The organism is Hymenobacter metallicola (genome assembly GCF_004745645.1).
GTDB classification, from domain to species: domain Bacteria; phylum Bacteroidota; class Bacteroidia; order Cytophagales; family Hymenobacteraceae; genus Hymenobacter; species Hymenobacter metallicola.
The window spans coordinates 115,344-230,686 of the sequence record NZ_SRMB01000003.1; the positions used below are offsets into that span (position 1 = coordinate 115,344).

The window sequence follows — 115,343 nt, forward strand, 5'->3', positions numbered from 1 at the left end:
TAGGCGTATGCAAGCGGGCCAGCAAGGCGGCGGCATGCTGCTCAAAAAGCGGAAACAGCACCGGATTGGCATTGATGACCGGCAAGTGGAGCAGAGTCATGTCGAAACCAATACTGCTTATGGGCGTGCCGAATACCAGCCGGGCTGGAGCAAATACTCGCTCGTGCTCCTGGGTATCGGCTGGCTCGGAGTAAGCCAGGTGAACTTCGCGTGGGGCAAGGGGCCGACCAGTTAGGGTTCGAAAGGCACTGAGGTAGGTAGAAAACTCGGAGTTGATGACATGCTCGGGGTAGATGATGGCGGGGCTGGTTAGCTCTGAATCCAGCCAGCAGAGTTCGGCTTCCGGGCGTAAGGTGAGGCGCACCCCGGCGCAGGCCACGTCCTGGTAGCGGACTAACTGCTCCAGGGCGGCCCCCAGCGTGGGGCAGTGCAGCAGCACGTAAGCCAGAATGCCCAAAGCCGCCAGATTTATCTTTTCTCCCAGGTGCAGGGCCAGGTGCGGGTCGTGGGTAGCCAGCACGGCTTCGTGCCACAGCTGCTGAATCGTGCTGATGGGCACACGGGCGTCGGGGTCGGTGAGCAGGGCCGGGGAAAGAGTTAACCGTCGGCCCAGTTCGGCCTGGTCGGCGCCGGCGTGGGTGGCCGCCCACAGCACTACGTTCAGCAGGGCAACGGAAGCCGAGTCGGGGGACGGGGGAAAGGCGACTTTTGTCATCTGGGAAAAATACTGGCTCCGTCCCAAACCCGGAAGGCCCTACCTTTGTCTATGGACGGACGACCGTTCTTTCTCTATGCCAACTCCCGCCTCTCCGCAACGCCGTATCGGCGTTTTACTTGTTAATCTGGGTACGCCCGACTCGCCCCAAACCGGTGATGTACGCCGCTACCTAAACGAATTTCTCACCGATGGCCGGGTTATCGACATGCCGGCGGCCATTCGTTATCCGCTCTTCCAAGGCTTGGTAGTGCCGTTGCGGGCTCCCAAGTCGGCCAAGATCTACCAGCAGCTCTGGACCGAGCGGGGCTCCCCCCTACTCTACCACGGCCTCGATTTACAGAAGCTGGTGCAGGAAAAACTGGGCAAAGACTACGTCGTAGCCTTCGGGATGCGCTACCAGAACCCCAGCATCGAAAAAGCTCTGGAAGAGCTGCGCGAAGCTGCCGTCGACCGGATTATCGTACTACCACTCTTTCCGCAATATGCCGCCGCCAGTACTGGCTCGGTGCAGGAAAAGGTAATGGAACTTGTGAGCAAGTGGTGGGTAGTACCCAGCATTTCCTTTATCAGCACCTTCACCGACGACCCCGGCTTTATCGGCACCTTTGTCACGCTCGGGAAAGAGGAAATGGCCAAGCGCGACTACGACCATGTGGTATTTAGCTACCACGGTATTCCGGAGCGGCACGTGCTCAAGGGCAGCCACAACAACTATTGCAAGCTGGGCAGCTGCTGCAATAGCTACAATAAGAATAACCGCTACTGCTACCGGGCCCAGTGCTACGAAACGTCCCGCCAGCTGGCCAAAGGCTTGGGCTTGGCTCCCGAGCAGTACACTACCTCGTTCCAGAGCCGCCTGCAAAGCCGCCTGCGCGACCCGTGGCTGCAGCCCTACACCGACGAGGTGTTGAAAGAAATGCCGGCCAAAGGCATCAAAAACGTACTGGCCTTCAGCCCCGCCTTCGTGGCCGACTGCCTGGAAACGACCATTGAAGTAGGCGAAGAATTCAAGGAAATGTTTGAGGAAGCCGGTGGGGCCCACTGGCAGCTGGTGCCCTCTCTGAACTCCCACCCGCAGTGGGTGGAAGGCGTGGTCAACATGATTCAGCGCAACTAGTAAGGAAGCAGCCCCCTGCTGAAACCAACAACAAGGCCCTGGAGCAATTCAGGGCCTTGTTGTTGGTTTAGTTAACCCGCTTACGAAACGTGTCATTCGGCGCGGAGCGGCGGTTTTGGTAGAAGCGCTGCTCGTTGTAGGGGTCGTTATCGTAAAAGCTGCTGCGAGCCTCTGGCAAAGGCAACTTCAGGCTCCGCAGCATGGCCTCTTCGTATTCGCGCGTAATCTGAATTTCCTCGTAGGGCGGATAATCCAATACCGATTCCTTATTCAAAGAAGGCACAAAGACGTTGTCGCCTTCCTCATCCAGCGCGGCCACGCCTACCGGAATCAGAATATGCCGCTCGTGCCGATTCACATTCAGGGACGAATCCAGCTCGACGTCGAGGTAGCGAACTTTCAGGGCTTCTTCCTCCACAATCAGTTCGGACACGTCGCCAAACTTGTGGCCGTCGCCCCCACGCACGGCCCAGCCGCGCACATCCGGACTATCATCAGCTACTTCAAAGTCGGTTAGGTCGCGGAGGCGGCGCAAGTGCATGCCTTCAGCAGAAGGTATTGGGGAAGGCGTCGGTTCCATAAAGAGAAAGACAGTATAGCCGGTGGAAACGTTGGAAGATGGCGGCGTGGTTCAGCTTTCTTACGAAGCGGGCTCGTTTAGCGTCCGCACAATGTCGGCGGCTTTGGTAAAGAAAGTCTCCAGAGCCGGCTGGTCGGCGGGCGTGGTCCGCCCCGAAAGCTGCCGGGCCTGCTCACTAAGCTCCGCCACGGGTTTTTCCAGCTCGGGGTAGGCCTTTTGCTGCATGGCCTGCATCAGGCCGGCCACTGCTACAAAACCTGGCCGCAGGCTGGCATTGGGCTCCGAAGTACGGCTAATGGCGCTGGTCAGGTCGTTGCGCCGCTCACTGACGGTAGCATCGCGCAGGTCGGCGCGGTCGGCCAGGTCACTAAGCGTCGCACTAAGCATCTGCAGGCCCCGGCGGCCGTAGTCGGGGCTATCCGTTTCGTTGGCGGCAAAGCTGGCTAGCTCCTCAGGCGTTGCCGGGGCCTCTTCGGCGGCCATGTCGGCTACGGCCGCGGCCTTACCGTTGCCATCGGCGGGCGGTGGCGTAGCCCGGGCCATGGCGTCGGCATCGGCGTCGGCCATCGGTACCGCGCTGGTAGCCGGCGCGGCACTAGTTTCTGGAGTTTCTGCGGCGGTGGAGCGGAACAGTAAATAGCCAACCACTGCCAACACGACTACTACCAGTAGAACCAGCAGCCAGGGACTAGGAGAGGATTTTTTACGCTGAATGTTGATATCGGCCATACACGTCAGGAGCTATTTTGCCAGTGAGTACGCAAGGAAAGCAAAATAGATAGGTCTAGTCTATATAGTCCTCTTGATCACCAATCTTCTCCTTTGGTACCGCCAGCTAACGTATAGCTAAAACAGGTGTCCCTCAGCGTAAGAATTCCCGACCGGACGGCAGCACATGCGGCTAGCGCCCGGTCGGGAATTTCAGGGGTTACGCCTTGCGCTTACGGCCAAGACTAAGCGGGCACTCTGCGGTACATTTTGGCTAATTGCTCCACGGCGTAGTCAACTTCTTCGGTCGTGTTGTACTTGCTCATTGAGAAGCGAATAGCACCACGCTGCGGGTCACAGCCCAGGGCCGTCAACACGTGGGACCCGGCGTCGGCACCGCTGCTACACGCCGAGCCGCCCGACACGGATACCCGGCTGATGTCCAGATTAAACAACAGCATCTCGCTGATTGCCGACGGCGGCAAGCTCACGCTCAGCACCGTGTACAGACTTTGGTCTGCCTCAGCCGACAACCCGTTGAACTGCACATCCTCAATTTCGGCCGTCAACCGGCGGATAAACCGGTCTTTGAGCCCCTGAATGTGTTGGCGGTGGGTGTCCATTTCCCGGTAGGCAATTTCCAGAGCTTTGGCCAGGCCGACAATACCGTACACATTCTCGGTGCCAGCCCGCACATTACGTTCCTGAGCGCCGCCGTGAATCAGCGGGCTTACCTGCACCTCCGGCCGGCGGTATAAGAAGCCTACGCCTTTGGGACCGTGAAACTTGTGGGCCGAACCTACCAAGAAATGGTTTTTGAGCTGCTGCACGTCGTGCCGGTAATGGCCCATCGTCTGCACCGTATCGGTGTGGAAGATGGCCTTGTGCGCCTGGCAGACGTCGCCAATGGTTGCAATATCGTTCAGGTTACCGATTTCGTTGTTGGCGTGCATCAGGCTCACGAAGGAGCGGCCATTGGTCTTCAGCAACTCGTCGAGGTGCTCCAAATCAAGGCGGCCTCGCTCGTCGTGCTGCACGTAGCTCAGGCTAATGTCGCCGGTTTTCTCCAGGGCCTGCAGCGTATGCAGCACCGCGTGGTGTTCCAGCTTGGAAGTAACGGCGTGGCGCAGGCCTAGCGTCCGGATGGAGCCAAAGGCGGCGTAGTTGTCGCCTTCCGTGCCGCCCGAGGTAAATGATATTTCGGCCGGAGCAGCGTTAATCAGGTGGGCAATAGTCTTGCGGGCATTCTCGATGGCTGCCCGCACTTTGCGGCCGTGGCCGTGAATGCTGCTGGGGTTGCCAAAATGCTCGCGCATAAACGGCAGCATAGCGTCCAGTACTTCCGGATCGAGGGGCGTAGTCGCCGCATTGTCGAAGTACACGGCCATGGGTGTGGCCGTGGAGGATGCGTGCGAATCGGGGTGGTGAGGCATACGCGCAACTATAATAGAGAGAGGTGGATGGCTAGTGAGAGTATAGCCGCACAAAAATAAAGGATTCCAGCTTGGAAGCCGGAATCCTTCACTTATTGAGTAGAAAAGCCGCTTAGCTCTTTACCGAGATAATCTCCTTAATGTCAGCAATAATCTTATTGGCCAAGTGGTCGGCGGTGGCGTTGGAGTCCGATTCAGCGTAAATCCGGATGATGGGCTCCGTGTTCGACTTGCGCAGGTGCACCCACTCTTTGTCGAACTCGATTTTCACTCCATCGATGGTATTTACCGGCTGCTTGGCGTAGCGCTGCTCCATTTGCACCAGCACCTGGTCCGTGTCGATTTCGGGCGTGAGCTCAATCTTATTTTTCGAGATAAAGTAGCCTGGGTACGAAGCCCGCAGCCGCGTCATAGTCAGGTTCGACTTGGCCAGGTGGCTCAGGAAAAGCGCAATACCCACCAAGGAGTCGCGGCCGTAGTGCAGCTCCGGATAAATGATGCCCCCATTGCCTTCCCCGCCAATAATGGCATTGGTTTCCTTCATCTTCGTTACCACGTTCACCTCGCCCACGGCAGCGGCAGCGTAGTGGCCGCCGTGCTTTTCGGTCACGTCGCGCAGAGCGCGGGTACTGCTCAGGTTACTTACGGTGTTGCCCCCGCCGTTCTGCTGCAGTACGTAGTCGGCCACGGCTACCAGGGTGTATTCCTCCCCGAACATGGAACCGTCCTCATTCACCAAGGCCAGGCGGTCTACATCGGGGTCGACTACGATACCCAGGTCGAAAGAGCCTTTCTCCAGTACCCGGGCAATATCGCGCAGGTTTTCGGGCAGGGGCTCGGGGTTGTGGGCGAAGTCGCCGGTGGGTTCACAAAACAGCTTCTCCACCGTTTCGACGCCCAGCGCTTCCAGCAGCATCGGCACTACAATGCCCCCCGTGGAGTTGACACAGTCGATAACGACGCGAAACTTCTTGGCCTTGATAGCCTCCACATCCACTAGGGGCAAAGCCAAGATGGCTTTAATATGCTTTTTGAAGAAGGTGGTATCGGTGCTGTACTGGCCCAGCTTGTTTACGGGCGCAAAGTTGAAGGCTTCATTATCACCCAAGGCCAGTACCTGCTGCCCATCCGCATCGGAAATAAACTCGCCCTTGTCATTAAGCAGCTTCAGTGCGTTCCACTGCTTGGGGTTGTGCGAAGCCGTGAGGATAATGCCGCCGCCCGCCTTTTTGGCTGGCACTGCAATTTCCACGGTAGGCGTGGTGCTCAGACCCAGGTCAATAACGTTGATGCCCAGCCCGCGCAGGGTGCCTTCCACCAGTTTGCTCACCATCTCACCGGAGATGCGTGCGTCGCGCCCGATGACAATCGTATTGTTTTGGGTTGTTTCCAGTACCCACGTGCCAAAAGCCGCTGCGTACTTCACTACGTCAATGGGAGTTAGGCCTTCGCCTGCGGCGCCGCCGATGGTGCCCCGGATGCCGGAAATTGATTTGATCAGTGCCACGAGCAATGTTTGTTTTGAGGTGCAAAAGTAGAGAAATGACCCTGCTTTTCTACGAAAGTATTTCCGATTCCTGCGTACAGCGTGTGCGTCGCCGCCAGTACATACGTATAGCCAGCCCGGGTTGGGCACCGTATATTTGACCGAATGGAAACACAACACCCTCTCCCTAACCGCCGCACCGAGCAGCTCGCCGCCTTTGGGCGCCTGCTGGACGTGCTGGACCGCCTGCGGGCCGAATGTCCCTGGGACCGGAAACAAACCATGCAGAGTTTACGTCATCTTACGATCGAAGAAACGTACGAACTCTCCGATGCCATTTTGCGGGATGACCTTGCAGATGTCAAGAAAGAGCTTGGCGACGTGATGCTGCACCTCACGTTCTACGCCAAAATAGCCTCGGAAACGGGCCATTTTGATATTGCCGATGTGCTCGATGCCCAGTGTGAAAAACTCATTTTTCGTCATCCTCACATCTATGGCGACACCACCGTCAACAACGAAGAGGACGTTAAGCGCAACTGGGAACAGCTAAAACTGAAGGAAAAAGGCAACTCCTCGGTGCTTGGCGGCGTTCCTACCTCACTACCGGCCTTGGTGAAGGCCATGCGCATTCAGGAAAAAGCCCGGGGTGCCGGCTTCGACTGGGAAAAGCCGGAGCAGGTTTGGGAGAAGGTTCAGGAAGAGTTAGGAGAATTCGGGGTTGAGTACGCACACACTGACCCCGAGCAACGAAATCCGGAGCGGGCCGCCGCCGAATTTGGCGACCTACTTTTTTCGTTGGTCAATTTTGCCCGGTTTGCCGGTATCAACCCGGAGGAAGCCTTGGAACGCACTAATCGAAAGTTCATTCAGCGCTTCCAATACCTGGAAACGGAGTCAGCCCGGGAGGGGCACCGTTTAGCCGATTTGACCTTGACTCAAATGGATACTTACTGGGAGCGAGCGAAAAAACTCAACTTAAATCAGCAACAAAACGAAGAGCAGAAATAGCCTTTTTTCAAGGCCCTACCCGTTTTAAAGCGTTTAAACGCATTTTCCATTTGGCAGCACGTCGGTTTTTATTTAGGTTTGCCAAGGATACCCCGATTTCCTAACGGCCCCGCGCACGAGCAGACCCACACTTTCCGTTCTCAGAACGAACCTAGTGTGCGGGTGAGCGGGGCGCTGCTGTCTTCAGGGTATTCCAGTTTAATTTCTTCACTTTTTCACCTTCAAGTTCAACCTTTCACCACCAACCCACTAATTCTCCGGAACAATGGAACAAAAGAATGCCATGAATAAAAACGTGCGGCCCGCCGCTCCCGCTGCTCCCAAGGGTGAAGCGAAAGGCGGTTCCGCGTTTGCCGCCATCGTGATTCCACTGGCGTTGATCGTATCGATTATCATCTACAAATTCGTTTTTGGTAGCCCCGCCAACTTCCAGGGCGGTAATCCTGAGAATAACCCCCTGCCCGGTAACTACCTCGGCATCATTTACAAGGGTGGTGTCATCGTACCCATCCTGCTGACCTTGTTCCTGTTGGTAATTACCTTCTCGATCGAGCGTTTCCTGACCATCAGCAAAGCGAAAGGCAGCAAGAGCATTGAAGCTTTCGTACGCAACGTGCGCCAGAAGCTGAACGTAAACGACATCACCGGCGCCATTGCTGCTTGCGACCAGCAGAAAGGCTCGGTAGCTAGCGTAGTGAAGGCCGGCCTGGGCAAGTACCAGGAGATGGCCCGTGAGCGTAGCCTCGACAAGGACTCCAAAATTGCTGCTATCCAGAAGGAAATCGAGGAATCGACGGCTCTGGAACTGCCCATGCTGGAAAAGAACCTCGTTATCCTGTCGACTATTGCTTCGGTAGCTACCCTGATTGGTCTGCTCGGTACGGTATTCGGTATGATCAACGCCTTCTCGGCTCTTGCTAACGCCGGTGCTCCTGACGCCGTAGGTCTGGCCAACGGTATTTCGGAAGCTCTGATCAACACGGCTCTGGGTATCTTGACCTCGGCCCTGGCCATCATCGCCTACAACTTCTTCACCAGCAAGATTGACGAGCTGACCTACAGCATCGACGAAGCTGGTTTCAGCATTATCCAGACGTTTGCTTCGCAGCACGGCGAAAAAGAAACTTATACTGCTTAGTCTGCGGTTTACGCACTAAAGCAGCGTTTCTAAACGTTTCTGAATAAAGCTCTTTAACCACGCTCGCAATGCCAAAAGTAAAACCTCATAGAACGTCCCCTTCGTTGGATATGACTCCGATGGTGGACTTGGCATTCCTGCTGGTGACCTTCTTCATGCTCACCACCAAGTTTGCTCCCGAGGAAGCTGTGGTGGTGGATACGCCCTCATCTACTTCCGAAATTCGCCTGCCGGAAAGCCATGTTATCACCATTTCGGTGGACAAGGACAAGCGGGTGTTCTTCGGGATGGATGATGCCAAACCCAAGCTGGACCTGTTGACCCGGGTAGGTGCTAAGTACGGAGTAAGCTTCACGGCTGCTCAGGCGAAGACCTTCTCCAACTTGTCAAGCTTTGGCGTACCGGTACAACAGCTCCCCGACTTCCTGAGCCGCGACAACGAGCAGCGCAAAGCCATCAAGCAGCCCGGCATCCCTGCCGACTCCTTGAACAACCAGTTTATCGACTGGGTGGTAGAAGCGCAGGCCGCCAGCCGCAAGGAGTTCGGTAAGCCCGCTTACATTGCTATTAAAGGCGACGGTAACGCGGACGTACCAACCGTGAAGAAAGTCATCCAACTGCTGCAGGATAAGAACATCAACCGTTTCAACCTGATTACTGACTTGGAATCCAAGCCGGTAGCCGGGAAATAACCGACGCAGAGAAATGGCAGAAATACAACAACAAGCCGACTCCGGTAAAGGAGGGAAGAAGCGGGCCAAGAAAATGTCGACCAAAATCGACATGACACCGATGGTGGACTTGGCCTTTTTGCTCCTAACCTTCTTCATGCTGACCACAACCTTCAGCAAGCCGACCGTGATGCAGCTAAACATGCCGGTCAAGCCGAAGGACCCTAAGGAGCAATCTGAGATTAAAGCCTCGAATGCTTTCACGGTACTGCTGGGCGAGAACAACAAGATCTTTTACTACGACGGTTTGCTGGCCGACAACGTGAAGCCTGAGCTGGTAGCATCGAGCTACGGCGCCGATGGCATTCGTAAAACGCTGTTGCAGCGTCGTCAGGCCAACCCCGAAGTAGTTGTGCTGATCAAGCCCGTTGACAAGTCCAATTACAAGAACATGGTTGACATCCTCGACGAGATGAACATTACCGACCAGAAGAAGTACGCGCTGGTTGACATCTCGAAGGCTGATGAGGACCTGATTAAAACTTCAGGGCTATGATGGATAACACGCAATTGAGCCAAGCGTCTTTCAACGACATCGTCTTTGAAGGCCGCAACAAGGCTTACGGAGCTTATGTGCTCCGGCGGTTGTACAACAAGCACGTTACCCGCGCTCTTCTCATCGCCGTTGCCCTTCTGGCTCTTTTGGTAAGCTTCCCGCTCATCGCGCGGATGTTTGCCAAGGACGAGGTGGTCAAGGATGATAAGATGCTCAAGGTGAACGAGCTGATGGAGGCACCGCCACTGGACGACACCAAGCCGCCACCACCACCGCCGCCACCCGAGGCGCCACCACCCCCGCCACCGAAGCTCTCCACGATTAAGTTTACTCCTCCCGTTGTTAAAAAGGACGAAGAGGTAGTAAAAGAGGAGAAGATTCCGGATCAGGAAGAACTGGAGGACAAGGTCATTGCTACCGAAACCGTAAAAGGTAACACCGACAACCCCGCTGACCTTACCGGTCTGGGCGACGAAGGCAACAAGGTAGTAGAAGAGGTAGTAGAGAATAAGGTCTACACGTATGTAGAACAGATGCCTACTCCTCCCGGCGGTATGGAAGGATTGCTCTCTTACCTGGGCAAAACCATTAAGTACCCCGCCCTGGCCCTGCGCAACCAGGTAGAAGGCAAGGTATTCATCAGCTTCGTGGTAGGCCCAACGGGCGGTATCACGGATGTGAAAGTTACCAAAGGCATCGGTGCCGGCTGCGACGAAGAAGCAGTTCGCGTTATCAAGGCCATGCCCGCCTGGACGCCTGGTAAGCAGAACGGCCGTCCGGTAAGTGTTTCGTACACGGTTCCGGTAACCTTCGCTATCAAGTAGTACACTGTCTTTTCAGCTTCGGCCGAAGGACTCTAAAAGCCCGAATCGAGCAACTGCTCGGTTCGGGCTTTTTCGTGTAAAAAGAATTCGGCTAGCCGCATACTTTTCGATAGGGATACCTCGTTTTAGCATTGAAAGCCAGGAAGATGAAGAAGGCCCAGTGAGACAAATGGCTTGGGTAATGCGTGCCAGTGAATACCGTTTCACCTTTAGCCCATATGTCCCATGAACACCACCAACCTGCACACCGCCTCCTTCGACGAAATTGTCTTTGAAGGCCGCAACAAAGCGTATGGCGCCTTCGTCCTGCGCCAGCTCTACAACCGCCACCTGGCCCGTGCCTTGGCTATCACCGTGGCCCTGTGCCTGCTGCTGGTCAGCATCCCGATGGTTGTTCAGCGCCTGTGGCCCTCGGTAACTTTACCATCTTTGAATACTACGCACGATGATGATGCGGTTGTGTTGACAGAGATAGTGCTGCCCAAACAGAAAATTGAAACTCCCACGGCTACAGTAGCGCCCCCGGCTCCCGTGGTGGTCACTCCCCGCAATGATATTCCTACCAAAGTGGTGAAGGATGACGAAGTGACTAAGCCGGTTCCGACCACCGAGGTGACCCAAGTCAATGACAATGTGCTGACGGAGACCCAGCCAGGTAGCACCGTGGGAGGTTCGGTTACAGGAGTTATCGGTGGCGCTAAGACGGGTAATGACTCTGGGGCTGTAACGCCAGCAGCACCGGCTAAACCCTTTGAATACGCCGAGGTAATGCCAGAATTTGCTGGTGGGCAAAAAGCACTGCAACAGTACATGCAGCGGAATCTGCGTTTTCCGCGGCAGGCCCTGGCTAATGCCGTATCGGGTAAGGTATTTGTCTCTTTCACAGTGCAGGCCGATGGCAGCATCTCCGATGTTCAGGTCGTGAAAGGCTTAGGCTATGGCACTGATGAAGAGGCAGCCCGTGTAGTTGGTAAAATGCCCGCCTGGACGCCCGGCCGCCAGAACAGCCGACCAGTAGCCGTACGCTACACCCTGCCCATTACGTTCCAGTATGAGTAACGCTTCATGCTCCGAAGAGAAAGGCGTGAAAGCCTCATCTTTAGGCTCTTAGTCAATTTATCATTCTATATATAGCCAAAAATCAGCCGGTATACGTTATACCGGCTGATTTTTGGCTTTTTTTGCGGGGGCCACTACGTGCTTTTGTGGGATGCAAGTGCCTGAATCGAACGGGAAAGGCCTGTTTTTATGTTCTAGGCACAGAACTCTCTTTTTGAATCATCTATGCTGAACAATTCAACTACTGACGAGCGCCTGAATCAGAAGTCGCCTCAGCGGCTCGTACAGTACTTTACCCTGGCTATGGCCACTATCTATACCTGTTTGGGTATTATGATGTGGCTGCCCCAGGCAAATATATTTGCGTTGCCCACCACCACGCGCCGAATTTTAGGCGCGGTCTTCATCATTTACGGAATTCTTAGATTTGCTCGCACCTATCGCCAGCACTTCCAACGAAACAAAACCCATGACGCGCGTTAATATCAAAGCAATAGGCTCGGCATTTGCTCTAGGTGGTTTATTGCTGGCTGGCTGCAACCAGTATAACGGCCCGGTTGAAAACTTCACGGACACCCCCACCAGCGGCGCCATCAGCATCAGCGTTGACGAAACGTTCGAGCCTATCCTGAAGTCACAGATCGACACATTTCAGAAGCTCTACCCGTCGGCCCGTATAACCGCGACCTACAAGCCGGAGGAAGAGGTCATGCAGGATCTGTTGGCCAACAAGATTCGAGTAGCCGTAGTATCCCGGCAGCTGAACGCTACCGAGCAAGCTGAGTTTGATCGCCTGAAAATTGTACCCCGCACTGCCCGGCTTGCAACCGATGGGCTAGCCATTGTAGTGCATCCGAGCAACCCCGATTCCTTGCTTACGGTAAGTAAGCTGCGCGACATCTTTACTGGCAAAACGCAGGAATGGGCGCAGGTAAGCGGAAAACAGGGATTGGGGAGCATCAACGTAGTTTTTGACACCAACCATTCCAGTACGACGCGTTACGTACAGGATTCCCTAACGCGAGGCAGCGCCCTGACTAAGCGCGTTTTCGCAGCTAAATCGAACCCTGCTTTATTGGATTACGTTGCTACTCATCCTAATGCTATCGGCATCATCGGAGTAAACTGGATTAGTGACCGAGACGATGCGGAGGTGCAGGGATTTTTGAAAAAAGTACGGATCGTGGGCATCAGTGCTCAACCCAACCCGCAAAGCTCCGATGATTACTTGCAGCCTTATCAAGCTTATCTTGCCCTGAAAACCTACCCGTTGCGCCGTGAGGTGTATTTAATTAGCCGGGAGGCCCGGGCTGGGCTTGGCACCGGTTTTGCATCTTTTGCTGCAGGTAACAAAGGCCAGCTCATTGTACTTAAGTCTGGCTTAGTACCTGCCACGGGCCAGATGCGTATCATTGATACGAATAAGCGCTAGCCCAACGTTTGTCTTTCCATTAAAAACGCTTTCCACCAAACCTTTCGCTCATGAACTTCAAGCCCTGGAAGCTCTCGCTCCTCGCTGCCTTGTCTGTTTCCGGCTCTGCCGCCTTTGCACAAACGACTCCTCAGAAATCGATTGAACTCGAACGTTACAATGAAGCCCGCGCGGCTCTGCTGCGTCAGGGGGCATCGAATGAAACGTCTTTCGAACTGGGCCGTCTGTACCAGATGCGTGAGATGCCTGACTCGGCCGCGTACTACTTCAACCGTATTTCGCTGAACTCGAAAGATGCTACGACCATGGTAGCAGCTGGCCGCGCGGCCCTGGCTCAGGGAAAGACTGCCGAAGCCGAAATTCAGTTTGACAATGCCGTGAAGGCCACCAAAGGCAAAGATGCCAAGGTGCTCACCATGATTGCGCAAGCATACGCCGAGTCGAACGTGAAAGACGTATCGAAGGCGTTGTCCTACGTCGAAATGGCTCACAAAGCCAATAAGCTGAAAGATGACCCAGCGCTGATGATTGCCCGAGGCGACATTTATCTGAAGCAGGAAAACGGCGGCGGCGAGGCAATGAACAGCTACGACCGTGCAGTTATGGCTGATGCCAACAACGTCCTGGCTTACTACCGTAAAGGTCAGCTGAACGTACGTTCACGTAACTACAACGAGGCCCGCACTGCTTTCGAAAAGGCCATTAGCCTTGACGCCAACTATGCCCCGGCCTACAATGCGCTGGCTGAAACTTATTTCTATGCCGGCAAATACGACCAGGCACTTTCTAACTTCCAGAAGTACACCAGCCTGGCCGAAAAGTCGTCTGACACGGATGCGAAGTATGCTTCCTTTCTCTTCCTGACCAAGAAGTATCCCGAAGCCCTGACCGAAGTGCAGAAAGTGTTGGCTCGTGACCCGAACAACATTACCATGAACCGTCTGCAGGCTTACTCCTTGTATGAGGTGGGCAAGAACGACGAAGCCATTGCCGCCATGGACAAGTATATGAAGCTGACTCCTCCCGAAAAAGTAATTAAGGAGGACAACGTGTATTATGCCAAAATGCTGGCTAAAGGTGGTAAGGGTGAGCAAGGCGTTGCCATGCTGCAAAAAGCTATTGCTGCCGACCCTACCAACGCGGATTTGCAAAATGACCTGGCGCAGGCCTACATAGGAGCCAAGAACTACCCAATGGCCATTGCCACTTACAAGGCTAAAATGAAAGGCCAAGGTGCCCTGACCGACCAAGTTCTGCTGGCTCGTGCTTACAGCATGAACAAGCAGTATGCACAGGCCGACAGTCTGTATGGCTTAGTATTGACAGCCCGTCCAACGTACGCGCCTGGCTACCTGATGCGCGCTCAGGCCAACTACGGCCTGGATCCAGACTCCAAGCAGGGTTTAGCCAAGCCTTACTATGAGAAATATGTAGAAGTAACCAAGGCTGATCCTTCGAAGTACAAGGAAGGCCTGGTAGAAGCTAACAGCTACCTGGGTTACTATTACTATCAGAAAGGCGACAAGACGGCTGCTCTCCCCTACTACCAGCAAGTACTGGCTCTGGACCCCAACAACCAGAATGCCAAGTCGGTGGTTGACAGCATGACTCGTCCGAAGACCGCTACGAAAGCCCCGGCCAAAAAGAAGTAGCGCTCCTTCATATTTAGCAACAAAAAAGCCTGTCTCGATTGAGACAGGCTTTTTTGTTGGTAGCCGCTGCTGTTAGCTTTCCTGGGTAGCGTATTGCTCCCACTTTGCCAGGACTGCTTCAAAATCGGCGGGCAGCTCGGCTTCGAACTGCAGGGTATCGTGAGTGACGGGATGCACAAAGCCTAGAGACTTGGCGTGCAACGCTTGCCGGGGCATCACTTCAAACGCATTTTCGACAAACGACTTATAAGCCCCGGTGCGCTGCCCGTAGAGCACCTTGTCGCCGCCATACGTAGCATCGGAGAACAACGGATGACCAATGTGCTTCATGTGGGCCCGAATCTGGTGAGTGCGGCCCGTTTCGAGGTTGCATTGCAGCAGAGCCACGTGCCGAAACGTTTTGAGCACTTTATAGTGCGTTACAGCGTGCTTTCCCTGGTCACCCTCGGGATACACGGCCTGCACCTTCCGATCCTTCACACTGCGCCCGATATGACCCCGTATTGTGCCTTCCGCTTCTTTCGGGATACCCCAGACCAACGCCAGGTAGGTACGCTCGATGGTGTGATGGAAAAACTGCTGGGACAAATGCGTCATAGCCCACTCGGTTTTGCCAATAACCAATAACCCGGAGGTGTCTTTATCAATGCGGTGTACCAGCCCGGGGCGGATTTCGCCATTGCGCCCGGTAGGCAGATTACTGAGATGATAAGCCAGCCCGTTTACCAGCGTGCCATTCCAATTGCCAAAAGCGGGGTGCACCACCAGCCCGGCGGGCTTGTTCACGATGAGCAAGGACTCGTCCTCGTACCGGATGTCGAGGTCCATGGGCTCGGGTACCACCTTCACGTCGCGCGGCGGCTCGGGCAACGTAATGGTAATTACGTCGAAAGGCTTGATACGATAATTCGACTTGACAACCTTGTCGTTTACCTGTACTGCCTCGGCTCGAATGGCGTCCTGGATTTTCGTTCGGGAAGCATTCGACAGCCGGTTCATCAGAAACTTATCGAGGCGCAGCAACTCCTGCCCTCGGTCGACCCGGATGCGGTGGTGTTCATACAGTTCGTCACCTTCCGCATTGTCATCCTCGGGCAGGTCTGGGTCAGGCAACTGGGAATCAGATACAGTGGTCATCGGTCAAACAAAAGAAAATCGAGGGCAAATAAGAAAGCCGGAGCATAATGCTCCGGCTTTCTGGGTATAGAAAACAAGCAGGACTTAGCCTTTCTTGGTTTTCGTCTTAGTCTTGGCAGGGGTAGTAGCCGGAGCGGGAGTGGCAGCCGGAGTAGTAGCTGCTGGAGCCGCTTTCGGAGCACCAGGAGTTACACCCATTTTCTTCAGCACGAGGTCCGAAATGTCGCCTTCTTTAGGGCCGTGCAGCAGCACGGGGCTGGCGCCGTCCGAGTTCAGGACGTAAGTGTAGCCATTCTCATCAGCTACCTGGTCAATGGTCTTCTGGAGCTTGTCCAGAGCGGGCTTCAGCAGGCTCTGCTGCTTCTGCTGCAGGCTCTGGTCGGCGCTACGCTGAAACTCCTGGATAGAAGTCTGCAGGTTGGTCAACTCCTTCTCCTTGTCAGCCCGTACCACATCGGTCATGGTCGATGCACCCTTTTGATAGGCTTCGGCCTTGGTCTGGTAGTCGGCATACTTGCTTTTCAGCTGGGCCTCGAGCTGGGAGCTGTACGCTTTCAGGTCCGACTCAATCTGCCGGCTCTCCGGCATCTGGCTTAGCACGTACTCAACGCTGGTATAACCGATTTTCAGGGGGGCTTGCGCCAGTGCCGAGGTGGCCGTGCTGAAAGTAAGAACGGCAACAGCCAAGGCAAGACGGATTTTGTTCATGATGTTCATTAAGGGGGAAACTTTCAAAAAGTTGGGTTACAAGGGCAAAGTTAATTTTTTCGACCAGCCGGACGCGTATTTGTTGGCCGGGCTGGCTGGCGGGTTTTGCTGGCCGGTGCAGCATCGGTATCCGTAGCGGCATCGGTGTCGCCGGCGGGCGTGTTAGGCGTCGTCACGGTACGAACGGCCCCTTTCTGCCCGGGCTGGTTCCGGTCTTCAGAAGCTAAACCCAATTCTTCCAAGACAAATTCCGTGTAGTCGTGAGTTGGGTTGGTGTACAGCATGGTCAAGTCGCCCGATTTGTCGAAGACAATGGCCAGCTGCTTTTTCTTGGCCACTTTCTCAATGGCTTCGAATACCTGATCCTGTACCGGCTTGGTTAGTTCCTGCCGCTTTTTGAACAATTGCCCTTCGTAGCCGAAGATTTTGTTCTGGTAGGCTTTTACATCCTGCTCCTTCTTCAGAATCTCATCCTGCCGCTTTTTTTTCATCGGCTCGGTCAGGAGCACTTCTTCGGCCTGATAGTTCCGGTAGAGCTTATCGAGGTCCTTTTTCTGGCTCTCAATTTCTTTCTGCCACGTGCCCGATAACGTGTTCAGTTCCTGCTGGGCCTGGGCAAAAGCAGGCATCTTGCCCATAATGAATTCGGAATCGACGTAGCCAAACTTCTGGGCCAGGGCGGCCGGAGCCGTCAGAACTAGCAAAGCACCCAGTAGCAAAGAATGCAGCTTTTTCATAGGTAAGTAGCTAAAGTAGCTGGCCAGGCAGTTGCCGAACGATTAGCGAATCTGCTGACCAATGATGAAGTGGAAGTGGCCTTTGTCTTGAATAGCCTGGGTAGTGCTGTACCGCGGTACCGAATCGAAGCCGTAGCCGTAATCGAAGCCAAGCAAACCGAATGCCGACATAAATACCCGGGCGCCCACCCCTACCGAACGGTAGAGTTTATAAGGGTTGTAGTCGCGGTAGGTTTCAAAGGCATTGCCTGCTTCAGCGAAGCTCAGGATGTACACCGTAGCCGCCGGGTTCAGCGAAACCGGATAACGCATTTCCAGTACATATTTATTGTAGGCTACGCCCCCGCTGGAATTCGGATTTTGTACCGAGTTAGCACTGTTGGGGTCATCGTAACCGCGTAGGCCCACGTATTCGGTACCCACCAGGAAGTTGGAAGAACCGCCGTAGCCCAGGCCCGAACCGCCCAGCTTGAACCGCTCGAAAGGTCCGATAGCGCGGCTTGAGTTGTAGGTGCCAATAAAACCGAAGTGAGCACGCGTATTCAGCACCAGTTTGCCCACGATGGGTGTAAACCACGAGGCGTCGAACATCCACTTATGGAATTCAACCCATTCGTTTACGTTAGGGTGGGCCCCCTTAAAGATGGAGTACGGCGGCGTCAGGTTTACACTCAACGACAGCGACGAGCCACGACGGGTAAAAGTCGGGTTGTCAATGCTATTGCGCGCCAGAGTCGTGTTGAAGGTAATGTTGTTCGCATTACCATTGTTGAAGCCCTGGAAGTAAGGATAGTTCTTCAGCTTGTACTGGCTAATCGACAGCGAATTGCTCAGCGTGAAGTAGTCGTCGGGGACGCGCAGGCGGCGGCCCAAACCCACCGAAGCGCTGTTTACCTTAATCGATTGGTCGGAGTTGGCGTCGAGGCTGGTGCCTACGCGCTGAATGCTCTTGTTCAAGCTCACCGACAACGAGTTTGGCTTGCGCCCACCCAACCAAGGCTCTGTGAAGGAGAAGGAGTATGCTTGGTACTGCAAGCCGTTGGCCTGCACGTTCAGCGCCAGACGCTGACCATCACCGGCGGGAACGGGCGTCCAGTTGCGTAGGCTGCCGGCCTTGCGCAACGAGAAGTTGTTGAATACCAGCCCGACGGTACCGATAAAGCCGGCATAGCCACCCCAGCCCCCCGACAGCGTAATCTGGTCGGAAGGTTTCTCGACTACCGTGTAGTTGATATCAACTGTGCCTTCCGCGGGGTTGGGCACTGGGTTCAACCCGATTTTTTCCGGGTCGAAATAACCCAACGTCGCAATTTGCCGCTGGGAACGGATCAGCAATTCCCGGTTGAACTTGTCGCCGGGCAGGGTCTGCAGTTCACGCCGCAGTACATGGTCGCTGGTTTTGGTATTGCCCGCAATATTTATCTCCTTGATCCGAGCCTGCACGCCTTCGCTGATGCGCATCTCAATGTCGATGGAGTCGCCCTCTACTTTGGTTTCAACGGGCTCGATGCTGAAGAACAGGTAGCCGTCATTCATGTAGAGCGAGGTGATATCCTGCCCCGTTGGGTTGTAGTTCAGGCGCTTGTCAAGCGTTTCCTTGCTATAAGTACTACCTTCTTTGATGGCCAGCACCGAAGCCAGCATTTTATCATCGTAGAGGTAATTGCCGCTCCAGGTGATGTTGCGGAAGAAATACTTAGGACCTTCGTCTACTTTGATCCGCAGCGCCAAGCCCTCGTCATTCCGAATTAGGGTGTCCGATACGATAGTAGCGTCCCGGTAGCCCTGGGAGTTGTAGAATTCCAGCAGCTTCTGCTTGTCCTCTTCATACTCAGTCTTCTGGAACTTGCCCGAGGTCAAGAATTTGTAGGCCTTACGCTCCTTGGTCTTCTTCAACTTGCCCTTCAGCTTTTTGTCGCTGAAAGCCTCGTTTCCTTCAAAGGCAATATCCCGAATTCGGATTTTGTCGCCTTTGTCTACATTAATATTCAAGACCACGCTGTTTGACAAGCTCGAATCCGGCTTCTGCACAATCGTGACCTTGGTATCCAGGAAACCTTTGTTGGTATAGAATTTCCGAACCTGCGCTTTGGTGTTGTTCAGCAGCGCGTCGGTGACCACCTTACCACGGATCAGCTTGATCTTGTTCTTCAGATCATCTGCCTGCCCTTTGCTAATACCATTAAATTCGAACTGGGACAGCCGGGGGCGCTCCTTCAGGTTGAAATCAAGGTAAATTTTGGAGCCTTCGGTGCGGCTGATGGACACGCTGACGTCACCAAGAATACCTTGGTCCCAAAGGCGACGGATGGCTTTACCGATTTCTTCGCCAGGAACAGAGATAGGGTCCCCTATTTTCAGACCTGTTAGTCCAATAAGCGTATTAGTATCCAGATAGGAAGCGCCGCTGACGGTGATGCCGCCCAGCTCGTAGCGCTTGGGCTCATCCGCGTTAGCCACCGGAGCCTGGGCCCACGCCTGAGGGGCAGAGGCTGCTCCGGCCAGGGCCAGCGCTGTTAGCAGCAGGTAAAATTTATTCTGAAAAGAAATCATTCGAAAAACTTACGAAACGGTTAGCTGCTCACTGGTTTTACCGAAGCGCCGCTCCCGGCGCTGGTAGGCTTGTATGGCGTCGTAGAGATGGTCGCGCCGAAAATCGGGCCACAACACATCCGTGATATAGAGTTCGGTATAGGCTAGTTGCCACAGCAAGAAATTGCTGATGCGCTGCTCTCCACTAGTACGAATCAGCAATTCTGGATCAGGCATCCCGGCGGTGGTCAGATAGCCGGCAATAGTTTGTTCGTTCACTGCTTCGTTCTGCACAACACCCGCCACCACATCAGCAGCTAAACGCTTAGCCGCTTGAGTTAGATCCCAACGCCCACTGTAACTTAAGGCAAGCACCAGCGTCATGCGGGTACCGGCTTTGGTCAGCTCCATGGCTTCGCGCAGTTCCCGCTGACAAGACTCCGGCAGGTTTTCAACCTGCCCAATGGCTTGCAAGCGAATACTGTTTTTCAGCAGCGTCGGGGTTTCCTGCCGAATCGTGTGCACCAGCAGCTGCATCAGGGCCATCACCTCGTGCTTGGGGCGCGCCCAGTTTTCGGTGGAAAACGCATACAGCGTCAGGTATTGCACGCCGAGCTCAGCGGCTCCTTCTACCGTATCCCGAACGGCGGTAATAGCACTTTGGTGCCCAAAGATGCGGAGTCCGCCTTTCTGTTTGGCCCAACGGCCATTGCCATCCATAATGACAGCAATATGGGCTGGTATATTCTGGGTGTCTAGTTCGGACCGGGCGGCCATTAGTACTTTTTGCGTAAAGAGGCTGCAAGTTACGCAAATGGTTGCATTAAGTCCGGTCTTGTCTGAGTTCTAGCGCAACAGCTTCGGATTGGCCTTATACGAGTCGGGGCACTTGATCTTATAAAACGTGTAGGATACACTTAAACCATTATAGAAGTACCAGTCCTGGTCGTGGGTATTAACCAGCAACGGATTTTGGGTTCCCAAGTGGTCGAGCTCATCGGTAAAGGCTTTGCGGGCTCCAGCCTCCAGGCCCAGATTCCAGCGTGGCGACAGGGCCAGCTTGAAACCAATACCAGCCGGAATAGCTATTCCCAGGGTACTCCCCTCCTCTTTCAGCTGCTCGATATTGGCATTGCTGACGGTGCGGGTGCGGGCCAGAAAGCCGGCTACCCCTACAAACACGTAGGGTGTGAAGTGGACTTTCTCTTTGCGGTTACGGTAGTCGAAGAAATTATACTCGATAGCAGCGGCAGCCTCCAGGATATTGCCCTTAGTATTGGTTTGCCGATACGCGGGCAAGGGGGCCGTATTGCCGTTTACTCCTTTCACATTGGCATCATCGGCTCGTACTAGGCCCCACAACAGGCTTCCCCGCAACGTTACGGGCACAGACACATCCTTGCGGTAGAAGACAGTGGCCGCCGGCCGGTTGTTGCGAAACTGGTACGAAGGGGCCAATTCGCCTTTATAAACCATACCACCAACTCCGATACCCAGCTCGCTGGTGTTTTGAGCAGTAGCGGACAGAGCAAAAAAAACACTCCCTGCTTGCACGAGGCAAACAAGGAGTGTTCTCAAGGGATTCGAATGCGTCATTAGACTGGCTGTAAGTGAACGGACAGCCAGGATAAGTGGCTATCGGAATTTGGGGCTTTTAACGCGAGGAGCGAGAATGTAGTTTACATTGACACCCGTAACGATGTACCAGTCTTTTTCATTGCCCTTACCGCGCATCTCGCCGGGGACGTTGAAGTTGTTGAAGGTACCATCATCCGTACGGGTAATACCACGGCCAAAGTACTTAGCAGCGTCGCCGCCCAGCTTGGAATCTTCTACGTAGGTACCGCTCACATCGTCCAGATAATCGCTGAACGTCTTGCGCCAGCCGATTTCGAGGCCAATATCAAAGCTTTTGTTGATTTTGTAGCGAACACCACCACCGAAAGGCAGCGAGAAGTTCCACAGGCTGTAGTCTACGCCTTCTGTGCGCAGGGGCTGCAGGTCTACGTAATCACCGCTCGACAGGCTGGCAGGAATGGTACCGCCACGCACCAACCCTTTGGGGTTGTGGTGGAATACGCCGATACCGGCGAATACGTAGGGTACGAAATCCGGGCGCTTGATGTAGTTGTTGCGGTTCGCAATCAGGTCGAACACACCCACTGCCGAAGCTTCGAAGATGTCGTTGCGGAAGTTCATGTTCCGGTGGTAGCGGAAACGAGCATCAGCATCGTTCTTGTCAGCGGCTTTCTCATCGTCACCCGTAATACGGCCATAGGCCAGAGCAGCCCGAACCGAGATACGGGGCGCGAAGCGGTGGGTGAAGTTGAAGCCAATGTTGGGGCGGGTTGCCGCAAAACGCAGGCTGGGAATGCTAGCCTTGGGAACAACGTCACCAAAGTAGTTCATGGCGTTCAGGCTCACGCCGACGGAATTGTACTGCTTCCGCTTACTAAACTGTTGCGCACTCGCCTCCGTGGCGACCAGCGAAATCACTAGCAGCAGAGCCAAGATGTGGGTGAAGAATTGCTTCATATTGAGCGAGATTAAGGATATGCGAAGGTCAGTGAGTCGTTAAATCCGTATGGACACGAGTTCAGTTAGTGACAAAAGTAGAAGTTGCCGGGAACTTAAAAAAGAAATACAAGAAAAAGTCAATGTATTAGAGCAAGATACCGGCCGGATTACGCTTGTCAAGCCCCCAATTCAACTTACTGCGTAACGTGGTCAGAAAGTTAACATGGTTGAGCTTTACTAGACGCACCGCAAAGTTCTCGCGGCGAACGGCAATCTGAATACCTGCATCGACGGCTACCGAGCGAGAATCGAGCGAAAGCAGAAAGTTGTTGCTTCGGCCTTCAATCTCGAAGGAAATCACGCTGCGGTCGGAGACGATAAGCGGGCGAACATTCAGATTGTGCGGACATACGGGAGCAATGATGAAATTGTTGGTTTGTGGCAACATTACTGGTCCGCCACAGCTCAAGGAGTACCCCGTCGAGCCGGTAGGGGTTGCCACGATCAGGCCGTCGGCCCAGTACGAGTTCAAGTACTCGCCGTCGATATACGTGTGCACGACAATCATGGAGGACGTGTCGCGCTTTAAGATTGAAAACTCGTTGAGTCCGAAGTTGATACCATCGAAAACCTCCGGATCAGTATCAACTCGAATCAGGCTGCGCTCTTCCAGCACAAAGTGCCCTTTGAACAGTGCGTCGATGGCCTGCGCAATCCGCTCGACGGTGATGGTGGCCAGAAAACCCAGGCGGCCCGTATTGATTCCCAGAATCGGAATTTGCAGGGCGCCGACGTAGGTAACGGTGTCCAGCAGCGTGCCGTCGCCACCGATACTGAAGACAAACTGCACATCGCGCAGGGAGTCGCCGCGGCGAAACGTACCGATGCCTTCGGGCAGATTCAGCCGGTTGTCGAGGTAGGTACGGAACGATTCGACAATAATGACTTCGGTACGACGAGCCACGAGGTCGTCGAGCAAAGCCTGCAGAAAGGGCACCGTACTTTCGTCAAAAGGTTTGCCGAGGATAGCAATTTTCATAACAGAAGCATAACCAGCCTAGCGTCAGACCGGATCAGATGGGGAATTCAGTACGCAGAAAAAACCCGCCCTGCCCTACGGCATTGCGGGTGTATTCCAGGGTGATGACCCGGTCGTAATACGTGACCAGGTGCAAACCGATACCGGCCGCTGCCTGCAAGCGGTTAGGCAGGCTGTTGCCATACGCAGAATTGCGCCCGGCAACATAACCGGCATCGGTAAAGGTATTTAAATACAGAATCAGCGGAATACTGTTGACCTTGGGATTATGAATGCCGCGTAGCTTGAGGCGGCCCGCATCGAGGAGCCGATACGAGACGCCTTGCTGAAAAAGCCCGTAATGACGGCCATCGACGACGTACTGGTCGTAGCCGCGCACCAGCTCGGTGTAGCCCAGAGCCCGGTTGTCGGCGTAGGCTATGCGGCGCCCTACCCGAACCTGCCCGAGCAGGGTGGCGCTGTAGTAAAAGTTGTGACCCAGGGCCATATACTTCGCTATTTGCGCCTGCAGAGTGGTAATCGGTGGAGCCGAGCAGGTGAAAATGCGCTGGACGGCACTAGCCCGCAGATAGTGTCCGGTCAGGGGATAGGCGAAGGTGTTGCGGTGGTTGAAAACCGTTGTCAGGGCAATATCGACGTACTCGCGGCGAGTGGCACCCAGGAAATAATCCGGATTGCGCCGCACGACAGAATCCGACACAGCTTCGCGGTGGTAGGAAATATCCAGCAACGTGCGCCGCTGCACGGTGTAGCGCCAACGCAGACCGGCCGTCAGGTACTGCCGCTGAATGGGGAAACCTACCTCGTCGCGAAAGTTGGCGAGCCGGTCGTTCACCGTGGCGTAATCGAGGGAATGGCTGCGGTAGTAAGAGGCGCCCACGCCAAAACCCAGGCGCCGCAGCTTGCCGTAGCCGGGCGTATCGTAGAAGAGTTCATACTTGCGGTTGAAGCCCAGCTGCAAGTTGCCCCGGATTTCCTCGTTACGCCCCCGAAAGTTTTTACGCTCCAGGTGCAGGCCATAATCGACGCGGCGCCACCTGTCGGGCCGATCGAGCCAGGAACGGAAGTTACGGTCGGCCAGGGAAAGGATGGGAATAGGAAACGTGTACCAGCGTTCCTGCACGCTAAACAGCACTGTTATTTCCCCGTTGCGGCACACGGCCTGGGCCAGCACCCCATGAAACAACTGCAGATTGAACATCCGTAGCCGGTTGGTTTCCAGGCGCCGGGTCAACTTGGCGGCCGTAATCGTGTCGCCCTCCCGAAAGTCCAGCTCGGCCCGCAGGATGCGTTCCTTAGTAACTTCGTTGCCGACAAACAGAATGGTAGCGACCCGCAGCACGGAATAACCCGGACACTGCACTTGCAGCAGGCTATCGAGCGGGGCACGACGAACAGAATCGGGGGGTGGAGTAGCGGCAGATGCAGGAGCGGCGGGCAGCCAGCCTAGCAGAACAACTAGCAGGTAGGCAAGCACACGTACGGGGGTTTGCAAACGGTGCTCTTAAGATTGACTGCTTGGCTCACCATGGGGCTTTTTGCCTGAATCCAGCATTGTGCAAAGCTCACCATTCGGCGCGTATCAATGCTTAAAGACTCAGGTACTTGAGCAAACCGTCGAAACGCTCCTGCTCATTCTCCCCCACCTCGCCGGCTCCGCTGAACTGAGCCGTAATAACGTAGCCAAACCGCTCGAGCGTAGCTGTTATGCGGGCCATGTTCGGGGTGTTCAGCTTGAGCGTAAGCCGGATTTTGTACGGGTCGTGCTCGTCCTGGGCGACGTGGGCACTGAGAATTTTGGCGTTGTTCTCTTCTACGTAACGGCTGATTTGCGTCAGCGAATAGTCCCGCTCGTCCATCGACAAAACCAGAATCCCCCCCTGACCGGCGGCTATGGGCAGTTGGCCGAAAGCAGCCAGCGTATCGCCTACCGTCACAACGCCCAGGTACTCGTGTTGATCGTCGAGCACGGGCACGAGCTGTATCTTGTTTTGAATGGCCAACTCCATGATACTGTAAAAATGCTGGTCGCGCTGCACGTGTACCTCGGCGAAGCCAAAAGGCACGTTGGTCAGGGGTTCATCGGGGTGGTCGTAGTCGAGCAGGTCAGCTTCGGTAATCAGGCCCCGGTAGAGGCGGTTGTCGAGCACGGGCAGCTGGCCAACGTGGAATTCTTCCAGCCATTTGGCTGCTTTCCCGGCTGAATCCGACACCTTCAGGGGCGGAATCATTTGGTTGAGCAAGTCTTCAGCAATCATCGAATGCATGGGCGGAAAGAACTGAATGCCAGAATTAAACTAGGGAGTCGGGCCACCAATAAGCAGGCAGCGGGGTAATTTGTTTGGACGCTACGTCAGGACGGGCTCTAAAGCAGTACGACGCAGGAATTGCCGGAGCAACAAGTTGAAATCCTGCGGCCGTTCCATCATAGGAACATGGCAGCAGTGGTCAAGAAAGTGCAATTCAGAATTGGGTAGCAGCCGGTGAAACTCGTGGGCCACAACCGGCGGCGTAATCGTGTCGTTGAGGCCCCAAACCAGCAGCGTGGGCGCCGTAATCTTAGTCAGGTCCTTGCCCAGGTTGTGACGCTGGGCCGAGCGGGCAATGTTGATAATGCGTAGCACCTTGGTATTGGAGTTGGTGACGTTGAACACCTCATCTACCAACTCTTTGGTGGCAATGCTAGGATCGTAAAAGGTGTAGGCTACCCGCTCCTGCACGAAGGCATAGTTGCCCCGCTTGGGGAAAGAGCCACCCATGGAATCCTCAAACAGACCACTGCTGCCGGTGAGCACCAGGCGCTGCACCATTCTGGGGTTGCGCAGGGCATACACCAGGGCCACATGGCCGCCGAGCGAGTTGCCCAGCACCGTCAGGGGCTGGTCGAGGTGCAGCCGGCGCAGAAAGTCTTCCACGTAGCTTACCAAGCCAGGCACTCCGGCCTGGGTCAGGGGCATGTCGTAGATAGGCAGCAGCGGAATAATAACCCGGTAGTCGGTGCTGAATTCTGCTACTACGTCCTGCCAGTTGCTGAGGGCGCCAAACAGGCCGTGCAGAAGCAGCAACACCTCACCGGAGCCTTCTTCTACATACTGAAAACCGTGTTGTTCCTTAATCTGCAAGTCCATCTTCGGGGGAGATTTCAAAGCCGGCTAGAGCTGACTGACCATCCTGCGCAATGATACAACTCTTGACCCAATTGCCGAGTAGGGCCAAACCGTGGGTTGTGAGCAGTGCTTCAGGGTGAAACTGGACGCCGTACAAGGGATAGGTACGGTGGCGGAATGCCATCAGTTCGTGGTCGTCGTCGTGGGTGTAAGCCAGGGGCTGTAAATCAGTTGGTAATGAATTGATAATCAGTGAATGGTAGCGCACAATAGAAATTTGCGCCGGCAAATCGGCAAACAATGCATCCGGGCCGGTTACCCGCATGGTGGAAACCTTGCCGTGCATCGGCCGGGCCGCCCGGGTTAGCTGAGCGCCGAAGAACTCACCCAGCGCCTGATGGCCCAGACAGACGCCTAGCATCGGCACCCGCTGATGGTATTCTTCGATAACCTGCATCAGGCAGCCGGCCTGCCGGGGCGTACCGGGCCCGGGCGACAGAACGATGGCGTCGAACGAGTATTGCCGGATTTCCTCCAGTGGCACGTCGTTGCGAACTACCTGAACGGTGGCCCCCAGCTGCTGGAAGTAATCCAACAGATTGAAGGTAAACGAGTCGAAGTTGTCGAGCAGCAACAGGTGCATAGGAGCGTAGTGAGCAGCTTTTCGGCGCAAAAGTTGGCAGCCTTTCTCTAAGTGCTGGGGTGAGCTCACCTACAAGGATTGCACCTGCACAGTAAGCTAGAATACCGCGCGCAGCTGTTCCAGCAAGGTAGCCGCAAAGGGCATGACAAAGCCGACTATTTCCAGGGCGAAAGGAGTAGCTTGCTGCACCATAGGCAATACTTGGGAGTCGGCTACGACGGTAGGCGCCAGGAGCTGCAACCCCGTGAACCCAATGCCGTGCAGCAGCAGGCTGATGCCCAGCACCCACTTCAGGGCCCCGGCCATGCCGCCCAGCAGGTTGTCGAGCATACCCAAAGGTGTGAGGTGCACGGCCGTCTTGACGAAGCTACCGGCCAAGTGCACACCCCAGGTGATGAGCACAAACACCAGCAGAAACGACACGATGGGCAACAGCCCAAACGCCTCGCCCACGTAGTTGCGTACCAGCGGAATAGCGTCGTTCAGCAAGGCCAGTCCGCCGATAATGCCCAGGACAAAAGCCAAGAGCGAAGCTGCCTCCAGCACCAGGCCGCGGCGGAAGCCTTTGACAGCACCCACGCCCAGCGGAATCAGCAGCAGAATATCGAAGCCGGACATATGGCGAGTTGGTGAAGTAGTGAAATGGTGAGTTGCTGTTCTGGTGGCGCGGTTTGCGCATTACTGCACTTGGCGAACCAAAAACTCACCATTTCACCATCTTACTAGTTCACCTTTTAGACATTCGTGTTGTTGAGCAGGTTGCTGACGACTTGGGAAATCATTTTACCATCAGCTTGGCCCGACAGCTCCCGGGCGGCAACGCCCATAACCTTGCCCAGGTCGGAAGGGCCGGTGGCGCCCACGCGCTGAATAATGCCGACGAGCTTTTCGACCAGATCAGCCTCGCTGAGTTGCTGGGGTAGGTACTCCTCGATGATAGCCAGCTCGGCCAGCTCGATTTCTTCCAGGTCGGAGCGGAACTGCTTCTGGTAGGTTTCGGCGGCTTCGCGACGCTGCTTGGCAGCTTTGTTGAGCAGCTTAAGCTCGGCGTCCTCGGTCAGGGCGGCGCCATGAGCCCCTTCGGCCGTTTCGGCCAGCATGATCTGCGACTTGATGCTGCGCAGGGCCTGGAGCCGTACTTTGTCCTTGGCCAGCATAGCCTTTTTGATATCCGCGTCGATGGTTTCCTTCAGAGCCATAAGTTTGTAGTAGTAAATGTCTGGAACCCGTAGATTCCGACTGGCCGCGTCTGGAAGACTCACGCGGGCCGTTCTGGAGTCAGTTTTTCGCCTTCTCTCATGACGAAACTTAGCGTAAACATAAATAAAATAGCCACGCTGCGGAATGCCCGCGGCCACAACCGCCCCGATGTGCTCCAGGTAGCCCGTGACTGTGAGCGGTTTGGGGCGCAGGGCATCACGGTGCACCCCCGCCCCGATGAGCGTCATATCCGCTACCAGGACGTGCGCGACCTGCGCCAAATCGTAACCACTGAGCTGAATGTGGAGGGCAACCCCACGCCAGACTTTATTGACCTAGTGCGTGAGGTGAAGCCCGAGCAGGTGACGCTGGTACCCGACGCGCCCGACGCCATTACCTCCAACGCCGGCTGGGACACCATCACCCACCAGATATACCTGATTGGCGTGGTCACGGAGCTTAAATCTATCGGCTGCCGGGTGTCTATTTTTCTTGACCCCGACCCGGCCATGGTGAAAGCGGCCGTAGCCACCGGCACCGACCGGATTGAGCTCTACACCGAAGACTACGCCCGGCAGTACCCCCAGGACCCGGCTGCGGCCATAGCGCCCTACACGGTGGCGGCTACTCTGGCACAGCAGCTTGGTCTGGGCCTAAACGCCGGCCACGACCTGGACCTGGAGAACCTCGCCTACCTCAAGCAGAACTTACCGGGGCTGGCCGAGGTTAGCATCGGGCACGCGCTGGTGTGCGATGCGCTGTACTACGGGCTGGAAAACACGATTCAGCTGTATCGTCGGCAGCTGGTGTGAGCCAGTGAAAGGGTGAACTGCTGGGCGTTTATTTGAATAGTGCCGTTACGCACGGTTTAAAGAACGGCTTATCCGAACATCAACTCACCATCTCACTTTTTTACCTTCTCACCATTTCGCCTTTGCCTCGTATTCCGCTTTCCGAATTCCTGACCGGGCCCGCCAATGCTCCTATTCTGGACGTGCGCGCGCCCATTGAGTACGCCCACGGGCATATTCCCGGGGCCCTGAGTTTGCCGCTGTTTTCGGATGAGGAGCGGGCCCGCATTGGTACGGCTTACAAGCAAGTCAGCCAGGACCGCGCCATTCATATCGGCCTCGACTTCTTCGGGCCCAAGATGAGCCGCCTGGTAAAGCAGGCGCAGAAACTGGCCCCCAACAAGGAAGTACGCCTGCACTGCTGGCGGGGCGGCATGCGCAGCGGGGCCGTGCACTGGCTGCTGGAGCTGGCCGGCTTTAAGGTGCACCTGCTCGACAAAGGCTACAAGGACTACCGCCGCTGGGCCCTGGCGCAGTTCAGTGAGCCTCGCGCCATGCTTATTCTGGGGGGGCTCACCGGCTCGGGCAAGACCGACGTGCTGCACGAGCTGGCCCGCCAAGGCGAAACCATCGTGGATCTGGAAGGGCTGGCTAACCACAAAGGCTCATCTTTTGGGGCTATTGGGCTGCCCCCGCAGCCGACGCCCGAGCAGTTCGAGAATAATTTGGCCTTGGTGCTTAGCCAGCTGCCCCCTACCGTGACGGCTTGGCTGGAAGACGAAAGCCTGACCATCGGGCGACTCAATATTCCCAAGCCGCTGTTTGAGCAGATGCGGGCGGCTCCGCTCCTGGTGCTCGACATCCCGCGGGAGGTGCGCACCCGCAAGCTGGCCGCCGAGTACGGCAAGGAGGACCCACAGCAGCTGGCCGAAGCCATTCAGCGCATCAGCAAGCGGCTGGGCGGCCTCGCCACCAAGGAGGCCCTGACCGCTATTGCCACCGGCGACATGGAAAAGATGGTCGATATTGCCCTCTCCTACTACGATAAGACCTACGGTTTCGGACTCGACAACAAAACCAACAGCCGAGTGGTACGCATTCCGTCCGACACCTGCGACCCGGTTGTGAATGCGGAGTTGGTGCTGGCCGCCGTTGCCCGGGAACTTACCACCCGCCGCGTTTGATGCGTATTTACTCTGCCGCCTGAGGGGTCAGCTACCTTGAGTAGGCAAGGTCGTTTTAAACTTTTCAGTTGATTCGAGCATCTGTATAAACGCCGAATCCTTCTTTTTGCTTTTCCCTGCTATGGCCTCCGATACCTCTTCCGCCGCCACCGACCAGATCCGTCTCACCCAGTATAGCCACGGCGCGGGCTGCGGCTGCAAAATTGCGCCCAAGGTGCTCGACCAGATTCTGCATACCAGCATAGCCCAGCCCCAGCACGATAAGCTGCTCGTCGGCAACAGCAGCCGCGACGATGCGGCCGTGTACGACATTGGCGGCGGGCAGGCCATCATCAGCACCACCGATTTTTTCATGCCCATCGTCGATGACGCCTACGATTTTGGGCGCATTGCCTCCGCCAACGCCATCAGCGACGTGTATGCCATGGGCGGCCGGCCGGTCATGGCCATTGCCGTGCTGGGCTGGCCCATCGATAAGCTGGCGCCTGAGGTAGCCCGCCGCGTGATTGAAGGCAGCCGTAGCATCTGCGCCGAAGCCGGTATTCCGCTGGCCGGCGGCCACAGCATCGACTCGCCCGAGCCTATCTTTGGCCTGGCCGTGACGGGTATGCTCGACATTAAAAACCTGAAGCAGAATGATACGGCCACAGCCGGCTGCGAGCTGTACTTGACCAAACCCCTGGGTGTGGGGATGCTTACCACCTCGCAAAAACGCGGTATCCTATTGCCCGAACACGAGCAGATTGCGCCCCAGCAAATGATGCAGCTCAACAAAATTGGCTACGAGTTGGGCCAGCTGGAAGCCGTGCGCGCCATGACCGACGTTACCGGCTTTGGCCTGCTGGGCCACCTTTCGGAGGTGTGCGAGGGCAGCAACCTGACGGCGGAAATTGACTTCAGCAAAGTACCCCTGCTGGCCGAAGCCGAAGCCTACCGCCAGCAGAAAGCTATTCCGGGGGGCACCGTGCGCAACTGGGACAGCTACGGCCACAAGATCGGGCACATTACCGACGAGCAGCGCCAGTGGCTCTGCGACCCGCAGACGTCGGGGGGCTTGCTGGTGTGCGTGGAGCCCGGCGGCCGGGCGGCCGTGCAAGCCGTGTTCGAGCAGTACGGCCTGGAGCTGGCCTCGTTTGGGACGCTGCGGACCCACGTGGCCGGGGAACCCTGGATAGAGGTGCGCTAAACCCGTGAAGCTGTTTCCCTTTCTGCGGCCCCTGCTGGAATTCGCGGTGGCCGTATGCGCCATTGTGTTCGGCCTGCGCTTTATTACCGGCTTTTTCACGCAGGCCAGCAAAGTGTACCGGCCCAACTTTCTGCGGCAGTTTTACCTGCTGTTCTGGCCCTTGCTGTGCATGAGCGTGGGCCTGCCCTTCCTGATTTCCTTTTTCTATCTGGGCACCCTGTCGGCCTACGAATTGGTGTTGCTAACGGCCATGGCAGCCCTCATTCTGGGTTTCTCAGTACCGGCCCTGATTCTGCACGCCCAGTACTACGCCCGCAACTTGCGGACCACGCTCGTATTTGATCCTAAGCAGAACCGGTTGGAGGTATATGAAGGACCGGTGCTAATTCCGTTTAGCAAGCGTGATCTGCAGAAAGTGGAATATATTACCTGCCGCTCCAAGCGTCTTTTCTGGAGTAACTACAACTTGCTGCGGCTGCATTTGAGTACGGGGGAAGTCCTGACCCTCACTTCGTTACTTACCAACCTGGCCCCGGTAGCGGAGTTTCTCCGAAATTCCAATTTGGAGCATCGGCAACGTTGGTTTTGCTTTGCATAGCGTTTGCCTACCTGGTAGTAACAAGAGACAACTTCACGAAAAAGTACTAACCGACCCGCGGCTGATACGCGACAGAATATTACTTTTGCGCAGTACTCTCCTTGGCCTGTCCGGATGCGGCAACTTATACTTCTTTTGCTGCTCCTCCAGGTTTTGACTCCGCCTCTGCACGCACAGGAACGGGCAGTTATCAGCAAATTACAGCGCCGGCTAACGGTGCTGCCCGCTTCCCGCCCCCGGCTATTGGCTCTGGATTCGCTGAGCTACGCCCTCCACGACGTTGCCCCCGACACGGCCCGGCGCTACGGAGAGCAGGCAGTAGCCCTGGCCACGCGCCTGCACGACCAGCGCGGGCTGATGCAAAGCCTTTGTACCCTGGGGAGCTGCTACGCTACTTTATCCGATGGAGTGCACGCCCTGGATCTGTACTCTAAGTCCAATAGCATAGCCCGGCAGTTGAACAACGCCGACGGTTTGGTGCGGAGCTATACTACGATGGCGGCCGTCCATCACGAGCGCAACGATACGATTATTGCTTGGCGCCACTATCAGCAGGCCCTGCACCTAGCCACCCGCAAAGGCGTGCGGGTAGCCACCCTGCTCACGCTGTATGGCAATTTGTCCAGCCTGTTTTTTCACCTTGAGCAAGACCCCAAAGCCCTCCGCTACACCGACCTGGCCCTGAAGCTGGCCCGGCGCAGCGGCAACCGCATCAATGAGTCGATCTACCTGGCCAACCTGGGGACTTACTACTATTACAAGAAACGTTACGACCTAGCCGAAAACCTGATTCGCCAGTCGTTAGCCATCACCCAGCAAGCTCAGCAGCCGCGCTACGAGGCCGGCAACCTGGCCCTGCTGAGCATGGTACTACTCGAAACTAACCGGGCCCCGGAGGCCGCCGTACTCGCCCGGCAGTCGCTGCAGCAGGCCCGGCTGGGCCAAAGCAAAGAGCGCACCCTAGACGCCTACAGCATGCTGGCCGAGGTCACGGCCCGGCAGCAGCAGTTTCAGCAGGCCTATAAGTGGCAGACCCACTACCTAGCGCTGAATGACTCGCTAAACAACGGCCGCCGCCTGGCCACGCTAACGGCGCTGCAAAGCCGTTACGATATGCAGGACAAAGAGCAGCAGATTCAGTTGCTGACCCAACAAACCGAGCTGCAAAAAATTCGCAACCGGGTGCTGTGGGGTGCTATTGCAGCCCTGGTGCTGGGCCTGCTGGGCTTTGGGTTCTTGTACTGGCAGCTGCGCCGCAGCCGGGCTGAATTAGCCGCCAACAACGTGGCCCTGCAGGAGAGTACCGCCGAACTGCGCCGGATGGCCGCTTCCAAAGACCGTCTCTACGCCATTGTAGCCCACGACCTGCGCGGTCCGGTTACTTCTTTTGTGGGCGTTACGGAGCTGATTGGCTTTTACCTCAAGCGCAAGGACGAAGAAGGGCTGCAGAAGCTGCCAGCCCTGGTTCGACAATCGGCGCAGAGCCTGAACAACCTGCTCGATAATCTGCTCAACTGGGCCGTAAGCCAAACCGGCGAACTGGCTTTCCGCCCCGAGAAGCTGGTCGTCGCCGACTTGTTTGCCGAGAACCAGCAACTCTACCAAACCACCGCCGAGGCTAAGCAGATTTCCCTCCAAGCTACTCACCCCGATGACCTGATGCTCTGGGCCGACCAGAACATGACCCGCACGATTTTGCGCAACTTGGTGGGTAATGCATTGAAATTCACGCCGCCGGGCGGCACCGTGCGGTTTTCGGCCGAAGCCAGCTTGACTGACTCAACTGTTCGGCTTACCGTCACCGATTCGGGGCGGGGCATGCCGGCGGCTCTGGTAGCGGAAGTACTCAGCAACCAGCCCGTAACCAACCCCACGACTCCGGTCGGCCCCCGTACCGGCACCGGGTTGGGGCTGATGCTGTGCAAAGCCTTCGTGCAGCGGCACGGTGGCACCCTGGATATTCAGAGTGCGCCGGGCGGGGGTACCAGCGTGGTAGTGCAGCTGCCGGGAGTAAACTAGGCGCCGGCTATTTTGCTCTGCCCAAGCAGCAGCCACTTCCCGAACCGGTTCTTTCCGAAAGCTGGGCTGCTTCGTTTGCCCGCTTCTTACGACCTTTGCGGCCACTATGCAACTACACTTTCGCGAACTGGGCGCGGGCAATCCGCTCGTTATCCTGCACGGCCTCTTCGGCACCTCCGATAACTGGCAAACCCTGGCTAAGCGCTGGGCCGAAACGCATCGGGTTATCGTCGTTGACTTGCGCAACCACGGCCGCTCGCCCCAAACGCCCGAACACAGCTATGAGCTCATGAGTCAGGATGTGCTGGAGCTCTTCGAACAACTGCAGCTGCAGCACGTTGCGCTGATGGGCCACAGTATGGGCGGCAAGGTGGCCATGCGCTTCGCCCTCGACCACCCCACCCGCCTCGACAAACTCATTGTGCTCGATATTGCCCCGCGCCTGTCGGATATGCGCCACCAGGACGATATTCTGGCTGGCTTGCACGCCGTAAACCTGGCCACCATCGAGTCGCGGCAGCAGGCCGATGAGGCCCTGGCGCAGCATATTCCGCAGCTGGGCGTGCGGCAGTTCTTGCTTAAGAATCTTTACCGCCGCGAAGACAATTCCTTCGCCTGGCGGCCCAACCTGGCGGCGCTTACCCAGCACATGCCCGCCATCGGGGCCGAAATAACCAGCCCACTTCCTTTCGTAAAGCCGGCCTTATTTGTGCGCGGCGGCAAGTCCGACTACATCAGTACCGAAGACAAGCTCTACGGTATTCCGGCCCTGTTTCCCAACAGCCAGGTCGAAACCATCGTGAATGCCGGCCACTGGCTGCACGCCGAGGAGCCTGACCAGATCTACGCCCTGGTCGAAGCTTTTGTGAAAAGCTAGCTGTATTGTGGGTAGTTCATTGTCTGCAAAAAACAAGATAGAGCCACCTCACGACGAGCAACCAACAACCAGATGACTACAATGAGAGGTACTCTTTACCTTATTCCTACCGTGCTGGCCGACGAGACAGCGCCCCAGGTGCTGCCGGCTCAAGTGGCCACGCAAGTAGCGGCGCTGTCGTACTTTTTGGTAGAAAATGCCCGCACGGCCCGGCGCTTCATCAAGAGTGTGGCGCCGGCTCAGGTGATTGAAAGCCTGCGTATCAGCGTCATCGACAAAGACTCAACGGAAGCCCAGATTCAGGAGGCCCTCAAGGCCGTGGTAGCCGGTCAGGATGCCGGCGTGATGTCGGAAGCCGGCTGCCCCGGGGTGGCCGACCCCGGCGCCGAAATAGCGCGCCTGGCCCATAAGCTAGGTATCCGGGTGGTGCCGCTGGTGGGGCCATCTTCGTTGCTGCTGGCCCTGATGGGCTCGGGCATGAATGGGCAAAGTTTCGCTTTTCACGGCTACCTGCCCATTGAGCGCGCCCAACGGATTGCGGCCATCAAAAACCTGGAAAAACAGGCGCTGAGCCAGCATCAGACCCAGCTGTTCATCGAAACGCCCTACCGCAACATGCAGATGCTGGACGACCTGCTCACCCAGTTGCAGCCCGCCACCCGCCTCTGCATTGCCGCCAACCTTACCGCTGCCGACGAGTTGGTACGTACCGACACGGTAGCCAACTGGAAGGGTAAGCTTCCCCAGATTCACAAGCAGCCCGCCGTATTTCTGCTTGGCCGGTAATAACTAGCTTGGCGAGGCGCAACCAAAGGGACTGACCTCTCTCAAGCAGCAAGCCCTTCACTCCAGCTGGAGTGAAGGGCTTGCTGGTAAAAGGGAATTTGTCATCAGCAGAGGACCGATGGCTTTGCTAGCTCGCCAGGACAACAACTAGCTGAACAGCTGGTACACCAGCAGAGACGACACGTAGGCCAGGCCCGTCATGTAAAACAGCTGCAACAGGGGCCATTTCCAGCCTTTGGTTTCGCGGTAAACCACGGCCAGCGTGCTCATGCACTGCATGGCAAAGACGTAGAATACCAACAGCGAAAACGCCCGGGCTGGGGTAAAGAACGGCTGCCCGTTTTCATCCTTCTCTGCGGCGAGCTTTTGCTGTACCGTACGCATATCCGCATCCTGGCCGACGCTGTAAATCGTAGAAATAGTGCCCACAAACACTTCCCGAGCAGCGAAGGAGGTAATCAGGGCAATGCCGATTTTCCAGTCGAAACCCAAGGGGCGGATGGCCGGCTCCAGGGTACGGCCAAACAAGCCGGCGTAAGAGTTTTCCAGCTTTTCGGAGGCAATGCGGATGTCGGTTTCCTCGGGCGTAAGCCGCTGCTGGGCGGCCGTAGTCCGCACTCGGGCCTCGGCCTGCTCCAGGGCATTGCCGGGCCCGTAGGAGGCCAGCACCCAGAGAATTACCGAAATAGCCACAATGACCTTACCTGCCTGGAACACAAAGGCTTTCACCTTTTCCACAATGGTCAGGCCCACGTTTTTCCAGCGCGGCCAACGGTATACCGGAAACTCCATGATGAAGTAGCTCTTGTTCTGGGTGCGCAGAATCATTTTCAGAGCCCAGGCCGAGAAGATAGCTGCGAAAAATCCCAGCAGATACAGGCCCATCAGAGCAATGCCCTGCAGGTTGAAAATGCCCAGCACTTTCTGCGGGGGCACAACTAGCGCAATAAGTACGGTATAGACCGGAATCCGGGCCGAGCAGCTCATCAGCGGCGTCACGAAGATGGTGATGATACGGTCCTTCCAGTTTTCGATGGTGCGCGCACTCATAATGGCCGGCACGGCGCATGCCACTCCCGAAATCAGGGGCACAATGCTCTTACCATTCAGGCCGAACTTGCGCATGATGCGGTCCATCATAAAGGTCACCCGGGCCATGTAGCCAGTTTCTTCGAGCACCGCAATGAAGGCGAAGAGCAAGGCAATCTGGGGAATGAAAATGAGCACCCCGCCCAAACCAGCCAGCACCCCCTCGGTCAGCAGGTTTACCAGGGGGCCGTCGAAATTGGTTTGAATGAGCTGATTGATCCAGGTCACGCCTTCGTCGATGAGCTCCATCGGGTAGCTGGCCCAGGCAAATACGGCCTGGAACATCAGAAACAAAATGCCGAAGAAAATCAGGTAGCCCCACACCTTATGGGTCAGCACTTTGTCGAGCTTGTTGCTGTAGGGCTCGTTTTTCTCGGTGCGCACCACCGTCACGGTATTCAGCAGAATATCGTTGATGCGGGCGTACCGGTCGATAGTTTCCTGGGCCTGCCGGGCGGTAGGCTTAAAGTCGTACTTCTCGACCAGCTCGGCAATGTAGGCCTTGTCATCGGCCGTCAGGAAGCTGATCTGCCGAAACTGGTGGGCATAGTGCAGCGCCAGGTAGTCGTTGTGTAAGTTAAAGTAGTACCGAATCTGCCGGATCATGGGCAGCAGGTCATCACCCGGCTCATAAAAAGCCCTGGTGGGTGCGCCTAGTTGCCGCGACATCACAATTTTAAGGGCGGCAATACCGACACCCTTGCGGGCATTCATCGGAATGATGGGCACGCCCAACTCCTGCTGCAGGGCCATGATATCAATCTGCACGCCGTGCTGCTCAGCCACGTCCATCATGTTCAAAGCCAGCACGGCGGGCAGGCCGAGGTCGGCTAGCTGAGTAAACAACAGCAAATTGCGCCGCAGATTCGACGCGTCTACTGTCACTACCACAAAGTCCGGATACTGGTCTGAAGCTTGGTCGTAGAGCAGGTCCGTGATTACCTTCTCGTCCAGGCTCTTGGGGTAGAGCGAGTAGGTGCCAGGCAAGTCCACGATTTCAGCCCGATGCTGGGCCGTGAGCTGACTGATCCCCGTTTTACGGTCGACGGTAACGCCGGGGAAGTTGCCAACTTTCTGATTCAGGCCCGTGAGCTGGTTGAACAGCGACGACTTCCCCGAGTTCGGGTTGCCGATAAGAGCGATGCGCGTCAGCTCGCGGTGACTGCGCGGCGGCACGTCGCGCAGGGCTTCCAGAGTCATGGCCGAGGCGGCCGCTCCGGAGGAGTCGGATATGAGGGTGGCGCGGGCCATACGGCAGCGGCTAGTCTTTCAAAAGAATCGTGGCAGCCTCACTGACGCGCAACGACAAGGTATAATCATCGTCGCCTACGACCAGCGTAATCGGGCAGCCCAAAGGGGCTCGGCTATTCAGCCGCACCTGCGTGCCCGGGATACAGCCCATTTCCAGCAGCTTGAGCGCCATTTCAGCATCTTGCAGGCAGCAGATCGTGCCACTTTCCCCCAGGCGCAGGTCTTTCACGCTGCGGGGCATACGGGTCTGAACTTGGGTGGAACGGCTGGACACGGGCGGGGGCTTTATTTAGATTCTGTTCAAACAAAGGTACTACCCATTTAGGTTTCAGCCAAAACTCAGATATCTTCCCTAGTGAGCCTTCTAAAATGGGTTAAGTCTTTGATTTAGAATTATTCCGAAGTGTAATTGCATATTTATAAATATTCAGGGAGGTATTGCGTTTCTTCGCCCTTTTCATTGTAGTTTTGACATATAATTAAGAATCTGCCTACCTATGCTCCAACGCTTACTTACTCTTTTCGCCTTCGTTCTGCTGTTTCCAGCACTAGGCTTTGCTCAGGAGAATAAAATCTCGGGGCGCATTGTAGACCAAAAGACCAAAGAGCCAATCCCTTTTGCCTCTATCGGCTTAAAGGAAGAGCAAAGTGGCGCTTTGACCAATGAGTATGGCTTCTTTCAGATGGCCATGCCGGAAAAGAATGCCCAGGACTCCCTGGTGGTTCTTGCACTGGGGTATTTCCGCAAGGCCATTCTGGTGAAAAAGGGCACGAATCTGCAGGACCTTATCATCGAGGTACCTAAGCGCGTGATTGAGCTGAAAGAAGTTACCGTTAAGGGCGGCAAGGTGAAAGACTTGGCCCTAGGCTCAAAAGGCAATACGCCCGGCGAGGGGATGATTCAGGGCTTGCCCGGCCAGCAGTACGCTTTTTTCGTGAAAAACGAGAAAGGCAAGAAGCTCGGCAACGTGCGCTCGGTGTCGTTCTACATCGGGGAAAATGGCTTCCCCCGGGAGCCCTTCCGCGTGCGCCTCTACAAAGCTGACGGCAACTATAACTCGCCCAACACCGACATCCTGACGGATAACGTGGTGGTATCGGCCCCTAAAGGCGGTGAGTGGTACACTATCGACCTGACCCAGTACAACGTGGAAGCGCCCGAAGAGGGCTTCTTCGTAGCCATGGAGTGGATTGTAAGTGGGGACAAATTTTACACCACTAACTTTATGGACTCCTATACACCCTACGGTCAGATTATGCGCCCGACCTTCGAATTCAAGGAAAGCCGCACTTGGACGTACTCCATCGGCAAGGGCTGGAGCCTGATTACGCTGGCCAACAACGGCATGCGCTACAACGCCATGATCAAGGCCGAAGTGGATATGATCAAAGATTAATGCCGCAGAGCTTTACCTAGCCTCACGCAGCCAGTAACACAAAAAGGCTGCATCCTTTGGGATGCAGCCTTTTTGTTTGTCCTAGTGGCCAGTTCAGAGAAGGAGTTGCTTAAAAGGCATTTTGCCCATTCGTCCACATCAGCACACTACTCAGCAGCACGCTATTTCGTGCGCACGGCAATTTCGACGCGGCGGTTCTGCTGCCGGCCCTCGGCCGTGGCGTTAGAGGCCACCGGCTCACTTTCGCCCATGGGCTCCACGCTCACGCGCGAAGCATCAATTTTACCGTTCTGGCTTAGCCAGGTTTTCACGGCGTTAGCGCGCTTTTCGCTCAGTTCCCGGTTGTAGCTCTTATCGCCGCGCGAGTCGGCAAAGCCCATAATATACACCGGGCCCGTAGCGTAACGCTGGCCGATAGAAGCCGAAATTTGCTCCAGGGCCTTGCTGGCGCTGGCCTTTATTTCGGCTTTATCCGTGTCGAATAGAACGGCTTCTTCTACCCCGTACACGCTATATTCCTCGTTGCCGCGCACCGTCACGTCGGGCAAATTTACTTCGGGGTACTTCACGTCGGCCAGCTTTTGCTTGGCCATGTCCCAGCCACTGCCCACGGCATCGGTAGCGGCGGCAGTAGCGCCTTCTACAGCCCCCGCGGCCGTTTCACCGTCGCGGTATACGACAGCCGTATCTTGGGTGGCTTCCTGGGGCTGGTCCTTGGTTTCGGGATTCTTGAGGTTGTCGCAGGCCGTAAGCAGCGCAATTAGGGCTACGACGGAGAGAAGATGCTTTTTCATGTGGTTGTGGACGAGGGGGAGTGGAAAGGCAAGTGGGGAGGTCTTACGCAGAATTACTGTGCAGGTTGGACCAGCAGCCCTTCTATCCTTGGCTCTACTCGGCAAAAAACACCCGTTTCACCCGCTCACTCACGTTGGTCAACAGCTCATACGGAATGGTGCCGATACGGGCAGCGGCTTCGCGCAAGGGCATCTCCTCCCCAAATACCACAGCCGGGTCGCCGGGCCGGGCGGCCGGAATATGGGTAACATCGACCATGCACATATCCATACACACATTGCCGATTATAGGCGCCCGCCGCCCCCAAATCACAACCTCTCCTACCCCATTGCCGAAGCGCCGGTCGTAGCCGTCGGCGTAGCCAATAGCCAGCGTGGCAATGCGGCGCTCATGGTCGGCGGGGCCACCCCGCCGACCATAGCCCACGGTTTGGCCCGGGGCCAGGGTTTTGATTTGGGAAATGGTGGTGCGCAAGCTACTGACGGGCCGTAGGGCCTCGGGCTGCTGCCCACTGGCTTCCACGCCGTAAAGCCCGATGCCCAGCCGCACCATGTCGTAGTGCGCATCGGGAAAGCGCACGATACCGGCCGAGTTCAGGGCGTGTTTTATAATAGCGTAGCCCAGGGCGGCCTCTACCTGGGGCGCCATCCGCTGAAAAGCGGCCAACTGCTGGCGCGAAAAGTCGTTGTGCTGCTCTTCGTCGGCGCCGGCCAAGTGGGTCAGGGCGCTGGCTACGCGCAACTGCGCCGCGTTTTCCTGAAGCAACAGCCCTAGCGCGGGCATATCCTCCTCAGCAAAGCCCAGGCGGCGCATACCAGTGTCGAGTTTGAGGTGAATGGCAGGCATAGTCTGCTCCTGAGCCGCTCGCAGATATTCCTGCAGCCGCTCGAAGGAATAGATTTCGGGCTCCAGATGATACTGCCGCATTTTCTGGAAAGAATCCGGCGACGGGTTCATGACCATAATGGGCAGACTGATGCCATGCTGCCGCAGTTCGACGCCCTCGTCGGCGTAGGCCACGGCCAAATAATCGGCACGGTGGAACTGCAGCAGATTGGCCACTTCGTAGCTGCCACTGCCATAGGCAAAGGCCTTGACCATGACCATCAGCCGGGTGCCGGGCTGTAGGCGGGCCCGGTAGAAATTCAGGTTGTGCACCAGCGCATCGAGGTTTACTTCCAGCACCGTCCCATGAATTTTCTGTTGGAAGGCCGCCACTATCCGCTCGAAGCCGAAGCGCCGGGCTCCTTTCACCAGAATGGTTTCCTGATGAAAGTGCTCGGGCCGGAAAGCCTCCAAAAAAGCTTCGGTAGTAGGATATAGTTCTACTTTCTCCTTGGCAAAAACGGCCTGGTGGGCGCCGATTTCGGGACCGATGCCCACCAGCCGCTCGACGCCGTGCGGGGGCAGCAAGGCCGCCACGTGGGCGTAAAGCTCGGCGGCGGGCAAGCCTGATTCCAACACGTCGGACAGAATCAGGGTGCGGTGGCCCCGGCGGGGCTGGCGGGCCAGCACGTCGAGGGCCAGACGCAACCCGGCCAGGTCGTTATTATAGGTATCGTCCAGTACGTAGCAGTCGTTTAGGGCCTGCTTCATTTCCAGGCGCATGGCCACGGGCTGGAGCCGGTCGAGGCGGCGTTGGATTTCGGGGGCCGGCACCTGCCGCCAGAGCAGCACCGTAAGACCATGCAGCGCATTTTCCACGGAAGGCTCATCGGCAAAGGGCAGCGTAAAGGTGTGTTCTTGCTTGAGGGGCCGCTCCAGCACTACGCGCACCACCGTACGCCCGGCCGAGGCCTCGAGCACCGATACCGCGACGTGAGTATCGTAGCTATGATGACGGCTCCAGGTAAAAGTACGGCCTGCCCCAAGCCGGGCCTGCGCAGCGGTGTGAATGGCCTCATGGTCGCGGCAGTAGAACAAAGTATCTACGTCGCCAAACAGCGTCATTTTCTCCGCCACCTTCTCGGCCGGCGAAGCAAAGCCCGCGTCGTGGGCCGTGCCCAGATTCGTAAAAATGCCAAGCGTGGGCTGAATGACCTGCGCCAGCCGGGCCATTTCGCCAACTTCCGAGATGCCCGCCTCGAAGATACCCACCGTGTGCGTCGCATTCAGCTCCCACACCGACAACGGCACCCCCACCTGGGAGTTGTAGCTACGCGGACTTTTGCAGATCAGCTCATCGGAGCTCAGCAGCTGAGCCAGCCACTCTTTCACAATAGTTTTGCCGTTGGACCCGGTGATGCCGAACACCGGAATCCGGAACTGCCGCCGGTGGTGGGCAGCAATGGCCTGCAGGGCCGCTAGCGTGTCGGGCACTACTAAACAGCTGGCTTCCGGAAAGGCCGAGATACCGCCGGGAATATGAGCGGGCTGGTCGACCACGAACAGGCGCACTCCCTGCTGGTAGAGGTCGGGCAGGTAGCGGTGGCCGTCGTGCTGGGCCCCGCGAATGGCAAAAAACAGGGAGCCGGCGGGCTGGCCTACGCGGCGGCTGTCGAGCAACAGGTGCTGAATGCGGGTCGGGACGGTGGCCTCCTGAAGCAGGATTCCGTTGGTCAGGGCCGGGAGGTCGGAGAAAAGCAGCATGGCAGAAGGAAAACCACGGCAAAGGTAGCAGGGTTTTGGGCGGGCCGCCGCGCAAGCCGCCCAGGCAGCCCCAGCGGGAACTCAGGCCAAATTACCACTCCAGGTACCACTCAGCGCCTGCCCTGGCGTACCTTTGCAAACTTTCTTACTTAGTACCTGTCCTTGAAACTCTCCCGCCACCATGTGGCCGCCTTGGCGGCCTTTCTGATCTGGGGCTTTTTTCCGCTTCCCCTGCGGATGATGGCCGGCTACAGCAGCGGCCAGATTCTGTTTTTCCGAGTGCTGCTTTCCCTGGCCCTGCTGCTGATTATCAACCTGACGGCGCGGCGCAGTACGCTGCTAGCCACCTGGCACCAGTGGCAGCGCGCCACCCCGGCCGAGCGGCGCCGCGTGGGCTTCAGCACGGTGGTGGGCGGCGCCCTGCTAACCAGCAACTGGCTGCTGTTTATTTATGTCGTCAATCAGGTGAGCGTGCAGGCGGGCTCGTTTGCCTACCTCATCTGCCCCATTCTGACCGCGCTGTTGGGCTTTGTAGTGCTGGGCGAAAAGCTGCAGCCCATTCAGTGGCTGGCTATTGGCCTGAGCGCGCTGAGCTGCGCCTTGCTGGGGGCGGGAGCCTGGCAAAACGTGCTGATGAGCCTGGTGGTGGCCTTTACGTATGCCTCCTACTTGATTAGCCAGCGCAAGCTGCAGGGCTACGACCGCCTGGTGCTGCTCACGGTGCAGCTGCTACTGGCGGCCCTCGTGATTCTGCCCGCGGCCCAGCTGCTGGGAGCTGATCCGGCCGCTGGCTTCCAGGATGGCTACCTGCTGCTGATGGCGGGCGTTCTAAGCGTGGGGTTTACGGTTATTCCGCTGTTTCTGAACCTGTTTGCGCTCAACGCCCTGGCATCGGGCACCGTGGGCATTCTGATGTACCTGAACCCGATTGTCAGCTTTGCCCTGGCTTTTCTGTACTACGGTGAAAAAGCCAGCCTCAAGCAGATTATTGCCTATGCCGTCATTCTGCTGTCCGTGGTTCTGTACAATTCGGGCCACCTGTTCAAGCCGCGCCGGGTGGCCTAAGGCCACGACTCCGGCAAAAGTCACTCTTTTGCCACGCCGACTACCGCTTTTGTCCCTTGGCTCTGGGCAGCAGAAACCAGCGGCTCCTCCCCCCGCTGGGCTACGCAATATTCCGCTTTCCTTCGCATGCGGGGAGAAGAGCCTAGCCGTCGGCAGCCTACCCGACGGGCACTAATCTGCCTTCCAAGCGTTCTTCAAATAAAATAAACGGGCTACCTTCGGGCTACCTGACGTGTGCGTACGCCAGGCGGGCCCTTTTCCGACTCTTTTTTCGTCTGATGACTACTGTTTCTTCTCCGGCGGTGCCGCTGTGGCGCCGGCTGCTGCCCCACCTGCTGGCCATCGTGTTCTTCTTCGTACTGGCGGCCGTGTACTTCTCCCCGATTCTGTTCGACGGCAAAACCCTGGCGCAGCACGACGTGGTGCAGTTCAACGGTGGGGCCCACGAAGCCCAGCTTTACCGGGAAGCAACCGGCAAAGAAGCCCTGTGGACCAACTCCATGTTCTCGGGCATGCCGACCTACCTGATCAGCACCCGTTTCCCCGGCGACCTGTCCATCTACCTGCACCAGATTTTTACCCTGCACCTGCCGGCGGTAGTCGCCAATCTTTTTTTGGCCCTGCTCTGCGGCTACGTGCTGTTTGTGGCGCTGGGCGTGCGGCCTTTGCTGGCCGCGGTGGGCGCTATTGCGCTGGGCTTCACCAGCTACAACCTGATTATTCTGGCGGCGGGCCACAATACCAAGTCGCTGGCCCTGGCCTACGCGCCGCTGGTGCTGGGCGGCTTGCTGGTCACGTTCCGCCGCAACCGGTGGCTGGGGGCGGCTTTGTTTGCCCTGGGCCTAACCATGAACGTGCGCTCCAACCACTTGCAGATTACCTACTACCTGCTGCTGCTGGTACTGGTATTCGGGGTTATCGAGTTGATTGGCGCCCTGCGCGAAAAGCGGCTGGGTGACTTTTTCGGCCGGACGGCCTTGCTGGCGGCCGCCGCGGTGCTGGCCGTGGGCGTCAGCTTCGGCCGCCTCTACGTGACGGCCGAATACGGCAAGTACTCTATCCGGGGTAAGTCGGAGCTGACCACCCCGGCTCCGTCGGCTACCGCCCAGGCCCCGGCCGCAGGCGAAGACGGCGTCGGCAACGGCCTCGACCGGGACTACGCCTTTGGTTGGAGCTACGGCGTGGGCGAAACCATTACCCTGCTGATTCCCAACTACTACGGCGGGGCCAGCGCCGGTTCGCTCAGCGAAAACTCTACCACGGGCAAGGCCTTGGCGGGTATTGGCATTCCGCCGGTGCAGCTACGCGAGTATCTGCAGCAGCTGCCGCTCTACTGGGGCGACCAGCCCAGCACCAGCGGCCCGGTGTACATCGGGGCCGTGGTATGCTTCCTGTTCATCCTCGGCCTGTTCGTGGCCGAGCGCCGGACCCGCACCTGGCTGCTGGTGGGCACCATTCTGTCGATCCTGCTGGCCTGGGGTAAGAATTTCGAGACCTTCAACTACCTGATGTTCGACTATTTCCCCGGCTACAACAAGTTTCGTTCGGTGAGTATGGCCCTCATTATTGCCCAGTTGGCCATGCCTCTGCTGGCCATTCTGGCTTTGGCCCGTATCCTGCGTCCCCAGCCCGCCGTGGCCCCGGTAGCCGGGGCCAGCACCCACCCCAGCCTGGCCGCGCTGAGCGGGCAGCCGGTGGCCTCGCCCGAAACGGCCGAGTTGAAGCGCAAGCTGCTCTACGCGGTGGGTATCACGGCCGGTATCTGCGTACTGGCTTACCTGGCGGGCCTGGGCGCCGATTTTGCCTCTCCCATCGATGCGCAGCTGCAGCAGCAGGGCTTCCCGCTGGATGCGCTACGGGCCGACCGCGCCAGCCTGATGCACACCGACGTGCTCCGGACGCTGGTGTTTGTGCTGCTGACCGGCGGCGTGCTGTACTTTTATTTACAGCGTAAGCTTTCGGTAACCATGGCCGCGCTGCTGGTTGGTGCCCTGACGCTGGTCGACCTCTGGGGCGTGGATAAGCGCTACCTCAACGACAATAACTTCCAGCGCGAAACCATTGCCCAGCAGTTTGTGCCCACGGCCGCCGACCAGCAGATTCTGCAGGACAAGGACCTGAGCTACCGGGTACTCAACCTGCAAAACCCCTTTAACGAAGCCAACACGTCGTACTTCCACAAGAGCATCGGCGGCTACCACGGGGCCAAGCTGCGCCGCTACCAGGATCTGATTGAGCGCCAGATTTCGGCCAACAACACCCAGGTGCTGGCCATGCTCAACACGCGCTACATCATTACCGGCGACCCGAAGCAGCCGGTACAACGCAACCCCGGCGCCCTGGGCAATGCCTGGTTTGTGAGTGAAGTGCAGAAAGTGCAGAACCCCGACCAGGAAATTGCGGCTCTCACCAACCTGAACGTGGCTACCACGGCCGTCATCGACGCCTCGAAGTTTCCGCTGGAAAAGACGACCTACAACGCGGCCGGCTCCACCATTGCCCTGACGGCCTACTCGCCCGACGCCCTGACTTACCGCGCCACGGCCGTGCAGGATGGCTTTGTGGTGTTCTCGGAAATCTACTACCAGGATGGCTGGAACGCCTATATCGACGGCAAGCTGGTGCCGCACCAGCGCGTGAACTACGTGCTGCGGGCCCTGCCCGTACCGGCCGGCACCCACACCATCGATTTCAAATTCGAGCCCAAGGAATATGCCATCGGCAACACGGTGTCGCTGGTATCCTCGGTACTGCTGATCCTGGCGCTGCTGGGCACTATTCTCTACTCCCTGAAGCGTAAGCCCACGACACCGGCCGAACAGGAAGTACGCCTAGCCGCATAAACGGTGCGTCATGGCGCGGCCCCGCCGTAGCAGTATATCCTTGCGAGGAAGAACGACATTCCGCGCATCAAGCGCCGTCACTCCGTCCGCTGCGCAGTACGACTCGTTCTTTTACCTAAAAGCCCTTTACTCCAGCTGGAATAAAGGGCTTTTCACGTCAGCAAGCTCCGCACATTTTAGAGCGCGGATTGCCGCGGCGGCGCCTCGCCACGACACACGCTTTTCTCCCCAGCCCTATGCTGATTCAGGAACTTCAGGAGCCAATAGCTACTCAGCGCGGGGTGCGACTCTTGCTGTGCCGCGACGACCTGACCCACCCCGACCTGCCCGGCAACAAGTGGCGTAAGCTCAAGTACAACCTGCTGGCCGCCCAAGAGCAGGGCCACCATACGCTGCTGACCTTTGGCGGGGCTTTTTCCAACCACATAGCCGCCGTAGCTGCGGCCGGCCGCCTCCAGGGCTTCCGCACCCTGGGCCTGATCCGAGGGGAGCCGACCTGGCCGCTGAACCCAACCCTACACCGGGCCACCGCCGATGGCATGCAGCTGCACTACCTCGACCGGGAAACCTACCGCCGCAAGCATGAGCCGGAGGTAATGGCCACGCTGCTGGCCGAAACGGGCCCGGCCTACGTGCTACCCGAAGGCGGAACCAACACGCTGGCCCTACCGGGCTGCGCCGAGCTGATAACGGAGCTGGCCTTCCAAACTGACTTCGACTGCGTGGCTGTGGCTTGCGGCACGGGCGGCACGCTGGCCGGCCTGCTCACGGGGTTGGGGGGGCAGCGCACGGCCCTGGGCGTGGCGGCCCTGAAGAACGGTGGGTTTCTACGAGACGACATCCAGCAGCTGACCCGGCAAGCCACGGGCAAAACCTACGACAACTGGGAGCTATTGACCAACTACCACTTCGGTGGGTACGCCTCGTTCTCCGCCGAACTGCTGGATTTTATTCAAGCTTTCGAGCTGCGGCACGGCATTCTCCTCGACCCCATCTATACGGGCAAGCTGCTTTTCGCGCTGCTGGCGCTAATTGAGCAAGGTCGTTTTGCGGTGGGCAGCACGGTGGTGGCGGTGCATACGGGTGGTTTGCAGGGCTGGCAGGGGTTTCGGCAACGGTTCGGCCACCGCAGTGCCTGGTGGCCCACGTATGCTACTGCGGGCAGCCAAACGTTAACCTGAACCGTATTCTTCTCATTCCGCTCTGCTCCCCGCTTTTCGCCTATGCCCCTTACCCGTTTGCTTCGCCGTCTGCTGCCCCTGCTTTTTCTGGTTGGCCTGGGGTGGTTTCTGTGGAAGAAAGTACAGCCCCGCCTCTTCGACTTCAGCAACCCACTTGACCCGGAGCCGCGCGTGACGGTGACCCACAACACGGTGCTGACCAAGATAGAGGCGCTGGGCCGCCTGGAGCTGGTGCGTTACCAGTTCAAGGATGTGGTGGAATACCGCAAGAGTACCTACCGGTTTTTGCCCGATTCGAAAGTGGCCCTGATTGTGGCCGGCAACGCCATTGGCTGCCTCGATTTGCGCAAAGTCAAGCCCCAGGACGTGGTATTTGAGGGCGACTCGGTGGTACGCGTGGCCCTGCCGGCGGCTGAGCTGTGCACCTGGCAGGTCGACCATAGCCAGAGCCGGGTATACAGTACGCAGAACTCGTTTTTCAACGATGCCGAACTGGTCGATGAGGGCTATAAGTACGCCGAAAAGAATGTGCAGCGGGCCGCCCTGCAATCAGGCATCCTGGCCCAAACTACCCTGAATGCCGAGCAGATTCTGCGGCCCATGCTCGAAACCATGACCGGCCGCCGGGTTGTTCTTACCCAGCAGACCGCCCCGCCCCAGGTGCCGGCCCGGCGTTAACACTTCCAAGTCCGGAGTACAGAATGCTAAGCGGCGGCTTACTCTTCCTCCGCTTCCTTGCCCAGGTCATCAAGGGCCATTTTAATCAGGTCGTTTTCGTAGCCCTTCACGGTCAGGAACATGGTTAGCTTCTGGCGGCGCAGGCGCTGATTGCCCTCTTTCTCCACCCGGTTGCGTTTTTCGAGCGTGTCCAGCAGGTTCTGATAGTACACGTCGCCATCAATTTCTTTCAGCCCAACCTTGATGCAGTACTCCGACAGGCCCTTCTGCTTCAGCTCCTGGGTGATGCGGCGGCGGCCCCATTTCTTGATGCCAACCTTACCCCGCACAAACGACTTGGCGAAGCGTTCCTCATCCAGCAGCTTTTCGCGGCTCAGGCGGATAATGATTTCGCCGGCTTCGTCCTCGGTTAGTCCGTACTCCCGGAGCTTGGCCTCAACTTCCTTCGTCGTGCGCTCCTGGTAGGCACAGTAAGCCGCAATTTTGGGCAGGGCCTCACCGGGCGTATAAAATTTCTTTTTGGGTTGATCCATCGAATACATAAGCCGGGCCGACGAATAAGCGTCAGCTCCTAAGGTAACGCACCAGACAAGGTTGGCGTTCGGTGGGCAAGCTACTGGTTCTGCTGCTGAGGACCTACTTGAGCGGGCACCCCCTGATGCGGGTTTACTTATCGTTGAACACCGCCGGCGCAGTTCCATTACCCCAAAGTCAAGCTTTTCTTTGAAAGCCCGCCGCTACCCATAGGGCTGAGAACAAGGCTGGAAGTACGTATTTACTTATAGGCCTGGATTTGCTATTTAAACGTAATCTTTCTGCGTAGTCTTTACTAACCGAATGCGCAGCATACGTATTTCGACTGATTTAATACGTATTTACTCCTTGAGAAAGGCTAGGTCGGACAACTAGTCGCGTAGGTGCTAAGCAAGTTACTCACACTAACGCCAACGCACTATGACTAAACAAACTTATCCTGCCCAACTAGAGGACAAATCTTCTGGCGGGCTGCGGAACGCCCTGCCGCGCCGCGACTTTCTACGCTACACCGGCGCCGGTCTGGCCCTGACCGGCCTCGTCCTGAACGGCTGCAGCGACGATGATGACAATGTTGACCCCAATGCTAATAACACGGTCAACGTCGGCACCAGTGACATCGGCGTCCTCAACTACGCCTATGCCCTTGAGCAACTCGAAGCTGCGTTCTACGCCCAGGTAATAGCCGGTGGTACCGGTACTTACTTTACAAGCCTAGGTGCTAACAGCGCCGAGCGCCAAATCCTGACCGACTTGGCCGCGCACGAAAAAGCGCACCGCGACTTTTTCAAGAACACGATTCCCGCCAACAGCATCATCAAAGAACTCTCGCCCGACTTCTCGGCTATTGACTTCAATGTGGGCAAGCGCGCGGCGGGGGCGCCAGCTGGTACGAAGCTGGGCGTATTGGATGCTGCTATGGCCTTCGAGGATTTGGGCGTAGCGGCTTACAACGGTGCCGGACGGTATATTACCAACCCGGTGTATCTGGCCCTGGCCGGTAAAATTGTATCGGTGGAGGCGCGTCACGCGGCTCTTATCCGCGACCTGATGAGCTACAACACCTTCGTTGGCAGCGATGTAGTCGACTTGTTTACGCCCACTGGCAGCGCCTCTACCCCAGGGGTAGGCAACGGCACGGGTCTGGAGAAATCGAAGCGGCCCGCCGAGGTTATCACGACGGCGAACCAGTTTCTGCAGGAAGGCTCCAAACTCAACGTGAGCGGCCTGGCCTAATCCGTAGTCATCCTTTTTCGCCTTAATCTGACCTTTCGCTATGGATCTGTTCCAACTAATTACTGAGATTGAAAAAGTAGACCCCGAAGTCTACGAACGATTTGACTCGCGCCGCCGCGTGTTCAAGCACCTCACGGGCATGGGCAAGAAGCTTTCCGCCGCCGCCCTCCCCGGTTTTGTAGCCGCTCTGTTCAACAAAGCCTATGGCCAGACGGCTGGCCCATCGGTGAACGACGTGCTGAACCTGGCCTTAAGCCTAGAGTACCTGGAGTTTTACTTCTACGATACGGGCCTGAACACGACGGGCCTTATCCCGGAGCCCGAGCGCCGCGCCATCGAACTGATTCGCAACGACGAAAGCGGCCACATCAAAACCCTGCGCGGAGCCTTGGGCAGTGCCGCTATTCCTGACCCCGGCCGGGCGGCCTTCGACTACAGCGGTGGCAAAGGCTCCGGCACCGGTCCGTTTGCGCCGGCCCTGCTGCCCGGCGGTACGGCCCTGTACTTCGGCGTAGCCCAGTCCTTCGTCGACACGGGGGTACGGGCCTACAAAGGCGGTGCGCCCTTCCTGATGACGAACAAGGACATCCTGGAAGCGGCCCTCAATATTCACTCGGTGGAAGCTCGCCACTCGTCCCACATCCGCACCGTACGCCGGGGCCTGGCAGCAGGTGTTCTGGGTGGACCCACTTCGGCCACCACTCCGGCCGGCGCCGATCCGAAAGTGTCGCCCAAGAGCTGGATTTCGGGCAACGACGGCGGCGGGCCTTCTCCCCAAACCAACCCGTCGACGGCGGATGTTTATGGTCCTGGCACGAACCCGCCTCCCGCGGGAGTTCCTACCGGTATCACCTTCCCCGGCGAAGACAACGTGGTGCAGGCGGGCCGTACTATCACGACGGACAGCGGCGTTTCGGCAGCGGCAGCCTCAGAGGCATTCGACGAACCCTTGGACTACGTAAAGGTGAAGGCTATTGCCCGCAATTTCGTGGCAGCCAGCACGACGTTGTTCGTATAATTTCCTCCGAGCACTACACACACCTAGAAAAGGACGGCCCAAGGGTCGTCCTTTTTTTTGTGCCGAGCGACGAAGCTCGTCGGTGGCAATGAATCCGGCTTACCAGTTATCAGCAGCATACCCCTCAGCAGACAACCTTTAGCTGCCGGATTTCATCTACCTTCACAACCACCGTGAACTATGCCCGTCTGATGCGTTATTTTCTACTCTTGCCCTTATTCTTAGCTGTATTAACTGCCCAAGCCGGCATCGTGCGGGGCAAGATTACGGACCCCAAAGGTGAGCCCCTGGCCTTTGCCAACGTAGCCGTGCGGGGCTCCGCCACCAGCACGGCTTCCAACGACCAAGGCAGCTACCAGCTGCGCCTCGATGCGGGCCAGTACGAAATGGTGTTCCAGTACGTAGGCTTCAAACCGCGGGTGGAAAAAGTAACCGTCGCCGCTGGCGACACGGCCACCGTGCTGAACGTGACCCTGACACCGGAAAACTACAACCTGGGCGAAGTGCTCATTCGGGCCTCTGACCGGGACCCGGCCTATGCCATTGTGCAGCACGCCATCGACTGGCGCAAGTATCACCGGGCGGAAGTGGCGGCTTTTACAGCCCGCATGTACATCAAGTCCATCATCCGCCTGACCGACGTGCCGGGCAAAATAATGGGCCTCGTGAAGGTAGGGCCCGACATCAAGCCCGGCGTGGTGTACCTGTCCGAGTCGGTGTCAGATATGACTTTCCGCCAGCCCAACAAGATTCAGGAACGCATGATTTCCTCGCGGGTAAGCGGCAGCAGCAAGGGCTTCAGCTTCAACCGGGCTTCCAAGAATTTTAATTTCTACGACAACCTGCTGCAATCCGGCTTTTCGGAGCGGGGATTCGTTTCGCCGGTGGCCCAGAATGCCATGCAGTTTTACCGCTACGAACTGGTTGGCGCCTCCCAGCAAAACGGCATTACCATCAACAAAATCCGGGTGACCCCGCGCCACCGCATCGACCCGGCTTTCTCGGGCTTCATCTACATTGCCGAAGATGGCACCTGGCGCCTGCACAGCCTCGACCTGAGCCTGGGCTCCAACTCGGGCATCGAATACGTAGATAATATGCGGGTCGAAATTTTGTATGCCCCGGCCCCGGGCCATCCGCAGGCCTGGATTATTCAGTCGCAGAAAGTGAGCCTGAGTGCCGGGGGGCTGGGTTTCAAGGGCAATGGCAGCATCAATGCGGTGCTGTCTAACTACCGCGTAACGCCAACTTACCCCAACCCGCCGGTGGTAGCGGCCACGCCGCCCCCCGCCAATGAGCCCGCCCACCGCGAAACCGTAGCCGAAGCCAAGCAGCAACGGCCGCAGCTGCGCGTAGCCACCCGCTCCATCCGCCGCGAAGCCCGGACCAAGGCTCAGGAAGAAATTCCGCTGCCTGAAGGGGGCGTAGCCCTAGCTCCCATGCCCAAGGGCCAGGTAATGCTAATTGAAAAAGGTGCTAATGAGCGCGACGTAGCCTACTGGGACTCCATCCGGCCTATTCCACTCAGCGAGGAGGAAGTCAAGGATTACCGGGTGAAGGACAGCGTCGAGGTGATTGAGAAATCCAAGCCCTACCAGGATTCCATGGACCGGATCCGCAACAAGCCCAGCTTTTTTGGGGTGCTTGTTGGCGGCTATACTTACAGCAACACCTACCGCCGCCGCTTCATCACCGTCGACTCGCCGACCGACAAAATGGTGTACAACACCGTCGAAGGCTTGGTTGTCAACCTCAACGCCACGTTCCTTCAGCGCTACGAAGACCGCCGCAGCTACTCCCTGGAGCCCGCGCTGCGCTACGGCTTCTCCAGCAAGCAGTTTAGCCCCAGCCTGCGCGGTGGCTACACCTTCCGGCCCGAGTCTTTTAGCCGGGTGGGGTTTGCCGTGGGCCGCACCATTCTGGATTTCGACCCTTACAACAACCAGCCGCACACGCCCTTCAATGCGCCCCTGCTGAACACTACTTACACGCTGCTCGCCAACCGCAACTACAACAAGTACTACCAGCGCGACGGGGTTGAGCTAACCTACCGCACGGAGGCATTCAATGGCTTTTTCGTGAACCTGGGGGCGGGCTACGCCGACCGCCGGGAGCTGTACAACACCACCGCGGAGCTGATCCGGGACGTGCCCGGCCGGGCTTTTACTCCCAACCAGCCCGAGGCGGCCGAGTTGCCCCAGGGCACGGGGTTTGGCCGCAGCCGTGCCGTCACGGTTGATATAGGTCTGAACTGGCAGCCGGGGCAAAAGTATGTTACCCGCCCCGATGGCAAGTTTAACCTCTACAATTCGCGCTACCCACGGCTTTCCCTGGGCTTGCGGCAGGGCTTGCGCAACGTGCTGGGCTCCGATGTACGCTTTACCCGGTTGGAACTGGGCGTGCAGAAAGAAGTGGGCTTTGGCTTGTTTGGCGAAACCCGCTTAAGCGGCACGGCCGGCACCTATCTGGGCACACCCGACCTGACGTTTATCGACTACCGCCACTTTGCCGGCAACCGCACTGCCTTGGCCATCAGCTTCGAGCAACAGTTCCAGCTGCTCGACAACTACCGCTATAGCACCGCTCAGCGCTATGTAGTGGGCCATTTCAGCCACCATTTCAACGGGTTCTTCTTTAATAAGCTGCCCGCTTTCCGCCAGCTCAAGTGGCAGGAGGTAGCAACGCTTAACTACCTCTACACGCCCACAGCGGGCCAGTACGCCGAGCTTGGCGTAGGCGTCGAGCACATATTCAAAATACTGCGGGTAGACTATTTTACCGCCCTGCAGGCCGGTGAGCGGCTGAACTCGGGTATCCGGATAGGCATCGGCTTTTAAGCAGCCAATCCCTCAAAGAAAAGGCCCGCTACGGATACGCAGCGGGCCTTTTTATAGGAGTAAAGCAGTCTATTTCACTTCTTCAAAATCAACGTACTCGCCGCCCTGAAAATTCTCGGGCTTGCTCTTCTGCGCCTTAGGCGGCACGAAGTCGACGCGCACGTTGCCTCCGCTCGGGGCGGGGTTGCGAGGCGGGGGCGGGGTACCGAATGCTCCTTCGAAGGGCACTCCCCCCCCGAACTGCTGGCCGTAACGCCGCGCCTGTTTCTGCACGAATTTGCCGACCAGCAAGCGGAGAACTATCGGCAGCAAAAACCGCACGACGAAAGAAATGATAAGCAGAATGAGCAGGAACTTAACCATCAGGAAACCGAGGGGGAAGCAGGAAGGGTAGGTTGAAAATAAAAATCGGCGGTAACGGCGCTGCGAAGCTGCTCGGCCGAGCATGGTACAAGCTCCAAACGCTCGGACAGCACAAATGGTTTATAGCCGATTTCGGCCAGTAAGGTCACTACTGTCTGCCGGTTTTCCAAGCCGTTGAGTTCGGTTTGGATTAGGGGCCGGAAGCGGCGCAGGGTGGCTTGCATATTACGAAACACCTCCGATTCAAACCCTTCTACGTCGCACTTCACAAAGTCCAGGCGCGGTAAGTCGGCCAGCAGCTCGTCCGGAACCCGCATCGGCACTTCGTAGGTACGGGCGTAGGTTTCGGCCGTATTGCTGGCGGCTACTTTGGTCATCCCGTGGTGCAGCAGCCCATTGCGCTCAGGCGTCCCCATGCGCACTGTCATGTTTTCGCCCCCCAACGCGTAGGGCAGCAGGGTTACGTTGTCGCACCCGCTGAGACGCACATTGTCGCGCCAGATTTCCTGAAACAGCGGAATCGGCTCTACGGCCAACACCTGCCCGCCAGGACCCGCCAGCCGCGAGAGAGCCACGGAATAATACCCCAGATTGGCGCCAATATCGAGGCACACAAAGCCGGGCTTGATGAGGTGCTGCAGAAAAAACAGCTCCGGATACTTCTCCTTGCCCCAGCCCGCGCCCACTAGTCGCAGATACACGCGACTCACCAGCCGGATATAACGTTCGAAGCCCAGGGCCCGAACCAGAAGTTTGCGGAGTTCTTTCATCAGGCTACAAAGATGCTGGAAAGCGAGGAAATCCGGCTCCTACGGTTTTTCCGGTGGAGCCATTGTTCTCTTGCTGAGCCAGCACTCTGCCAGCGAAGCTTACGGCTTTGCTTGTTTTCTGACCCGGCTCCACAACCGGGAAGTGCCGGCCGCCGCCAAGCCCCCCAGCAGATACCAGGCTACGGTCATCACCTGGGTTTGGCGGGTACGGTTGCTGGGCGCTTCCCCCAGACCCATTGGACCGGGTAGCAGCACGCCGCCGGCACCAGCGGCCAACCCTAGGATACTGCCCCGGGCCCAGGCTTTTTTGCCCCGGCCCACTAGGCTATAATACAGCCCGTTGGATAGAATATCCCCCGCCATGGTTAGGTTAAACAAGGTAGCCGGGTCGGGCTGCGGAGCCCGGGCTTTGCCGAGCAGCTTGCGCAGACCACGCATGCCCAGCACATCCATCCGGGGGGCATCGGGCGAAATGCGGCGGGCCGTTTCGTGAATGGCCGTCAAGACCAAAGCTCCCGCTAGGCCACTACCCAGTGCTTGGAGCAAACCACCTGATTTTTTGCGTTTCATAGGCAAGCAAGCAATATCGCAGGCCACAACCGTGGCCCGCCATACCCACCAACGCCAAACCAGAAGCAAGGGTTAAGACGAAATTTTAGGAATTCGCCACAAAAATTCCGCGGAAGGCTTGCGCCTTGTTCGGCCAGCTGCCTATCTTTGCCTCCCCAACCCGCAAAAGGCGGCTTCGGGAAATGCCTCTTTAGCTCAGTTGGTAGAGCAGCTCATTCGTAATGAGCAGGTCGTTGGTTCGAGTCCAATAAGAGGCTCCACAGAAAAAGCCCGCAAGGTTGCTCCGGCATCTTGCGGGCTTTTTCGCGTACTAGCCCCGGGGTAGGCTGATAATGCATTCGGTGCCCTGCCCCAGCTGCGACTCGACCCGCAGTGTGCCGCTGTGCGCTTTCACAATGTCGATGCTTAGGGAAAGCCCCAAACCAGTGCCTTGCCCAGCCGGTTTGGTCGTAAAAAAGGGCTCGAAAATCTTGGTGCGCACACTTTCGGCCATGCCAACGCCATTGTCAGTCACCCGAATTTCCACCTGCTCGGGCAACTGCCGGGTGCTGACGCGCACGGTAGGAATATAGCCCTCCGCTTCGAGCTGCTGGCGCTGTTGAACGGCGTATAGAGCGTTGGTGAACAGGTTTAGCAACACTCGGCCCATATCCTGGGGCACAATCTGAACGGGTAGTAGGGTTGGGTCAAGATCTGTATCAATCTGCACTGCCAACGTTTTTTCGGTTCCCAATAAGGCTTGGTACGCCAAGCGCAGATATTCCTGGACCAATTCATTTAGCTGACTTAACTCGCGCTGCCCGGTACCGGCCCGGGAGTGCTCCAGCATATCCTTGATGATGGAGGAGGCCCGCACGCCATGCTGGCTTATCTCCTGCAGATTCTGCTTGAGCCCGGCCAGGATTTTCTGCTCCAAATTTCCATCCGTAGTGGTTTGCTGCGGCATGCTGTCTATCATGGCTGTGCTTACCTCGGCAAACTTCTTCATGAAACTCAGCGGGTTCTGCAGTTCATGCGCAATACCGGCCGACAGTTCCCCGACGAAGGCCCATTTCTCAGAAGCAACCAGTTGGTTTTGGGTTTGCCGCAGCTGTTGTAAGGTGCGCTTATTGCGCCGGAGCTGCCAATACAGAAGCCCACCTAGTCCCGAGAGGATTACGAGTGTCAGCCCTGCCCCACCCAGCAATTGGTTTCGTTTGCGCAGATGCACGGCCTGCACGGCCTGTACTTGCCGCAGATTGGCAATCTGGGCGCTTTGAGCCTGCTCGAGCCGTTCACCTTCGTACTGAGCTACGTGGTAAGCGCCCTGGGCGGCACTCATGGAATCGGCCAGGGCTAGATATAGCTGTGTGTACTGCTGCACTCGTGCCGACTGTTTACGCAAGCTATAGTGCCGGATAATTTGCGCCAGATACTTTGTTCTCAATCCATTAAGGTGGGCCTTTGTCGCCTTTTGGTAAGCCGTTAGCCAATATTGTTCTGCGTTATTATACTGGTGGGTTGAGGCATAGTATTGCGCCCAAGCTGCATCAAGTTGCAATTCACCCGGCCGACCACTTATCATCAACTGCATGGAATCAGCAAGATACTGGGCCCGTTGCAACAGGGGTAGTGCAGCTGTTAGCTGACCTGTTTTTAGAAGTATGTTAGCGTTATCAACGCAGCCGTAAGCCACATACAACCTACCATTTACTGTATCCTGCCAAGCAGCTTTTAAAGCTAAGTCGGCGTACTGTTGAGCAACAGTATAATGGTCTTTTTGTAAATGCAATCGAGAAAGAGCTGCCAGAGTATAAAATTTCCTAAGTCCACCAACGGCATGTTTAGTTTCTAAATCTTGTGCTTGCCGCAAATAATACAGGGCTCTATCTACGTTTCCCCAATCAGCATATGTGGAACCAGCCACCATCAACTCATTGGTATACAGCATCCAATCAAAATTTTTGAATAAGTCAGCCGCCTTCAGGTAATGATTGATAGCCTGATTATAATCACCCATATGGCGATAAGATCCTCCTAAGACGAGGTAACAGGCAGCCACATTTTCTGCCGCGCCCTGTAGCCGATAGTAAACCAGCTTTTTCTGAAAATACTGGTAACGAGCCTTAGGTTGTTCGAGCTGATTATAGAGCGGGGCCATGTCAATGAGCAGCCGAGGAATTGGATGTCCAACTTTATCGAAGCTCTCAACAGCCTGTTTTATGGCTTCCAACGAGCGAATATCTTTGGTCTGTAACCCCCAACGCTTTAGTCCTGTTTCAAGCAAGCGGTAAGGAGTATCATCCAGTGATTTAACTCGGCTATTTACTTGTAACAATTCTTCCAGTAATGGCAAGGCTTGTAGGCGACGCTTGGGCTCAGTCAGCTCAATCACATCCAGGATATGAACAATGGTGCGCAAGCGGACTGCATCAGCTTGTTGCCCACTCAGAACTGTCCGCAAGGAGTCGTAGTCAGCATCCCAATACCAGTGTTGCGCTTCACTCAGCTGACTTTGCAGCAGCAAAACCACCAGAAACAGTAGATACCTGCCTTTTATGAAATGCACTACTGAATAAGAAAATGAACTATACAGCAGCGGCCAGAGGCGCCCTTGTGTTTAGCTCCGGGTAAATAATCCGGAAGATACATTACCAATATGAATCGGGCGCAATATTGTTTATCAGTATATTATATATGAAATAACCTATAATAATTCTGCCTTCTACCTGCCGCACAAAAGGCTGTATGAAGATATACTGCAAAGTTGCCACTGGCTTTGGCATCAGTCCTGCAAGAATCAATTTGCCCGCCAGCTAAGTCCCATGCCCACCCCCCCACCGGGTTGCCAGGTAGGGGACGCATGCAGACCGGCGAGTAGCCCCGGCCGGTGCCCCCAACGGCTGCGGTGGCTAAGGTAAGCCAGATGAGCCGACAGAATACCGAAACCGGCTCCGGCCAGCACATCCGATTCCCAGTGCTTGTTGTTCAGCATGCGCAGGGTGCCCACACTCGCGGCTACGGCGTAGGCTCCTACCCCATACCACTGGCTTTTGTGGCGCAATTCGGCGTGAACGATACTAGCTGCCAGAAAAGCCTGGGCAGTGTGCCCGGAAGGAAAAGAGTTTTGTGCTGAGCCATCAGGACGCCAGATACGGGTGGTGTACTTGACGGTCGTCACACCGGCACACATCAATAATTCCGATTTAGTAATAACCAGCAGAGTATTGATCCGGTCATTGCGCGACTGTATTCCAAGCAAAGCTGTGGCGCCTAACTCCAAGTAAGGAGCATACTGCAAGTAATCATCCGCGTGAGTGCGGAAGCCAGGCAAAGTATGCGCAATCATCTGGCGTATGGTGTAATTGCCTACCGCGCTGTGGCTGCCGACGGCCGCCACCCCGCACCCAATAAGCAGCATAGGCACCACACTAGCCCGCACCAAGTTGCCTTGGTACCAGGACTTCACCACTGGCGGCGCTATCAAAATTGGTGATTCAAATTGGTGCAGTGTATCTGTTTCGGTGGCCACTCTACGCTGGGCCGTGCACACGAATAGAGGCTCTGCAATTATGCTAATGGCCAGAAGCAGACGGACAACGAACAGCATGAGCTAGGATACCTCCCGAAATAGGCTGCGAGAGCTGACAAGTAACTCCCCATTTCTAGAGGAAATCTGTAGCCCGACTATCTGTCACTGTCATTGTCCTCTGTCGAATCCAGACGGGCAGAGAGGCCCCGCAGAAGGTCATCTCGCTAGGCTGATTCTGCTGAAATAAAAAAAGGCTGGAAGCATTTGCTTCCAGCCTTTTCCGAGGGCATTGCTTATGGCTTACAGGTTGCCGCTGTAGTCGTCGTCGCCTAGACTCGAGGAAGCGCTGGTGTTGGCGCTGCCACTGCGGTAGCCCGAGCTGCTATTGTCATTGCTCGACGAGGAAGACGAAGAACGGTAGTCGGAAGAGCCCGAGGGCGAAGAGTTATAGCGGCCTGAACGGCTACCCGAGCCATACGAGCTGCCCGATGCGTAGTTATTACCCGAGTAGCTGCTGTTGCTGCCGGCGCTGTTGCCGGTATAGCCGCGTTCATCAGCGTTGTAGCCGCCCGAGCCGTAGCTCTTACCCGAGCTATAGTCATTCTCAGACTTTGACCGGTAGCTACCGCGGTGGGTCGACTTACCGCCCGAGCGCATCGACAGCCAGCCGATACCGCCCAGCAGTAGAGCGCCGCCTACTACTTTCTGAGTGGTGCTGAGCTTATTCACCTGGTCCAGAGCTTTGGTGCCAAAGTCCTTCACCGACTGCGGAATTTCCTTGCTGCCATCCAGCCAGGACGAAATGTTCATCCACGACTGCAGCCCTTGCTGGTTATCCTGGCTACCGCGCTTCTGATCCTGGCTTTGGCTTTGCGACTGGTCCGTCATGCTGGCGCTTGTGCGGCTTGAACCCGACTCGGAAGTAGCAGTGCGGGAATTGGGCGAGCTGCCAGCTGATGAGGTGGAAGCAGTGGTATGTTGAGGGTCGGAAGCACCCTGGGCAGAAGCGCTGTTCGACTGTTGGGAAGACGAGTTGGAAGTTTTGCTGGTACCGGTAGCGTTGGCACCCGAGGTGGGTTGATTCTGCTTGTTTTCCATGGCAAATACGTGGGTTAGTACGGCAAACAATTGGCTTAGCAGTCAAGCTAAGTGAGTCTCTATTCGTAAAGCACGACTCAGAGGTTTCATAAAAAACCTCTTTTTATTCCTAGTTGCACCACAACTTTTCGGCTTACCAACCAGTACCGTACAACTTATGAACACCCTCTTTAGTTCTTAAAAGTCATGTAGCTACAAGACCCATTTACCGGCTCGAAAGCGGCGGGTATGCTCAACAAGCCGGGAAAAATGCCTAGTCGGCTTTCCACGTTGTGGAAAGGGCCCAAAGAGGGAACCCATTTGCAGTTAATAGCAACATCAATGGAAAAGCGTTTTCAGGATAAGGTGTGTTTTGTAACAGGGGGTACCTCCGGTATTGGCCGGGCGACGGCCATGCAGCTAGCCCGCGAAGGAGGCAAAGTAGTGGTGGTGGGGCGCAATGCGGAAGAAGGCCGGGAAGCTGTGCGCGACATCAAGGCTGAGCAGGGTGAGGCCATCTTCATCCGGGCCGACGTGGGCAAGGACGCGCAGCTGCGCCGGGCCGTAGAGCGCACTTTAGCTACCTGGCAGCGCATCGACGTGCTCATCAACGACGCGGCCATGATGACCTTTGAGCCCATCTTGAAGCTTGATCCTAAACAGTGGGACACGCTGATGGCGGTGAACGTGCGGGCTTTCTTCCGGCTCTGCCAGCTGTGCCTGCCCCACATGCAGGGCGGAAGTATTGTTGTTATCAGCTCGGTACACGCCCACCAGACCACGCCCAACGTGGTGCCCTACGCGGCCAGCAAAGGAGCCATCGAAGCCTTTGTGCGCGGCCTAAGCCTGGAAATACCGCATACCCAGGCCCGCGTCAACGCCGTGGCACCCGGGGCCGTGGATACGCCCATGCTCTGGAGCAACCCGAACGTGAAGAGTGGTAAGGAGAAAATTACGGGGCAGGTAGGCACCCCCGATGAGCTGGCCGCCGCTATCTGCTTCCTGGCCTCGCCCGAAGCTAATTTTATCAACGGCTCTACCCTGGCCGTCGACGGCGGCCGTCTGGCCGCTCTGTAAAAGAGTAGCCTCGGATAGGCTTAGCTCCTACCCATTGAATAAGGAATTCCCCCGCCGCCCCGCCGTTTCTCTAAGCCAGTGAAACGGCGGGGCGGCGGGGGAATTTCTTTGTTACGTGCTTATGATTTCACTTTCGGCGTCGGGTGCCGCTCATCCGGCCCAGGCAGCGGCCGACCAGCGGCGTACAGAACCGCGTCTCGCTCTCCAGCTTCCCGGGCCTGCACTTCGAAAGGAATATTATAATAGCCGTGGCGTACCCAGCCGAGCAGATACCGCCACAGGAACCCCACGCGGCCATACTGCTGAAATTGGCGGATGTGTTCCATCTCGTGCGCAACCCAGTAAGGGTCACTTAAGAATTGCTCCCGGGTGGCCCCACTCAGGTGAATACTGTTGCCCAGCACCATGGCCACGCTGTTGGCCTTCAGCTTGGCCCGAGCGACGCGGGCCAGAGGCGAATTTTCAATAATGCGGGGCTCTTCCATTTCAAACGAAATTCAGGGCGGAGTATACGCCTAATAATCACGCGGAGTTGCTCTAAGCTCAACTATTATTTCAACATTATATTATACTTTATAAAGAACTTTTGGCGATTTAAGGGTAAAAACTAGGACGTTTAAAATTTAATGGCTTAGCTTTATCAAACGGGACTGACAGAAACCGTCTGCTTTTCCCGCTCTTTACCTCTTCAATCGATTCTCTTTTCGGTGGTTTAAGGATCCCAAACCTCACGAAAAACCAAAGTACTTCGGCTTCCCTGCTACCTCGGAAACGGAGATTTTGCCACCCTACGACGGACAATGAAAAACAGTATCCTGTATTGCCTCGCCGCTGCCTCGCTGGCCCTCTCTTTTTTCTTCGAATACGCTCCCGAATCTTCCCATAGCGCTGGCCGTGCGCCCCTCGCCGCCACCGCCTCTCTTCTGCCCGACTTTCTGGGCGACAATGGCGACGAAAACCGCCCCGTAGCCTCTTCCCGCGATTCTATTGCCTTAGGCTACTACTCCCAGGCCCTGGGCCTCAAGCTGGATTATAACGAAGACCAGAACCTGCTCCGCACCGTAGCCGACTGGATTGGTACCCCTTACCGCTACGGCAGCAACTCCAAATCGGGCACCGACTGCTCGGGCTTCGTGACCCGGGTATTCAAAGAAGTATACGGCATTACCCTACAGCGCAGTTCCCGCTCTATGTTTGAGAAGGTAAAGCGCGTGGGCAAGGACGAAATGCAGAGCGGTGACCTGGTGTTCTTCCGCCGCGGCCCGGGCCAGCCCATCTACCACGTTGGTATCTACCTGCAGGACGGCAAGTTTGCCCACTCGGCTACCAACGGTGGCGTCATGATCAGCTCGTTGAATCAGGCCTATTATCACCGCAACTTTTACGCCGCTGGCCGCGTAGAAACCAACTAATCGGCCGCCGACCGTTTTCTAGCAAAAGCCTCGTTCCTCCGAACGGGGCTTTTGTCGTTTCCGGCCCACCGCATCCGGCCGGGATAACCATTTCTCGCCGCAACAGTATTAGGTCATAGAAACTGATTTCCGCTATGTTCAGGCTGTCATTTCGTAGTTTCGACCCGATTCTCAACCCCCTCTCCCATGGATAAGAACAATCCCAAAGGAGCCGATATAGCCGGCTCTCCCCTTTTCAAAAAGTTCGTCGGCAAAGCCGAAGAGTATATCAAGCGGCCTACCCGTATCAAGCAGCTCTTGAACGACGCGTACCAGAAAGCTAGTGCGAAGAACGATGTGGGCACCATTGCACAGGAAGCATGGGAAAGCCTGCAAGTGCTATTTCGCCTCATCAAAACGTCGGTTTCGGGCGAATATACCGGGGTACCGACCCCAACCATAGTGGCCGCTGTAGCCGTGGTTATCTACTTTCTGAGCCCCATCGACCTGATTCCAGACTTTATTCCGGTGCTGGGCCTGCTCGACGACGTAGCTTTGGTAGCCTGGTTTACCAGCACCCTGACCGGGGAAATGGACAAGTTCAAGGAGTGGGAGCGTACTCGCCCGATTGTGGTAAGCGAACCAACGGATGTACGTCCCGGCCCTGCTACCTCATTGCAGACTACCGATGGTACTACGGCCAACTCGGGCCCTAAGCCCGAGCACTCCGTACATCAGACCTCGGATGCCTCGCTCATGGGTACGGAAAGTACGGAGTCGACGAAGCGGGCCGGTAAAGTCGATTTGGGCCAGCCTACCAATAGCCGCGTATCCGACACCGATTCGGGGATTTCTTCCCCCGACAGCAGCAACCCCAACCCCAGCCTAACCGGCCCTACCGACCCGGCTCCTAAAACCGATGTAAAGCCGCATGCCGATGATATTGCCAACCGCGGCGACAGCAGCCGCAATGGCAACGACGGGGCCCTCGACACGGGTGGCAACGTTCGATAGCCCGATTGTATAAACTATAAAAAAGGCTCCCAACCGCTGGTTGGGAGCCTTTTTTATTTCCTGCACTTAGGCTTGCTAGGCGGCCCAATCGTGGCTGGGCGTGTGCGTGGCAACGTAAGTTACAAAGTCGCCGACGGTGCTCAACGGTACTTCATCGGGAATGGTAATGTGGAAGTTACGCTCGATTTCGAGGATAATATCGACTACATCTACCGTGTCGAAACCCAGCTCCCCGCTCAGGTTGCTGCTCACGCGCAAACGAGTTGGTTTGATGGCTTTCCGTTTGCTGATAATGCGCAGCACTTGCTGCTGAATGGATTTGGGGGCGGAAGTCGTTGAAGAACGCATAAAAAACGACGTTGAACCAAAAGATAAGGGGGCCGGGAAAAGTGAATTACGCTTCGGCCAACACCTCTCTCCGAACAGGGGAGTCAGTTTTAGTCGAATCAGTTGCAAAGTGGTCTGCCGAGCGGCCGGTTATTTTTTCCCGCAGCCTTTCGCTAATCAGGTACATTACCGGCACAACCAGAAGCGTAATTCCGGTGGCAAACACCAGGCCGAAAATGATGGTCCAGGCCAGCGGCCCCCAGAACGTAACGGACTCGCCACCGATGAAGAAGTGGGGCTCAAAGGAGTTGAACAACTCATAGAAGTCAATGTTCAGACCAATGGCCAGCGGAATCAGGCCCAGCGTGGCGGCCGTAGCCGTCAGGATTACCGGATTCAGACGGGTGCGGCCAGCCAGGATAATGGCTTCGCGCAGCGGCATGCCCTGGGAGCGAAGCATATCGGTGAATTCAACCAGCAGAATACCGTTTTTCACCACGATACCCGCCAGGGCAATAATCCCCACCCCGGTCATTACAATACTGATGTTCATGCCCGTGATGGCCAGGCCCCAGAATACGCCGGCAATGGAGAACAACACTTCCGACAAGATGATGACTGGCTTGCTAAACGAGTTGAACTGTACCACCAGGATCAGGAAGATGAGAGCCAGGGCACCCAGCCCGGCTAGGGGCAGGAAGTCGCTGGTTTCTTTCTGGTCTTCCTCGGCGCCGCCCATCTTGATGGTGTACCCCGCTGGTAGAGGATAGGCCTTCAGAGCCGTTTCTACTTTCCGAGCCACGTCGGGCCCGGTGAAGCCGTTGAGCACGTTTGAGGAAATGGTGATTACCCGCTTCACGTCTTTGCGCTTGATGCCGCCGTAGGTCGTGCTGTACTTTACATCGGCTACTGACGAAATTGGCACCTGGCGCATCTGGCCCGTCGCGTCGCGGAAGGTCAGCGGCGAGTTCATGATGGCATCCACGTCTTCGCGGTAAGGCTTGGCGTAGCGCACCTGAATCGGGTAATCGTCGTCAGCCGTTTTGAATTTGCTGGCCTCCGAGCCGTAGATGGCTGTCCGAACCTCGACCCCGATTTGAGCGGTGCTGATGCCTTCCCGGTTGGCCCGGGTCCGGTCGATGTTCACCGCAATTTCGGGGTTGCGGTCTTCCAGGTTAGAGCGCAGCTGCTCGATGCCACCGATGTTTTTCGAGTTGATGTAGGTAATAACATCTTTCGAGAGGGCCGCCAGTTTTGGGTAATCCTCGCCAATAACCTCAATAGCAATGGGCTTACCCGTTGGCGGGCCGCTGGACTCCTGGTCAACCGAGATTTCGGCGCCGGGAATACCTTTCACGACCTCCCGGATTTTGTCCATGTACATGCTGGTTGCCGGGCCCGTTCGCTCGCTGAGCTCCTTGAAAGCCACACCTACCTTGGCCAGGTTCGACTGCGAAGTACCGGCGGCCGAGGCTTCGCCGGGGTCGGCGGCCCCGATGGCTACGTTGGTAATCACCGATTCTACGTCGGGGTTGTTGTTGCCAATCACACCATAGATGCGCTTTTCGAGGATTTTGGCAATCGAATCAGTTACTTCTACCCGCGTGCCCACCGGCATTTTAAGGTAGGTATATATAAACTTAGGGTCACCCTTGGGAAAGAAGTCCACCTTCGGCTGGCGGATGCCCACGGCCACGAACGAGGCCATGAATAGTACGACTACTCCAATCATTACCAGGGCTGGATGGCTGATGGACCAGCGCACCAAGTTGGCATAGCCGTCCATGAAGCGGGGCAATGCTTTGGTCTGGAACCAAGCAATACCCTTGTTGAAGACGAACATGTTCAGCCAAATGAAGGCTGCCACGAAGAGCAGCACGTTGCCAATGAAGTGGCCGTGCTCCCTAAAGAAGCCTGGTGACTCTGCTTCAACCCCAACGGACGCGCCCGGTGCTATGGCAGCATTTACTTCAGCATGCCCGTTAATACCGATTAAGTTGAATAACACGCCCAGACCAACCAGCGCGGCTGTCCAGATCAACAAGTTGCGGGTCACCTTAGGCTTGCTGTGTTCGGCGTGGTGGTCTTCGCGCTCCATGAACGAGACGGCAAACACCGGGTTCATGATGAAGGCCACGACCAATGACGACATCAGGGTGATGATGAGCGTCACGGGGAGGTAGAACATGAAGCTACCCACGATGCCCGGCCAGAACAGCAGCGGCACGAAGGGCGCCACGGTGGTCAGGGTACCGGCCAGTACCGGCACGAATACTTCCCCGGCGGCGTACTTAGCGGCCTGGGCCGTGGTCAGCTCGGGGTGCTCGTGCAGCAGGCGGTGGGTGTTTTCAATCACCACAATGGCGTCGTCGACCACAATACCCAGGGCCAGCAGGAAGGCGAAGAGCACAATCATGTTCAGCGAGAAGTCGAACACGGGAATGAGCAGGAACGCCAGGAACATCGAAATCGGCACCGACAAGCCCACGAACAGAGCGTTGGTGGTACCCATGAAAAACATCAGAATCAGCGTTACCAGCAGGAAGCCGATGATGATGGTGTTAATCAGGTCGTGCAGCGTGACGCGGGTGTCGTTGGAGGTGTCGCCGGTGATGGTGATTTTCAGCTCCTTGGGCAGGGTCAGCTTAGCGTCCTCCACGATTGCCTTAATCTTGTCGGAGGCGTCAATCAGGTTTTCCCCCTGGCGCTTTACCACGTTCAGAGTAATGGCGTTTTTACCGTCGAGGCGGGCAAACGATTCCCGGTCCTTGAAGGCGTCTTCCACGTTGGCAATGTCGCCGAGGCGCACGGCCGAGCCGCTCAGGTTCTTGATCTGAATATCGGCAATGTCGGCAGCCCGCACGTACTGACCAGCCACGCGCACGGCGCGCTTCTGGGCTCCTACGTCGATAGAGCCCCCCGACACGGTGATATTTTCGCGGGCAATGGCGCCCTGAATGTCGGCGAAGCCCAGACGGGCGGCGCGCAGCTTATACAGGTCCACGTCCACGTTGACCTGCTGCTCCAGGGCCCCGATGATGTCCACGCGGGTGATTTCGGGCAGGGCCTCAATCTTGTCCTGGAAGTCGTCGGCCAGCTTTTTGAGCTGGGCGGCGGGCAGGTTGCCAGCCAGGTTGACGTTCATAATCGGCAGCTCCGACAGGTTTACTTCCTGCACGGTGGGCGGCGTGGGCAGGTCGTTGGGCAGCTCGGAGCTGGCCTTGTCCACGGCGTCTTTAATCAGCTGCTTGGCATACTGCACGTCCACACCGGAGTTAAACTCCACGTCCACGATGCAATAGTCCTGGTTGGAGGTGGAGTTGATTTTCTTCACCCCGTTGACGCTCTTGATTTCCTTTTCGAGCTGGCGCGTCACCAGGTTCTCGATGTCGGCCGGCGAGGTGCCGGGGTAAATGGTGGCCACGATGATGCGCGGAATCACGATGTCGGGGAATTTCTCCTTGCCCAGCTTGATGTAGGCAAAAATCCCCGCCACGCACAGCAGCAGCGTGATGATGTAAATACTGGTCTTATTATTAATAGACCAACTGGTTGGTCCGAACTCTTTTTCCACGTCCTGCATGGCGTATGGGCAGTTAAGTGTGGGCGAATAATGCTAAAAGCGAGGAGTGGGCGGCCGGCCCGCTCCCTCGCCTTACAGGGTTACTACCTGTCCTTCATTGAGATTCTGATACCCGGCGGAAATCACCTGGTCGTTGGCCGCGAGGCCCTGGGTCACTTCTACTTTACCGTTATAGGTAGCACCGGTCTTGATAATGCGCTTACCGGCTATTTTCTGGCCGCCTTTCTGCTCGACGACGAATACGTAGCTGTTTTGCTCATCCTTCTGCACCAGGTCTACCGGGATTACCACGGCGTTAGTGCGGGTGTAGTTCTGGATGCGCACGGTGGCTACCATGTTGGGGCGCAGTTCGGGCACGGCCTTATTCAACCGGAATTCAACCGAGAAGGTGCGGCTGGCGGGGTTAATCGTGCGGCTTACCACGCGCACCGTGGCGGGCACTTCCTGGCCTCCCAGGTCGGCAATGCTAATCAGGGCCTGGTCGCCGACTTTGATCTGACTGGCGTAGGCTTCCGACACGTCGGCAATGATTTTGCCGCCGCCGCCGCTCAGCAGGCGCACCACCGGCACGCCGGGGCCACCGTTTTCCCCTACTTTGGCCGGCACATCGTCCACGATGCCACTGAAGGGGGCAATGACGTTGTACTGGGCCCGCTGCCGCTGTTGGGTAGCCAGGCTGCGCTGCAGGGCTTCGTAGTTGTTCTTGGCCTGCAGGTACTGGATTTCGGTGCCGATCTGCTGTTTCCAGAGCCGGTCCTGCTTTTCGTACACCACTTTAGCCAGCTCCAGGCGGGTGCGCAGCTCGGCAATGCCCGATTCGAGCACGGCCGCGTCCTGGGTAGCCAGTACCTGGCCTTTGCTCACCCGGTCGCCGCGCTGCACCCGGATGCTGGTCAGCACGCCCGGTACGCGGGGCGACACGTTGGCATTTTCGTCGAAATCAGCCCGGCCCTGCACTTCCAGGTAGCTTTTGAAGCTTTCGGGCTGCACGTTCATCACGCTTACGGGTGTAGTCAGCACTGGGGCCGCGGCACCAGCGGCCCCGCCGGCACTTCCTACCTTCGATTCCAGCTCCGCAATTTTGGCCTGGTTGTCGGCCTGTTCTTGTTTCAGCTTAGCCAGTTCAGCAGCCGGGTCTTGCTTGCCCCCGCAGGAAGCTAGAAAAGCCATTGCCAGAACCGCCGCAGAAGTAGTGTATTTCATAGTAGTAAAGCTATTGGAGAGCCCGCCACGCAGGCTACCCGAAAAGGAAGGAAGTTTCTTAAGAGAGGAGTACATGGGCACAAACAATTAGCGGCGACCCAGGGTGCCGGCGGCCTTGCCGTAGTCGACTTTAGCCACCAGCGCGTCGTAGAGAGCCGAGTAGTAGTTGGTCTGGGCCTGACGCAGGTCGGTTTCGGCCGTAATGACTTCCAGGTTGGAACCGACGCCCTCCTGAAACTTGATTTTGGCGACGCGGGCCACGTTGGTAGCCAGCTCCAGGTTGGCTTTCTGGTTGCCGAGCACGGACAGCGTGTTCTGCAGGGTCGTGGTGGTTTGGGCACGCTGCAAGTCGATGCTCTGCTGCAGGGTAGTAAAACCTTTGTTTACCTGCTCCAACGCCAGCTTGCCCTGCTCGATGCTGTACTTCTTGCGGAAGCCGTCGAACACCGGGATATTGAGTTGCAGGCCCACGTTGCCGAAACCAAACCAGTTTTGGTTAATAAAACCCGCCTCACTCCGGGAATTGGGGCCGCGGAACTCCATCAGGCCCCCGAAGCGGCTATCAGAACCGGTGAAACCGTAGGCCGCTACCAGGTTGAGCGTGGGCAGGTAGCCCGAGCGGCGGTTGCGAATGTCGAGCACGGCCAGGTCGCGCTGGGTTTCGAGTACCGAGTACTCAATACGGTTACCGTAGTTGAAGGCGTCCGAGAGGTTGATCAGGCTGCCGCGCTCGGCTTCGACTACTGCTTCATCGAGGCGGTCGGTGAGCTCCACGGGCTGGCGCTGGTCGAGGCCCATCTGGAACTTGAGCAGGGCCACGCTTAGGTCAATGAGGCGGGCGGCGTTCTGCTGCTCAATCTTCAGGTTATTCACCTGTACCTGCAGCCGGTCGACATCCAGCTTTTCGACAAATCCTTCCTTGTAGGTCTGGGTAGTCTGGTACAACAAAGTATCGAGGCGCTGCACGTTGCGCGAGAGCAGCTCCAGCCGCTCGCGGGCCACCAGCGTGCTGTAGTAGGCTTTCGAGACCTGCTCCACCACGTCGATTTCGCTTTGCTGGGTTTGCTTCACCGACAGCTGCTCGTAGACTTTGGCGGCCTTCAGACCCAGCAGGTAAGAGCCGTTGAACAGCATCTGGGAAGCCGAAGCGGCAGCGTTGCCGGCGTACTGCAGGCCGAAGGCCAGCGGCTGGGGGCCGGTAGCCGGCAGGGGCGTGTAGGCCGGAGACAGGGTCACGGTTTCGCCGCGCTGCACCCGGGCCAGTTGCTCCTGGGTCAGGGTCGTGCCGTTCAGGGTGCCCGGCCCACCGGCAAAAGCACCAAAGTCAACCAGGGACTTCTGCAGCTTAAGGTTGTCGGTAATGGCCGCCGATACGTTGACTTGGGGCAGACCAGCCGAGCGAATCTCGCCTACGCGGGCTACGGCAATCTGCTCGTTGATGCGCGTGGCCTGCAGGGTCGACTTGTTCTTTAACGCGTAGTCGATGGCCTGCTGCAGCGAAAACTGCGTGGGCGTGTTGGTGGCCACGGGCTGGCCCGTGGAAGGAGTTTGGGCTAAAAGCTGCTGGATTCCGATGAAAGCCAGGGCAGCCAGCAGGACCAGAAAGCGAAGCGTATTTTTCATAAAAAGCGAAAAACGATAAGCGGAAAGGGAATGGGGCAGAGCAGTAGTTCTAGGTTAGGCTTCCGGTTCGGTAACGCTCCGGTACTCATTGATAAGCTTATGACCTTTCAGAGAAGAAATACCGGCCAGGTAATGCTCCACGCAGGCCGTGTGAATGCGCTGCAGGTCGAATTCCTTGCTCGGAAAGATTTTGGGGTCGAAGATGATTTCTATTTCTGCCAGCCGAATGCGGGCAATAACTTCCACGTCGATATCCGACCGATACACACCTTCGCGAATACCCCTATGCAGGTTCTCTTTGATTTTGCTCAGAATGAAGGTGTTCTTGTGCTCATCGAACAACGCCCAGGCCTGGGGATGGTATTTTTGCAGGTCAAAGAAGATGCTGGGATGCACGTTGCTCAGGGTTTTCTTGTGCCACTGCATCAGGTTGTACATCTCCTCCATGGCGTTGGAGCCGGTAGCAAACACGTTTTCGCATTCCACCTCCTCCGACAGCAGATACTTCTGCATCACGCCGTGCACGATCTGGTCTTTGTTTTCAAACCATTTATAGAGCGTTTTTTTCGACATAGCCAGCTGAGTAGCAATGTCGTCCATTGATACGCTGCGAATGCCGTTACGCATGAACAACTCAACAGCAGCAACTAAGATCCGGTCCTTGATTTCCATACTCACGATGCAAAGGTACAACGGAAACTTTTATTGAGTCCAAAGTTTCCATTCTTTTTTTGCTATCAACTTTCTCTGGCTTTCAGTTCCCTTCGGGCTGACGAATGAGTCGGCCCGATACTTTATAGAAGTCCGCCTATATTTTTAAAATATCCCCGCCCGCCCGCTTCCTAGCTGGACTTGACTTTTTTCGGCTGCTTTCAATCCGCAGCCGGCGTTGTACCTTGGGGGCCACATTTCCCTGGCTCTACTTCTCTCCTACCGTATGAAAATCCGCACCGGCTTCGGCTACGACGTGCATCAGCTACAGGAAGGCCTGCCTTTCTGGCTCGGCGGCATTCAGATTCCGCACACCCACGGCGCCCTGGGTCACTCCGACGCCGACGTGCTCATCCACGTTATCTGCGACGCCCTGCTGGGCGCGGCCAACCTGCGCGACATTGGCTACCATTTCCCCGACACCGACCCGCAGTACAAAGGCATCGACAGCAAGCGGCTGCTGGCCGAAGTGATGCGCCTGCTGCGGGAGCGGGGCTACTCCATCAGCAACATCGACTCGACCATCTGCCTGGAAGCCCCCAAGGTGAATCCGCATATTGCCGAAATGCAGCGGGTGCTGGCCGAGGTAATGGGCATTCCCGGCGAAGACATCTCCATTAAGGCCACTACCACCGAAAAGCTGGGCTTCGTGGGCCGGCGCGAAGGCGTAGCCGCCTACGCCAGCGTCCTGATCGTGCAACCCTAGCGGTGAAATTGTGAAGTTGGGAAACAAGCCGCCCCCGGATTGGTCCATCTTCACTACGTTACACCTCCACTCCCTTTCCTTCCAATGAAGAAAAACTCTCTTTACACCCTGCTGCTGGCAGCGTGCTGTACCACGGCAGCGGTAGCGCAACAAGCGCCGGAGAAAGTAAAAGTCAAGCACAAGCGCGGCAAGACCGAAGCGGCCGCGGCCGAAGTGACGCCCCCCGTGAAGCTCCCCCCCGAAGAGGCCGACTGGGCCAACGTGTACGGGGCCTCCATTACCCAGGCCGACCTGCGTGAGCACCTGACCGTGCTGGCCTCGGATGCCTACGAAGGCCGGGAAACCGGCGAGAAAGGCCAGAAAATGGCCGCCGAGTACATTTCCCAGCGCTTCAAGGACCTGGGCCTGACCGGGCCGGTGCCCAACTCCGACAACCCCTACCTGCAGCACTTCACCATGGAGCGCTCTACCTGGGCCGACGGGGGCACGCTGAAAGTGGGCGGGCAGAGCTATGCCTGGCTGAAGGATTTCTACGCCTACGGCAGCTCCCCGTTCCAAACGGAAACGACCGTTCAGCCCGTGTTTGCCGGCTACGGCATCGAGCAGGAAGGCTACTCCGACTACGCCGGCCTCGATGTGAAAGGCAAAGACCTGATTATCCTGATTGGCGAGCCGCTGAATGCCGCCGGCAAGCCCCTGCTGGGCAAAGACGGCCAGGGCAGCAAGTGGGGCATGGATTTCCGGGCCAAGTCTATTAAAGCCGCTGAGAAAGGTGCCCGCACCGTGTTTTTCGTGGACGTGACGCCCGGCAGCGACTTTGCCAAGGCCTCCGCCCGGATGGCGCCCTATATCAGCCGCCCTTCCATTACTTTCCTCGACAGCAAGGAAACACCCCGGTCGTCTTTTTTCGTGTCGCCGGCGGTGGGCTACAAGATGCTGGGCACGACTTCGGCTACCATAGCCAAGTACCAGGCCGCGGTAAACAAGGCCGGCAAGCCCGTGAGCGGCATGTTTAAGCCCGCCAAAATCACCATCAAGGCCCCCAAGAAGAAAGAGCAGTTCACGACCGAAAACGTGCTGGGCTTCCTGGAAGGCACCGACAAGAAAGATGAAATCCTGGTGGTATCAGCCCACTACGACCACATCGGCGTAATTAACGGGCAGGTCCATAACGGGGCCGACGACGACGGGTCGGGTACGGTATCGGTACTGGAAATGGCCCAGGCCTTTACCAAAGCCAAGGCCGAAGGCCACGGCCCGCGCCGCAGCATGCTGTTTATGACCGTAACGGGCGAGGAAAAAGGCCTGCTGGGCTCGGAGTACTACACCGACCACCCCATTTTCCCGCTGGAGCGCACCATTGCCGACCTCAACATTGACATGGTAGGCCGCACCGACAAGGACCACGAAGGCAAGGGCGACTACGTCTACGTTATCGGCTCCGACAAGCTGTCTTCGGAGCTGCACGCCATCAACGAGGAAGCCAACAAGAAGTACACCCAGATTGACCTGGACTACCGCTTCAACGACCCCGAGGACCCCAACCGCTTCTACTACCGCTCCGACCACTATAACTTCGCCAAGCACAAGATTCCGGTGGCGTTTTACTTCAACGGCGTGCACGACGACTACCACGGCGCCGGCGACGAGGTCGACAAAATCGAGTTTCCGAAGATGGAAAAGCGGGCCCGCCTCGTGTTTTTCACGGCCTGGACCCTGGCCAACCGCGACAACCGCATCGTAGTGGACTCCAACAAGCCCTAAGCTTTCCGGTTTAATTATTGATTCTGAGCGTAGTTCGGACCCCGGCCGCAAGTAGGCGGTGCTGGTCCGGGCTACGCTCAGATCTTTTTACTACCCTCCGTATCAGCTTCCGCGTGCACAAATCTTTACTCTTCAGCCTGCTGGCCACGGGCCTGGCTCTGCCGGTAGCAGCCCAGCAAGCACCTGTTTCACCCCCCAACAGCCCAGCTACGGTATTTGCCGCCACCATTTCGCCCATCGAAATTCGCCTGCACCTTACGGAACTGGCCTCCGACGCCTACGAGGGCCGCGAAACCGGCAAGCCCGGGCAGGTGAAAGCCGCGGCCTACCTTACCCAGCAGTTTGAAAAGCTGGGCCTGCGCGGGCCAGTGGCGGGCAGCAGCCCGTATCAGCAGCCATTTGGCTTGTACAGCAGCTTACCCACGGCTCCGGGCAAGCTGCGTGTGGGAGCTACTACCTTCGTGAGTGGGCGCGACTTTGTGAGCTTCGGCCCGTCTTTCGTGGCCCAGCCCACGGCTCCAGCCGACCCGGTATTCATGGGCTACGGTATCGAAACCGAGGCCTACAACGACTACGCCGGGCAACCCGACGTGCGGGGCCGCGACGTAGTCGTGTTGCAAGGGGAACCGAATAACGGCCTGGGACGCTACCTGCTTTCGGGGACCAAGCAGGAAAGTGAGTGGAGCTCCCCGTTTCGCAAGGCCGCCCTGGCCCGCACCAAAGGCGCCCGCAGCCTGACGGTCGTCTCCTACGCTACGCCCAAGGACTTTCGGAAGCTGGCCGAGTCCGTACCGATTGATCTGACGGAGCCGGCTTACTCGCTTACCACACCCGTGCTGCAACCCGATGAGCCAGAGCTGCTGGTGCAAACCCCGCCGGCCTATATTACTACGCTCATTACCAACGGCCCGCTGGGGGCGGCTCTGCTGGGCACCACCGTGCAGGCTCTGTGGCGCTACGACACGGAAAGCTACCGGCTAAAACGGCCCCCGGCCCGGCTGCAGCCGGTAGCCTTCACGGTCGAGATGCCCGAAAAACGGCAGGACCTGACCTCGTCCAACGTGCTGGGCTTCCTGGAGGGCACCGATAAGAAAGACGAAGTGCTGGTCATTTCGGCCCACTACGACCACGTAGGCGTGCAGCACGACACCATTTACAACGGTGCCGACGACGACGGCTCGGGTACCGTGGCGGTGCTGGCACTGGCCCGGGCGTTTACAGCCGCCAAAGCCGCCGGGCAAGGGCCGCGGCGCAGCATTCTGTTTCTGCTTAACTCGGGCGAGGAAAAAGGCCTGCTGGGTTCGGAGTACTACACCGGTCACCCCGTATTTCCGCTCCGCAGCACCATTGCCGACCTGAACGTGGACATGATAGGCCGCACCGACAAAGCCCACCTGGGCAAGCCCAACTACCTGTACCTGATTGGGGCCGACCGGCTGAGTACCGAACTGCACCAGCTCAGCGAAACGGCCAATGCCGAGCACGCCCACCTGCGCCTCGACTACCACTACAACGACCCCAAAGACCCCGAGCAGCTCTACTACCGCTCCGACCACTACAACTTCGCCCGCCACGGCATTCCAATTATTTTCTACACCAGCGGCCTGCACGCCGATTACCACAAAGCCACCGACGACGTGGACAAGATTGAGTTTGGCAAGCTGACGGAACGCACTAAGCTGGTGTTCTTTACGGCTTGGGAACTGGTCAACCGCGAAAACCGCCCCGCCTTGAATACCGCCAAGCCCTAACTCAGCCGCAACGCTGCCCCTCGCTGAATAGTTGGGCAAGGAAAGCAAGCATCCGCAGCGGCTACGCGTTATATTTGTTTACACCCCGCGCTTTCCTACGACCTACTGCTATGACCAAAGTTGCCCAATTCCTGACCGATTCCGAGCACAAAGCCTTCGACCTGGAGCACCGGCGTAAGATTCGCTTCAACATCGGCAAGTATAACGCCGCTGTGCAAACCGGCCTGGGCTGGTACCAGGACCACGAGCTGGCGCGGGAGCGGGCTTCCTACCTCAAGGCCACGGCCATCAACAACCTGGACCACTACCTGCTGGAGTTCGAGAAAAACTTCACCAAGCGCGGCGGCAAGGTTATCTGGGCCCAGAATGCGGACGAGGCCCTGCTGGAAATCGGCAAGATCATGCAGCGCAAGCGGGCCCGCACCGTAGTGAAGGCCAAGAGCATGACCACCGAGGAAATTCACCTCAACAAGTATCTGGGCAAAAACGGCATCGACTCGGTGGAAACCGACCTGGGCGAGTTTATCGTGCAGCTCAACGGCGAAAGGCCCTACCACATCGTGACGCCGGCCATGCACCTCTCCAAGAAGGACATTGCCGACATCTTCGTCAAGCACCTCAAGATCGAGCCCACCGACGACGCCCAGAAGCTGGTGCTCACGGCCCGTCACCTGCTGCGCAGCAAGTATACCTCGGCCGAGGTGGGCGTAACGGGCGGCAACTTTCTGCTGGCCGACATCGGCGGTATTGCCGTCACCGAAAACGAGGGCAACGCCCGCCTCTCGGCCACCTTCCCCAAAACCCACATTGCCATTGTGGGTATCGAAAAGGTGATTCCCAGCGTCCACGACCTGAACTTATTCTGGCCCCTGCTCAGCACCAGCGGCACGGGCCAGCAGGTCACGGTCTACAACACGATTTATACCGGCCCCCGTCAGCCCCTGGAAAAAGACGGACCCGAGGAAATGTACGTGGTGCTGCTCGACAATGGCCGCACCAACCTGCTGGCCCAGCCCGACAAGCGCGAGGCCCTGCACTGCATCCGTTGCGGGGCCTGCCTCAACGTGTGCCCGGTGTATAAGAACATTGGCGGCCATACCTACGAGGCCACCTACTCCGGCCCCATTGGCTCGGTGATTACGCCCCACCTGTCGGGCTTGCAGGAAAATAAGCACCTGAGCTACGCCTCGTCGTTGTGCGGGGCCTGCTCGTCGGTATGCCCGGTGAAAATCAACATTCACAACATCCTGCTCAAAAACCGCCAGCAGAGCGTGCAGGCCGGGTATACCGATAAAGAAGAGCAACGGGCTATTACGCTGTGGCTGCACGGCATGAAGCACCGCTGGCTCTGGGATATGGCCCCGGCCAGCGGCAAAAACTGGGTGCTGAGCCGCTTGCTGGGCCAAACCGGCTGGAGCAAGCGCCGCGAGGCTGTGCAGATTGCGCCCAAATCCTTCAAGCAACTCTGGAAGGCGCGCAAGCAAGCAACGGGGGGCTAGCGGCAAGCCGGGATTAGCTCAACAATAGCCAGTGAGGCCCAACCATTCCGGTCTTTCGCAGTAGAAAGTCATAGCGGGCACGGTGCCACGCGGTTGCGTATTTCCTATGCTCGATTTGCTATTGCGCGCTGCCGCTTTCCTGGGCGGCGCCTTCCTGATTGTTACGGTTGTCTTATCCGCTATTCGCTCGTTTGTGCTGCCCCGCAACGAGTCGGTGCTGATCAACAACTGGGTGTTTATGGCCCTGCGCTACCTATTCAGCCTTCTGGCGTCGCGTTACCCAACCTACGCGAAACGGGACCGGGTAATGGCCTTGTACGCCCCGGTGTCCTTGGTCATGCTGCCGGTTATTTGGCTGCTCATCCTCTCGTTTGCCTACACGGGCCTGTACTGGGCTTTGGGCGAAGGCAGCTTCACCAAAAGCTACCTACTGAGTTCGTCTTCCCTGCTCACCCTGGGCTCCGTGGAAGCCTCTACGGTACCGATCAGCATCGTAACCTACTCCGAAGCTACGTTTGGCCTGCTGCTCATCACCCTGCTGATTTCCTACCTGCCCACCATGTACCAGGCCTTTACCCGGCGCGAGCTAGTGGTGGCCCGCTTGGAATTACGCTGTGGCAGCAAGCGCACCGCCACCGAGCTGATTATGTGGCTCAACCGCAGTGGGCAACTATCGGACGACGGCCCGCAGTGGAAAATCTGGGAAGAATGGTTTGTCGAAATCGAGGAGACGCACACGTCCTTGCCCATTCTCTCCTTTTTCCGCTCGCCCCAGCCGGGCCGTTCCTGGGTGACGGCGGCCGACCTGATTCTGGAAGCGGCGGCGGTCATTATCAGCACAGTCGACCAGAAGCGCGACGCGGATATGGAACTGTGCTTTAAGGCGGGCTGCGTGGCCATCAATCGGGTGTCGCGCTACTTCCACGACCACGCCGAAGCGGAGCCGGTAACGGCCATTGCCGAGGAAGACCCCATCGAGGACCCAACCCGACAGGATTTTTATGCTACCTACGCCCAGTTGCGCGAAGCGAAGGTGCCACTGATAGACGACCGGGAAAAGGCCTGGCAGCACTATAAGGAGCTGCGTACCAGCTACACGTCCGCCGTGCAGTTCCTGGGCCGGCTTACGATGGCTCCCGAGATGAAAAGCCTGGGCAGCAATACCTAGGCACTGGGGCATGCCCTTACGGAGTGCCCCAATGCACCTACTTAGGCGCCAGACTACAGCCCAAAAAGCCTCACCAGCAAACGGTGGGGCTTTTTACTTTCAGACGTTTCGCCGAGGGTTTAGTGCAAGTCTTCGTCGGGCAGAATATTTACGTCCTGCACCAGCACCATTTTCTCAATTTCACGGCCTCGTGGGGTGTTGGCCAGGCCCCCCAGAGCCGTTTCCTTGTAGCGGGTTTCCATGCTCTGGCCCACTTCGCCCAGGGCCGCTACGCACTGGTCCACCGGAATAACGGGGTCGACGCCGGCAATGGCAATTTGGGCCGAGGAGAAGGCAATAGCCGCCGCCGAGGCATTGCGGACCACGCAGGGCACTTCTACCAAGCCCGCCACCGGGTCGCAGACCAGGCCCAGCATGCACTGAATGGTAATGGCCACGGCGGCAAATACCTGGTCGATGGTGCCGCCCAGGCAGTACACAATGGCGCCCGAGCCCATGGCCGCGGCGCTGCCCGTTTCGGCCTGGCAGCCGCCCACAGCGCCGGCCAGGGAAGCATTCTGCTCGATAATCAGGGCAATGCCCGCCGCTACCAGCAAGCCTTCCAGAATCGCGCGGTCCTCGAGACGGTGTAAATCCTGGATGGTAACCAGCACACCGGGCAAAATACCCGAAGCGCCGGCCGTAGGCGCAGCTACCACCCGGCCCATGCAGGAGTTTACTTCCTTGGCACCCAGCGCCCGGGTAATAAGCTGCTTGAACTCGGGCGACAGGACCGTAACAGGGGAGGCAGCAATTTTCTTGGCGCCGTTGTTCACCATGCCCGAGCGGGAAGTCATGTCCTCGGTCAGGCCCGTTTTCACCGCGTCGCGCATCACGTCGTAGGCCCGCTGCAGCCCGGGCCAGATATCGGCTTCGGCCCGCCCCTTCTGCTCGATTTCGTATTCCAGCACGGGCTGGTAGAGCGGCTGCCCGGTGGCCTCACAATGGGCCTGCCAGCTGGCAAAGTCAGTGAACAATAAAGACATAATGGGTGGGAAAGTTGGGGCGGGAAAAAAGAGGCTATCCGGAGCAAACGCGCACGGCACGGCGCAGGTGCGAAATTCGGAATATTTTTGGCTCGCTTGGGGAATAAAAAACCCGCTGCCGCGGGGTTAGCTGGCAGCGGGCTGGATAGGGCAAGGTCAGGCGGCCTAGCCGCCGCCCAACGGTGAAGGGTACTTACGCCTGCTGGGCCTCACTTACCAGCCTGATAGAAGCCGAGTTGATGCACAGGCGCAGGCCGCTGGGTGGGGGGCCGTCGGGAAACACGTGGCCCTGGTGGGCGTCGCACACGTTGCAGAGCACTTCGACGCGGGTCATGCCGTAGCTGGTGTCCTTCTTGTACTTAATGGCGCTTTCCTGCACCGGCTGGGTGAAGCTGGGCCAGCCCGTGCCACTCTCAAACTTGGTGCGCGAGTCGTAGAGCGGGGTGCCGCAGCACACGCAGGCGTAGAGGCCGGCTTCGTGGGCTTCGCAGTACTCGCCCGTAAAAGGCCGCTCGGTGCCGTGCTGGCGGGTCACGTGGTATTGCTCGGGCGTGAGCTGGGCTTTCCACTCGGCGTCCGTTTTTTCGACGCGCCGTTCGGGCGCCGGGCTGCCGTGGTTGGCCAGCCGGATAACATCATTCCAGGTTTGCATAGGGAGGTTAGGGGTGAGATTCAGGGAAACTACCTTAGCCAAACGCGGCGGGTGGGCGGGAAGTTTTGCTACTCGTCAATTCCCCAGCTCTGCAGCGGACATTCTTCCCAGCCTCCCCCAGGCTTGCGACGGCAGATCAGCAGTGAGCAGGATTCGCCCGTTACCCAGCAGCTGTACTGCCAGATAATAACCCGGTTGTAATCGGCGCTAAACAAAGGCAGCGTAAAGGCGCAATAGGACTGCTGCCGGGTGCGACGCCGGGTGCGGTGGATGGCCGTGAAGGCTGGCCACCGGGGCAGTATCCGGCGGCGGTAGGTAGCCTCCATCTGCCGTAAATCGGCGCGGCCGAGCGTGGCCGGGCAAAATAGCTGGCGCCAGGTTTTCCGGAACCCAGCCAGCTGAGCCGGCGAATACATGCTCGTGTCGGCCGAATGCAGCACAAACAGCCGATACTTGAAAAGCCGGCTGGTATCACTGCCACTTGCATATCCGTAAGCCATGCTGCTGTCACCAGGATACAATGCCAAGGAGCCACTTATGCCAGCGACGGGCCAGTAAACAGGCTTTTCGTACAGACGCCGAATGTTGGTTGTCTGCCTTACGCTGGCCAGCTTCCAACGCATAAAGTTGATGGTGGCCGTATCGTAGGAGACTGGGGGCGCTGGCTGTGCCGTAGCTCGCAGGCCTACCACTAACAGCACGAATACATAAAACCGCATACTCTAAAATTGTTGGGGTTTTCTCGAAGATGCCGCAACCTTGAAGAATCCACATCACCTGCTATGAAAATCCTCACCGCCGCCCAGACCCGCCAGGCCGACCAGGCCACAATTCAGGAAGAGAATAGCAGCTCGGTGGCCCTCATGGAGCGGGCCGCCACGGCCTTTGCGCAGTGGCTCATGGCCCGCCAAACCCCGGCCGAAGCCGGCGAAACTCTGATTTTCTGTGGCCCCGGCAATAACGGCGGCGACGGGCTGGTGGCAGCCCGCCTGCTGCACGAAGCCGGTTACCAGGTCGGGGTTTTCGCCCTGCCCGCCGACCGGTACTCCGCTGATTTTGGGGCCAACCGCCAACGGCTGCCCGCCGGCTTGGCGCTGCAAACCCTGAGCGAAGCCGACCTGCCGCCTATTCCCACCGGGGCGTTGGTAGTGGATGCGCTGTTTGGCACCGGCCTGAGCCGCCCGCTCTCGGGCTTGGCGGCAGACCTCGTGGCGCATATCAACCAGGCCCGGGCCCGCGTCGTGGCCATCGACCTGCCCTCGGGCCTGCTGGCCGACGCGCCTCAGCCCGCCGATTCGGCCATTATCCGGGCCCGGCACACGGTGAGCTTTGAGCTGCCCAAGCTGGCGTTTCTGCTGCCCCAGCACGCGGCCAACGTGGGCCAGTGGCACCTGCTCCCGATTGGGCTGAGCCGGGCTTTTCAGGCCCAGGCCCCCAGCTCAATCTACTTCGTGGACGCCACGCTGCTGGCCGGCCGCCTGCCGCAACGGGCCAAGTTTGGGCACAAAGGCACCTACGGGCACGCACTGCTGCTGGCCGGCAGCCGGGGCAAGATTGGGGCGGCGCTGCTGGCGACTCAGGCCTGCCTGCGCAGCGGGGTGGGCCTGCTCACGGTGCGCACCCCGGCCGTGGGCTACGACATTCTGCAAACTGCGGCCCCCGAAGCCATGGCCCTTACCGACCCGGCGGCCGACTTCATCAGTGAGCTGCCCGACCTGACACCGTACTCCGCTATTGGCATCGGGCCGGGCCTGGATAAGCAAGAGGCCACGAAGCGGGTGCTGGAAAAGCTGCTGCGCGAGGCCCAGGTGCCCCTGATCCTGGATGCCGATGCGCTGAATATGCTCGGGGCCGATCCAGAACTGTTGAAGCTCCTGCCCCCCGACAGTATCCTGACCCCGCACCCCAAGGAGTTTGAACGCCTGGCCGGTCCGGCTCCCGACGACTACCACCGCCTGGAGCTGCTGCGCTCCTTCTGCCGCACGCACCGCTGCTACGTGGTGCTGAAAGGCGCTTATACTTGCCTGGGCACCCCCGCCGGCGAGCTATATTTCAACAGCACCGGCAACCCGGGCATGGCCACCGGCGGCAGCGGCGACGTGCTAACCGGGGTCCTGACAGCGTTGCGGGCCCAGAAACTGCCGGTTCTGGATGCGGCGTTGCTGGGCATCTATGCCCACGGCCGCGCCGGCGACCTGGCAGCCCAGCACACTGGCGAAGCGGGCCTCGTTGCCGGCGACCTGACGCGGTTTATCGGCCCGGCCCTGCAGGAGCTAACCACCAGCGAGGCGTTTTAGGCCGGTTGCCCCAGTTACGCCACCCAATACACGGCCAGAAACTGTACCACCATGATACCATCGGCCAACAAGGCAAAGTAGTAATCGGGCCGGGTTTCGTCGGCAAACCAGATAATAAGGCCAGTCAGCAAGGTGGGCAGAGCCAGGATGAGCAAGTGGGCCTGGGCTAAGCCTGGTGGCACCAGCAGGCCCGATACCGCCAAGCAGAGCAAGGCCAGTGCTTTGGCCGCCCGGATACCGAAGATGCCCGGAAACGTGCGGGTACCGCTGAGCAGATCTTTGGTGTAGTCCCGAATATCGAAGACGAAAGCCAGGGCCAGAATAAAAAAGAAGCGGCGGCCGAAGAGCACCAGCACCACCGGGCTGGTCAGGGCTTTGCTCAGGTAGAGAGCCGGCACCCACACTGTAATAGCGGCCCATACGTAGGCAATGAGAAACACCTTGAGCAGGGGCAGGTCGCGCAGGGCCCGCCAGCGGCCGTGCCACTTCAGAATAGGGCAGGAATAGAGCAGGGAAATAGCGGCCAAATGCCCCAAAAACAGCGTCAGGTGGCGCCAGCCGTCGAGCCAGAACAACATGGTAGCTACGCTTAAAGCCCCCAGGGCCAGCCCAAACAGCTCCCGCCGGTGCCGAATCATCCAGAGCTTGCGCTCCGAGAGTACCGCTTGCTGCCGAAACTTGTAGGGCAGCACGCTGTCGATGTTATAGAGAAACAGGGTAGCCGCGAAAATGAGCAGGGCCAGCCGGAAGGGAATATGCACCTGCCACACCAGAAACGTAGCCCAGGTGAGGCTGGTAGCGGCAGTGGCAACCAAGCAGCTGCTATACAGAAGCGCATCGACCCCACGCTTCAGGCCCGTTGCAAAGGCAGGCAGGACGGCCGCTGGTTTGTCGCTGACTTGGCGCATGGCTCCGGGGGGCTTGGAGGAAAGGTAAACAGCAATAACGCCCCGCCACAAAGATAGGGTTCCGCCTCTTACTCGCCCGTTTCATCGTTGCTGGCATCCACCGGCTTCGACTGCGGGGAGCCGTGCTGCCGCAGGTAGATAGACAGGCCCACAATGGCCACAATCGAGAGGAATTCGCTTTGCCAGTTCTGAAACGATTGAAACCAAAACCGGGAAGTAGTCATAAACTCCAGCAGCGTTGCGGTGGGCTCCCCATGCTGACGCTGCTCAATGTTGTAGACCTCCAGCCCCCCGCGGGCGTGCAGCCACACCGAGGCGAAAAACAGCAGAAAAAAGGCAATGCTCAACGACTTCTTGTACAGCGTCAGCACCCAGCCCCCGCGCTTCACCGGGCCCGGGGCGTCTTCTTTGCCGGGGTCGGGCTGCCGGTCTACTTCTTCTTGCTCGTAGAGCTTCTTCGACTCGGAAGAGCCTTTCTGCCGCAGCCAGATGGTGAGCAGCACAAAAAGGCCCATCTGCAGAAACTCACTTTCCCAGTTCTCGAAGGTAGCCTCCAGAAAGTGGCCCGAGGTCAGGTACTGGCCGAGAGAAAGCGGGGCTAGATGCAGGTCTTCCAGGTCGGCGTTATACTCTTTCCAGCCCGTGAGGGCCTGCCCCACCATCGTGAGCAGCACCAGTGCAAAGCCCACCAGCAGCAGGCTATTTTCGTACAGGAAACGGATAATTCGTGAAGAAGATGGTTGGGTGGGCATGTACGCGCCTACGTAAGCCGCGCGGCATTTGGTACAGTCGAGCTTGCTACCGGGCTTCTGCTCAGGCACCTAAGAACACAAAAGCGCCCCGCCGGCCAGAAGTGGTCAGCGGGGCGCTCCGACGCGTCTAGCGGCCTGTTCCGCCTTACAGCTCCACGCCGGCCGATTCGGTGACGTCGCTCTGCTTGAAGGTTTCGTTGTAGAGCTTGATGCTGTCCTCAATGATGCGGTAAGCATCTTCGCGACCCATGAAACGCTCTACCGTTACCTGCTTGTGCTCCAGGGCTTTGTAGTCCTCGAAGAAGCGGCGCATTTCCAGCAGGGTGTGCGGGGGCAGGTCGGCAATGTCGTTGTAGTGGTTTACCGAAATGTCGTTGGCCGCCACGGCAATGATTTTATCATCTTCCTCGTCGCCGTCAATCATCTGCATCACGCCAATTACCTTGGCATCGACCAGGCACATGGGCACGATATCCACCGAGCAGATAACCAGAATGTCCAGCGGGTCTTTGTCGTCGCAGTAGGTCTGCGGAATAAAGCCGTAGGCGGCGGGGTAGTGCACGGCCGAGAACAGCACCCGGTCCAGCTTCAGCATGCCGCTGTCCTTGTCGAGTTCGTATTTGCCTTTCGAGCCTTTCGGAATTTCAATAATACCATTCACAACTGCGGGGGCGTTTTCGCCGCGCTCCACATCGTGCCAAGGGTTAAAATGAGTCATGAGAATGAGGTATGAAGGATTTTTGACAAAGAAATAACGCCGGCAGATGGTTCCCCACCGCCCGCGTGGTTTAGCGGCCCAGCACTTCCGCCAGCGGAGTGCCCGAGCAGCCATTAGGCTCCTGAATATGCAGCCAGCGCGCCACTGTTGCCGCAATATCCGTGATTTTCACCGGCACGCTCGACTCGCCATGCTTCACATGCCAGCCCCAGAACAGCAGCGGCACGTGGGTATCGTAGTTGTTGAGCGAGCCGTGGGTCGTGCCTTTGTTCACCGGGAAGGAATACGACTCCAGCCAGCCGGGCTCCAGCACCACCATTACGTCGCCGCTGCGCTTGGGGTAGTAACCGTTTTCCAGGTACATCAGCATGCCGCTTTCCCAGTGCGACTTCTGCAAGTCGTCGGCCGTGATGGCGCGGGTCACGCCCGACAAGGTAGTGGCAATATCGACTACTTCATCCTGCACCTTGCGCAGGTCGAGTTGTTTCTGGGCAATCAGAGGGCGGTTCAGGTACACCTGCTGGTTTTCGTAGCTCAGCACCCAATTGCCGGCGCCGTAGCGTTGCACCAGGGCCTGCTGGATCGAGTCGCGCATCAGGCGGGGGCCCACCGAGCCGGCCGGCAGGTGGTGCTCGAGCATAAAGTTGGGCGACTGCGCCGCGGCGTGGTCGGCCGAGAGAAAGACCAGCGTCTGGCCTTTGCCCACGGTTTTGTCGAGGTAGGTCAGCAGGCGGGCAATATCCCGGTCGAGGCGCAGGTACGTGTCCTCGGTTTCAATGGCGGTAGTGCCAAACTGGTGCCCCACGTAGTCGGTCGAGGAAAAGCTCAGGGCCAGAAAATCGGTTTGCCCACGCTGGCCCAGCTGCTCAGCGCGCACCGCTTCCAGGGCAAAGTCCAGGGTGAGGGAGTTGCCGAAGGGCGTGGAGCGAATCAAGTCCAGGTTGCGGGGCGTGGCTACCGGGGCCTTTTCACCCTCGGCCTTCAGGGCGCCCTGCACGGCCCGGGGCGCCAGGGCGCTTAGCTTGGGCAAATCGTGGGGAAACACGGGCTTTTCCTCCCCGCGAAACCCCGATTCCCAGGCCACGTCGTCGGGCGAGCTTTCCGTGTACTGCCCGATGGGCAGTAGCGTTTCCCAGGGCTTGTCGAGGTACCGGGCGGCCCGCTGCTCCCCGTTGAACTTACTCACCCACTCGGGCAGCGTGTTCTGGTAGAAAGTGCTGGTGATAAAGGCCCCGTTGGTGCCGTCGTACCAGTACGCGGCGTTGGCCGCGTGGCCGGCGGGCAAAATTGAGCCCCGATCCTTGATGCAGACCCCGATGACCTTGGCTTGGAAGTTGGTGGCCAGGCGCAGCTCGTCGGTAATGGTGGTCGTCAGCATATGACGCGGCGACATCTGCCCTTCCGCTCCCGTGCCGCCCACCGACTGCACCGACTTATCCTCGGTTACATACGTGCCTTTGCCGGTTTCGCGCTCAAACCAGTTGTTGCCCACAATGCCGTGCATGGAAGGCGTGGTGCCGGTGTAGATGCTGGCGTGGCCCGGCCCGGTGTAGGTCGGCACGTAGTTGTAGTGGGTATTTTCGTAGCTGAACCCCTCGCCCAGCAGCCGCCGGAAACCGTCGGAGCCGTACTTGTTCCAGTAGCGGTACAGATAGTCGTAACGCATCTGATCTACCACGATGCCCACCACCAGTTTGGGCCGCTCCAGGGGCTTGGCTTTTTTCTGGGCAAAAGCGGGCAGGGCCAGGGCGGCGGCCCACAATACAAACAGGCTCTTTTTCAAATCAGTAACGCGTTTAAGCTACTCCTGGCCTTTCATTTTGGTAACGGCCAGCCAACAGCGGCCGCAAAGGTAACAGCCAGCGCCCGGAATCACGGCGCTAGCGGCCAAAATAGCGGCTACCCCGTACACCCAAGCCAGACTCAGAAAGTATCTATCCTGCTGCTATGGCTACGCAACTGCCCTACGCCCTGATTTTCGACATGGATGGCGTGCTCATCGACAACACGCCCTACCAGGCCAAAGCCTTCCAGCTGCTGTTTCGCGACCTGGGCCTGACCACCAATGCCCGCCGCCTGCTGGTGCACCTGAACGGCATGCCCGCCACCAATATTCTCAAAACGGTGTTTCGGAACCCCGTGCCCGAGAAGCAGCTCAAGGAATACTCGTCGCAGCGGGAGTTTCTCTACCGGGTACTGTACTGGGACAAGCGGAAAGAAATGCCCGGCCTTTCGCACTTTCTGCAGGCTGCCCGCAAAGCCGGCTTCAAGATTGGCCTGGGCACCAGTTCTCCCCCCGAAACCATCAGCTACATCATCGACCACCTGAATCTGCGCCAGTACTTCGACGTCATTGTGGGCAAGGAAGATGTAGACAAGGGCAAGCCCCACGCGGAAACCTTTACGGTAGTAGCCCAGAAACTCGGGGTACCGCCCGAGCAGTGCGTCGTGTTCGAAGATGCTATTCTCGGGGAGCAGGCCGCTTACAAAGCGGGTATGCGTTGCATAGCCGTGAGTAGTGGCGTGAAGCCCGAGCAGTTTCAAGCCCCGCTGCACATCATCCGCGACTTCTCCGGCCTCACACCCGAGCAGGTACGAGAATTACTGGAGCAGAATCCCGCTACGCCCAAGCCGAGCAAGCAGCTGGCCAGGCGCGACTATATGAAACTCTAACCCAAAGCGGGATGCTACATGTAGCGCCCCGTTCTGGATTAGAGTGGAGCCTTGTTACTGTTATTGCATTACCAGCAGGCTTAGAGCGTCCCCAGCCCATACCAGCACCAGGTACACACCCGCCGGCAAACCAGCCAGGGCAACCTGACATCGGCAGTAAGAGCCGCTACGGTCAATATGTAGTGGCCCAAGTGGTTGCGCACAACTACTCCGCAGCAGCTTGGGCGTCCGGATTTAAGCCGTGAAAGCCTGAATATCCAAGCCCTTGTCCCTATCAACCTCGGCTACAAGTACGCTAACAGGTTTGTAGCTTACTTCAACATAGACCTATCGCCGGAGGTAAGTTGGGAGAAGTTGCAGCTCGAGCAGGTCTAGCCCTTGACTGCGCGAACCATGACGCTTGATCTTACTCTGGAACCTCTCAAACCGTGTGCTTGCACTGCTTGAAGCAACACTGAGCAAGGTGTACCTAGTAGAAATAGTCTGCTTGGACAGCACAGATGGAGCAGTACAATGGTCATTCTCGTTGGTATACACGTATAAGTAAAAATGACGTGGATATACTTGGCGAAGTATACAAACTCTAATTCGTTCATATTTTGTATACCAGTGCTGGTATACAAAACATCAGGAGCAATCATAAAATATACCTATAATTTTTGCTGTCGAGCACCTGACCTAAACCTCTTCTTTGCCTGTATGCCAACTCCTCTTGATTCCCCCGACACCACCTTGGTGGCCGCTGTACGGGCTCACTTCGGTGTCTCTGTGCGCCAATTAGCCAGTTATCTGGGTGTGTCAGCTGGCTTCATTAGTCACATGGAAACCGGCCGTAAAGGCCTGCCACCGGCCTTGGTCCCACGCCTGCTTGGCCTAGGCCGTTTGCTCCCCCCTCCCCTGGGCCAGGGCCCACCAGCTGCTCCCGAGCTCCCCGAATCGGCCATTTATGATACCTTGGCGCCTTTGCCTACCCCTGATGCCCTGCTTCAGGCCACCGACTTGCTCACCAGTACCGTACCCGCTTTCGAGCCGCTACGCCAGCGTCTGCGGGATGTCCGCCAGCTGCTGCTGCAGCACGGCCAACGGCTGACGCAGCAGCAGAGCCGCGCCGCCCTGCTGGCCCGGCGCCGTCGCGGGCTAGCCCAGCTACAGTCCGCTCCCTTCCCTGTCGAGCCCACCGAAACGGCCCGCTATGCCCGCTGGCTGGGCGAGCTAGCCACCGACTTGGCCCGCGACGAGCCCGACCCCAGCCAGGCTGCCGCCGCCCGACTGCTGCTGGCTGCTCGAGTAGCAGCCCTGCGTGCCGAGGCAGCTTTATTGGCCGAAATAAGTGCCACTACTTGAGGCAGGACTCCTCCGTGTTTTGACTCACCAAAAAAGGCCCGCCTCCTTGCGGAAGCGGGCCTTTTCAAAAAGTGTATCAGCAGTTTCTAGCCGCGGCTGGCCGCCAGGGCTTCGGCTCCACCCACGATTTCGAGAATCTCGGTGGTAATAGCCGCCTGACGCGTGCGGTTGTAGGTTAGCTTGAGCGACTTGAGCAGTTCCCCGGCGTTGTCGGTGGCTTTACTGCCTGGATGCCACAAGGCAAGCCGAGTTTAGTGGATGCTAAAGCGGCGTACTACCACCTCCTTTGCTGCTTGTAGCTGCAAGGTGTAGGTACCAGGCCGCATACCGTCCACTGCTACCTTCAACGAGGTAGCTCCTGCGGGAAGCTGTAGCGGCTGGGTCCGCACCAACTGGCCCAGGGCATTATACACCGTGGCCTGTATCTGTTGTGCAACGGCAGGCGCGGGCAGCTTCAGGGTGATATAGTTGGTAACCGGATTGGGGTACAGGCTGATGGACGCAGCCCATGCGCTGCCGGGCCGGTTGCTGAGCGTGGTCTGTTCGGCCACCCGGGCAATAAATCCTTTGGGAGCGGCCAGGGTTTGGCTCGGGGTGCCGAAGGACACCGCCGTTGGGAGGTTGCCACCTAGATAGACGCGGCCTTGCGGGTTAACTGCTACGGTGGTGGCAACATCGTTACCAGTGGTGCCGCAACCAAAGCCCCATTGCCACGCGCCGGTGGGGTTCAGCTTGGCAATAAAGGCGTCGTTGCCGCCCAGGGTGGTACAGGTGTAAGAGCCGAAGGCGCAGGTGTTGCTAAAGTTGCCACCCACGTACACGTTGCCTTGGGTGTCGAGGGTCACGCTGGTGCCCAGTTCGTTGCCGCTGCTACCGGCGCGGTTGGCCCATTGCCACACGCCGGCCGCGGATACTTTAGCCACGAACAAGTCGTCGCCACCGGCACCATCCGGGAGCACCGTATTTCCGAAGCTTGCTCCGCCACTCATGCCTCGCGCCGTGCTATAGCGGCCCGTCACGTACATGTTGCCGGCCGCATCCAGGGTCATGCCGCCACACGTGTCATACCAGTCACCGCCAGCGTTCTTGGCCCAAAGCCACGCGCCGGCCGAGCTTAGCTTGGCTACAAATATGTCAGCATTGTCACTGGCCCCACCGCTGCTTGGGTAGAGGTTAAATGGGCCAAAGTCGGCACTGGCGCTTATGTTTCCCGTCAGGTACACGTTGTCGGCCGCATCCACCGCTACTGCCACGGGGGCATCGGGCAGATAGCTACCGGCCCGGTAGGCCCACAGCCAGGCTCCTTGTGGCGAGAGCTTAGCTACGAAGATGTCCTCGTGGCCTGGGGAGGGCTGTCTCACCGTCAGCTGAGAGGTGCCGAAGCGTACCGTACCTAGAAATACTCCTGTGATAATGGCGTTGCCCCCGGCGTCGATGGCAATATCATACGCATTCGTACCAGAGGTTGCCGCTGGTAGCGGCACAGTAAATGCCGTCTGCCAAACCCCATCAGTGGTGAGTTGGGCTACAAAGTAAGTGTTATAGGAGTTGCCAGTCAGCGTTGTAGAGCCCAGCGCCAAGGTTGGGCTCGCAAAGCGTCCTGTTACCCGTAATAGCCCGCTGGGGTCCAGGGCTATTTTAAGAGGTCTATCGGCATCTGTCCCACCGCCGCGCACGGCCCATTGCCATTGCCCATCCGGACTGATTTTGGCCACGTAGAAATCCAGCGAGCCGGCACTGGTAAGCGAGGTGCTGCCCAGTTGCAACGAACCGCTGAAGTCGCCCATCACATACAGGTTGCCGTTGCTGTCCGTAACGCTGCTACGCACGGTGCTGCCCCCGGTGGAGGTAGCCGTACCCACCAGCTGCACCTGGTCGATGCCCTGACTACGGGACTGGGGCAGATAATAGAGCTGGAGCAGTACCAGCAGGCCGATGGCCCAGCGCAGCCGCTGGCGGCTCGGGCTCTTCGGAGCGGGGGTAGAGGTAGGCATATAGGTGGTAGTAGAGGGTGAAAAAGCGGTGCAAATCGGCCGCTGCATTGGTAGCTGCTTTCCCACGTATTTCTCCTTGCACCACAACCAGTTGGCCAGCCCGACAAGGTACATCTTTAAATAGGAATACTACCGAATATGGTAGTATTTAGCACACGTACAACGAGCCGGCCACGAAAAAGGCCCGCCTCCTTGCGGAGGCGGGCCTTTTTGCAATTGACAATCAGCGTATCCTTAGCCGCGGCTGGCCGCCAGGGCTTCGGCTCCACCCACGATTTCGAGAATCTCGGTGGTAATAGCCGCCTGACGCGTGCGGTTGTAGGTTAGCTTGAGCGACTTGAGCAGCTCCCCGGCGTTGTCGGTGGCTTTGTCCATGGCCGTCATGCGGGCCCCGTGCTCCGAGGCGTTGCTTTCCAGCACGGCCTTGTAGAGCTGCACCTTCAGCGACTGGGGAATCAGGGTCTGCACGATTTCCTCTTTCGAGGGCTCGAAGATGTAGTCAACGTTCGAGGTGGTCGCGGCCGTAGCGGGAGCTTCGGCGGGCAGCAGCGGCAACAACTGCTCGGCCCGGACGATTTGCGTCGCCACGTTCTTGAACTCGTTGTACACCATCGTTACTTCGTCGAACTGCCCGGTGCGGAAACCTTCCATGGCCTGTTCGGCCGCTACGCGTACCGTATCAAAGGAAAGCTGGCCAAATACGTGGGTATAGTTCCCCAATACCGGACCGCGCTTAGTAAAATACTCGTGGGCACGCTTGCCGATGGCCATCACCGTGATATTGCCGGCCGCAGCTTGAGCAGCATAACGCTCCGCAATCAGCGCATTTACCCCCTTAAAGATATTGCTGTTGAAAGCACCAGCCAGACCACGGTCCGAGGTAATGGCAATGATCAGCACGCGGCGCACCTCACGCTGCACTCCGTACTCACTCACCATGTCGTCACCAGCTAAGCTGGTAAGGTTGCTCAGAATGCTGTTGAGCCGCTGGGCGTAAGGACGCATGCGCAGGATATTGTCCTGAGCGCGACGCAGTTTGGCAGCCGCCACCATTTTCATGGCTTTGGTGATTTGCTGCGTGCTTTGCACCGATACAATGCGGTTGCGGACTTCTTTTAAGCTAGCCATTCTTGTGAAAATAAGTTGTCAGTTGCTCGTTGTCGGTTGTCAGTTTAGAAAAGACCTTGCAGCCTGTTCCTGACAACTGACAACCAACAACTGACAACCAATGAATTACTTAGAAGCGTATACCGCCGACAGGTCTTTGGCAACCTGACGGATGGAGTTGGTAATGTTGTCGTCCAACTTACCAGCCTTCAGGGCCTTGAGCTCCTCGGGGTGGCGCGACTGCATCACCTGGCGGAATTCGGTTTCGAACTCCCGAACCTTGTTGACGGGCACCTGGTCGAGCAGACCGTTGGTAGCGGCGTAGATAATAGCTACCTGATCTTCCACCTTTACAGGCGAGAACTGAGGCTGCTTCAGAATCTCAAGGTTACGACGACCCCGCTCGATGGTGAGCTTGGTGGAGGCGTCGAGGTCGGAGCCGAACTTGGCGAAGGCTTCCAGCTCGCGGAACTGAGCCTGGTCGAGCTTCAGCGTACCGGCTACCTTCTTCATCGACTTGATCTGGGCGTTACCCCCTACGCGCGATACCGAGATACCAACGTTGATGGCGGGACGCACACCCGAGTTGAAGAGGTTGGTTTCGAGGAAGATCTGCCCGTCCGTAATCGAAATTACGTTCGTTGGAATATAAGCCGAAACGTCACCTGCCTGGGTTTCGATGATGGGCAGAGCCGTCAGCGAGCCACCACCTTTCACCAAGTGCTTGATGCTGGCGGGCAAGTCGTTCATGTCGGCCGCAATGACGTCCGAAGCGTTGATCTTCGCGGCACGCTCGAGCAAGCGGCTGTGCAGGTAGAATACGTCACCGGGGTAAGCCTCACGTCCGGGAGGACGACGCAGCAGCAGCGACACTTCGCGGTACGCTACGGCCTGCTTCGACAAGTCGTCGTAAACCACCAGCGCAGGACGGCCCGTATCACGGAAGAATTCGCCGATGGCGGCCCCAGTGAAGGGTGCGAAGAACTGCATCGGAGCCGGGTCGGAAGCCGAAGCGGCTACTACCACGGTGTAGTCCATAGCGCCACCGCGCTGCAGAGCGTTTACTACCTGGGCTACGGTCGAGGCCTTCTGACCTACGGCTACATAGATGCAGAAAACCGGCTCGCCGCGCTCAAAAAACTCGCGCTGGTTCAGGATAGCATCGAGGGCTACCGTCGACTTGCCCGTCTGACGGTCGCCGATGATGAGTTCCCGCTGGCCCCGGCCGATCGGAATCATGGCGTCGATAGCCTTGATGCCGGTCTGCATGGGCTCGTTCACGGGCTGACGGTAGATTACCCCGGGCGCTTTGCGCTCCAGGGGCATATCGTAGGTCTCGCCGGCAATCGGGCCGCGGCCGTCGATGGGCTGCCCCAGCGTGTTTACTACCCGGCCGATGATACCATCACCTACCTGAATAGAAGCAATTTTATTGGTACGCTTCACGGTGGCGCCTTCCCGGATTTCGCTATAGTCGCCGAGCATTACGGCCCCTACATTGTCTTCTTCCAGGTTGAGAACCAGCGCTTGCAGGCCATTTTCAAATTCAATCAATTCCCCCGACTGGGCATTGCCCAGCCCGTAGATGCGGGCTACACCGTCACCAACCTGCAGAACCGTACCAACCTCTTCGAGTTCGGCTTCGGTCTTGAAGTTGGACAGCTGCTCCCGCAGAATGGCGGATACTTCATCCGGACGCACGTCTGCCATGTTGTTAATTTATATGGTGTTGGTAGGGGTTCTCTTTAAAAGAATTGCGCAGCTTGCGCAAGCTGTTGCGGACCGACTCGTCGAGCTGACGGTCGCCGACCCGCAGGATGAAGCCACCGATCAGCGACTCATCAACCGTTTCTTCGAGCGTAACGTTCTGCAAACCCGACTGTTCGCGAACGATCTTATTCAGCTGCTCGCGCAGCTCGGGGGCTAGCGGGGCGGCGGTGGTAACCTGGGCTACCTGCATGCCGCGCAACGCATCGTACTGCGTTTGAAACTCAGTAGCTACCCATTCGAGGGCATCTTCGCGCTTGTGCTGGGTGATGATGGAGAAGAATTTCTCCGTCAGTTCCGTCACTTTGCCGCCGAAGATAGCCCGCAGAATCGCCAGCTTCTTATCGGATTTCACGATGGGATTGCGCAGCAGCAAGCGCAGGTCACGGTTCTGCTCCAGCGTTTTGCGGAACAGGTCCATGTCGAGCTTCACTTGCTCCAGCGTTCCACGCTCCTCGGCCAAATCCAGCAGGGACTTGGCGTAGCGGGAGGCAACTCGTTGTTCTGACATCGTTCTTAGTATTGAGTAGCTGGTAGTTAGTATTGAGTAGCATGGGCAGCGGCTGACCGAAGCTCCGTACTCAATACCGAGTACTCACTACTAATTCAACTTTACATCCTTCAGGTACGAGTCCACGAGTTGCTGCTGGGAGCCGGCATCAGTCAGCTCGCGGCGCAGGATGCGCTCAGCAATGTCGATGGAAAGCTTGGCGGCGGTGTTTTTCACCTCGGCCAACGCAGAGTGCTTCTCGTTCTGAATGGCTTCGCGGGCCTGCATGATCATGCGGCTGCCTTCTTCAGTGGCTTTGTCTTTAGCCTGCTCGATGAGCTGGTTGGCCATTTGGGTGGCCTCCTGCATCATCTTGTCGCGCTCCAGACGAGCTTCGGCGATGAGTTTTTCGTTGCCGGCTTTCAGCTGTTGCATTTCCAGCTTGGCCTGCTCGGCCATACGCAGCGCATTTTCAATCGAGTCCTCACGCTCTTTGAGGGAACCAAGAATTGGTTTCCAGGCAAACTTAGCCAGCAGGAACAGCACGATGAGGAAAATCACCAGCTGCCAGAAGACCAAGCCAATATTGGGGGTTATCAAGTCCATATACTCAGAGTAGGAAGTGGGTGTATCAAGGAAGAGAAAGACCGTAAACCAGCCGTTGCAGCAACCCCAGAAAGCCAAGGCAGCCCGCCGCGCCGTGCGCCGAAGCGATGCGCAGCGGGCTGCTCAGGCAGTGCCCCTAGCTCTAGAGGTTGAACGAAATCAGCAAGCAGACTACTACGGCGAACAGACCCAGACCTTCGATCAGAGCCGCTACGATCAGCATAGCCGTTTGGATTTTGCCGGAAGCTTCTGGCTGGCGGCCGATGGCCTCCATAGCGCTACCACCAATACGACCGATACCCAGGCCTACGCCCAGAGCAACCAGACCGGCACCGATAGCTGCACCAAATACAGCCAGACCCGTCGAATTAGTAATAGCCTGCAACAAGAGAGAAAGAAGCATAAAAAAGAATTAGTGGGGAGTGAAAAACAAAAAATCAGGGTGAGAAAGGCTAGTGAGCGTGCGCCTGCTCGGCACCGTCGCCACCGCCCATCTGGTAGTCGGCATCATGGTGTTCTTCTACCGCGCCGCCGATATACATGGCAGTGAGCAGCGTGAAGATGTAAGCCTGCAGAATGGCCACCAGCAGCTCCAGCAGGTTAATGAACAGGCCGAAGGCCAAGGTCACGGGGCTGATGAAGATGCTTTTGAAGATGAAGATGAGCGAAATGAAGCTCAGAATTACAATGTGGCCGGCCGTGATGTTGGCGAACAAACGAATCATCAGGGAGAAAGGCTTTACCACCACGCCGATAAGTTCTACCGGAATCATGATGGGCAGCAGGGGCTTCGGTACGCCGGGCGTAGCGAAGATGTGAGCCCAGTAGTTCTTATTGGAGCTGGCCAGGGTGATAATCAGCGTCAACAGGGCCAAGGTCATGGTCACGGCAATGTTGCCGGTGAGGTTGGCCGCACCCGGCATCAACCCCAGCAGGTTGTTGAACCAGATAAAGAAGAAGATGGTCAGCAGGTAGGGCATGTAGCGCTCATACTTCGGACCGATAGACTTCTTGGCAACTTCGTCGCGGATGAACACCACGATGGGCTCGAAGAAGGACTGCACGCCGCGGGGGGCGCCGCCGTGGTTTTTGCGGTAACCGCGGGCCACAGCTGTAAATACCAGCAACAGGATGATTCCGCTCAGCATGAGGGAAGCCACGTTTTTGGTAATCGAAAAATCGTATACCTTGCTTCCGTCTTCGGCTACGAGGTGCTCGTGCTCCAGCTTCAGACCGTTGTACGACTTGCCTTCGGCCAGGTTGGAGGAAGAGAAAACACTTAGGCCTTTGGCGGGTTGATAGGCAATAACGGGCAGCGGAATAGTGAAGTGCGTGCCATGTTCTTCATCGCCAAGGGTGGCGAAATGCCATTCATGCGCGTCCCCGATGTGGTGCAGAATCATCTCGCCGGGGCTGAAGGCTTCCTTGTCGGTTGCTTCGGCCTGTGTTGCAGCGGGTTCGTTAGCAAACACGGGAAGCGAAAGAATGCAAAAGAGAGCTATCAGTAAACGCTTCATTCAAAGAGGGTTAGGGTGTTGCTCACAAAACCTTCATATTTGGCTTTCACCCGGTTTTGAAAACGGGCGCAAGTTACTCAGGATGCTCCAGATTTCAAACCCGGCAAACAAGAAATACAGGAGGAAGAAGCTCCCCAGGAAGGTCCAGGTGCCGTGACCTTGCTTGCCCCCTCCTCTATAAAGGAAGATCATCACCAGGGTCAGCGACAAAAGCAGCCGCATAACCATACCTCCGAAGAAGGCCACCATAAACCCGTCCGGGTTGGCTTTGAGCAGCAGGGCCGTTAGCCAATACGTGATGCCGGTGAGCACAGCAAAGAAGCCCAGGACATAATAAGCCAACGGGTGAATGACGGCCGCACCAAACTGCATCTGCAGGCCATACATGACGACCCAGATGATGGCGCAGAAAATCAAAAAGTTGCGAAGAAACTGCACGATTAGGTATTATTCGTTGCGAGAAAGGGAGCGTATAACCTGGTACGTAGCCGCTATTAAACCAAAGACCATCAGGCCAATGGTATACCAGGGCTTATCATTCTGAAAGTACTCATCAAGCTTCACTCCTCCCCAGGCGCAGACGCCGATAATAGCCAGCATCTGAAATCCCAGGCCTGAGTACTTGGCAAAAGCCCGCAGCCGGTCCGACTCGTTATTATTCTGGGGGGTGGGAGTAGCAGCGGCCATGATGAAAGCAGGTTTGGGGGTGCGAAAGTATTGATTTTCCGGGCACTGACAGTTACCTGAATTACCCGATACGCAAGCAAACAGTGGCGGCCACGGAAAAACCGTAATTTTACCCAAAGTGCTGCGTTGTAGAAGCAGTGCTTCTCTCCTGAGCGAACGAATCAGCGGAGCTTGCGCGTTTAAATCTGCAATCTGAGGCCCCGACTCCACTATCTGTTTTGACGAAGTATCCGCTTTTCCGCCTGCTTTTCGCATCCGCTGCCGTGCTGCCTGTGCTGCTTGGGGTTGGGGCCTGCTCTTCGGAACGCAAGTCCGTAGTGGGCCATGCGTATGAGAATATCGTCGCCCGCGACAATGGCTTCTTTCTGGCCCGGGAGAAACTCCGAGCCACCGAAGAAACCTTGTACAAAGGGCGCGTCAACGACTACAACCGGGTGCTGCCGCTTTTCCCAACCCTGGACGACGCCACCGTGGCCCGCGTTACGGCCGATCTGGACGATATTATCAAGAAGGCGTCGATTCCGATTCAGCACCGCCCCGGCTCCGACTGGACCGACGACAGTTATCTGCTCATCGGTAAAGCGCGCTATTATAAAAAGGAGTACGAGGACGCGGGTAAGACCTTTAAGTACGTCAATACAACCAGCAAAAGCCTAAACACCAAGCACGAGGCGCTGATTTGGCTGATGCGCACCTTTTTGGCGCTGAAAGAATACGAAAACGCCGCAGCTGTTTCGGACATATTAGATAAGGAGAAAGGGGTTGAGGAAAATGCCCGGGAGCTGTTTTTGACCCGGGCCGAGTATTTTCTGCTCACCGGCGACCAGAAACAGGCCATTGTCAATCTGGAAAAGGCCATTCCTTACATCTCGCCTAAAAACGAGCAGTCGCGCACCCGCTACATTCTGGCCCAGCTCTACCAAGCCAACGGGCAGGACAAGGAAGCCTACGCCCAGCTCAACAAGATTCTGAAAAAGAACCCGCCCTACGAGCTGGACTTCTTCTCCAAGCTGATGCTAGGCCAAGTATCGGATCTGAATGCTACGGACCGGGCCCGGCTGGATAAGTATTTTGCCAAACTGCTCAAGGACACCAAGAATAAGGAGTACACCGACAAGATCTACTACGAAATGGCGCGCCTGGAATACCGGCAGCAGCGCTACGACAACTCCCTGGCTTTGCTGCGCAAGTCGGCTCGGGCCAACTCCAACAACCGCGCTCAGAAAGCCTATACCTACCTGTTGGCCGGGCGCATCTATTACGAGAACCTGCAGAAGTATCGTCTTGCGGCGGCTTACTACGACAGCACCGTGCAAAATATGGCTCGGGAAGTACCCGAGTACGCTGCTACAGCCGAGCGCAGCGAGATTTTGAAGGAGTTTGCCAAGCAGATTACCACCATTGAAACCCAGGACAGCCTACAAGCTCTGGCGCGGCTGGATTCGGCGGCCTTGCGGAATCAACTGCTAGCCTATGCCAATGCCGAACTGGCCGCCCGTAAGAAGGAAGCCGACCGGCAGGCGGCCCAGCAGGAAATGGCGGCCCGTCGTGAGCAGCAAGCTACGAATGGAGCCGTAAACTCTCTTCGCCCCGGCGACCCGGATGTAGATCCGCTGGCGCTGGCCAACGGGGTAGGTGGTGCGCTGTTCTACTTCGACAACCCTACGGCCCTGAGTACAGCCCGGGCTGACTTTATCCGCAAGTGGGGCGACCGGCAATTGCAGGATAACTGGCGCATCAGCAGCCAAGCCTCTACCTCCCCCACCACTAACCAGGGTGGTAATGTACCCCTGTCGATTGCCGGCGCAAGTAGCACCAGCGTCAACCCAGTGGCCGGTGCTACGCTGGCTCCGGCCGTCGACCCGGCAGTGCAGGCTCAGGCCCTCGTACAGCAATACCGCCAGAATATTCCTCTGACCCCGGCCCAGCTGCAGGCCTCCGATAAACTCGTGGAAGAGGCGTTGTTTGCATTGGGGGCCATTTATAGCCAGCAACTAAAGGAACAGGCCCGGGCCGTTGAAACCTACGAAAAGCTGGTGGCCCGCTTCCCGAAGAGCAGTCATTCGCCGGAGGTGTTTTACAGCCTTTATCTGCTATATAAAGAGCTGAACGACCCCAAGGCTGACGCGTATGCCCAGCGCCTGCGCCAGGAATACCCGAACTCCTCGTATGCGCGCCTAGTGGCCGACCCTGAATACTTGCGACGCGCTTCTATTGCCAATGAGCAAGTAGCGGTGAAGCTGGATTCGGCTTTTGCTTTCTATAAAAAGCAGGAGTTTAAGAAAGCTACGGCCGTATTGAACCGCGCCAAGAAGCAGAACCCCGTCAGTGACCTCAACGACCGGGTAGCTTACCTGAATACCTTACTTATTATTCGGACCCAGCCCCCGGCGGCAGCCAAGCTGGCGGTGGAAAAGTTTCAGAAGGAGTACCCCGAAAGTCCGCTTACCGGGCCGGCCCGGGAGTTGCTAGCCAGCTATAAGCGGTACGAAGAAGGGCAGATAACCGGCGCTTTGGCCTCTACCGACAAGCCCTCGGTTTCCATGTTCAAGCCCGGCGAGGTAGACAACCGCCTGCGCATTTTCTACGGTGTCGACGAGACGCCCGCCAGCCCAGTTACGTCACCAGTACCCGTTATGCCCTCGCCGGCTCCTCCCGTTACTCCCGCAGCTAACTCGGTTCCGGCCCCGGCAGCAACCCCGACTACAACAGAGGAACCAAGCAAAAAAGGGAAACCCGCTAAAACGCCGACCAAAGCTCCTGTTTCGGCGCCAGCTACCCCGGCTCCGGAGCCACCCACCGGGGCTTCCACTACTACCCTCCCCCCAGCTCCCACTACTGAGCCTGTTGCCCCACCAGCCAAACCGGCCACGGCTTACGTAACCAACTTAGCCGCGGGGCATGCGGTGGTCCTGGCTTTCCCGAAAGGTGCCGCCCTCGTCCAGACCTTGCCCGAACAGCTGGCGGCTTACAATAACCGCTTCTACCGCGTCAACAACCTGCAAGTGCAGCAAGTGGTGCTGGGGGAAGCAATGGACTTGGTGGTGGTACAATCCTTGCCGGGCTCCAAAGTGGCCCAAAGCTATGCCCTGAAGCTGCGTGGCCCTCAGTCGCCGCTAAGCAAATTGCGCGGCGCGGGTTACCAAACCCTCATTATTGGTATTGATAATCTGCCGCTGCTGCTCCAAAGCAAGGATGTGGAAGAGTATCAGCGCTTCTACCAACAAACCTACCGACCGTAGAACTTCTGCATGGCTTACCCTGCCACCAAGCCCAAAACGTCGTCGCGCAAACCGCAACGACCGGGCCGCTTCACCAACCTTACCCGCACGCTCTGGCTACTTTTTGCCGGTGGTATAGTGGGCTCTATTCTTTATATCCTAGCGGTTAGCGTCAATTTCCTGAATTTGTTTGGGCGCATGCCTAACCTTAAAACGCTGGAAAACCCCAAGAGCGAGCTGGCTTCCGAAATATACTCGGCTGATGGGGCACTGATGGGTAAGTATTTCCGGGAAAACCGTACTCCCGTCGATTACGAAGAACTGCCCCAGCCCCTGATTGATGGCCTGATTGCGACGGAAGATGTGCGCTTCGAAGGTCACTCCGGCATTGATTTCAAAGGGCTGGCTGCTATTCCGTATTACATGGTGAGAGGCAGCGTGCGGCGCGGCTCAAGCACCCTGACGCAGCAGTTGGCCAAGATGCTGTTTCGCACCCGCGAAGACCTCAATGACGGCCGCCTGAGCCAAGTTCCCGGCTTACGTACGCTTATCATCAAGACCAAGGAGTGGATTGTGGCGGTGCAACTGGAGCGCAACTACACCAAGCGCGAAATTCTGCGCATGTACCTCAACACGGCTGAGTTCGGCTCCAATGCCTTCGGTATCAACGTAGCCGCCAAGACGTTCTTCAACAAGCAGCCCCGGAACCTGAATCTGGAAGAGTCGGCGCTGCTGGTAGGCTTGGTCAACGGGCCGTCCTGGTTTAACCCTGTTCGCAACCCGGAGCGGTCCAAACGCCGCCGCAACTGGGTATTGGGTCAAATGAAGAAGTATGCCTTCATTGATGAGCCAGCTTACGCTGCGGCTACTGCCAAGCCGATTGTGCTGCATTACAGCGTCGAGAACTCCAACAAGGGCATTGCCCCTTACTTCCGGGCCGAGGTCAGCAAGGCGCTGTTGCAGTGGGCCAAGGAAACCGACCACGACTTGTACGCTGACGGCCTGAAAATCTATACGACGGTTGACTCACGGATGCAGAAGTACGCCGAATCAGCCGTAGCCGAGCACATGAAGCTGCAGCAGAAGTGGTTCGACGCGCATTGGAAAGGCCAGCTGCCCTGGCGCGACGAAAATGGCAAAGTAATTCCTAACTTCTTGCAAACGGCTATCAAGCGCACGGAGCGCTACAAGTCCCTCGACAACCGCTTTGACGGCAACAAGGACTCCATCAACTACTATCTAAAGAAGAAGTACAAGATGATGGTCTTCTCGTGGCAGGGTGAGAAAGAAGTCTTGATGTCGCCTTTAGATTCCCTGGCTTATTATAAGCGTTACCTGCACGCGGGGTTCATGGCCATGAACCCCCTAAACGGGCAGATCAAGGCTTGGGTAGGTGGTACCAACTTCAAGTACTTTAAGTACGACCACGTAAAGCAGGGCAAGCGCCAGCCAGGTTCTACGTTCAAGCCTATTGTGTATACCGCGGCCATTGACCAGGGCTATTCGCCTTGCTACCAACGCCCCGACATTGCCACTACCTTTCCGGCCGTAGCCGGACGGGCTCCCTACACACCCAAGAACTTTGAGGGCGGCTTCTCGGGCCGCACCTTTACGCTGCGCCAGGCATTGGCCCGCTCTATGAACTCCATCACGGCCTGGCTGGTGCAAAAGCTTGGCCCGGAAACCGTAGTATCCTATGCCAAACGCCTAGGCATCACCTCGCCTATCGAAGCAGTGCCGGCCGTGGGCTTCGGCTCCAGCGACGTCAGCATCTACGAGCTTAGCGGCGCGTATAGCACCTTCGTTAATAAAGGTGTGTGGACAGCTCCCATGATGGTGACGCGCATTGAGGATAAGAACGGTAACGTCCTGCGCGAGTTTGTGCCCCAAACCCGCGAGGCGCTCAGTGAGGAAACGGCCTACCTGATGACCTACATGCTGCAGGCAGCTACAACCGAACAGGGCGGCACATCAGTTATTCTAAAGACGGGCTTCAAATTCCCCTATGAAATTGGGGCCAAGACGGGTACGACCAGCAACTACTCCGACGCTTGGTTTATGGGCATTACGCCCGACTTGGTCTGCGGCATGTGGGTAGGGGGCGAAGACCGGAGCATTCACTTCCGCACGGGTACCTATGGCCAAGGCGCCCGGGCTGCTTTGCCCATTTACGGCTTGTTTATGCGCAAGGTCTACGCCGATAAGAGCATTGGAGTCAGCACCAGCCCGTTCCCCAAGCCCGCGCAGCCGCTATCTATCGAGATTGATTGCAGCCGCTACTATGGTGGCCAGCGCGACACGATTCCCTACGACCAGAAGCTCAACCAGACGGATTTGCAGGACATTGACGACGAGGATATTTAAGCCTTTTGAGTCTTTGTATCGCCCTATCTAAAAAGTGGCAGGTGATTTTCACCTGCCACTTTTTATTTCCTTGCAGATGCTTCCCAGCGGCGTCCGGCCGAATTATCCCAACCCCGCCTCTGTTTTAAGAGTTAAACATACCTCCGTTCTACGCCTATTGTCCTTATGGCAGCCCAAGACCATCTGCAAGAGCAAATCCGGCACCTTCCCCACCGCCCGGGTATCTATAAGTTTTTCGATGATGAAGGCATCATCTACGTTGGCAAAGCCATTGACATCCGCAAGCGTGTTAGTAGCTACTTCAACAAGCAGGACCATAATAAGAAAACCCAGCAGCTGGTACGCAACATCAAGCGCATCGAGTTCACCATAGTCGACAGTGAATCGGATGCCTTTTTGCTGGAGAATAACCTTATCAAGCAAAACCAACCCAAATACAACATCCTGCTCAAGGACGGTAAAACGTATCCGTACCTGTGCTTGACCAACGAGCGGTTTCCGCGGCTCCTACCAACCCGGAAGAAGATTAATGATGGCTCGCGCTATTATGGCCCTTATGCCAATCTAACGGCTATGAACATCCTGCTCGAGCTGATTCGGGCCCTATATCCCCTGCGGACCTGCACCTACAACCTAACGCCCGAGAACGTAGCGGCAGGCAAGTTTAAGGTATGCTTGGAGTACCACCTTGGCAACTGCAAAGGTCCTTGTGAAGGGTTGGTAGATGAGGAGTCGTACAACCAGAATATTCAACAGATCCGCAATATTTTGAGCGGTAACCTAAGCGTGCCTAAAGCTTACTTCCGGGAAAAGATGATGGCTGCCGCCCAAGATCAGCAGTTTGAACTAGCCCATTCCCTGAAGCAGAAGCTCGACCGCCTGGATGAGTTTCAGGCTAAATCTACGGTCGTTAATGCTTCGCTCTCCAATATTGATGTGTTCAGCATTGCCGCTAACGAGAAAAGCGCTTTCATCAACTACCTCAAAGTTATGAACGGCGCCATTATCCTGACCCAATCGGTAGAAGTACAGAAGAAGCTGGACGAAACCGATGCGGAAATCTTAGCTCCTATGATTATGCAGATGCGGGAGGAGTTCGAGAGCCAGTCACGCGAGATATTGGTCAACGTGGCCTTACCCGACCTTCCCATTCCCAACGCGACTGTCACGGTTCCTCAGATTGGGGATAAGCGCAAGCTCCTGGAGTTATCCATCAAAAACGTGATGTACCTGCGCAAGGAGAAGGAAAGCATGAATGACCGCTCCAAAGACTTAAATGAAGTCCGCATCATGGAGACAATCAAGAAGGATTTACGCCTAACGGAGCTCCCTAAGCACATAGAGTGCTTCGACAACTCCAACTTCCAAGGTGACAACCCGGTGGCTGCCATGGTGTGTTTCCGGAACGCTAAACCTAGCAAGAAGGACTACCGACACTACCATATCAAAACCGTGGTAGGCCCCAATGACTTCGACTCGATGTACGAAGTAGTTACCCGCCGTTACCGCCGCTTGGTCGACGAGGGGGCTTCCTTGCCGCAGCTGGTCATTGTCGATGGGGGTAAGGGCCAATTGAGCATGGCCGTCAAAGCGCTGAAAGACCTAAATCTTTGGGGGCAGATTCCCGTGATTGGCATTGCCAAACGGCTCGAGGAAATCTATGTACCCAACGACCCGCTTCCTCTGTACATCGATAAGAAAAGTGAGTCACTACGTCTTTTTCAGCGCATGCGCGATGAAGTACACCGCTTCGGCATCACCTTCCACCGCAGCCGCCGCGACGCCGCCACGCTCAAAACAGAGTTAACAGATGTGAAGGGTCTGGGGCCAGTCACGGCCGAAAAGCTGCTGACTAAATTTAAGTCGGTCAAGAAGATCAAAGAACTTACCGAAGCTCAGCTCATAGAAGAGGTGGGCAAGGCCAAGGCCCGGATCCTACTCAATTACTTCAGCGAACAAGAAGCTGCTGAAACTAATCAGTAGCCACAGCTGCTTAGATCAAGCAAAAGAAAAAGCCTCTTCCGCATGCGGAAGAGGCTTTTTCTTTTGCTTAGTAGTTAACTACCGAATGTAGAGAAATCTGTGGCTTAGAAGCTCCACAGATTGTACTCGTACTCAATCAGGTCGGAAGCAGCTTGCTGAGCAGCCAAGATACCTTGCTGCGGGCCACCATATACTTCGTCCAGACGTGAATCGTTCGGGTTCGAAACCTTTACGATGTAAGAGTTAAACAACCACAGTTCGAAAGCATCAGCCAAGTTCTTGTGCTGGGCATCGTTCTGTGAGTTGAACCAGATGGCCTTATCAGGGTTGGCGCGGAATACCCGAACCAAGTCGCTGTATTTGAAAGTACCAATCGGCGTTTCGATGCCCGACACGTTAGAGCTGAGCGTCGAAGGAACCAGCAGGGTAACGGTTTTGATGTCGTGATACATCCGTGACCGTTTCTTGTCAAAGATCATATCCTCTTTCAATTCCATCTGATACAAGTCCTTGTAGCGGTACTCGTAGCTTGGCGGGGCCGCCGGAGCTTTAGGCTTAGCAGCAGTTTTGCCTTTTTTACCCTTGGAAGGAGTACTGCCCCAACCGTCATCAGTGCTTTCTTCGGTGAAACCAGCTGCCTTCTCCTCTTCACTCAAACCAGCGCTGGCCTCGACGTAGGACATACGTCCCGAAACCTCAGTAGGGGTGAAAGTGGACGTAAGCGAGTCATTGCGATAAGCCTGCAATTCACCGCGCTTTACGGCTTCCAGGATTACCCGGCTTATTTCTTTGCCTTCGGAGAACATAGGCTTGTTCTGCTTTTCGCGAAGGTCCACTGCCCGCCAAATCGTCTTGCGGAACATGATGTCCGAATTAGGAATCGGGCGGTACGAGCCATTGCTGCTGGCGGTCGTAGCTTGCTCCTGAGCCGATGCTGAGACCGACAGCGTCAGGCTGGCCGCCAGAGCGGCGAAGGAAAGGAATTTGTTCATACCGTGGTAATCAAAAAAGCGCTGCAGTTAGTTCAGATGAATAACGCTTACAGCAACGGAATATTGAACTGCTTCGCTACGTTAACTTCCTCTTGCTGATCCTGGAAGTTCAAGCGACGAACTTCTTTTACTTCGATGTAGAGACGGTCCCCTTCACGGGCCGAGTTTACTACGTCGTTCAGGTTAGCTTCAGGACCGTTGATGGTGCGGGTCGGAATAGCAGGACGCTTACCACGCACCAGAGTTACTTCATAACGAGTTACGCGGTAACGAGCATCGTCCGGCAGGAAGGTAGCAAAACCAGCATCCGGCACAGCCTTCAGGCTCATGTTGCGAACTGCCGTGATAGGCGTACCCTGCTTTTCGTTAGCCTCGCGGCCACCGACGATGCACTTAATCTCGGGCTTAGGAATCGGGCGAACCTGGAAGGTCTGCGAGCCAATGGCGTTACCACCACTGCTAACGTTCAGAGTTACTTCGCGCGAGTTAGGCACCAGCGTAACTTCACCAGTTTTAGCACCGCTGATTACCGAAGCGCCCGAGGCCGAGAAGCCAGGCTTGTACTGAGCACCCAGTGCAGGCACTTGTACGCTCAGCTTGTTACCACACTTGAAATACAGCGCCTGCACCGAAGCCGACTGAATCTGCATTACAGGCTTGGTCACTGTGTAAGGAACCGTCACTTTGAAGGTCGTGTCACGGCCATTCTGCTTGAAGCGGATGGTGCCGGTCCACTGGGCCTTGGCGTTGCCAGCAGCATCAAACGAGCCGGGGCGAGCCGTAAACTCAACTTTACCTTTGCCATCGGGACCAACTGCCAGCGGGCTGCCGTTCAAGGTCATCGAGGGCTTGAGGCCCGTAGCCGATGCCGTCAGGAACAGTTCAGCTTTGTACTTAGTACCGGCAGCCACTGTGTTCGACTCGGCACTGGCGAATGCACCCACTTTGTCAAATACAATGATGTTGCCACCAACTTTAGCCGACTGTGCAGCCAGAGCATCTGACTCGTACTTCAGTACCTCAGCTTCTTTCTGAGCCAGCGTAGCTAGAGCAGCTACTACCGGAGTATTCTCGAAGTTCAGCTCTGCAAAGTTCTTGTTGCGCTGCTCTTTGTCCGTAACCATCGGATCGTCTTTAGCGTCAAGAGCCAAAGGAGCCACCCCAGGAACAAACTTCTGAATGTAAGAAGAGTAAGCGTTAAGCTTATTCTTCATGTCGTAAGCGAGGCCGTCTTTTTTGCCGCCGAGCATAGTGCTGGCAACCTTGTCTTCAGCACTCATGTTCTTAAACTCATTTTTGCCCTTGTTTTCAGTGGCAGCCAGGAGTTTCTCACGAACCGTACCCAAGTAAGCAATTACATCTTGGGTCGTTTTACGAATTTCTTCGCTTTGCTTTAGCACAGCTAAGTCAGCGGCTTGGTTACGGTTTTTCTCGACCTGAGCCTGAATCCCTTTTACTGTACCATCGTTCGACTTCGATACCTTGTTGTTAATAGCAGAGAGGCTATCGTCGAGGAACTTGAATTTGAGTAGAATTGCTGAGTTTACTTGAAGGGCCAGAAGGGCAGTGAGTACTAGGTACATCATGCCAATCATCTTCTGCCTCGGAGTTTCTTTTCCTCCCGCCATCGTGTCGTTCCTATTCTATATGTAGTGGACGGAAACTTGTGGTGCTATATCCAGATTAGCTGGTAGCACGCATAGCGTTCAGCATGTTACCGTACACCCGGTTCAACGAACCCAGGTTGCTGGTTAACTGCGTTACCTCCTGCTTGAACTGGTCGGTTTCTTTGCCAGCCTCGGTCAGGTTCTCCATGGCCTGGCTCAGGGTACCATAGAACTTGTTCATGGACTTCAGATGCGTGTTGGCATCCTGCAGTTCCATCTCATACACTGCATTCAGAGCGCCCAGGTTCTTGGTTACGTTCTGCACTTGCAAGTGATACTCCTTAGCATCAGCCGTAGCGCTCGACATAGCCGTAATAGCTTCTACCGTGTTCGAGTAAGCACTGTTAATGCGCTCCAAGGACTGAGCAGCGGAACGAACTTTCGTCGTGTACTCTTCCGTAGCGTTGGTAGCATCACCCAGCGAAGACAGTTGCTGAGTCGTCGTCGACAGACGGTTCAGGCCAGCACCCAGCGAAGAAATGGCTTCGGGAGTCACGTTCGCATCCTTCAGCATGTCGTCCAGCTTTTTGGTCAAGCCCTTGCTATTGTTATCTGCTGCAAAGCTCTTGCTACCCGTCGAAGGATCATATCCTTCGCTCAGTTCTGGGTAAACGAGCGACCAATCTGGCTCATGCGATGCAGGCTGGAATGCACTCAGAAGGAAAATTAGTGCTTCAGTACCGAGACCAACGATGAGCATTTCGCTAGCGCCATCCCAGTGCTGAATTTTAAACAAAGCCCCTACGATTACGACTGCGGCCCCGATGCCGTACACCTTGGGCATAACCACGTCATACAGGAAACTACCGCCTTTTGCTGCCATTTGAGTTTGAAATTGAAAAGATGTTGTGTGATGATGTAAAAACGAGGGGATGCAGATATCAGATTTTCTAGAGAGCTGAACCAATTTGGATCATAGCAGTCCGGAATCCGATGTAAGAGCGAGCAGAATCCTGATACTCGAAATTACGAGTGCCCGTCTCCAAGAAGTAGGAAATGTCTTTCCAAGAGCCGCCACGGACCACTTTGCGGGGCTCATTGTCATCCGGGTTTGTTGGGTTCATATCCCATACAACCGGAACAGATGCTTCCATGTAGGCGTCATCGCACCACTCTGATACGTTACCCGACATGTCGTACAGACCAAAATCGTTGGGGAAGAACGCCCCTACCGGCGCGGTGTAAGCATAACCGTCGCTGGCATAATCACCACGACCGGGCTTGAAGTTAGCCAACATGCAACCCTTAGAATTGCGCAGGTAAGGACCACCCCAAGGATAGGTGGCCAGGTCGCGGCCGCCGCGAGCAGCGTATTCCCACTCTGCCTCTGAAGGCAAACGGAAGTTGGGAGTTGGGGCGAGGCCTGCTTCAGCGTTAGCAGCATTTTTATTCTTGGTGCGCCAGTTGCAGAAATACTTAGCGGCAAACCAGTCGACTCCAACAACTGGGTAGTCATCGAACGCAGGGTGCGTGTAGTAATACTCCATCAATGGGTCACCCATGTGATAAGTAAAGTCGCGAACCCATACAGTCGTATCAGGGTAAAGCTCCGTCATAACATACTCTTCGCCCAATACATCAATAGAGTCTTGGCGAATAGCATTCATAAACTGACGGTACTCATTATTGGTAATCTCCGTCTCATCCATGTAGAAGCCGGCAATGGTTACCTGCTTGTTCATGTTGACCATAGAAGCTGATATGTCTTGGTCAGTCTGGCCCATGTGGAATGTTCCACCGGGACAGGGCACCATACCAAAAGGCACCTCCTGCGGATTGAACTCGGGGCGGTCCTCCGCTCCGACCAAATCGCCTTGCGGTCCTTTGCCGAAACCACAGCCTCCCAAGAACAGCGCCGACAGGGCTACGAGAGGCAATACGAGAAACTTGTTCATGTTAAGGAAGAAAAGACTGTTCAGGCGGCGATACCCTAAGATTACAATTTAATGAGCCGGCAAATCTAGCGAATAATACACTCGTTAGCAAGCCTGTCGCTCAATGCTTACCTTTTGTCTACGAACCGGCGTAGATACCGGTTAAACGATGGAAAGCAACGAGTTAGTGTAAAACCCCTACAAATTCACCATCTAGGTGACCAACAACTCAGAAAACCCTGTGGGTACCCCCTCAAATCAGAAGCTATAACGGGGCGTACGGACAGCTGGACGGGTAGCCGGCCCCGGCTTGGGCAGTCGGTACGAGAGCATAATTTCGTGGGAGCTGAATGCACGTGCTTCTTGATTAAATGCAATAAAGTCAAAAGCGTAGCCAAAGCGCAAAGCGTTATCCTTAGCAAAGCTCATGCCTAATAAGCCCGTGAAAGACTCATCATGCCGGTAGTTAACCCCACCCCAAAATTTGTCATTGAACGTTGCCCTAACACCACCCTCGTAAGAGTTGTTCTTGAAAGTGAATTTATTATTATTACCAAATTCACCGGGCAACACCATCTTTACCAGCACAGTAGGGGTGACAACAACGGAAGGGGAAGCCTCTATATTATATCCAGCTGTTAGGTAGGCGTGGTTTTCACCGATAACCTTTGCACTGTTCTCTCCCCCTACACTCTTAAAGCGATACTCCGAACGCAGTAAGTTATTGGCGCTCAGCCCCGCATAGAGCTTGTCCGACTCATACCATACCCCTACGCCGGCATCAAACTTCTGATCTGATCCATCCCGAGGAACGCTGCTGTCCGGCTCCTTATCAGCAGGGCGATACATACCCTTACTCAAATGGTTAAAAATACCTTGTATCCCAAGCCCAAGCTTTCCCTCTCCCACCTTTACATGTTTGGAGTAAGAGAGCTGCACGTTCGTCATACTTGACTGCGCTATCTTGTCCCGAAACACACTAAGCCCAACTCCCCCTCCAATAGCAGCTACTGGCAGAGAGGCGCTAAGCGTGTACGTCTGCGGTGAACCACCATCATCAAACGACCCGGTGTAACCTAAATATTGGTAGCGCCCCAGGGTTGTAATCTCCCCCTGCCCCTTAATTCCAGCATAAGCAGGATTTAGGTACATCCCATTGAAGCCATAATGGCTAAACTGGGGCTGCTGCTGGGCCAGAGCAACAGAACTTATTGCTGAGGTGAGCAGGATAGATAGTAAAGTTCTTTTCATAGAACTGCTTGATATATGGTGCGTTAGGGCATGGATAGGCCAACGTAGGCATAACCAAATGTATACAAAAAACCCTCCCTAACAAACCTGTGAAAAAACGAACGGAAGACCAATAAATTGCTCTTCCGTTTGTTTTACGCATCAGGCGCTTTGTTTGCCACTTTTATTTTTCTCCTTCCCTACATCCGGGCCGTGATGCAGGCGAATATAGGCCTCAATCGCACCTGTCATAGACGGGGCATTGGGCTGAGGGGCTTCAATATCTAACTCCAAACCCGCATCGAGTACGGCTTTGGCGGTAGTAGGGCCAAAGGCCGCGATGCGCGTCCCGTTCTGTTCGAAATCAGGAAAGTTGATAAACAACGAACTGATGCCGGACGGACTAAAAAAGGCGATGCAATCATACTTCACATCAGACAGGTCCGAGAGGTCACTGGCTACGGTGTGATAAATGACAGCTTCCGTGAACTTGAAGTTGTTGGCCCGCATGAACTCCGGAATATCATCCTTGCGGATATCGGAGCACGGGTACAGAAACTTTTCGCTCTTGTGTTTTTTGATAACGTCAAAAAGGTCGGCAGCAGTTCGCTGACCTACAAAAAGTTTACGCTTGCGCAGCACAATATACTTCTGCAGGTAATTGGCCGTTTGCTCCGAGATGCAGAAGTACTTCATTTCCGCGGGCATCTCAAGCTTTGCTTCCTGACAGATGCGGAAGAAATGGTCTACGGCATTCCGGCTTGTGAAAATAACTGCGGTGTGCTCCGCAATATTGATTTTCTCCTTGCGGAAGTCCTTGTACGAAACGGGGTCAACCTGGATAAACTCGCGAAAGTCTACCTTGATACCATACTTTTCAGCAATAGCAAAGTATGGGGAGACGTCGTTGGCGGGCTTAGGCTGGGTAACCAGAATGCTGGAGATGCGCTTGGCATGACGGCCCGTCCCCGGTTTGTCTGTGCTCTCGGCCATAGGGTAAGAAAAAGGGTAAATCTAAGGCAATAAGGCGGCGCTGGGGTAGGTAGAAGATTTCCGCAACAAAGCCACTAGTAAGTGAATACAATCAGCTTGAGCAGAATGATTAAGGGAATCACTTCTGTGGCGCAAAGGTACGAAAACAAATGCAGATTTAGTAAGGATGCTCGCCGGTGTAGCGTATGGGCAATCCGAATCACGGTTCCCAACAACATTAAGGAAACCACCCCATTGGATACCCACAAGACTGTTTCAGGTAAAGTTTGGTTTAACCCCAGATAGAGAAGCATGACAGCCGGCAGGAAGAGCCCCATAAAAAGGATGGTGCGCATAAACTCCCGATACTGGACCACGACCAGTTGAGTTACATCAAAGATGTACCCCATAACCTCCAGAAATATGTACTTGCCTAGCACGAAAGCGGCAATTAGGGCGGCATATAGTAACACGCGGACGACGATGGCAGACTCGGGGACGTCGAAAAGCCGACGCAGGATAATGATGCTTTGAATATTGGTATGAATGGCGACTAGCAGGAGTGCAAACGACAACGAGAAGACCATAACCAGCAGCAAATTCAGCCACGTTACGGTTGGTTTGGTTAGAAAGTCTTGGTCGTTGGAGGCTTTACTCCAGAGCCCTTCAAAATGGTAAATACGTGCGAAGCCGGGCTGATACGTAGCCCGGATGCTACCGTACAAAAGACCAATCAGGAGTAGAAAGCACAGGAATACATTTTGCCCCTGATGCCCCCGCGGTATCGGCTGGATTGTAACAGGTGCTGCTAGCCTTTTATCGACGGCAGCGTGGGCAACAGGCAGCGCATTGGCGAAAGTAGACAAGTTGGGTGGAGTATCAGGGTGCCACACGCATAGCAGATGAGCACCCACAGCTGAACCTGTTGGCAGGAGCTTGGCTAGATCCAAGGTGTACGAGGCCGAGGCTGTAGCCGTGAATACTAATCTATTGTCCAGGAAAATACTTAGTTCTTTGGGCGCCGCGAACGTAATGGAAAAAGCCTGGCCGGGCCTAATAGTAACCCACTGGTAATAAGCGAGTACGGGCGTGTGGTAATTGGGCAGATACAGAACCAAACGGTTCCGAGCGGCATCGTGAATTAGCCAGTCGGCGGATAAGCCCTTTTCAGCGGCGGCAGGTAAAGGACGGTACTCGGCAGCCAGAGCGCCCTTCCACTGCAGCATACACAGCAGGCTCGCCAGCCAGAATACTCGGCACCCAACACTTCTTATTGCCTTTAGCACCGCCTTGTTTGGCTTAAGACGCGACGCGCTGTTGGGCGCTACGGCTTTGGTAAACCCCTAGGAATATGCTGATCAGAATCGAGAATGCCACTAATGCTCCAATTAGCAGGGTATTGCCAAGGGTTGCAAAATTGATAACAAATAAGATAACGACCAGATTGAGCAGACCAAGGAGCATCACAGTGCTAATCTGTTGGAAGCCCATGGCCAAGATGCGGTGATGCACATGGTTTTTATCGGGAGAAAACGGCGAGCGGCCCGCCATCATCCGCACAATGAAAACTCGTAAGGTATCGAAAAGCGGTACGAAGAGAATGCCAATGGCAACGGCTGGCGAAGAGGAAGCAAAGGGGCCTCCCACTTTCAAGCCCATTTCGATGAACTGAATAGTGAGAATCGAGACGATGAAGCCGCAAACCAGGGAGCCGGTATCGCCCATAAAGATACTGGCCCGGTGGAAGTTATAGCGCAGAAAGCCCAGCATTCCACCAATGAGGCAGACTGAGACGAATACGTAGTTGCCATAACCAGCACCGCCATAGCGGGCAAAATAATACCCGTACGTACTAGTGATAATAAGCACGATAGTACCGGCGAGGCCGTCCAACCCATCAATCAGGTTGATGGCATTGGTAATACCCACAATCGCTAGAAAGGTGAAGGCATAGCTGATACCAATCGGCAACTCGTGGATACCTAGAATGCCTTGGAAGCTTGTAACCCGAATGTCGGCCATAATCATGACGACCCCAGTAGCTAGCAGCTGGCCTACGAATTTCTTGGAAACAGAAATACTGACAAGGTCATCCTTGAGCCCCACAAAGAAGAGCACGATGCAGCCTGCTAGTAGTTGTTGAATCCCATTGCTGAGGTCGGCGAAAATAGTGAGGGCCGACATAAAGCCGGCAAATACCGCCACACCGCCCAAGCGCGGCGTTAAGGACTCATGCACAGTACGCACATTGGGCGTATCCAGCATGTTCTTCAGGTGGGCAATGTAAATAATGGAGGGCACCGCAAACAGCGCCACTAAAAATGCCCAGAGAAAGGACAACCCCAACTGAATTCCGAGTGCATTCATCACGTATCGGCTCAAATTTAAGCAAATAGCCAAGAATTAGAACTCCCTGGCTTTATGCAATTAGGTGGTTAGCTGTGCAGCACGCCTTCGCGCTCAAGCAGGGCAATGTGAATCAGGTTGGCAGGCACAATCGAATCGGGAACGAAGATGAACTTCTTGTCGAAGATTTGCGCCCCCCGGTAATAGCTCACCCAATACTGGTTGTTCAGGTGAAACAGGGCGGGGTCGATAGGCTCAATGGGTACGGCGGCGCGGGGTTCTACTTCCAAGATGACGTGCCGCAGGGTAGAAGTCCGAACACTTTCGCCGGTAGGCTGCACCCCATAACCGTTGGAACTAACGATGACGTTGCTGAGCGGATAGTCGTTGTGGTTAAGCAGATATACCTGCCAGCCGAGGTTGCTTTCTTCCGTAGCGGCGGCTTCATCCGGAACAACGGCAATGGATACGCCCTCGACAGGGTCGAAAGTGATGTGCTCTTTCATAGATCAGGCAACGGTAAATTCGGCTTCAAACAAAGCTGCCAGATGTGGCACCAAGCGCTGCTCTACTTCTGAGAGCGAAACCGCGTGACCCAACTCCTGGGCCAGGGAAGTAACGGCCTTATCGGTGATACCGCAGGGCACGATGTAGCCAAAATACGACAGGTCAGTAGTAACGTTCAGGGCAAAACCGTGCATCGTTACCCACCGGCTGCATTTGACGCCCATCGCGCAGATTTTGCGCGGATTGGGAGCCCCTTCTTCAAAGTCTAACCAGACGCCGGTCAGGCCCGCAATACGGCCAGCGGTAAGGCCATACTCGGCCAGGGTACGAATAACGGCTTCCTCGAGCAGCCGCAGATACCGATGAATATCAGTAAAGAAGTTGTCCAGATCCAGAATAGGGTAGCCTACTAGTTGGCCTGGACCATGGTAAGTAATATCGCCGCCACGGTTGATACGGTGAAAGGTGGCTCCGTGCTGCTGCAACCCCGCTTCATCGAGCAACAGATGCTCGGGCTTGCCACTTTTGCCCAGGGTGTAGACGTGGGGATGCTGGCAGAGCAATAAATAGTTGGGCGTGGGCTCAGCTGGCCGGCCTTCCTCAGCGGCTTGCCGGTTGCGAACCTTAAGCGCCAAGGTGGCGGCCAGCAGTTCTTCCTGCCGGGCCCAGGTGGCTTCGTAGTCGGCTAGCCCCAGCTGGTAGACGGTGACCTGACGGTTGCGGCCAAGCGTCTCGGTAGCCGAGCCGACACGAGTGCCAGAGGCTGGAGGCAAGCTTGAGGTGGAACAGGAACTATACAAAGACATAGTGGACGCAATAAGAAGCTCAACCGTAGCAGCCGTTTCTCAGCGAATCGGAAGGCTCAGGCCGACTTGCCAGACAACTAACTATCTGGCAAACGGCCCTAACCTCGACCCACCAGCTTCACAACCACTGGGCCCTGCCTTTGCTTTTGTATAACGGGTAATCGACGCTGAGAAGTGACTTCTTAGCTCTCCTACCTGTTTCCGCCCATTCGCATGCAGAGTACCCTGATTGAATTTAGGCTTCACACAGAAAGCCCGTAAAGGTACTAGATTTAGTCCCAACCCCAATTGGACGAACTTCCCCAACCTTCAATGGCACACCTAGCGCACCAACTCGGGCAGGCAGGAGAAGCGGCTGCCGCTGCCTTTCTAACCAGCCTGGGATATGTAGTAGTCCGGCAGAGCTACCGCTACCGCCGGGCTGAAGTAGACCTTATCGTGCAGCGCGGGCGGGAACTGCTGGTGTTTGTGGAAGTCAAGACCCGCTCCTCAACTCAGTATGGGTTTCCGGAGGAGTTTGTGACGGAGCGGAAGCGGCAGCTGTTTCGCATGGCCGCCGAGCAATATCAGCATGAAGTGAACTGGCCCGGGGATATTCGCTTCGACATTCTGGCCCTGAGTCAAACCAGCACCGGCTTCCGCGTCGAGCATTTTGAAGATGCTTTTTATTAACAAAAAAGCCCATCTGCTGACAGACGGGCTTTTGGGCACTTACATACTAAAAGGTTATTTTTTGGCTCCTGGTCGGTCCGTCACCGCGTCGCGCTTATCAATGCC

At 56.7% G+C, this 115,343-nt stretch carries 102 protein-coding genes, 1 tRNA gene and 1 pseudogene (2 of these 104 cut by a window edge); 40 read left to right on the plus strand and 64 right to left on the minus strand.

Annotated elements, in window-relative coordinates; translation table 11 throughout:
• Nucleotides 1-715: the 5' portion of an AraC family transcriptional regulator gene (locus E5K02_RS15720; protein WP_135396172.1), read on the minus strand. 317 nt of this gene lie to the left of the window's left edge; 715 of the gene's 1,032 nt are visible here — the first part of the coding sequence; its start codon is at nucleotides 713-715; its stop codon lies off the left edge, out of view.
• Nucleotides 716-791: 76 nt separating this feature from the next.
• Here E5K02_RS15720 and hemH point away from each other — a divergent pair, with 76 nt between their 5' ends.
• Nucleotides 792-1,835: a ferrochelatase gene (hemH, locus tag E5K02_RS15725; RefSeq protein ID WP_135396173.1), complete on the plus strand. Its 1,044-nt coding sequence runs from the start codon at nucleotides 792-794 to the stop codon at nucleotides 1,833-1,835.
• Nucleotides 1,836-1,902: 67 nt separating this feature from the next.
• Here the strand turns inward: hemH and E5K02_RS15730 are convergent, their stop codons facing one another.
• From E5K02_RS15730 to glmM, 4 genes are all read right to left on the minus strand, one after another.
• The gene (locus tag E5K02_RS15730; RefSeq protein ID WP_167856435.1) at nucleotides 1,903-2,376 is read right to left on the minus strand and encodes a PRC-barrel domain-containing protein; all 474 of its coding nucleotides are present in this window, start codon (nucleotides 2,374-2,376) and stop codon (nucleotides 1,903-1,905) included.
• 99 nt (nucleotides 2,377-2,475) lie between these two features.
• Entirely contained in the window at nucleotides 2,476-3,144 is a 669-nt protein-coding gene (locus E5K02_RS15735; RefSeq protein WP_135396175.1) for a hypothetical protein, read from the minus strand.
• A gap of 224 nt (nucleotides 3,145-3,368) precedes the next feature.
• Entirely contained in the window at nucleotides 3,369-4,511 is a 1,143-nt protein-coding gene (locus tag E5K02_RS15740; protein ID WP_135396679.1) for a cysteine desulfurase family protein, read from the minus strand.
• Nucleotides 4,512-4,668: 157 nt separating this feature from the next.
• Nucleotides 4,669-6,063, minus strand: a complete 1,395-nt coding sequence (gene glmM, locus E5K02_RS15745) for a phosphoglucosamine mutase (RefSeq protein ID WP_135396176.1) — start codon at nucleotides 6,061-6,063, stop codon at nucleotides 4,669-4,671.
• A gap of 144 nt (nucleotides 6,064-6,207) precedes the next feature.
• On the opposite strand from glmM, the gene mazG reads away from it, so the two are divergent.
• From mazG to E5K02_RS15785, 8 genes are all read left to right on the plus strand, one after another.
• A complete protein-coding gene (gene mazG, locus E5K02_RS15750; RefSeq protein ID WP_135396177.1) occupies nucleotides 6,208-7,053 on the plus strand; it encodes a nucleoside triphosphate pyrophosphohydrolase in 846 nt (281 codons plus the stop codon).
• 265 nt (nucleotides 7,054-7,318) lie between these two features.
• Nucleotides 7,319-8,191 carry a MotA/TolQ/ExbB proton channel family protein gene (locus E5K02_RS15755; RefSeq protein WP_206025974.1) on the plus strand — a complete coding sequence of 291 codons (873 nt, stop codon included), beginning with the start codon at nucleotides 7,319-7,321 and terminating at the stop codon, nucleotides 8,189-8,191.
• Nucleotides 8,192-8,259: 68 nt separating this feature from the next.
• Entirely contained in the window at nucleotides 8,260-8,883 is a 624-nt protein-coding gene (locus E5K02_RS15760; protein WP_135396178.1) for an ExbD/TolR family protein, read from the plus strand.
• 13 nt (nucleotides 8,884-8,896) lie between these two features.
• Nucleotides 8,897-9,418, plus strand: coding sequence for an ExbD/TolR family protein (locus E5K02_RS15765; RefSeq protein ID WP_135396179.1), 522 nt, complete (start codon nucleotides 8,897-8,899; stop codon nucleotides 9,416-9,418).
• Nucleotides 9,415-10,242, plus strand: a complete 828-nt coding sequence (locus E5K02_RS15770; RefSeq protein WP_240737307.1) for an energy transducer TonB — start codon at nucleotides 9,415-9,417, stop codon at nucleotides 10,240-10,242. Before E5K02_RS15765 ends, E5K02_RS15770 begins: the two co-directional genes overlap by 4 nt.
• Before the next feature lie 225 nt (nucleotides 10,243-10,467).
• Nucleotides 10,468-11,301 carry an energy transducer TonB gene (locus E5K02_RS15775; RefSeq protein WP_135396180.1) on the plus strand — a complete coding sequence of 278 codons (834 nt, stop codon included), beginning with the start codon at nucleotides 10,468-10,470 and terminating at the stop codon, nucleotides 11,299-11,301.
• 427 nt (nucleotides 11,302-11,728) lie between these two features.
• Complete coding sequence (locus tag E5K02_RS15780) at nucleotides 11,729-12,733, plus strand: PstS family phosphate ABC transporter substrate-binding protein (protein WP_240737310.1); 1,005 nt, start codon at nucleotides 11,729-11,731, stop codon at nucleotides 12,731-12,733.
• Nucleotides 12,734-12,783: 50 nt separating this feature from the next.
• On the plus strand, nucleotides 12,784-14,385 hold the full coding sequence (locus tag E5K02_RS15785) for a tetratricopeptide repeat protein (RefSeq protein ID WP_135396181.1): 1,602 nt from the start codon (nucleotides 12,784-12,786) through the stop codon (nucleotides 14,383-14,385).
• A 72-nt stretch (nucleotides 14,386-14,457) separates the two neighbouring features.
• Here E5K02_RS15785 and E5K02_RS15790 read toward each other — a convergent pair whose 3' ends face one another.
• The 14 genes from E5K02_RS15790 to E5K02_RS15855 form a co-directional block, all read right to left on the minus strand.
• On the minus strand, nucleotides 14,458-15,522 hold the full coding sequence (locus tag E5K02_RS15790) for an RluA family pseudouridine synthase (protein WP_135396182.1): 1,065 nt from the start codon (nucleotides 15,520-15,522) through the stop codon (nucleotides 14,458-14,460).
• An 84-nt stretch (nucleotides 15,523-15,606) separates the two neighbouring features.
• A complete protein-coding gene (locus E5K02_RS15795) occupies nucleotides 15,607-16,230 on the minus strand; it encodes an OmpH family outer membrane protein (RefSeq protein ID WP_240737312.1) in 624 nt (207 codons plus the stop codon).
• A gap of 50 nt (nucleotides 16,231-16,280) precedes the next feature.
• Nucleotides 16,281-16,967: an OmpH family outer membrane protein gene (locus E5K02_RS15800; protein WP_135396183.1), complete on the minus strand. Its 687-nt coding sequence runs from the start codon at nucleotides 16,965-16,967 to the stop codon at nucleotides 16,281-16,283.
• 42 nt (nucleotides 16,968-17,009) lie between these two features.
• A complete protein-coding gene (gene bamA / locus E5K02_RS15805) occupies nucleotides 17,010-19,520 on the minus strand; it encodes an outer membrane protein assembly factor BamA (RefSeq protein WP_135396184.1) in 2,511 nt (836 codons plus the stop codon).
• A 9-nt stretch (nucleotides 19,521-19,529) separates the two neighbouring features.
• Nucleotides 19,530-20,276, minus strand: a complete 747-nt coding sequence (locus E5K02_RS15810; protein WP_135396185.1) for an isoprenyl transferase — start codon at nucleotides 20,274-20,276, stop codon at nucleotides 19,530-19,532.
• Nucleotides 20,277-20,345: 69 nt separating this feature from the next.
• Nucleotides 20,346-21,095, minus strand: a complete 750-nt coding sequence (porG, locus tag E5K02_RS15815; protein ID WP_135396186.1) for a type IX secretion system protein PorG — start codon at nucleotides 21,093-21,095, stop codon at nucleotides 20,346-20,348.
• Nucleotides 21,096-21,134: 39 nt separating this feature from the next.
• The gene (locus tag E5K02_RS15820) at nucleotides 21,135-22,034 is read right to left on the minus strand and encodes a DUF6089 family protein (RefSeq protein WP_135396187.1); all 900 of its coding nucleotides are present in this window, start codon (nucleotides 22,032-22,034) and stop codon (nucleotides 21,135-21,137) included.
• A 127-nt stretch (nucleotides 22,035-22,161) separates the two neighbouring features.
• Nucleotides 22,162-23,055: an NAD kinase gene (locus tag E5K02_RS15825; protein WP_135396188.1), complete on the minus strand. Its 894-nt coding sequence runs from the start codon at nucleotides 23,053-23,055 to the stop codon at nucleotides 22,162-22,164.
• Nucleotides 23,056-23,089: 34 nt separating this feature from the next.
• Nucleotides 23,090-24,532 (minus strand): BamA/TamA family outer membrane protein, encoded by a 1,443-nt coding sequence (locus tag E5K02_RS15830; protein ID WP_167856437.1) that lies wholly within the window; start codon nucleotides 24,530-24,532, stop codon nucleotides 23,090-23,092.
• Between the two features lie 112 nt (nucleotides 24,533-24,644).
• A complete protein-coding gene (locus E5K02_RS15835; RefSeq protein ID WP_135396190.1) occupies nucleotides 24,645-25,322 on the minus strand; it encodes a CBS domain-containing protein in 678 nt (225 codons plus the stop codon).
• Between the two features lie 81 nt (nucleotides 25,323-25,403).
• Nucleotides 25,404-26,183: an alpha/beta fold hydrolase gene (locus tag E5K02_RS15840; protein ID WP_135396684.1), complete on the minus strand. Its 780-nt coding sequence runs from the start codon at nucleotides 26,181-26,183 to the stop codon at nucleotides 25,404-25,406.
• Complete coding sequence (locus E5K02_RS15845) at nucleotides 26,167-26,805, minus strand: anthranilate synthase component II (protein ID WP_135396191.1); 639 nt, start codon at nucleotides 26,803-26,805, stop codon at nucleotides 26,167-26,169. The genes E5K02_RS15840 and E5K02_RS15845 overlap by 17 nt, the downstream gene beginning before the upstream one ends.
• A 96-nt stretch (nucleotides 26,806-26,901) precedes the next feature.
• Entirely contained in the window at nucleotides 26,902-27,423 is a 522-nt protein-coding gene (locus tag E5K02_RS15850; RefSeq protein ID WP_135396192.1) for a CvpA family protein, read from the minus strand.
• 116 nt (nucleotides 27,424-27,539) lie between these two features.
• Nucleotides 27,540-28,004 (minus strand): GatB/YqeY domain-containing protein, encoded by a 465-nt coding sequence (locus tag E5K02_RS15855; protein ID WP_135396193.1) that lies wholly within the window; start codon nucleotides 28,002-28,004, stop codon nucleotides 27,540-27,542.
• A 99-nt stretch (nucleotides 28,005-28,103) separates the two neighbouring features.
• On the opposite strand from E5K02_RS15855, the gene E5K02_RS15860 reads away from it, so the two are divergent.
• The 7 genes from E5K02_RS15860 to E5K02_RS15890 all read left to right on the plus strand — a co-directional run bounded on the left by E5K02_RS15860 (nucleotide 28,104) and on the right by E5K02_RS15890 (nucleotide 35,446).
• The gene (locus E5K02_RS15860) at nucleotides 28,104-28,817 is read left to right on the plus strand and encodes a pyridoxine 5'-phosphate synthase (protein WP_135396194.1); all 714 of its coding nucleotides are present in this window, start codon (nucleotides 28,104-28,106) and stop codon (nucleotides 28,815-28,817) included.
• 122 nt (nucleotides 28,818-28,939) lie between these two features.
• The gene (gene mnmH / locus E5K02_RS15865; RefSeq protein WP_135396195.1) at nucleotides 28,940-29,980 is read left to right on the plus strand and encodes a tRNA 2-selenouridine(34) synthase MnmH; all 1,041 of its coding nucleotides are present in this window, start codon (nucleotides 28,940-28,942) and stop codon (nucleotides 29,978-29,980) included.
• A gap of 121 nt (nucleotides 29,981-30,101) precedes the next feature.
• Nucleotides 30,102-31,166 carry a selenide, water dikinase SelD gene (gene selD / locus E5K02_RS15870; protein ID WP_135396196.1) on the plus strand — a complete coding sequence of 355 codons (1,065 nt, stop codon included), beginning with the start codon at nucleotides 30,102-30,104 and terminating at the stop codon, nucleotides 31,164-31,166.
• Between the two features lie 4 nt (nucleotides 31,167-31,170).
• The gene (locus E5K02_RS15875) at nucleotides 31,171-31,764 is read left to right on the plus strand and encodes a hypothetical protein (RefSeq protein WP_135396197.1); all 594 of its coding nucleotides are present in this window, start codon (nucleotides 31,171-31,173) and stop codon (nucleotides 31,762-31,764) included.
• 153 nt (nucleotides 31,765-31,917) lie between these two features.
• Nucleotides 31,918-33,783 (plus strand): sensor histidine kinase, encoded by a 1,866-nt coding sequence (locus E5K02_RS15880; RefSeq protein ID WP_167856438.1) that lies wholly within the window; start codon nucleotides 31,918-31,920, stop codon nucleotides 33,781-33,783.
• A gap of 106 nt (nucleotides 33,784-33,889) precedes the next feature.
• Nucleotides 33,890-34,660: an alpha/beta fold hydrolase gene (locus E5K02_RS15885; protein WP_135396199.1), complete on the plus strand. Its 771-nt coding sequence runs from the start codon at nucleotides 33,890-33,892 to the stop codon at nucleotides 34,658-34,660.
• Nucleotides 34,661-34,741: 81 nt separating this feature from the next.
• Nucleotides 34,742-35,446 (plus strand): SAM-dependent methyltransferase, encoded by a 705-nt coding sequence (locus E5K02_RS15890; RefSeq protein WP_135396200.1) that lies wholly within the window; start codon nucleotides 34,742-34,744, stop codon nucleotides 35,444-35,446.
• A 147-nt stretch (nucleotides 35,447-35,593) separates the two neighbouring features.
• On the opposite strand, the gene feoB is transcribed toward E5K02_RS15890, so the two are convergent.
• Both feoB and E5K02_RS15900 read right to left on the minus strand, forming a co-directional pair.
• Entirely contained in the window at nucleotides 35,594-37,786 is a 2,193-nt protein-coding gene (gene feoB, locus E5K02_RS15895; RefSeq protein ID WP_135396201.1) for a ferrous iron transport protein B, read from the minus strand.
• A 10-nt stretch (nucleotides 37,787-37,796) separates the two neighbouring features.
• Nucleotides 37,797-38,027, minus strand: coding sequence for a FeoA family protein (locus tag E5K02_RS15900; RefSeq protein ID WP_135396685.1), 231 nt, complete (start codon nucleotides 38,025-38,027; stop codon nucleotides 37,797-37,799).
• A gap of 256 nt (nucleotides 38,028-38,283) precedes the next feature.
• Between E5K02_RS15900 and E5K02_RS15905 the strand changes: the two genes are divergently transcribed.
• Nucleotides 38,284-39,183, plus strand: coding sequence for a carboxypeptidase-like regulatory domain-containing protein (locus E5K02_RS15905; protein WP_135396202.1), 900 nt, complete (start codon nucleotides 38,284-38,286; stop codon nucleotides 39,181-39,183).
• 161 nt (nucleotides 39,184-39,344) lie between these two features.
• Here E5K02_RS15905 and E5K02_RS15910 read toward each other — a convergent pair whose 3' ends face one another.
• Entirely contained in the window at nucleotides 39,345-39,977 is a 633-nt protein-coding gene (locus E5K02_RS15910; protein WP_135396203.1) for an OmpA family protein, read from the minus strand.
• Nucleotides 39,978-40,071: 94 nt separating this feature from the next.
• Nucleotides 40,072-42,567, minus strand: a complete 2,496-nt coding sequence (locus tag E5K02_RS15915; protein ID WP_135396204.1) for a bifunctional UDP-N-acetylmuramoyl-tripeptide:D-alanyl-D-alanine ligase/alanine racemase — start codon at nucleotides 42,565-42,567, stop codon at nucleotides 40,072-40,074.
• Between the two features lie 162 nt (nucleotides 42,568-42,729).
• Between E5K02_RS15915 and E5K02_RS15920 the strand changes: the two genes are divergently transcribed.
• From E5K02_RS15920 to E5K02_RS15935, 4 genes are all read left to right on the plus strand, one after another.
• A complete protein-coding gene (locus E5K02_RS15920; protein ID WP_135396205.1) occupies nucleotides 42,730-43,632 on the plus strand; it encodes an EamA family transporter in 903 nt (300 codons plus the stop codon).
• A gap of 278 nt (nucleotides 43,633-43,910) precedes the next feature.
• Entirely contained in the window at nucleotides 43,911-46,475 is a 2,565-nt protein-coding gene (locus E5K02_RS15925; protein ID WP_135396206.1) for a YfhO family protein, read from the plus strand.
• A gap of 236 nt (nucleotides 46,476-46,711) precedes the next feature.
• On the plus strand, nucleotides 46,712-47,656 hold the full coding sequence (locus E5K02_RS15930) for a 1-aminocyclopropane-1-carboxylate deaminase/D-cysteine desulfhydrase (protein ID WP_135396207.1): 945 nt from the start codon (nucleotides 46,712-46,714) through the stop codon (nucleotides 47,654-47,656).
• A gap of 42 nt (nucleotides 47,657-47,698) precedes the next feature.
• Complete coding sequence (locus tag E5K02_RS15935) at nucleotides 47,699-48,334, plus strand: DUF4230 domain-containing protein (RefSeq protein ID WP_135396208.1); 636 nt, start codon at nucleotides 47,699-47,701, stop codon at nucleotides 48,332-48,334.
• Nucleotides 48,335-48,372: 38 nt separating this feature from the next.
• On the opposite strand, the gene E5K02_RS15940 is transcribed toward E5K02_RS15935, so the two are convergent.
• Nucleotides 48,373-48,867: a regulatory protein RecX gene (locus E5K02_RS15940; RefSeq protein WP_135396209.1), complete on the minus strand. Its 495-nt coding sequence runs from the start codon at nucleotides 48,865-48,867 to the stop codon at nucleotides 48,373-48,375.
• Nucleotides 48,868-49,288: 421 nt separating this feature from the next.
• Between E5K02_RS15940 and E5K02_RS15945 the strand changes: the two genes are divergently transcribed.
• From E5K02_RS15945 to E5K02_RS15955, 3 genes are all read left to right on the plus strand, one after another.
• Complete coding sequence (locus E5K02_RS15945; protein ID WP_135396210.1) at nucleotides 49,289-50,104, plus strand: ferritin-like domain-containing protein; 816 nt, start codon at nucleotides 49,289-49,291, stop codon at nucleotides 50,102-50,104.
• 40 nt (nucleotides 50,105-50,144) lie between these two features.
• On the plus strand, nucleotides 50,145-51,122 hold the full coding sequence (locus tag E5K02_RS15950) for a ferritin-like domain-containing protein (RefSeq protein ID WP_135396211.1): 978 nt from the start codon (nucleotides 50,145-50,147) through the stop codon (nucleotides 51,120-51,122).
• Between the two features lie 209 nt (nucleotides 51,123-51,331).
• Complete coding sequence (locus tag E5K02_RS15955) at nucleotides 51,332-53,959, plus strand: DUF5686 and carboxypeptidase regulatory-like domain-containing protein (protein ID WP_167856439.1); 2,628 nt, start codon at nucleotides 51,332-51,334, stop codon at nucleotides 53,957-53,959.
• A gap of 69 nt (nucleotides 53,960-54,028) precedes the next feature.
• On the opposite strand, the gene E5K02_RS15960 is transcribed toward E5K02_RS15955, so the two are convergent.
• The 3 genes from E5K02_RS15960 to E5K02_RS15970 all read right to left on the minus strand — a co-directional run bounded on the left by E5K02_RS15960 (nucleotide 54,029) and on the right by E5K02_RS15970 (nucleotide 55,662).
• Entirely contained in the window at nucleotides 54,029-54,322 is a 294-nt protein-coding gene (locus E5K02_RS15960; protein WP_167856440.1) for a DUF4834 family protein, read from the minus strand.
• Entirely contained in the window at nucleotides 54,322-55,092 is a 771-nt protein-coding gene (locus E5K02_RS15965; protein ID WP_135396214.1) for an FkbM family methyltransferase, read from the minus strand. The genes E5K02_RS15960 and E5K02_RS15965 overlap by 1 nt, the downstream gene beginning before the upstream one ends.
• A gap of 99 nt (nucleotides 55,093-55,191) precedes the next feature.
• The gene (locus E5K02_RS15970; RefSeq protein ID WP_135396215.1) at nucleotides 55,192-55,662 is read right to left on the minus strand and encodes a hypothetical protein; all 471 of its coding nucleotides are present in this window, start codon (nucleotides 55,660-55,662) and stop codon (nucleotides 55,192-55,194) included.
• A 184-nt stretch (nucleotides 55,663-55,846) separates the two neighbouring features.
• On the opposite strand from E5K02_RS15970, the gene E5K02_RS15975 reads away from it, so the two are divergent.
• A tRNA-Thr gene (locus tag E5K02_RS15975) sits at nucleotides 55,847-55,922 on the plus strand.
• Between the two features lie 50 nt (nucleotides 55,923-55,972).
• Here the strand turns inward: E5K02_RS15975 and E5K02_RS15980 are convergent.
• The 3 genes from E5K02_RS15980 to E5K02_RS15990 form a co-directional block, all read right to left on the minus strand.
• Complete coding sequence (locus E5K02_RS15980; protein WP_135396216.1) at nucleotides 55,973-58,210, minus strand: tetratricopeptide repeat-containing sensor histidine kinase; 2,238 nt, start codon at nucleotides 58,208-58,210, stop codon at nucleotides 55,973-55,975.
• A gap of 231 nt (nucleotides 58,211-58,441) precedes the next feature.
• Nucleotides 58,442-59,110, minus strand: coding sequence for a phosphatase PAP2 family protein (locus tag E5K02_RS15985; RefSeq protein ID WP_167856441.1), 669 nt, complete (start codon nucleotides 59,108-59,110; stop codon nucleotides 58,442-58,444).
• A 363-nt stretch (nucleotides 59,111-59,473) separates the two neighbouring features.
• Nucleotides 59,474-60,271, minus strand: coding sequence for a hypothetical protein (locus E5K02_RS15990; RefSeq protein ID WP_135396218.1), 798 nt, complete (start codon nucleotides 60,269-60,271; stop codon nucleotides 59,474-59,476).
• A 321-nt stretch (nucleotides 60,272-60,592) separates the two neighbouring features.
• Here E5K02_RS15990 and E5K02_RS15995 point away from each other — a divergent pair, with 321 nt between their 5' ends.
• Nucleotides 60,593-61,327: an SDR family NAD(P)-dependent oxidoreductase gene (locus E5K02_RS15995; protein WP_135396219.1), complete on the plus strand. Its 735-nt coding sequence runs from the start codon at nucleotides 60,593-60,595 to the stop codon at nucleotides 61,325-61,327.
• Nucleotides 61,328-61,446: 119 nt separating this feature from the next.
• On the opposite strand, the gene E5K02_RS16000 is transcribed toward E5K02_RS15995, so the two are convergent.
• Complete coding sequence (locus tag E5K02_RS16000) at nucleotides 61,447-61,812, minus strand: hypothetical protein (RefSeq protein WP_135396220.1); 366 nt, start codon at nucleotides 61,810-61,812, stop codon at nucleotides 61,447-61,449.
• A gap of 315 nt (nucleotides 61,813-62,127) precedes the next feature.
• Here E5K02_RS16000 and E5K02_RS16005 point away from each other — a divergent pair, with 315 nt between their 5' ends.
• Both E5K02_RS16005 and E5K02_RS26260 read left to right on the plus strand, forming a co-directional pair.
• Entirely contained in the window at nucleotides 62,128-62,739 is a 612-nt protein-coding gene (locus E5K02_RS16005; RefSeq protein ID WP_135396221.1) for a C40 family peptidase, read from the plus strand.
• 186 nt (nucleotides 62,740-62,925) lie between these two features.
• Complete coding sequence (locus E5K02_RS26260) at nucleotides 62,926-63,732, plus strand: YkvA family protein (protein WP_394346424.1); 807 nt, start codon at nucleotides 62,926-62,928, stop codon at nucleotides 63,730-63,732.
• 75 nt (nucleotides 63,733-63,807) lie between these two features.
• Here E5K02_RS26260 and E5K02_RS16015 read toward each other — a convergent pair whose 3' ends face one another.
• From E5K02_RS16015 to E5K02_RS16035, 5 genes are all read right to left on the minus strand, one after another.
• Nucleotides 63,808-64,080, minus strand: coding sequence for an acyl carrier protein (locus E5K02_RS16015; protein WP_135396222.1), 273 nt, complete (start codon nucleotides 64,078-64,080; stop codon nucleotides 63,808-63,810).
• Between the two features lie 46 nt (nucleotides 64,081-64,126).
• Nucleotides 64,127-67,642, minus strand: coding sequence for an efflux RND transporter permease subunit (locus E5K02_RS16020; protein WP_135396223.1), 3,516 nt, complete (start codon nucleotides 67,640-67,642; stop codon nucleotides 64,127-64,129).
• Between the two features lie 72 nt (nucleotides 67,643-67,714).
• Nucleotides 67,715-68,845 (minus strand): efflux RND transporter periplasmic adaptor subunit, encoded by a 1,131-nt coding sequence (locus tag E5K02_RS16025; RefSeq protein WP_135396224.1) that lies wholly within the window; start codon nucleotides 68,843-68,845, stop codon nucleotides 67,715-67,717.
• Nucleotides 68,846-68,932: 87 nt separating this feature from the next.
• Nucleotides 68,933-70,468 carry a TolC family protein gene (locus E5K02_RS16030; protein WP_135396225.1) on the minus strand — a complete coding sequence of 512 codons (1,536 nt, stop codon included), beginning with the start codon at nucleotides 70,466-70,468 and terminating at the stop codon, nucleotides 68,933-68,935.
• Between the two features lie 54 nt (nucleotides 70,469-70,522).
• Nucleotides 70,523-71,140, minus strand: a complete 618-nt coding sequence (locus E5K02_RS16035) for a TetR/AcrR family transcriptional regulator (RefSeq protein WP_135396226.1) — start codon at nucleotides 71,138-71,140, stop codon at nucleotides 70,523-70,525.
• 265 nt (nucleotides 71,141-71,405) lie between these two features.
• Here E5K02_RS16035 and ispF point away from each other — a divergent pair, with 265 nt between their 5' ends.
• The 5 genes from ispF (at nucleotide 71,406) to E5K02_RS16060 (ending at nucleotide 78,067) form a co-directional block, all read left to right on the plus strand.
• Nucleotides 71,406-71,885, plus strand: a complete 480-nt coding sequence (ispF, locus tag E5K02_RS16040; protein WP_135396227.1) for a 2-C-methyl-D-erythritol 2,4-cyclodiphosphate synthase — start codon at nucleotides 71,406-71,408, stop codon at nucleotides 71,883-71,885.
• An 84-nt stretch (nucleotides 71,886-71,969) separates the two neighbouring features.
• A complete protein-coding gene (locus E5K02_RS16045; protein WP_135396228.1) occupies nucleotides 71,970-73,649 on the plus strand; it encodes a M28 family peptidase in 1,680 nt (559 codons plus the stop codon).
• A 113-nt stretch (nucleotides 73,650-73,762) separates the two neighbouring features.
• The gene (locus E5K02_RS16050; protein WP_206025975.1) at nucleotides 73,763-75,400 is read left to right on the plus strand and encodes a M28 family peptidase; all 1,638 of its coding nucleotides are present in this window, start codon (nucleotides 73,763-73,765) and stop codon (nucleotides 75,398-75,400) included.
• A gap of 110 nt (nucleotides 75,401-75,510) precedes the next feature.
• Nucleotides 75,511-76,899 (plus strand): LutB/LldF family L-lactate oxidation iron-sulfur protein, encoded by a 1,389-nt coding sequence (locus E5K02_RS16055; protein WP_135396229.1) that lies wholly within the window; start codon nucleotides 75,511-75,513, stop codon nucleotides 76,897-76,899.
• 106 nt (nucleotides 76,900-77,005) lie between these two features.
• Nucleotides 77,006-78,067, plus strand: a complete 1,062-nt coding sequence (locus E5K02_RS16060; protein WP_135396230.1) for a hypothetical protein — start codon at nucleotides 77,006-77,008, stop codon at nucleotides 78,065-78,067.
• 119 nt (nucleotides 78,068-78,186) lie between these two features.
• Here the strand turns inward: E5K02_RS16060 and sdaAA are convergent, their stop codons facing one another.
• The 3 genes from sdaAA to E5K02_RS16075 all read right to left on the minus strand — a co-directional run bounded on the left by sdaAA (nucleotide 78,187) and on the right by E5K02_RS16075 (nucleotide 80,244).
• On the minus strand, nucleotides 78,187-79,092 hold the full coding sequence (sdaAA, locus tag E5K02_RS16065) for an L-serine ammonia-lyase, iron-sulfur-dependent, subunit alpha (protein ID WP_135396231.1): 906 nt from the start codon (nucleotides 79,090-79,092) through the stop codon (nucleotides 78,187-78,189).
• A 193-nt stretch (nucleotides 79,093-79,285) separates the two neighbouring features.
• Nucleotides 79,286-79,744, minus strand: a complete 459-nt coding sequence (gene msrB / locus E5K02_RS16070; protein ID WP_135396232.1) for a peptide-methionine (R)-S-oxide reductase MsrB — start codon at nucleotides 79,742-79,744, stop codon at nucleotides 79,286-79,288.
• 68 nt (nucleotides 79,745-79,812) lie between these two features.
• Entirely contained in the window at nucleotides 79,813-80,244 is a 432-nt protein-coding gene (locus tag E5K02_RS16075) for a hypothetical protein (RefSeq protein WP_135396233.1), read from the minus strand.
• A 282-nt stretch (nucleotides 80,245-80,526) separates the two neighbouring features.
• Here E5K02_RS16075 and E5K02_RS16080 point away from each other — a divergent pair, with 282 nt between their 5' ends.
• Nucleotides 80,527-82,041 carry an NAD(P)H-hydrate dehydratase gene (locus E5K02_RS16080; protein WP_135396234.1) on the plus strand — a complete coding sequence of 505 codons (1,515 nt, stop codon included), beginning with the start codon at nucleotides 80,527-80,529 and terminating at the stop codon, nucleotides 82,039-82,041.
• 14 nt (nucleotides 82,042-82,055) lie between these two features.
• Here E5K02_RS16080 and E5K02_RS16085 read toward each other — a convergent pair whose 3' ends face one another.
• The 4 genes from E5K02_RS16085 to pafA form a co-directional block, all read right to left on the minus strand.
• Nucleotides 82,056-82,949 carry a UbiA family prenyltransferase gene (locus E5K02_RS16085; protein WP_135396235.1) on the minus strand — a complete coding sequence of 298 codons (894 nt, stop codon included), beginning with the start codon at nucleotides 82,947-82,949 and terminating at the stop codon, nucleotides 82,056-82,058.
• Between the two features lie 68 nt (nucleotides 82,950-83,017).
• A complete protein-coding gene (locus E5K02_RS16090; protein WP_240737317.1) occupies nucleotides 83,018-83,701 on the minus strand; it encodes a DUF6766 family protein in 684 nt (227 codons plus the stop codon).
• A gap of 145 nt (nucleotides 83,702-83,846) precedes the next feature.
• Nucleotides 83,847-84,419, minus strand: coding sequence for an inorganic diphosphatase (locus E5K02_RS16095; protein ID WP_135396236.1), 573 nt, complete (start codon nucleotides 84,417-84,419; stop codon nucleotides 83,847-83,849).
• Nucleotides 84,420-84,489: 70 nt separating this feature from the next.
• Nucleotides 84,490-86,202, minus strand: coding sequence for an alkaline phosphatase PafA (pafA, locus tag E5K02_RS16100; RefSeq protein ID WP_135396237.1), 1,713 nt, complete (start codon nucleotides 86,200-86,202; stop codon nucleotides 84,490-84,492).
• Nucleotides 86,203-86,366: 164 nt separating this feature from the next.
• On the opposite strand from pafA, the gene E5K02_RS16105 reads away from it, so the two are divergent.
• A complete protein-coding gene (locus E5K02_RS16105) occupies nucleotides 86,367-87,092 on the plus strand; it encodes an HAD family hydrolase (protein WP_135396238.1) in 726 nt (241 codons plus the stop codon).
• 882 nt (nucleotides 87,093-87,974) lie between these two features.
• A complete protein-coding gene (locus E5K02_RS16110; protein ID WP_135396239.1) occupies nucleotides 87,975-88,436 on the plus strand; it encodes a hypothetical protein in 462 nt (153 codons plus the stop codon).
• An 86-nt stretch (nucleotides 88,437-88,522) separates the two neighbouring features.
• Here the strand turns inward: E5K02_RS16110 and E5K02_RS16115 are convergent.
• From E5K02_RS16115 to E5K02_RS25585, 10 genes and pseudogenes are all read right to left on the minus strand, one after another.
• Nucleotides 88,523-88,657 (minus strand): annotated as a pseudogene (locus E5K02_RS16115) (F0F1 ATP synthase subunit gamma); the annotation flags it as partial.
• Nucleotides 88,658-88,687: 30 nt separating this feature from the next.
• Nucleotides 88,688-90,430 carry a T9SS type A sorting domain-containing protein gene (locus E5K02_RS16120; protein ID WP_167856442.1) on the minus strand — a complete coding sequence of 581 codons (1,743 nt, stop codon included), beginning with the start codon at nucleotides 90,428-90,430 and terminating at the stop codon, nucleotides 88,688-88,690.
• Nucleotides 90,431-90,664: 234 nt separating this feature from the next.
• Nucleotides 90,665-91,558: an ATP synthase F1 subunit gamma gene (gene atpG / locus E5K02_RS16125; protein ID WP_135396241.1), complete on the minus strand. Its 894-nt coding sequence runs from the start codon at nucleotides 91,556-91,558 to the stop codon at nucleotides 90,665-90,667.
• Between the two features lie 105 nt (nucleotides 91,559-91,663).
• A complete protein-coding gene (gene atpA, locus E5K02_RS16130; RefSeq protein WP_135396242.1) occupies nucleotides 91,664-93,247 on the minus strand; it encodes a F0F1 ATP synthase subunit alpha in 1,584 nt (527 codons plus the stop codon).
• 4 nt (nucleotides 93,248-93,251) lie between these two features.
• Nucleotides 93,252-93,815 (minus strand): ATP synthase F1 subunit delta, encoded by a 564-nt coding sequence (gene atpH, locus E5K02_RS16135; RefSeq protein ID WP_135396243.1) that lies wholly within the window; start codon nucleotides 93,813-93,815, stop codon nucleotides 93,252-93,254.
• 90 nt (nucleotides 93,816-93,905) lie between these two features.
• Nucleotides 93,906-94,400 carry a F0F1 ATP synthase subunit B gene (locus E5K02_RS16140; protein WP_135396244.1) on the minus strand — a complete coding sequence of 165 codons (495 nt, stop codon included), beginning with the start codon at nucleotides 94,398-94,400 and terminating at the stop codon, nucleotides 93,906-93,908.
• 142 nt (nucleotides 94,401-94,542) lie between these two features.
• The gene (atpE, locus tag E5K02_RS16145) at nucleotides 94,543-94,803 is read right to left on the minus strand and encodes an ATP synthase F0 subunit C (protein ID WP_135396245.1); all 261 of its coding nucleotides are present in this window, start codon (nucleotides 94,801-94,803) and stop codon (nucleotides 94,543-94,545) included.
• Nucleotides 94,804-94,852: 49 nt separating this feature from the next.
• The gene (atpB, locus tag E5K02_RS16150) at nucleotides 94,853-95,917 is read right to left on the minus strand and encodes a F0F1 ATP synthase subunit A (RefSeq protein ID WP_135396246.1); all 1,065 of its coding nucleotides are present in this window, start codon (nucleotides 95,915-95,917) and stop codon (nucleotides 94,853-94,855) included.
• A 33-nt stretch (nucleotides 95,918-95,950) separates the two neighbouring features.
• Nucleotides 95,951-96,334, minus strand: a complete 384-nt coding sequence (locus E5K02_RS16155; RefSeq protein WP_135396247.1) for a hypothetical protein — start codon at nucleotides 96,332-96,334, stop codon at nucleotides 95,951-95,953.
• A 30-nt stretch (nucleotides 96,335-96,364) separates the two neighbouring features.
• Nucleotides 96,365-96,604, minus strand: a complete 240-nt coding sequence (locus E5K02_RS25585) for an AtpZ/AtpI family protein (RefSeq protein WP_167856443.1) — start codon at nucleotides 96,602-96,604, stop codon at nucleotides 96,365-96,367.
• Between the two features lie 218 nt (nucleotides 96,605-96,822).
• Here E5K02_RS25585 and porW point away from each other — a divergent pair, with 218 nt between their 5' ends.
• The 3 genes from porW (at nucleotide 96,823) to uvrC (ending at nucleotide 104,172) form a co-directional block, all read left to right on the plus strand.
• Nucleotides 96,823-99,846 carry a type IX secretion system periplasmic lipoprotein PorW/SprE gene (gene porW, locus E5K02_RS16165; RefSeq protein WP_167856444.1) on the plus strand — a complete coding sequence of 1,008 codons (3,024 nt, stop codon included), beginning with the start codon at nucleotides 96,823-96,825 and terminating at the stop codon, nucleotides 99,844-99,846.
• A gap of 9 nt (nucleotides 99,847-99,855) precedes the next feature.
• Nucleotides 99,856-102,189: a penicillin-binding protein 1A gene (locus E5K02_RS16170; RefSeq protein ID WP_135396250.1), complete on the plus strand. Its 2,334-nt coding sequence runs from the start codon at nucleotides 99,856-99,858 to the stop codon at nucleotides 102,187-102,189.
• A gap of 165 nt (nucleotides 102,190-102,354) precedes the next feature.
• The gene (gene uvrC, locus E5K02_RS16175; RefSeq protein WP_135396251.1) at nucleotides 102,355-104,172 is read left to right on the plus strand and encodes an excinuclease ABC subunit UvrC; all 1,818 of its coding nucleotides are present in this window, start codon (nucleotides 102,355-102,357) and stop codon (nucleotides 104,170-104,172) included.
• Between the two features lie 104 nt (nucleotides 104,173-104,276).
• On the opposite strand, the gene porN is transcribed toward uvrC, so the two are convergent.
• From porN to lipB, 10 genes are all read right to left on the minus strand, one after another.
• A complete protein-coding gene (gene porN / locus E5K02_RS16180; RefSeq protein WP_135396252.1) occupies nucleotides 104,277-105,164 on the minus strand; it encodes a type IX secretion system ring subunit PorN/GldN in 888 nt (295 codons plus the stop codon).
• A gap of 47 nt (nucleotides 105,165-105,211) precedes the next feature.
• Nucleotides 105,212-106,792, minus strand: coding sequence for a type IX secretion system motor protein PorM/GldM (gene porM, locus E5K02_RS16185; protein ID WP_135396253.1), 1,581 nt, complete (start codon nucleotides 106,790-106,792; stop codon nucleotides 105,212-105,214).
• Nucleotides 106,793-106,847: 55 nt separating this feature from the next.
• A complete protein-coding gene (porL, locus tag E5K02_RS16190) occupies nucleotides 106,848-107,654 on the minus strand; it encodes a type IX secretion system motor protein PorL/GldL (RefSeq protein WP_135396254.1) in 807 nt (268 codons plus the stop codon).
• 67 nt (nucleotides 107,655-107,721) lie between these two features.
• Entirely contained in the window at nucleotides 107,722-108,726 is a 1,005-nt protein-coding gene (porK, locus tag E5K02_RS16195) for a T9SS ring complex lipoprotein PorK/GldK (protein WP_135396255.1), read from the minus strand.
• A gap of 237 nt (nucleotides 108,727-108,963) precedes the next feature.
• Entirely contained in the window at nucleotides 108,964-109,956 is a 993-nt protein-coding gene (locus tag E5K02_RS16200) for a PorP/SprF family type IX secretion system membrane protein (protein ID WP_135396256.1), read from the minus strand.
• Between the two features lie 141 nt (nucleotides 109,957-110,097).
• A complete protein-coding gene (locus tag E5K02_RS16205; RefSeq protein WP_135396257.1) occupies nucleotides 110,098-110,928 on the minus strand; it encodes a uroporphyrinogen-III synthase in 831 nt (276 codons plus the stop codon).
• 74 nt (nucleotides 110,929-111,002) lie between these two features.
• Nucleotides 111,003-112,133, minus strand: coding sequence for a DUF4271 domain-containing protein (locus E5K02_RS16210; RefSeq protein ID WP_135396258.1), 1,131 nt, complete (start codon nucleotides 112,131-112,133; stop codon nucleotides 111,003-111,005).
• A gap of 73 nt (nucleotides 112,134-112,206) precedes the next feature.
• Nucleotides 112,207-113,274 carry an MraY family glycosyltransferase gene (locus tag E5K02_RS16215; protein WP_240737321.1) on the minus strand — a complete coding sequence of 356 codons (1,068 nt, stop codon included), beginning with the start codon at nucleotides 113,272-113,274 and terminating at the stop codon, nucleotides 112,207-112,209.
• Nucleotides 113,275-113,342: 68 nt separating this feature from the next.
• Entirely contained in the window at nucleotides 113,343-113,759 is a 417-nt protein-coding gene (locus E5K02_RS16220; RefSeq protein ID WP_135396259.1) for a hypothetical protein, read from the minus strand.
• A gap of 3 nt (nucleotides 113,760-113,762) precedes the next feature.
• Nucleotides 113,763-114,533, minus strand: a complete 771-nt coding sequence (gene lipB / locus E5K02_RS16225) for a lipoyl(octanoyl) transferase LipB (RefSeq protein WP_240737323.1) — start codon at nucleotides 114,531-114,533, stop codon at nucleotides 113,763-113,765.
• Nucleotides 114,534-114,878: 345 nt separating this feature from the next.
• Here lipB and E5K02_RS16230 point away from each other — a divergent pair, with 345 nt between their 5' ends.
• Complete coding sequence (locus E5K02_RS16230; protein ID WP_135396261.1) at nucleotides 114,879-115,238, plus strand: YraN family protein; 360 nt, start codon at nucleotides 114,879-114,881, stop codon at nucleotides 115,236-115,238.
• 54 nt (nucleotides 115,239-115,292) lie between these two features.
• On the opposite strand, the gene E5K02_RS16235 is transcribed toward E5K02_RS16230, so the two are convergent.
• On the minus strand, nucleotides 115,293-115,343 hold the final stretch of the coding sequence (locus tag E5K02_RS16235; protein WP_135396262.1) for a toxin-antitoxin system YwqK family antitoxin. It continues 909 nt past the right edge of the window; 51 of the gene's 960 nt are visible here — the last part of the coding sequence; the start codon falls outside the window, past its right edge; its stop codon occupies nucleotides 115,293-115,295.

Coding starts and splice junctions, on each gene's coding strand:
- hemH (WP_135396173.1), top strand. CDS start 792: ATGCCAACTCCCGCCTCTCCGCAACGCCGTATCGGCGTTTTACTTGTT.
- E5K02_RS15730 (WP_167856435.1), bottom strand. CDS start 2,376: ATGCACTTGCGCCGCCTCCGCGACCTAACCGACTTTGAAGTAGCTGAT.
- E5K02_RS15735 (WP_135396175.1), bottom strand. CDS start 3,144: ATGGCCGATATCAACATTCAGCGTAAAAAATCCTCTCCTAGTCCCTGG.
- E5K02_RS15740 (WP_135396679.1), bottom strand. CDS start 4,511: ATGGCCGTGTACTTCGACAATGCGGCGACTACGCCCCTCGATCCGGAA.
- mazG (WP_135396177.1), top strand. CDS start 6,208: ATGGAAACACAACACCCTCTCCCTAACCGCCGCACCGAGCAGCTCGCC.
- E5K02_RS15755 (WP_206025974.1), top strand. CDS start 7,319: ATGGAACAAAAGAATGCCATGAATAAAAACGTGCGGCCCGCCGCTCCC.
- E5K02_RS15760 (WP_135396178.1), top strand. CDS start 8,260: ATGCCAAAAGTAAAACCTCATAGAACGTCCCCTTCGTTGGATATGACT.
- E5K02_RS15765 (WP_135396179.1), top strand. CDS start 8,897: ATGGCAGAAATACAACAACAAGCCGACTCCGGTAAAGGAGGGAAGAAG.
- E5K02_RS15770 (WP_240737307.1), top strand. CDS start 9,415: ATGATGGATAACACGCAATTGAGCCAAGCGTCTTTCAACGACATCGTC.
- E5K02_RS15775 (WP_135396180.1), top strand. CDS start 10,468: ATGAACACCACCAACCTGCACACCGCCTCCTTCGACGAAATTGTCTTT.
- E5K02_RS15785 (WP_135396181.1), top strand. CDS start 12,784: ATGAACTTCAAGCCCTGGAAGCTCTCGCTCCTCGCTGCCTTGTCTGTT.
- E5K02_RS15790 (WP_135396182.1), bottom strand. CDS start 15,522: ATGACCACTGTATCTGATTCCCAGTTGCCTGACCCAGACCTGCCCGAG.
- E5K02_RS15795 (WP_240737312.1), bottom strand. CDS start 16,230: ATGAACAAAATCCGTCTTGCCTTGGCTGTTGCCGTTCTTACTTTCAGC.
- E5K02_RS15800 (WP_135396183.1), bottom strand. CDS start 16,967: ATGAAAAAGCTGCATTCTTTGCTACTGGGTGCTTTGCTAGTTCTGACG.
- bamA (WP_135396184.1), bottom strand. CDS start 19,520: ATGATTTCTTTTCAGAATAAATTTTACCTGCTGCTAACAGCGCTGGCC.
- E5K02_RS15810 (WP_135396185.1), bottom strand. CDS start 20,276: ATGGCCGCCCGGTCCGAACTAGACACCCAGAATATACCAGCCCATATT.
- porG (WP_135396186.1), bottom strand. CDS start 21,095: ATGACGCATTCGAATCCCTTGAGAACACTCCTTGTTTGCCTCGTGCAA.
- E5K02_RS15820 (WP_135396187.1), bottom strand. CDS start 22,034: ATGAAGCAATTCTTCACCCACATCTTGGCTCTGCTGCTAGTGATTTCG.
- E5K02_RS15825 (WP_135396188.1), bottom strand. CDS start 23,055: ATGAAAATTGCTATCCTCGGCAAACCTTTTGACGAAAGTACGGTGCCC.
- E5K02_RS15835 (WP_135396190.1), bottom strand. CDS start 25,322: ATGCATTCGATGATTGCTGAAGACTTGCTCAACCAAATGATTCCGCCC.
- E5K02_RS15840 (WP_135396684.1), bottom strand. CDS start 26,183: ATGGACTTGCAGATTAAGGAACAACACGGTTTTCAGTATGTAGAAGAA.
- E5K02_RS15845 (WP_135396191.1), bottom strand. CDS start 26,805: ATGCACCTGTTGCTGCTCGACAACTTCGACTCGTTTACCTTCAATCTG.
- E5K02_RS15850 (WP_135396192.1), bottom strand. CDS start 27,423: ATGTCCGGCTTCGATATTCTGCTGCTGATTCCGCTGGGCGTGGGTGCT.
- E5K02_RS15855 (WP_135396193.1), bottom strand. CDS start 28,004: ATGGCTCTGAAGGAAACCATCGACGCGGATATCAAAAAGGCTATGCTG.
- E5K02_RS15860 (WP_135396194.1), top strand. CDS start 28,104: ATGACGAAACTTAGCGTAAACATAAATAAAATAGCCACGCTGCGGAAT.
- selD (WP_135396196.1), top strand. CDS start 30,102: ATGGCCTCCGATACCTCTTCCGCCGCCACCGACCAGATCCGTCTCACC.
- E5K02_RS15885 (WP_135396199.1), top strand. CDS start 33,890: ATGCAACTACACTTTCGCGAACTGGGCGCGGGCAATCCGCTCGTTATC.
- E5K02_RS15890 (WP_135396200.1), top strand. CDS start 34,742: ATGAGAGGTACTCTTTACCTTATTCCTACCGTGCTGGCCGACGAGACA.
- feoB (WP_135396201.1), bottom strand. CDS start 37,786: ATGGCCCGCGCCACCCTCATATCCGACTCCTCCGGAGCGGCCGCCTCG.
- E5K02_RS15900 (WP_135396685.1), bottom strand. CDS start 38,027: ATGCCCCGCAGCGTGAAAGACCTGCGCCTGGGGGAAAGTGGCACGATC.
- E5K02_RS15905 (WP_135396202.1), top strand. CDS start 38,284: ATGCTCCAACGCTTACTTACTCTTTTCGCCTTCGTTCTGCTGTTTCCA.
- E5K02_RS15910 (WP_135396203.1), bottom strand. CDS start 39,977: ATGAAAAAGCATCTTCTCTCCGTCGTAGCCCTAATTGCGCTGCTTACG.
- E5K02_RS15915 (WP_135396204.1), bottom strand. CDS start 42,567: ATGCTGCTTTTCTCCGACCTCCCGGCCCTGACCAACGGAATCCTGCTT.
- E5K02_RS15925 (WP_135396206.1), top strand. CDS start 43,911: ATGACTACTGTTTCTTCTCCGGCGGTGCCGCTGTGGCGCCGGCTGCTG.
- E5K02_RS15930 (WP_135396207.1), top strand. CDS start 46,712: ATGCTGATTCAGGAACTTCAGGAGCCAATAGCTACTCAGCGCGGGGTG.
- E5K02_RS15935 (WP_135396208.1), top strand. CDS start 47,699: ATGCCCCTTACCCGTTTGCTTCGCCGTCTGCTGCCCCTGCTTTTTCTG.
- E5K02_RS15940 (WP_135396209.1), bottom strand. CDS start 48,867: ATGGATCAACCCAAAAAGAAATTTTATACGCCCGGTGAGGCCCTGCCC.
- E5K02_RS15945 (WP_135396210.1), top strand. CDS start 49,289: ATGACTAAACAAACTTATCCTGCCCAACTAGAGGACAAATCTTCTGGC.
- E5K02_RS15950 (WP_135396211.1), top strand. CDS start 50,145: ATGGATCTGTTCCAACTAATTACTGAGATTGAAAAAGTAGACCCCGAA.
- E5K02_RS15960 (WP_167856440.1), bottom strand. CDS start 54,322: ATGGTTAAGTTCCTGCTCATTCTGCTTATCATTTCTTTCGTCGTGCGG.
- E5K02_RS15965 (WP_135396214.1), bottom strand. CDS start 55,092: ATGAAAGAACTCCGCAAACTTCTGGTTCGGGCCCTGGGCTTCGAACGT.
- E5K02_RS15970 (WP_135396215.1), bottom strand. CDS start 55,662: ATGAAACGCAAAAAATCAGGTGGTTTGCTCCAAGCACTGGGTAGTGGC.
- E5K02_RS15990 (WP_135396218.1), bottom strand. CDS start 60,271: ATGGAAAACAAGCAGAATCAACCCACCTCGGGTGCCAACGCTACCGGT.
- E5K02_RS15995 (WP_135396219.1), top strand. CDS start 60,593: ATGGAAAAGCGTTTTCAGGATAAGGTGTGTTTTGTAACAGGGGGTACC.
- E5K02_RS16000 (WP_135396220.1), bottom strand. CDS start 61,812: ATGGAAGAGCCCCGCATTATTGAAAATTCGCCTCTGGCCCGCGTCGCT.
- E5K02_RS16005 (WP_135396221.1), top strand. CDS start 62,128: ATGAAAAACAGTATCCTGTATTGCCTCGCCGCTGCCTCGCTGGCCCTC.
- E5K02_RS26260 (WP_394346424.1), top strand. CDS start 62,926: ATGGATAAGAACAATCCCAAAGGAGCCGATATAGCCGGCTCTCCCCTT.
- E5K02_RS16015 (WP_135396222.1), bottom strand. CDS start 64,080: ATGCGTTCTTCAACGACTTCCGCCCCCAAATCCATTCAGCAGCAAGTG.
- E5K02_RS16020 (WP_135396223.1), bottom strand. CDS start 67,642: ATGCAGGACGTGGAAAAAGAGTTCGGACCAACCAGTTGGTCTATTAAT.
- E5K02_RS16025 (WP_135396224.1), bottom strand. CDS start 68,845: ATGAAATACACTACTTCTGCGGCGGTTCTGGCAATGGCTTTTCTAGCT.
- E5K02_RS16030 (WP_135396225.1), bottom strand. CDS start 70,468: ATGAAAAATACGCTTCGCTTTCTGGTCCTGCTGGCTGCCCTGGCTTTC.
- E5K02_RS16035 (WP_135396226.1), bottom strand. CDS start 71,140: ATGGAAATCAAGGACCGGATCTTAGTTGCTGCTGTTGAGTTGTTCATG.
- ispF (WP_135396227.1), top strand. CDS start 71,406: ATGAAAATCCGCACCGGCTTCGGCTACGACGTGCATCAGCTACAGGAA.
- E5K02_RS16045 (WP_135396228.1), top strand. CDS start 71,970: ATGAAGAAAAACTCTCTTTACACCCTGCTGCTGGCAGCGTGCTGTACC.
- E5K02_RS16055 (WP_135396229.1), top strand. CDS start 75,511: ATGACCAAAGTTGCCCAATTCCTGACCGATTCCGAGCACAAAGCCTTC.
- E5K02_RS16060 (WP_135396230.1), top strand. CDS start 77,006: ATGCTCGATTTGCTATTGCGCGCTGCCGCTTTCCTGGGCGGCGCCTTC.
- sdaAA (WP_135396231.1), bottom strand. CDS start 79,092: ATGTCTTTATTGTTCACTGACTTTGCCAGCTGGCAGGCCCATTGTGAG.
- msrB (WP_135396232.1), bottom strand. CDS start 79,744: ATGCAAACCTGGAATGATGTTATCCGGCTGGCCAACCACGGCAGCCCG.
- E5K02_RS16075 (WP_135396233.1), bottom strand. CDS start 80,244: ATGGCTTACGGATATGCAAGTGGCAGTGATACCAGCCGGCTTTTCAAG.
- E5K02_RS16080 (WP_135396234.1), top strand. CDS start 80,527: ATGAAAATCCTCACCGCCGCCCAGACCCGCCAGGCCGACCAGGCCACA.
- E5K02_RS16085 (WP_135396235.1), bottom strand. CDS start 82,949: ATGCGCCAAGTCAGCGACAAACCAGCGGCCGTCCTGCCTGCCTTTGCA.
- E5K02_RS16090 (WP_240737317.1), bottom strand. CDS start 83,701: ATGCCCACCCAACCATCTTCTTCACGAATTATCCGTTTCCTGTACGAA.
- E5K02_RS16095 (WP_135396236.1), bottom strand. CDS start 84,419: ATGACTCATTTTAACCCTTGGCACGATGTGGAGCGCGGCGAAAACGCC.
- E5K02_RS16105 (WP_135396238.1), top strand. CDS start 86,367: ATGGCTACGCAACTGCCCTACGCCCTGATTTTCGACATGGATGGCGTG.
- E5K02_RS16120 (WP_167856442.1), bottom strand. CDS start 90,430: ATGCCTACCTCTACCCCCGCTCCGAAGAGCCCGAGCCGCCAGCGGCTG.
- atpG (WP_135396241.1), bottom strand. CDS start 91,558: ATGGCTAGCTTAAAAGAAGTCCGCAACCGCATTGTATCGGTGCAAAGC.
- atpA (WP_135396242.1), bottom strand. CDS start 93,247: ATGGCAGACGTGCGTCCGGATGAAGTATCCGCCATTCTGCGGGAGCAG.
- atpH (WP_135396243.1), bottom strand. CDS start 93,815: ATGTCAGAACAACGAGTTGCCTCCCGCTACGCCAAGTCCCTGCTGGAT.
- E5K02_RS16140 (WP_135396244.1), bottom strand. CDS start 94,400: ATGGACTTGATAACCCCCAATATTGGCTTGGTCTTCTGGCAGCTGGTG.
- atpE (WP_135396245.1), bottom strand. CDS start 94,803: ATGCTTCTTTCTCTCTTGTTGCAGGCTATTACTAATTCGACGGGTCTG.
- atpB (WP_135396246.1), bottom strand. CDS start 95,917: ATGAAGCGTTTACTGATAGCTCTCTTTTGCATTCTTTCGCTTCCCGTG.
- E5K02_RS25585 (WP_167856443.1), bottom strand. CDS start 96,604: ATGGCCGCTGCTACTCCCACCCCCCAGAATAATAACGAGTCGGACCGG.
- E5K02_RS16170 (WP_135396250.1), top strand. CDS start 99,856: ATGGCTTACCCTGCCACCAAGCCCAAAACGTCGTCGCGCAAACCGCAA.
- uvrC (WP_135396251.1), top strand. CDS start 102,355: ATGGCAGCCCAAGACCATCTGCAAGAGCAAATCCGGCACCTTCCCCAC.
- porN (WP_135396252.1), bottom strand. CDS start 105,164: ATGAACAAATTCCTTTCCTTCGCCGCTCTGGCGGCCAGCCTGACGCTG.
- porM (WP_135396253.1), bottom strand. CDS start 106,792: ATGGCGGGAGGAAAAGAAACTCCGAGGCAGAAGATGATTGGCATGATG.
- porL (WP_135396254.1), bottom strand. CDS start 107,654: ATGGCAGCAAAAGGCGGTAGTTTCCTGTATGACGTGGTTATGCCCAAG.
- porK (WP_135396255.1), bottom strand. CDS start 108,726: ATGAACAAGTTTCTCGTATTGCCTCTCGTAGCCCTGTCGGCGCTGTTC.
- E5K02_RS16200 (WP_135396256.1), bottom strand. CDS start 109,956: ATGAAAAGAACTTTACTATCTATCCTGCTCACCTCAGCAATAAGTTCT.
- E5K02_RS16205 (WP_135396257.1), bottom strand. CDS start 110,928: ATGGCCGAGAGCACAGACAAACCGGGGACGGGCCGTCATGCCAAGCGC.
- E5K02_RS16210 (WP_135396258.1), bottom strand. CDS start 112,133: ATGCTGCAGTGGAAGGGCGCTCTGGCTGCCGAGTACCGTCCTTTACCT.
- E5K02_RS16215 (WP_240737321.1), bottom strand. CDS start 113,274: ATGAATGCACTCGGAATTCAGTTGGGGTTGTCCTTTCTCTGGGCATTT.
- E5K02_RS16220 (WP_135396259.1), bottom strand. CDS start 113,759: ATGAAAGAGCACATCACTTTCGACCCTGTCGAGGGCGTATCCATTGCC.
- E5K02_RS16230 (WP_135396261.1), top strand. CDS start 114,879: ATGGCACACCTAGCGCACCAACTCGGGCAGGCAGGAGAAGCGGCTGCC.